At 41.3% G+C, this 115343-nt stretch carries 100 protein-coding genes, 1 tRNA gene and 1 pseudogene (2 of these 102 cut by a window edge); 70 read left to right on the top strand and 32 right to left on the bottom strand.

All coding sequences use genetic code 11. The features are described 5' to 3' along the window. Positions 1-827 carry the 3' portion of a methylated-DNA--[protein]-cysteine S-methyltransferase gene (locus tag ACX17N_RS13135; protein WP_458893018.1) on the top strand. 28 nt of this gene lie to the left of the window's left edge, so only the last 827 of its 855 coding nucleotides appear in the window; its start codon lies off the left edge, out of view; it ends in the stop codon at positions 825-827. Next, the gene (locus ACX17N_RS13130; protein WP_458893017.1) at positions 828-1442 is read left to right on the top strand and encodes an alpha-ketoglutarate-dependent dioxygenase AlkB family protein; all 615 of its coding nucleotides are present in this window, start codon (positions 828-830) and stop codon (positions 1440-1442) included. Between the two features lie 66 nt (positions 1443-1508). Here the strand turns inward: ACX17N_RS13130 and secB are convergent, their stop codons facing one another. The 4 genes from secB to rsgA form a co-directional block, all read right to left on the bottom strand. After that, positions 1509-1967: a protein-export chaperone SecB gene (gene secB, locus ACX17N_RS13125; RefSeq protein ID WP_458893016.1), complete on the bottom strand. Its 459-nt coding sequence runs from the start codon at positions 1965-1967 to the stop codon at positions 1509-1511. A gap of 39 nt (positions 1968-2006) precedes the next feature. Then, a complete protein-coding gene (gene grxC / locus ACX17N_RS13120) occupies positions 2007-2261 on the bottom strand; it encodes a glutaredoxin 3 (RefSeq protein ID WP_458893015.1) in 255 nt (84 codons plus the stop codon). 18 nt (positions 2262-2279) lie between these two features. Further along, a complete protein-coding gene (locus ACX17N_RS13115) occupies positions 2280-2687 on the bottom strand; it encodes a rhodanese-like domain-containing protein (RefSeq protein ID WP_458893014.1) in 408 nt (135 codons plus the stop codon). 95 nt (positions 2688-2782) lie between these two features. Further along, positions 2783-3847 carry a small ribosomal subunit biogenesis GTPase RsgA gene (gene rsgA, locus ACX17N_RS13110; protein ID WP_458893013.1) on the bottom strand — a complete coding sequence of 355 codons (1065 nt, stop codon included), beginning with the start codon at positions 3845-3847 and terminating at the stop codon, positions 2783-2785. Between the two features lie 124 nt (positions 3848-3971). Between rsgA and orn the strand changes: the two genes are divergently transcribed. From orn to ACX17N_RS13095, 3 genes are all read left to right on the top strand, one after another. Continuing rightward, positions 3972-4529: an oligoribonuclease gene (gene orn / locus ACX17N_RS13105; RefSeq protein ID WP_142767768.1), complete on the top strand. Its 558-nt coding sequence runs from the start codon at positions 3972-3974 to the stop codon at positions 4527-4529. Positions 4530-4699: 170 nt separating this feature from the next. Continuing rightward, complete coding sequence (locus tag ACX17N_RS13100; RefSeq protein WP_458893012.1) at positions 4700-5434, top strand: Bax inhibitor-1/YccA family protein; 735 nt, start codon at positions 4700-4702, stop codon at positions 5432-5434. A 163-nt stretch (positions 5435-5597) separates the two neighbouring features. Beyond that, the gene (locus ACX17N_RS13095; RefSeq protein ID WP_458893011.1) at positions 5598-6401 is read left to right on the top strand and encodes an enoyl-ACP reductase FabI; all 804 of its coding nucleotides are present in this window, start codon (positions 5598-5600) and stop codon (positions 6399-6401) included. A 64-nt stretch (positions 6402-6465) separates the two neighbouring features. On the opposite strand, the gene ACX17N_RS13090 is transcribed toward ACX17N_RS13095, so the two are convergent. The 3 genes from ACX17N_RS13090 to ACX17N_RS13080 are packed head-to-tail and all read right to left on the bottom strand — an operon-like array spanning position 6466 to position 11210. Next, on the bottom strand, positions 6466-7872 hold the full coding sequence (locus ACX17N_RS13090) for an efflux transporter outer membrane subunit (RefSeq protein WP_458893010.1): 1407 nt from the start codon (positions 7870-7872) through the stop codon (positions 6466-6468). 9 nt (positions 7873-7881) lie between these two features. Next, positions 7882-9873, bottom strand: a complete 1992-nt coding sequence (locus ACX17N_RS13085; RefSeq protein ID WP_458893009.1) for a MacB family efflux pump subunit — start codon at positions 9871-9873, stop codon at positions 7882-7884. A 2-nt stretch (positions 9874-9875) separates the two neighbouring features. Next, positions 9876-11210 (bottom strand): MacA family efflux pump subunit, encoded by a 1335-nt coding sequence (locus ACX17N_RS13080; RefSeq protein ID WP_458893008.1) that lies wholly within the window; start codon positions 11208-11210, stop codon positions 9876-9878. Between the two features lie 382 nt (positions 11211-11592). On the opposite strand from ACX17N_RS13080, the gene ACX17N_RS13075 reads away from it, so the two are divergent. Further along, positions 11593-12042: a bacteriohemerythrin gene (locus ACX17N_RS13075; RefSeq protein ID WP_458893007.1), complete on the top strand. Its 450-nt coding sequence runs from the start codon at positions 11593-11595 to the stop codon at positions 12040-12042. A 29-nt stretch (positions 12043-12071) separates the two neighbouring features. Here the strand turns inward: ACX17N_RS13075 and holA are convergent, their stop codons facing one another. From holA to ACX17N_RS13055, 4 genes are all read right to left on the bottom strand, one after another. Continuing rightward, positions 12072-13061, bottom strand: a complete 990-nt coding sequence (gene holA, locus ACX17N_RS13070) for a DNA polymerase III subunit delta (protein WP_458893006.1) — start codon at positions 13059-13061, stop codon at positions 12072-12074. Positions 13062-13074: 13 nt separating this feature from the next. Next, the gene (locus tag ACX17N_RS13065) at positions 13075-13599 is read right to left on the bottom strand and encodes an LPS-assembly lipoprotein LptE (protein WP_458893005.1); all 525 of its coding nucleotides are present in this window, start codon (positions 13597-13599) and stop codon (positions 13075-13077) included. Between the two features lie 190 nt (positions 13600-13789). Then, the gene (gene leuS / locus ACX17N_RS13060; protein ID WP_458893004.1) at positions 13790-16411 is read right to left on the bottom strand and encodes a leucine--tRNA ligase; all 2622 of its coding nucleotides are present in this window, start codon (positions 16409-16411) and stop codon (positions 13790-13792) included. Positions 16412-16532: 121 nt separating this feature from the next. Beyond that, positions 16533-16934, bottom strand: a complete 402-nt coding sequence (locus ACX17N_RS13055; RefSeq protein ID WP_458893003.1) for a DUF4124 domain-containing protein — start codon at positions 16932-16934, stop codon at positions 16533-16535. 626 nt (positions 16935-17560) lie between these two features. Here ACX17N_RS13055 and ACX17N_RS13050 point away from each other — a divergent pair. The 17 genes from ACX17N_RS13050 to ACX17N_RS12970 all read left to right on the top strand — a co-directional run bounded on the left by ACX17N_RS13050 (position 17561) and on the right by ACX17N_RS12970 (position 34399). Continuing rightward, on the top strand, positions 17561-19288 hold the full coding sequence (locus ACX17N_RS13050) for an acetolactate synthase 3 large subunit (RefSeq protein WP_458893002.1): 1728 nt from the start codon (positions 17561-17563) through the stop codon (positions 19286-19288). Next, positions 19285-19776: an acetolactate synthase small subunit gene (gene ilvN / locus ACX17N_RS13045; protein ID WP_004697653.1), complete on the top strand. Its 492-nt coding sequence runs from the start codon at positions 19285-19287 to the stop codon at positions 19774-19776. The genes ACX17N_RS13050 and ilvN overlap by 4 nt, the downstream gene beginning before the upstream one ends. A gap of 116 nt (positions 19777-19892) precedes the next feature. Further along, positions 19893-20909: a ketol-acid reductoisomerase gene (gene ilvC, locus ACX17N_RS13040; RefSeq protein ID WP_458893001.1), complete on the top strand. Its 1017-nt coding sequence runs from the start codon at positions 19893-19895 to the stop codon at positions 20907-20909. Positions 20910-21195: 286 nt separating this feature from the next. Further along, entirely contained in the window at positions 21196-21975 is a 780-nt protein-coding gene (locus tag ACX17N_RS13035) for a DUF2971 domain-containing protein (protein WP_458893000.1), read from the top strand. A gap of 104 nt (positions 21976-22079) precedes the next feature. Continuing rightward, positions 22080-23363, top strand: coding sequence for a glycosyltransferase family 4 protein (locus tag ACX17N_RS13030; protein ID WP_458892999.1), 1284 nt, complete (start codon positions 22080-22082; stop codon positions 23361-23363). A gap of 30 nt (positions 23364-23393) precedes the next feature. Beyond that, positions 23394-23945 (top strand): phosphatase PAP2 family protein, encoded by a 552-nt coding sequence (locus tag ACX17N_RS13025; RefSeq protein WP_458892998.1) that lies wholly within the window; start codon positions 23394-23396, stop codon positions 23943-23945. A 78-nt stretch (positions 23946-24023) separates the two neighbouring features. Continuing rightward, positions 24024-24224 carry a Fe-S cluster assembly protein IscX gene (gene iscX / locus ACX17N_RS13020; RefSeq protein WP_116760462.1) on the top strand — a complete coding sequence of 67 codons (201 nt, stop codon included), beginning with the start codon at positions 24024-24026 and terminating at the stop codon, positions 24222-24224. 126 nt (positions 24225-24350) lie between these two features. After that, positions 24351-24782 carry a nucleoside-diphosphate kinase gene (gene ndk, locus ACX17N_RS13015; RefSeq protein WP_016166212.1) on the top strand — a complete coding sequence of 144 codons (432 nt, stop codon included), beginning with the start codon at positions 24351-24353 and terminating at the stop codon, positions 24780-24782. Between the two features lie 122 nt (positions 24783-24904). Continuing rightward, complete coding sequence (rlmN, locus tag ACX17N_RS13010) at positions 24905-26140, top strand: 23S rRNA (adenine(2503)-C(2))-methyltransferase RlmN (protein WP_458892997.1); 1236 nt, start codon at positions 24905-24907, stop codon at positions 26138-26140. A 66-nt stretch (positions 26141-26206) separates the two neighbouring features. Next, positions 26207-26971 carry a type IV pilus biogenesis/stability protein PilW gene (gene pilW, locus ACX17N_RS13005; RefSeq protein WP_458893038.1) on the top strand — a complete coding sequence of 255 codons (765 nt, stop codon included), beginning with the start codon at positions 26207-26209 and terminating at the stop codon, positions 26969-26971. Beyond that, positions 26962-27753 (top strand): helix-turn-helix domain-containing protein, encoded by a 792-nt coding sequence (locus tag ACX17N_RS13000; RefSeq protein WP_458892996.1) that lies wholly within the window; start codon positions 26962-26964, stop codon positions 27751-27753. Before pilW ends, ACX17N_RS13000 begins: the two co-directional genes overlap by 10 nt. A 20-nt stretch (positions 27754-27773) precedes the next feature. Next, a complete protein-coding gene (gene ispG, locus ACX17N_RS12995) occupies positions 27774-28889 on the top strand; it encodes a flavodoxin-dependent (E)-4-hydroxy-3-methylbut-2-enyl-diphosphate synthase (protein ID WP_161934347.1) in 1116 nt (371 codons plus the stop codon). Next, on the top strand, positions 28886-30181 hold the full coding sequence (hisS, locus tag ACX17N_RS12990) for a histidine--tRNA ligase (RefSeq protein WP_458892995.1): 1296 nt from the start codon (positions 28886-28888) through the stop codon (positions 30179-30181). Before ispG ends, hisS begins: the two co-directional genes overlap by 4 nt. A 33-nt stretch (positions 30182-30214) precedes the next feature. After that, on the top strand, positions 30215-30919 hold the full coding sequence (locus tag ACX17N_RS12985) for a YfgM family protein (RefSeq protein WP_458892994.1): 705 nt from the start codon (positions 30215-30217) through the stop codon (positions 30917-30919). Beyond that, the gene (gene bamB, locus ACX17N_RS12980; protein WP_458892993.1) at positions 30919-32067 is read left to right on the top strand and encodes an outer membrane protein assembly factor BamB; all 1149 of its coding nucleotides are present in this window, start codon (positions 30919-30921) and stop codon (positions 32065-32067) included. The genes ACX17N_RS12985 and bamB overlap by 1 nt, the downstream gene beginning before the upstream one ends. Before the next feature lie 163 nt (positions 32068-32230). After that, the gene (gene der, locus ACX17N_RS12975; protein ID WP_458892992.1) at positions 32231-33640 is read left to right on the top strand and encodes a ribosome biogenesis GTPase Der; all 1410 of its coding nucleotides are present in this window, start codon (positions 32231-32233) and stop codon (positions 33638-33640) included. Positions 33641-33754: 114 nt separating this feature from the next. Beyond that, positions 33755-34399, top strand: a complete 645-nt coding sequence (locus ACX17N_RS12970; protein ID WP_458892991.1) for a 4'-phosphopantetheinyl transferase family protein — start codon at positions 33755-33757, stop codon at positions 34397-34399. A 48-nt stretch (positions 34400-34447) separates the two neighbouring features. On the opposite strand, the gene secF is transcribed toward ACX17N_RS12970, so the two are convergent. The 4 genes from secF to tgt all read right to left on the bottom strand — a co-directional run bounded on the left by secF (position 34448) and on the right by tgt (position 38940). Beyond that, the gene (gene secF, locus ACX17N_RS12965; protein WP_458892990.1) at positions 34448-35416 is read right to left on the bottom strand and encodes a protein translocase subunit SecF; all 969 of its coding nucleotides are present in this window, start codon (positions 35414-35416) and stop codon (positions 34448-34450) included. An 8-nt stretch (positions 35417-35424) separates the two neighbouring features. Further along, positions 35425-37326, bottom strand: a complete 1902-nt coding sequence (secD, locus tag ACX17N_RS12960) for a protein translocase subunit SecD (protein WP_458892989.1) — start codon at positions 37324-37326, stop codon at positions 35425-35427. Between the two features lie 53 nt (positions 37327-37379). Next, the gene (gene yajC / locus ACX17N_RS12955; RefSeq protein ID WP_100242021.1) at positions 37380-37709 is read right to left on the bottom strand and encodes a preprotein translocase subunit YajC; all 330 of its coding nucleotides are present in this window, start codon (positions 37707-37709) and stop codon (positions 37380-37382) included. 100 nt (positions 37710-37809) lie between these two features. Beyond that, positions 37810-38940, bottom strand: a complete 1131-nt coding sequence (gene tgt, locus ACX17N_RS12950; RefSeq protein ID WP_458892988.1) for a tRNA guanosine(34) transglycosylase Tgt — start codon at positions 38938-38940, stop codon at positions 37810-37812. Positions 38941-39226: 286 nt separating this feature from the next. Here tgt and ACX17N_RS12945 point away from each other — a divergent pair, with 286 nt between their 5' ends. Beyond that, complete coding sequence (locus ACX17N_RS12945) at positions 39227-40153, top strand: sensor domain-containing diguanylate cyclase (RefSeq protein WP_458892987.1); 927 nt, start codon at positions 39227-39229, stop codon at positions 40151-40153. A gap of 61 nt (positions 40154-40214) precedes the next feature. Here ACX17N_RS12945 and ACX17N_RS12940 read toward each other — a convergent pair whose 3' ends face one another. From ACX17N_RS12940 to queA, 3 genes are read right to left on the bottom strand one after another with little or no spacing between them, the layout of a single operon-like run. Next, entirely contained in the window at positions 40215-40781 is a 567-nt protein-coding gene (locus tag ACX17N_RS12940; protein ID WP_458892986.1) for a LemA family protein, read from the bottom strand. A gap of 36 nt (positions 40782-40817) precedes the next feature. Next, the gene (locus tag ACX17N_RS12935) at positions 40818-41846 is read right to left on the bottom strand and encodes a hypothetical protein (protein ID WP_458892985.1); all 1029 of its coding nucleotides are present in this window, start codon (positions 41844-41846) and stop codon (positions 40818-40820) included. A 24-nt stretch (positions 41847-41870) separates the two neighbouring features. Then, positions 41871-42908, bottom strand: coding sequence for a tRNA preQ1(34) S-adenosylmethionine ribosyltransferase-isomerase QueA (queA, locus tag ACX17N_RS12930; RefSeq protein ID WP_458892984.1), 1038 nt, complete (start codon positions 42906-42908; stop codon positions 41871-41873). Positions 42909-43078: 170 nt separating this feature from the next. Here queA and ACX17N_RS12925 point away from each other — a divergent pair. The 4 genes from ACX17N_RS12925 to ACX17N_RS12910 all read left to right on the top strand — a co-directional run bounded on the left by ACX17N_RS12925 (position 43079) and on the right by ACX17N_RS12910 (position 45259). Continuing rightward, a tRNA-Leu gene (locus ACX17N_RS12925) sits at positions 43079-43165 on the top strand. Positions 43166-43330: 165 nt separating this feature from the next. Next, a complete protein-coding gene (locus ACX17N_RS12920) occupies positions 43331-43861 on the top strand; it encodes a DUF2939 domain-containing protein (protein WP_458892983.1) in 531 nt (176 codons plus the stop codon). 25 nt (positions 43862-43886) lie between these two features. Then, positions 43887-44414, top strand: a complete 528-nt coding sequence (locus ACX17N_RS12915) for a hypothetical protein (protein WP_458892982.1) — start codon at positions 43887-43889, stop codon at positions 44412-44414. A gap of 434 nt (positions 44415-44848) precedes the next feature. Beyond that, positions 44849-45259: a WYL domain-containing protein gene (locus ACX17N_RS12910; RefSeq protein WP_458892981.1), complete on the top strand. Its 411-nt coding sequence runs from the start codon at positions 44849-44851 to the stop codon at positions 45257-45259. A gap of 235 nt (positions 45260-45494) precedes the next feature. Here ACX17N_RS12910 and ACX17N_RS12905 read toward each other — a convergent pair whose 3' ends face one another. Continuing rightward, a complete protein-coding gene (locus ACX17N_RS12905; RefSeq protein ID WP_458892980.1) occupies positions 45495-46709 on the bottom strand; it encodes an amino acid aminotransferase in 1215 nt (404 codons plus the stop codon). Between the two features lie 165 nt (positions 46710-46874). Next, on the bottom strand, positions 46875-48272 hold the full coding sequence (locus ACX17N_RS12900; protein WP_458892979.1) for an amino acid permease: 1398 nt from the start codon (positions 48270-48272) through the stop codon (positions 46875-46877). Positions 48273-48766: 494 nt separating this feature from the next. On the opposite strand from ACX17N_RS12900, the gene fahA reads away from it, so the two are divergent. The 4 genes from fahA (at position 48767) to ACX17N_RS12880 (ending at position 52290) form a co-directional block, all read left to right on the top strand. Further along, positions 48767-50074, top strand: coding sequence for a fumarylacetoacetase (gene fahA / locus ACX17N_RS12895; RefSeq protein ID WP_458892978.1), 1308 nt, complete (start codon positions 48767-48769; stop codon positions 50072-50074). Next, complete coding sequence (maiA, locus tag ACX17N_RS12890; protein WP_458892977.1) at positions 50061-50699, top strand: maleylacetoacetate isomerase; 639 nt, start codon at positions 50061-50063, stop codon at positions 50697-50699. The genes fahA and maiA overlap by 14 nt, the downstream gene beginning before the upstream one ends. A 20-nt stretch (positions 50700-50719) precedes the next feature. Then, complete coding sequence (locus ACX17N_RS12885) at positions 50720-51268, top strand: VOC family protein (protein WP_458892976.1); 549 nt, start codon at positions 50720-50722, stop codon at positions 51266-51268. Positions 51269-51510: 242 nt separating this feature from the next. Then, positions 51511-52290, top strand: a complete 780-nt coding sequence (locus ACX17N_RS12880; RefSeq protein WP_458892975.1) for an IclR family transcriptional regulator — start codon at positions 51511-51513, stop codon at positions 52288-52290. A 313-nt stretch (positions 52291-52603) separates the two neighbouring features. Here the strand turns inward: ACX17N_RS12880 and ACX17N_RS12875 are convergent, their stop codons facing one another. Together ACX17N_RS12875 and hppD are read right to left on the bottom strand one after the other, a co-directional pair. After that, complete coding sequence (locus ACX17N_RS12875) at positions 52604-53065, bottom strand: SMI1/KNR4 family protein (protein ID WP_458892974.1); 462 nt, start codon at positions 53063-53065, stop codon at positions 52604-52606. A 244-nt stretch (positions 53066-53309) separates the two neighbouring features. After that, complete coding sequence (hppD, locus tag ACX17N_RS12870; protein WP_458892973.1) at positions 53310-54362, bottom strand: 4-hydroxyphenylpyruvate dioxygenase; 1053 nt, start codon at positions 54360-54362, stop codon at positions 53310-53312. Positions 54363-55253: 891 nt separating this feature from the next. Here hppD and ACX17N_RS12865 point away from each other — a divergent pair. From ACX17N_RS12865 to ACX17N_RS12820, 10 genes are all read left to right on the top strand, one after another. After that, positions 55254-55898, top strand: coding sequence for a YitT family protein (locus ACX17N_RS12865; protein ID WP_458892972.1), 645 nt, complete (start codon positions 55254-55256; stop codon positions 55896-55898). A 127-nt stretch (positions 55899-56025) separates the two neighbouring features. Beyond that, the gene (locus ACX17N_RS12860) at positions 56026-56517 is read left to right on the top strand and encodes an Lrp/AsnC family transcriptional regulator (RefSeq protein ID WP_458892971.1); all 492 of its coding nucleotides are present in this window, start codon (positions 56026-56028) and stop codon (positions 56515-56517) included. A gap of 167 nt (positions 56518-56684) precedes the next feature. Beyond that, entirely contained in the window at positions 56685-58274 is a 1590-nt protein-coding gene (locus ACX17N_RS12855; RefSeq protein ID WP_458892970.1) for a peptide chain release factor 3, read from the top strand. A 99-nt stretch (positions 58275-58373) separates the two neighbouring features. After that, entirely contained in the window at positions 58374-59198 is an 825-nt protein-coding gene (locus ACX17N_RS12850) for a hypothetical protein (RefSeq protein WP_458892969.1), read from the top strand. 62 nt (positions 59199-59260) lie between these two features. Beyond that, complete coding sequence (locus tag ACX17N_RS12845) at positions 59261-60214, top strand: RsiV family protein (protein ID WP_458892968.1); 954 nt, start codon at positions 59261-59263, stop codon at positions 60212-60214. A gap of 11 nt (positions 60215-60225) precedes the next feature. Further along, positions 60226-61047, top strand: coding sequence for a TatD family hydrolase (locus ACX17N_RS12840; protein ID WP_458892967.1), 822 nt, complete (start codon positions 60226-60228; stop codon positions 61045-61047). A gap of 112 nt (positions 61048-61159) precedes the next feature. Continuing rightward, positions 61160-63916, top strand: a complete 2757-nt coding sequence (acnA, locus tag ACX17N_RS12835; RefSeq protein ID WP_458892966.1) for an aconitate hydratase AcnA — start codon at positions 61160-61162, stop codon at positions 63914-63916. Between the two features lie 93 nt (positions 63917-64009). After that, positions 64010-64816 (top strand): hypothetical protein, encoded by an 807-nt coding sequence (locus ACX17N_RS12830; RefSeq protein ID WP_458892965.1) that lies wholly within the window; start codon positions 64010-64012, stop codon positions 64814-64816. Between the two features lie 63 nt (positions 64817-64879). Beyond that, positions 64880-65656 carry a tRNA threonylcarbamoyladenosine dehydratase gene (locus ACX17N_RS12825; protein ID WP_458892964.1) on the top strand — a complete coding sequence of 259 codons (777 nt, stop codon included), beginning with the start codon at positions 64880-64882 and terminating at the stop codon, positions 65654-65656. Positions 65657-65815: 159 nt separating this feature from the next. Then, positions 65816-66673 carry an acid phosphatase gene (locus ACX17N_RS12820; RefSeq protein WP_458892963.1) on the top strand — a complete coding sequence of 286 codons (858 nt, stop codon included), beginning with the start codon at positions 65816-65818 and terminating at the stop codon, positions 66671-66673. A gap of 70 nt (positions 66674-66743) precedes the next feature. Here the strand turns inward: ACX17N_RS12820 and dusA are convergent, their stop codons facing one another. Continuing rightward, positions 66744-67766, bottom strand: a complete 1023-nt coding sequence (gene dusA / locus ACX17N_RS12815) for a tRNA dihydrouridine(20/20a) synthase DusA (RefSeq protein ID WP_458892962.1) — start codon at positions 67764-67766, stop codon at positions 66744-66746. A gap of 135 nt (positions 67767-67901) precedes the next feature. Here dusA and ACX17N_RS12810 point away from each other — a divergent pair, with 135 nt between their 5' ends. Further along, positions 67902-69044, top strand: a complete 1143-nt coding sequence (locus tag ACX17N_RS12810) for a site-specific integrase (protein WP_458892961.1) — start codon at positions 67902-67904, stop codon at positions 69042-69044. Here the strand turns inward: ACX17N_RS12810 and ACX17N_RS12805 are convergent. Then, positions 69028-69303: a pyocin activator PrtN family protein gene (locus ACX17N_RS12805; protein ID WP_458892960.1), complete on the bottom strand. Its 276-nt coding sequence runs from the start codon at positions 69301-69303 to the stop codon at positions 69028-69030. The two genes, ACX17N_RS12810 and ACX17N_RS12805, sit on opposite strands and share 17 nt — an antisense overlap. Before the next feature lie 132 nt (positions 69304-69435). On the opposite strand from ACX17N_RS12805, the gene ACX17N_RS12800 reads away from it, so the two are divergent. The 12 genes and pseudogenes from ACX17N_RS12800 to ACX17N_RS12745 all read left to right on the top strand — a co-directional run bounded on the left by ACX17N_RS12800 (position 69436) and on the right by ACX17N_RS12745 (position 82817). Beyond that, the gene (locus ACX17N_RS12800; protein ID WP_458892959.1) at positions 69436-70302 is read left to right on the top strand and encodes a hypothetical protein; all 867 of its coding nucleotides are present in this window, start codon (positions 69436-69438) and stop codon (positions 70300-70302) included. Between the two features lie 407 nt (positions 70303-70709). Beyond that, on the top strand, positions 70710-73055 hold the full coding sequence (locus tag ACX17N_RS12795; RefSeq protein ID WP_458892958.1) for a hypothetical protein: 2346 nt from the start codon (positions 70710-70712) through the stop codon (positions 73053-73055). Positions 73056-73457: 402 nt separating this feature from the next. Beyond that, a complete protein-coding gene (locus tag ACX17N_RS12790) occupies positions 73458-74432 on the top strand; it encodes a YagK/YfjJ domain-containing protein (RefSeq protein ID WP_458892957.1) in 975 nt (324 codons plus the stop codon). A gap of 505 nt (positions 74433-74937) precedes the next feature. Next, complete coding sequence (gene drt2 / locus ACX17N_RS12785; RefSeq protein ID WP_458892956.1) at positions 74938-76347, top strand: antiviral reverse transcriptase Drt2; 1410 nt, start codon at positions 74938-74940, stop codon at positions 76345-76347. 835 nt (positions 76348-77182) lie between these two features. Then, positions 77183-77464: pseudogene (locus ACX17N_RS12780) on the top strand (hypothetical protein); the annotation flags it as partial. Between the two features lie 12 nt (positions 77465-77476). Next, entirely contained in the window at positions 77477-77779 is a 303-nt protein-coding gene (locus ACX17N_RS12775; RefSeq protein WP_458893037.1) for a hypothetical protein, read from the top strand. Positions 77780-77860: 81 nt separating this feature from the next. Next, on the top strand, positions 77861-78196 hold the full coding sequence (locus ACX17N_RS12770) for a hypothetical protein (RefSeq protein ID WP_458892955.1): 336 nt from the start codon (positions 77861-77863) through the stop codon (positions 78194-78196). Between the two features lie 155 nt (positions 78197-78351). Continuing rightward, complete coding sequence (locus ACX17N_RS12765) at positions 78352-78975, top strand: hypothetical protein (protein WP_458892954.1); 624 nt, start codon at positions 78352-78354, stop codon at positions 78973-78975. Positions 78976-79190: 215 nt separating this feature from the next. Then, complete coding sequence (locus ACX17N_RS12760) at positions 79191-80237, top strand: DUF932 domain-containing protein (protein WP_458892953.1); 1047 nt, start codon at positions 79191-79193, stop codon at positions 80235-80237. 155 nt (positions 80238-80392) lie between these two features. Then, positions 80393-81418: a YqaJ viral recombinase family nuclease gene (locus ACX17N_RS12755; RefSeq protein ID WP_458893036.1), complete on the top strand. Its 1026-nt coding sequence runs from the start codon at positions 80393-80395 to the stop codon at positions 81416-81418. 142 nt (positions 81419-81560) lie between these two features. Further along, on the top strand, positions 81561-82493 hold the full coding sequence (locus tag ACX17N_RS12750) for a recombination directionality factor (RefSeq protein WP_458892952.1): 933 nt from the start codon (positions 81561-81563) through the stop codon (positions 82491-82493). 96 nt (positions 82494-82589) lie between these two features. Then, positions 82590-82817, top strand: a complete 228-nt coding sequence (locus ACX17N_RS12745) for a helix-turn-helix transcriptional regulator (RefSeq protein ID WP_458892951.1) — start codon at positions 82590-82592, stop codon at positions 82815-82817. Positions 82818-82855: 38 nt separating this feature from the next. Here the strand turns inward: ACX17N_RS12745 and ACX17N_RS12740 are convergent, their stop codons facing one another. Both ACX17N_RS12740 and ACX17N_RS12735 read right to left on the bottom strand, forming a co-directional pair. Beyond that, entirely contained in the window at positions 82856-83467 is a 612-nt protein-coding gene (locus ACX17N_RS12740; RefSeq protein ID WP_458892950.1) for a hypothetical protein, read from the bottom strand. Further along, positions 83467-84471 carry a hypothetical protein gene (locus tag ACX17N_RS12735; RefSeq protein WP_458892949.1) on the bottom strand — a complete coding sequence of 335 codons (1005 nt, stop codon included), beginning with the start codon at positions 84469-84471 and terminating at the stop codon, positions 83467-83469. Before ACX17N_RS12735 ends, ACX17N_RS12740 begins: the two co-directional genes overlap by 1 nt. A 243-nt stretch (positions 84472-84714) precedes the next feature. On the opposite strand from ACX17N_RS12735, the gene ACX17N_RS12730 reads away from it, so the two are divergent. The 5 genes from ACX17N_RS12730 (at position 84715) to ACX17N_RS12710 (ending at position 94494) form a co-directional block, all read left to right on the top strand. Continuing rightward, the gene (locus tag ACX17N_RS12730) at positions 84715-87471 is read left to right on the top strand and encodes a type I restriction-modification system subunit M (protein WP_458892948.1); all 2757 of its coding nucleotides are present in this window, start codon (positions 84715-84717) and stop codon (positions 87469-87471) included. A 1-nt stretch (position 87472) separates the two neighbouring features. After that, entirely contained in the window at positions 87473-88723 is a 1251-nt protein-coding gene (locus tag ACX17N_RS12725) for a restriction endonuclease subunit S (protein WP_458892947.1), read from the top strand. A gap of 81 nt (positions 88724-88804) precedes the next feature. After that, entirely contained in the window at positions 88805-91939 is a 3135-nt protein-coding gene (locus ACX17N_RS12720; protein ID WP_458892946.1) for a type I restriction endonuclease subunit R, read from the top strand. Positions 91940-91962: 23 nt separating this feature from the next. After that, positions 91963-92964, top strand: a complete 1002-nt coding sequence (locus tag ACX17N_RS12715; protein ID WP_458892945.1) for a Fic family protein — start codon at positions 91963-91965, stop codon at positions 92962-92964. Between the two features lie 660 nt (positions 92965-93624). Beyond that, positions 93625-94494 (top strand): IS982 family transposase, encoded by an 870-nt coding sequence (locus ACX17N_RS12710; protein WP_458892944.1) that lies wholly within the window; start codon positions 93625-93627, stop codon positions 94492-94494. Between the two features lie 16 nt (positions 94495-94510). Here ACX17N_RS12710 and hglS read toward each other — a convergent pair whose 3' ends face one another. Together hglS and ACX17N_RS12700 are read right to left on the bottom strand one after the other, a co-directional pair. Then, the gene (hglS, locus tag ACX17N_RS12705; protein WP_458892943.1) at positions 94511-95854 is read right to left on the bottom strand and encodes a 2-oxoadipate dioxygenase/decarboxylase HglS; all 1344 of its coding nucleotides are present in this window, start codon (positions 95852-95854) and stop codon (positions 94511-94513) included. An 820-nt stretch (positions 95855-96674) separates the two neighbouring features. Continuing rightward, a complete protein-coding gene (locus ACX17N_RS12700; RefSeq protein WP_458892942.1) occupies positions 96675-99608 on the bottom strand; it encodes an FAD-binding and (Fe-S)-binding domain-containing protein in 2934 nt (977 codons plus the stop codon). Between the two features lie 306 nt (positions 99609-99914). On the opposite strand from ACX17N_RS12700, the gene ACX17N_RS12695 reads away from it, so the two are divergent. Further along, the gene (locus ACX17N_RS12695; RefSeq protein ID WP_458892941.1) at positions 99915-100829 is read left to right on the top strand and encodes a LysR substrate-binding domain-containing protein; all 915 of its coding nucleotides are present in this window, start codon (positions 99915-99917) and stop codon (positions 100827-100829) included. Between the two features lie 186 nt (positions 100830-101015). Here the strand turns inward: ACX17N_RS12695 and ACX17N_RS12690 are convergent, their stop codons facing one another. Then, positions 101016-101873 (bottom strand): hypothetical protein, encoded by an 858-nt coding sequence (locus tag ACX17N_RS12690; protein WP_458892940.1) that lies wholly within the window; start codon positions 101871-101873, stop codon positions 101016-101018. 13 nt (positions 101874-101886) lie between these two features. Between ACX17N_RS12690 and ACX17N_RS12685 the strand changes: the two genes are divergently transcribed. The 5 genes from ACX17N_RS12685 to ACX17N_RS12665 all read left to right on the top strand — a co-directional run bounded on the left by ACX17N_RS12685 (position 101887) and on the right by ACX17N_RS12665 (position 108445). Next, positions 101887-102345, top strand: coding sequence for an SPASM domain-containing protein (locus ACX17N_RS12685; RefSeq protein WP_458892939.1), 459 nt, complete (start codon positions 101887-101889; stop codon positions 102343-102345). A 143-nt stretch (positions 102346-102488) separates the two neighbouring features. After that, positions 102489-104039 carry an arylsulfatase gene (locus ACX17N_RS12680; RefSeq protein ID WP_458892938.1) on the top strand — a complete coding sequence of 517 codons (1551 nt, stop codon included), beginning with the start codon at positions 102489-102491 and terminating at the stop codon, positions 104037-104039. A 646-nt stretch (positions 104040-104685) separates the two neighbouring features. Further along, positions 104686-105951 carry an anaerobic sulfatase maturase gene (locus ACX17N_RS12675; RefSeq protein ID WP_458892937.1) on the top strand — a complete coding sequence of 422 codons (1266 nt, stop codon included), beginning with the start codon at positions 104686-104688 and terminating at the stop codon, positions 105949-105951. Positions 105952-106076: 125 nt separating this feature from the next. Then, a complete protein-coding gene (locus tag ACX17N_RS12670; protein ID WP_458892936.1) occupies positions 106077-107627 on the top strand; it encodes an arylsulfatase in 1551 nt (516 codons plus the stop codon). Between the two features lie 173 nt (positions 107628-107800). Then, positions 107801-108445: a hypothetical protein gene (locus tag ACX17N_RS12665; protein WP_458892935.1), complete on the top strand. Its 645-nt coding sequence runs from the start codon at positions 107801-107803 to the stop codon at positions 108443-108445. Positions 108446-108516: 71 nt separating this feature from the next. Here the strand turns inward: ACX17N_RS12665 and ACX17N_RS12660 are convergent, their stop codons facing one another. Continuing rightward, positions 108517-109716: an MFS transporter gene (locus ACX17N_RS12660; protein WP_458892934.1), complete on the bottom strand. Its 1200-nt coding sequence runs from the start codon at positions 109714-109716 to the stop codon at positions 108517-108519. 21 nt (positions 109717-109737) lie between these two features. Continuing rightward, entirely contained in the window at positions 109738-110160 is a 423-nt protein-coding gene (locus ACX17N_RS12655; RefSeq protein WP_458892933.1) for a RidA family protein, read from the bottom strand. A 68-nt stretch (positions 110161-110228) separates the two neighbouring features. Between ACX17N_RS12655 and soxR the strand changes: the two genes are divergently transcribed. Beyond that, the gene (gene soxR / locus ACX17N_RS12650) at positions 110229-110744 is read left to right on the top strand and encodes a redox-sensitive transcriptional activator SoxR (RefSeq protein ID WP_458892932.1); all 516 of its coding nucleotides are present in this window, start codon (positions 110229-110231) and stop codon (positions 110742-110744) included. Positions 110745-110792: 48 nt separating this feature from the next. Here the strand turns inward: soxR and ACX17N_RS12645 are convergent, their stop codons facing one another. After that, positions 110793-111719: a DMT family transporter gene (locus ACX17N_RS12645; protein WP_458892931.1), complete on the bottom strand. Its 927-nt coding sequence runs from the start codon at positions 111717-111719 to the stop codon at positions 110793-110795. Positions 111720-112654: 935 nt separating this feature from the next. On the opposite strand from ACX17N_RS12645, the gene ACX17N_RS12640 reads away from it, so the two are divergent. The 3 genes in view from ACX17N_RS12640 to ACX17N_RS12630 are tightly spaced (at most 11 nt apart) and all read left to right on the top strand, a layout consistent with a single transcriptional unit that may run on beyond the window. Beyond that, positions 112655-113782 (top strand): Re/Si-specific NAD(P)(+) transhydrogenase subunit alpha, encoded by a 1128-nt coding sequence (locus ACX17N_RS12640; protein WP_458892930.1) that lies wholly within the window; start codon positions 112655-112657, stop codon positions 113780-113782. Positions 113783-113793: 11 nt separating this feature from the next. After that, on the top strand, positions 113794-114117 hold the full coding sequence (locus ACX17N_RS12635; protein ID WP_458892929.1) for a proton-translocating transhydrogenase family protein: 324 nt from the start codon (positions 113794-113796) through the stop codon (positions 114115-114117). 3 nt (positions 114118-114120) lie between these two features. Continuing rightward, positions 114121-115343, top strand: partial view of an NAD(P)(+) transhydrogenase (Re/Si-specific) subunit beta gene (locus ACX17N_RS12630; RefSeq protein ID WP_458892928.1) — the 5' portion only. Its footprint extends 235 nt past the window's final position; only the first 1223 of its 1458 coding nucleotides appear in the window; it begins with the start codon at positions 114121-114123; its stop codon lies off the right edge, out of view.

The raw sequence follows: 115343 nt of genomic DNA, 5'->3' as shown, positions 1-115343 counted from the left end.
TTGCGCAGGCGATAGCTTATATACAACAGCATTTTAAGCAGCAGCCGAGTTTAGAGCAGATTGCCGCACATGTGCATTTGAGTCCCGCACACTTTCAACGGCTATTTACAGAATGGGCGGGCACCAGTCCGAAAAAGTTTCTGCAATATTTGAGTCTGGAACATGCCAAATTTTTGTTGCGCTCATCACAGTCAGTTTCGATCTTACACACCAGTGTAGAGACGGGCTTGTCTAGTACTAGCCGACTGCATGATCTTTTTATTCAGATTGAAGGCATGAGCCCTGCAGAATATAAACATGGTGGAGCTGGGCTGACCATTTCTTATAGTTTTGCTGAAACACTGTTTGGTCGGGTTTTGGTGGCCTCCACAAGCAAAGGCGTGTGTGCGTTGTCTTTTGTACAACAAGATGAACACGCCTTACATGAACTGCATGCACAATTCCCGCAGGCGCACTATCAACAGCAGCTGGATGAGCTGCAACAAAAAGCCTTAGCCCTGTTTCAAAGGCAATCTGAATCGCTACAGCAGATTAAGTTGCATTTAAAGGGATCTGAATTTCAGTTAAAAGTCTGGGAAAGTTTATTAACTATTCCACAGGGACAATTGGTCAGTTATGGCAATGTGGCCTGCCATGTGGGTCAGCCTAAAGCCGCGCGTGCCGTAGGGAGTGCGGTGGCGCATAATCCCGTGGCTTTTTTAATTCCGTGTCATCGGGTGATTCAGGCTTCAGGGGTTTTGGGGAATTATCATTGGGGCAGCACCCGTAAAATGGCGATGATGGCTTGGGAAAGTGCGCAAAGCCCTGCCCATCCGGAAGAGGTTTAAATGTCCTTATTTCCTGTTGATTTTGATTCCAGTCTGAACTTGTTGCCTTATGACGGCTGTGTGCAGTATTACGGTCAAATTATGGATCGTGTTTTGGCAGATCATTATTTTCAGCGACTATTAGAAAGCATTGCTTGGCAAAATGATCTGGCAGTGATTTTTGGCAAGACCATTGTCACCAAACGCAAAGTAGCATGGTATGCCGATCAGGCTTTTGATTATACTTATTCTAAAACCACCAAACAGGCGTTGCCATGGACGCCTGAACTATTGGCCTTAAAAGTCTTGGTTGAAGCGAAAACGGGTGAGAAATTTAATGCTTGTTTACTGAATTTGTATCATTCAGGGGAAGAGGGCATGGCATGGCACAGCGATGCCGAACGGGAACTGAAACAGTATGCTGCAATTGCTTCTTTGAGTTTGGGGGCTGAGCGTAAATTTGCTTTTAAGCATAAACGGACGCAAGAAAAAGTTGAGCTGATGTTGGCGCATGGCAGTTTATTGGTGATGAAAGGGCAAACCCAAAGCTATTGGTTGCACCGTTTACCACCGAGCAAAAAAGTGGCTGCTGCACGTATTAATTTGACGTTTAGAATGATGAACGTCGCGCAATAAAAAAGGCTGAATTTAAAATTCAGCCTTTTAATTACTCTGCCATTATCTAGCAGAAAATACCAGCTCTTATGCTTGACCTTCAGCCATAGCTGCTTGAGCGCGTTGCATATTTGCTTCGAACTCAGCATCAAAGTTGATTGGTGTTAACAATAATTGCGGGAAGCTGCCTTTAGTCACCATATCGTTCACCGCTTCACGTAGGAATGGGAACAAAATGTTGGGGCAGTATGCGCCTAAAATGTACGGAAGACGCTCTTCTTCAACGCTATCTACTAAGAAAATACCGGCTTGAGTCACATCAACGATAAATGCGGTATCGCCTGCGTTATTTGCTTGAACAACAACTTTTAAAGACACTTCAAAATGAGTTGGATCAATCTTTTCTGCAGAAGAAGAAAGGTTGATATTCAGTTCTGGCTGCCATTCTTTCGTGAATACTTGCGCACCTGGAACTTCAAAAGAAATGTCTTTAGTGTAAATACGTTCGAGTGCCAATTGTGGTTGAACTTGTTGTTCTTCGCTCATTCTTCAATCCTTAATATAAATTTGAAATATGCTTTATGGTTAAGCCAATAATCCGTCAAGTTTACCCTCACGCTCTAAAGCATAAAGTTGGTCAAACCCGCCAATAAATTGTTCACCAATAAAAATTTGTGGAACAGTACGGTGGTTGGTGCGTTGCATCAGCTCAACACGTACTTCAGGCGCTTCATTGGATAAATTAATTTCTTTATATGCAACGCCTTTACGCTCAAGAAGTTGTTTTGCGCGCACGCAGTAAGGGCATACAGTTGTAGAATAGATCGTTACTTCAGCCATTAGAGTCTCCTTAAGCGATTATTTACTTTTTACCAAAGGTAAGCCTTGCGCTTTCCAGTTACTAATGCCGCCATCTAAACGGTAGCTATCAGCATGACTGACTTGTTGCAAAGCTGAACCTGCGACTTGACCAAGGTTGCAAATAAACACCAGTGGACGTTCTGCCGCTTTTAACTCTTCGACATGACTTGCAATTTGGCTATAAGGAATGTTGCGGCTGCCACTAATATGACCTTCACGAAAGTCTTTGGCATCACGTAAATCAATCAACATGGCATTTTTAGCTTTTACTAAAATACCCAAAGATTGTGGAGAGATTTTGCGACCATTGCGCTGACCTTCTAGAACGAAGAACAACACCACTAATGCCCCCAGCGTGCCAAATAAAAAGGGGTGATTCCCCATAAATTCTAACCAACGTTCCACAAGTCACCTAAATTACAATTCAAAAATTGCCTAGAGTATAGCTGATAAATATGGTGATCAAAATCACCGCTTCAAGGGTAGAGCAGACAGAAAGCCTAATTTTTTTGCTGCGCTTCTGCAATTTCATCCATTAAACGTAAAAAACTGTCTAAACGACGCGGTAAAATTTCACCCTCCTGAGCCGCCAAGCGCAGTGCACATTGTTTCTCATGCTTATGGGTACAGTTACGGAATTGGCAATAGCCCAAACGATTTTGAATTTCGGGGAAGCCTTGCTGCACTTTTTCAGTAGTCAAATGCCATAAACCAAATTCACGAATGCCCGGTGAGTCAATCAGGGAAGCACCCTGACCAAACGGAATTAAGCGGGTTGAGGTGGTGGTATGCTGACCTAATGCCGAGTTTTCAGAAATGATGTTGGTCTTCTGTGCCGCATCGGGAACAATCGCATTAATCAGTGAGCTTTTTCCTACCCCTGACTGTCCAACAAAAGCAACGGTTTCACCTTCTAGACGTTGCGCTAAGGCACTCACATCGGCATCGCCTAAAGACTGGCACTGCATCACTTCATAACCCAAATCTTGATATTCTTTCAGCATGTCCAGAATCGGATCATTTTCTTTGAGTAAATCCGTTTTATTCAATACCAATAAGGCCTGAATATCGGCATCGGCACAGGCCACCAAATAGCGATCAATCAAAGTCGGTGCAGGCTCAGGTAACGGGGAAAACACAATCACAATTAAGCTGATATTGGCCGCCACGGGTTTAACTTTGTGATAGCGGTCAGGACGGGTCAATAAGGAACGACGTGGATGAATGGCGGTAATAATGCCGAGTCCAGTGTTCGGATCGGCTTGCCATTTGACCCGATCTCCCGTGACCAGAAGATCAAGGTTGGTGCGGGTATGGCAGCGCCAGATACTGCCCAATTCAATTGGTTTCCAAAATGGTTCAGGCTCACCCTCGGCTACCGTCGGCTTTTCAGGATGCGTGTCAGGCACTGACAAGGCTTGCACCTCAAGTTGACGACCGTAGTGTTGAACCACCAAGCCTTCTAGATCATTTGAGGTGTCAATTTCTTCTTGACGTGTTTTTTGCTGTTTCTGAATACGACGCTGCTGTTGTTCAGTTAAGCGACGTTTACGAATTAAAGCCATTCATATCCTAAAAAACCATGAATTGAAGATGGCAAAAATAGCATGAAGCGGGGGATGAGTTACAGCATTCAAGGCATTAATTTGCTACTATAAATGTTTTTATAGCCAATAAGATTGCACATTTATGAGCAGCACGCCTGACACTCGCTTGATCTGGATTGACCTTGAAATGACAGGTCTGGATACTGACAACGATCAAATTATTGAAGTTGCAACGATTGTGACGGATGACCATTTAAATATTTTGGCGGAAGGTCCGGTATTGGCTGTGCATCAATCTGACTTAATCCTGAATGCGATGGATGAATGGAATACGCGCCAACATGGTCAGTCAGGTCTGATTGAACGTGTGCGCCGTAGTAAATTGACAGCAAAAGATGCTGAACAGCAAACCATCGAGTTCCTGAAAAAATGGGTGAATCCAAAGAGTTCACCAATGTGCGGGAACTCGATTTGTCAGGATCGTCGTTTCTTGCATCGTTTAATGCCTGAATTGGAACAATACTTCCATTATCGCAATCTGGATGTCTCTTCCGTGAAAGAGTTGGCGAAACGTTGGCGTCCAGAAATTATGAGTGGCTTAAAGAAAAATGCTTCGCATTTGGCCATGGATGATATTCGTGACTCAATTGCGGAACTAAAATATTACCGTGAATATTTTTTCATTATGAATAAAGACTAAAATGAGCTGATAAAAAATGGGGTAAAACACCCCATTTTTTATTTTAGCCTGTAATATTTTTAGGTTATATTTTCTACATCAAATTAGAGGGTGTACCGCTTTAACTAGGTATAAAGCGCAGTACAAATTTATGTTTTTATTCATTTTAAATTATAACAAAGGGTTAAATCATGCAAAGTAATAATCCCATACTCAATCGTGTAGAGGTGTATGCCGACTATAGCCAACCAATGACAGTTCAAGGCGCGATTCAAAAGTCCGTCTTACTGACGGTGATTGCTGCGGTTGTCGGTTTAGGTATTTTCTTCTACAGTTTTATGAGCTTGAATATTTCAATTGCCTATAGCGCTGCCATCGTGGGCGCAATTGGTGGCTTCATTCTCGCACTCATTACCACCTTTAAACCGAATACCGCCAAAACCCTTGCCATTCCTTATGCATTATTTGAAGGTGCTTTTTTAGGTGGGGTTTCGGTCATCTTTCAATTGAAATTCCCAGGTGTGCCTTTACAGGCATTATTGGCCACTTTTGTGACGACCTTGGTGATGTTTAGCTTGTATCGTTTACAGATTGTGCGTGCGACAGAAAAGTTTAAATCGGTGGTGTTGTCTGCCACCATCGCGATTGCGATTGTCTTTGTGGTGCAACTGGTGATGCGTTTGGCCTTTGGTTCGAGTGTGCCTTATATCTTTGAAAGCAACTGGCTTGGTATCGGTTTTGCAGCTTTTGTAGCGGTGATTGCCTCATTGAATCTGATTTTAGATTTCGACTTGATTGAAAGCAGTGCTGCACAGCATGCACCAAAGTCGATGGAATGGTTATCTGCAATTGCTTTATTGGCCACTTTGGTCTGGATGTACTATTCGTTTTTGCGTTTATTGAGCCTGATTCAAGGTGATGATTGATTGCAGTTTGAATCCTTTAATCTTGCTGAGTTTGCTTTCACCCTGCTTTTGCAGGGTGAATTGTTATGAATCTGTGATTTGCTGAAAAAAAGGCGCATTTTGCAATTTTGTTCTGCGGCCAGAGTTGGCATTATTCATCTAAATTATTTTAAGTGAGAGTCACATGTCACAAGGACTACTAGCGGGAAAACGCTTTCTGATTGCGGGTATTGCAAGTAAGTTGTCGATTGCATTTGGTATTGCTCAAGCATTGCATCGTGAAGGTGCGGAATTGGCATTCACCTACCCAAATGAGAAACTCAAAAAACGTGTAGACGAATTTGCTGCGCAATTTGGCTCAACATTGGTGTTTCCTTGTGATGTTGCTGTGGATGCAGAAATTGACCAAGCTTTCGTAGAATTAGCAAAACACTGGGATGGTTTGGATGGTGTGGTGCACTCGATTGGTTTTGCACCAGCGCATACTTTAGATGGCGACTTTACCGATGTTACTGATCGTGAAGGTTTCCGCATTGCACATGACATCAGTGCCTACAGCTTTATTGCTATGGCACGTGCTGCAAAACCATTGCTATTGGCTCGCCAAGGTTGTTTATTGACCTTGACTTACCAAGGTTCTGAGCGTGTGATGCCGAACTACAACGTGATGGGTATGGCGAAGGCTTCTTTAGAAGCTGGCGTACGTTACTTGGCTTCGAGCTTGGGTGCAGAAGGGATTCGTGTCAATGCGATTTCAGCAGGTCCAATCCGTACTTTAGCGGCTTCAGGCATTAAATCATTCCGTAAAATGTTAGATGCGAATGAAAAAATTTCGCCATTAAAACGTAATGTGACCATTGAAGATGTGGGTAATGCGGCATTATTCCTTTGCTCACCATGGGCAAACGGGATTACAGGCGAAATCATGTACGTCGATGCAGGCTTCAATACCGTAGGTATGAGCCCTGACTTGATGGGTGATGACTAATCCTATATAGGGTTGAAAAAAACGGCACTTGAAGTGCCGTTTTTTTATGAGTTTAATTGGATTTTTATTCAGACAGTTGCGGAATCGGGCTACCACCCAAAGCTTGCAGCAGCGTGACATAAGCATTGTATTGATTCTGTTTGGTATTCACCAAAGTTAGACGTGCACTACGTGTAGTTTCCTGTTGATCCAGTAAATTTTTTAAGGCGACGGCACCATAACGATAACGCACATCAGTCAGGCGTTCCGCTTTTTCAGCCAATTCAAGATTTCGCTGTTGTAACTTCACTTGCTGATCCAGCTCACTCCGTGCAGATAAGGCATTTTCCACATCGGCAAAGGCCTGATAGAGGCTTTGCCGATATTGCACAATGGCTTTTTCATAATCTAGCTGGCTTATTGCAATATCCTTTTTCATATCGTTATATTGCAAAAATGGCAGGCTGACACTGGCACCCAAAGTCAGGGCTGGATTACGCAGCAACTGGGTTAAAGAGGTGCTGCTACTGCCTAAATTCCCCGTCAAGCTAATCGAAGGGTAGTAGCTCGCCGTGGTTGCATCTTTAGTGGCTAAACTTTCACGCAGGCGTAATTCCGAGGCTTTCAAATCTGGACGACGCGACAGAATCTCGGCAGGTAAACCTGCTGCGATGCTCGGTAAAGTCAGCTGTGGTAAACGTTGCGGCTCTTGAATATTCAGTTGTTGCACTGGCATATGCAGTAGTACCGCGATCGCAGTACGGGTTTCTACCAGACTTTGCTGAATTTGACTTAGACTGGCTTTTTGGCTTTGTACCGACTGCTCTGCTTGAGTCAGCTCCAAACCAGATACTGAGCCTGCCTGATATTGAGCCTTGACCAAATCATACAGCTTTTGTGAGGTGGCTAGACTTTGCTGTGCGGTACTGCGGCTTTCATTGTAATACGCCAATTGCCAGTACAGTTTTGCAGTTGTGCCAATCAAACTTTGAGCGGTGGCTTGCAAATCCTGCTCAGTGGCCAAGGCTTCCCATTTTTTGGCTTCCGTCTGACGTGCTAACTTGCCAAATAAATCCAATTCATAACTGAGTCCAGCACCCAAAGATAAGCCGCTAGATTGATCATCTCCCGAATTCAGCTCGAATTGATGTCCTGTGGAAACCGTGGAATTCACCCGAGGTTTTTGCTGATTTTCGCTCAAATCAGCCTGTAATCGAGCTTGTTTCAGGGTCATACCAGCAACAGCCAAATCGCTGTTTTTTGCCAGTACGGCATCAATCAGTTGATTCAGTTGGGCATCACCAAACAAAGTCCACCATTGGTCGGCATAAATGGCTTGCTGGCGTTGCTGAGCGGTGGCCCGATCATATTGAAACTGGGCAGGCGTTTGTACGGTAGGCGCTTGATAGGGGGTTTTCACCACTGCGGCACACCCCAGCAAAGAACTGCTCAACAGCATTGCCGTACACAAACGAGTAAATGAAAAATGCATAATGTGTCCTTATTCTCGGGCAAGGGCGGCAACAGGGTCGAGCTTGGCGGCATTTTTGGCGGGTAAGAAGCCAAAAACAACCCCAATCAAGGTCGAGCAGACAAAGGCGGCAATAATTGAAGTCGTAGAGTAGGCAATGCCAAAATTTCCACCTGCAAATTTCTGGATAATTTGACCTAAGCCGAGCGAGAGCAGGACACCCAATACCCCGCCAATCAAGCAGACGAGAATCGCTTCAATCAAGAATTGTTGCAGAATATCGCTTTGACGTGCACCCACGGCCATACGCACGCCAATTTCCTGCGTCCGTTCGGTCACGGAAACTAGCATAATGTTCATCACCCCAATACCACCAACCACCAAGGAAATGACGGCAATTGCTGAGACGAGCAGGGTCATGGTGCTGGTGGTTTTTTCAATGGTTTGACGGATGCTGTCACTGTTCATGGTAAATACATCTTGCTGACCATGACGTTGGGTCAGCAGATTCACAATCGCATTTTCAGCCGCACTGGTGGAGTATTGGTCATTGATTTGCACAATGATATTGCGGACATTACTTTGCCCCAGCATACGGCTCATGACGGTGGTGTAAGGCATATAGACATTCAGGGTGTCATCCGATCCCATGGCACTGTTTTGCGGCTCTACCACGCCAATAATCCGTGCGGGTACGCTACCGAGCAGGATGACTTGTCCAATTGGATTCGCGCCATCACTAAAAAACTGCTTTTGCGTATTGGTGTCAATCACCACATCTTGGGTGCGGTCACGAACACTACGTTGATCAAAGGTTTGCCCATCTTTAAAGCTGAGGCCTTTGACCGTGAAATAATCGCCACCGACGCCATTGATGGTGCCGCTGGCTTCATTTTGTTGATAGCGCAGCGTTTGAGAAGAACTCACCATCGGGCTGACGGCACTGACATAGGGCTGAGTAGCGAGGGCTTCGGCATCGCTTGGCACCAGTGTTTTAAAGCTGGCAGTTTTGGAGTTATCACCAAAACCACGCCCCTGAAACACGGTAATGGTATTGGTGCCCAAGCTGCTAATATTACTAAGAATCTGCTTTTGCGAACCATTTCCTAAGGCCACCACAGTCACCACTGAGGCAATCCCGATAATAATCCCCAGCATGGTCAAAAAGGTTCGCATGCGGTGGGCATTCATCGAGAGTAAAGCCATGCGAAAGGCCTCACCTAAACGGTCGAGCAGGGAGCGCCATGCGGAAACACTTTTATTTTTTTCTTGTTGCGCTGAAATGGCCGTTTCAGCATCAGGATCTTGATGCAGTTCGGTGTCATATTCGGGCTGGTTGACACGGTCGGCGATAATCTCGCCATCACTGATTTCAATGATACGGCTGGCATTCTTGGCCACCTGCATATCATGCGTGACCAAAATAATGGTATGACCTGCGGCATTCAGTTCGCGTAAAATCCGCATCACTTCGATACCACTATGTGAGTCCAATGCACCCGTCGGTTCATCGGCAAGAATCACATCACCACCATTCATCAGGGCGCGGGCAATCGAAACCCGCTGTTGCTGACCACCCGAGAGTTGGTTCGGGCGGTTCTGGGTTTTATTGCCCAATCCTAATTCGGTGAGGAGGGCGGTGGCCCGTTGTTTACGTGCATAGGGCGTTGTGCCTGCATAAATTGCAGGGACTTCAACATTGCCTTCCGCGGTTAAATCACCGAGTAAATGATAACGCTGGAAAATAAAGCCGAAATATTCGCGGCGTAACTCTGCCAACTGATCTGGTTCTAGCTGTCCTGTTTCTTGGCCTTTGACCCGATAACTGCCTGAAGTTGGGCGGTCTAGGCAGCCCAGAATATTCATGAGGGTGGATTTACCTGAACCAGATTGACCCACAATGGCCACCAGTTCACCTTCATAAATGGTCAGGTCAATGCCTTTGAGAATTTGAACAGTGCTTTCGCCAGCAGGGAACTCTCGTACCAAGTTGCTGACTTCAAGCAAGGCTTTTTTTGTCATGCTTACATTCCCATTGGTGGGCCGTTACGACGACGATTACCGCTATTGGCGCTGGCTGCTGAGGTTTCGGAGCTGTCAGCAATCACCACTTGATCACCTTCTTTTAAACCCGCCAAGACTTGTGCATTTACACGGTTATTAATACCAATCAAAACTTGTTTGGGCTGGGCAGAACCATCGGCCTGTAATACACGCACCACACTTAAGCTGGCTTTACCGTCTTTCAGCAATTGTTGTTGCGCTGCATTCAGCTTTAAACGTTCAAGTTTGGGAGCTTGTGTCGGTGCTGCATCGGATTTGTTGTCTGCAGACGAAGCCACGGCTTGAGCTGTGGTGTTTTGCTTCATTTTCGCAGAACGATTAGAAATTGCCGTAGAAGGCACCAACAAGGCATTTTCTGCAGCATCGAGCACGATATACACCTGTGCGGTCATATCGATACGCAGTTTGCCATCCTGGTTAGGCACATCAAATAAAGCATTGTAGTAAACAGCAGTATTCGACGAGCTTGAAGTGGTACTGCTTTCATTGCTGATCGAGTCGGGTGCAGGTTCAATCTGGCGCAGGCTGGCATAACGTTTGCTGTCATCGCCTAAGGTGGTGAAATAGACTTGTTGGCCTTTTTCGACTTTCATAATGTCAGCTTCACTGACCTGCGCTTTAATAGTCATATTTTGCAGTTTGGCAATTTTGACAATGGTGGGCGTACTTTGGTTAGCGTTCACCGTTTGTCCTTCTTCGGTCACAATGGCCACCACAGTGCCATCAGTCGGTGCCACAATACGGGTATAGCCAATGTTGGTTTGTGCAGTCGACTTGGTGACTTTGGCAGACTCAATTTGTGCATCAATCGCTTTCACCTGCGCAATGGCAGTTTTAAAAGTGGCTTCAGCAGATTCAAGTTCAGCTTTCGAGGTGGCATCTTGGGCAAACATTTGTTGCTGACGCTTATAGGCCAATTGTGCTTCATTTAGGTTGGCTTCTTGCTGCAAACGTTGCGCCGCTAAATTCTTAATATTGGCTTCAGCAGTTTTCAGGCTATTTCCCTGAGTGGTAGAGTCAATTTGCGCAATCAGCTGACCTTGTTTTACTTCATCGCCCAATTGCACATACATTTTTTGTACCTGACCGGATACCTGTGCCCCTACGCTGATCAGCTTGGTGGCATCTAGTGTACCTGTTGCCAAAACCGTATTTTCTAAATCGCCACGGCTGACCGCCTCGGTAATGTATTGCGGTTGTTCTTGTTTGGGTTTGAAGTAATTCCAAGCCAAAAAGGCAAGCAGGGCAATACACAGCAGTGCGATCATCATTTTAAAGAATTTTATTTTTGGCATAGCAGGTCAGGGAGTAAAAAATAATCACGGCTAGTATAAAAGTGAAATACGGATAAATCGTGGATTTTTTACAGAATTTGCAAATGATAACTATTCTTTACTAGATTTTGCGGAATCTGTCCGCTTTTTTCGTCCCGATTCTTAAATGATGCATGATCAATGCTTATAGGCTGCTTTAAACGATAAGATTTTTATGTTGTATCGCCAGCTTATATGAATGCTCCTCACCGAAAATTTACACTTTATTTTCCTATAGATTTAGAACTAAAAAGCAGATAATATTTAATTCCATAAAAAAAGTATGGGTTTTTTGGTTAAAGATAAAACCTAAATGGGTTGCTGTAATAAAAAATAACTTAATGAAAATAATGTGAGGGAAATCATGGAGTGGAGTGAAAAATTTAATATTGGAATTGAGGTGATTGACAATCAGCATCGACAAATTCTGGAATATATTAATACGCTGGATCAGATCCGCATAAGTGGGCAGCGCAACCAAATTAGCGATGTGTTAGATGATTTGATTGACTATACCCAATCGCATTTTAGTTTTGAAGAAAATTTGCTCAAGCAAGTCAATTATCAATATTTACCCTCGCATCGAGGCATTCATGAGTTATTTGTCAAACGTTTGAATGATTGTCGCCAGCGCTTTGCTCAAGGGGAATCGGTTGAACACGATTTACATCGTTTATTGTCTAAATGGTTAATTAACCATATTCAGCATGATGATCAGGATTATGTGGATGCAGTGCGTGACAATATGTTGCACTATTTACGTGCTCAGGAGCAGAAAAAAGGTAAAAGCTGGTTTGCACGCTTCTTTAGCTAGATGCATCAGTTTGACAGAGCTTTAGGTTTTTAATTTAAAAATAAATTTTTACCACAAAGCATGCTGATGGCTTGTAAGATCAGATGTTCAGGGTTTTCTTTACTTAAGCCTTTGATCGATGCATCGATTCGCAACAAAAGCGCAGGCCAGCTTAAGAATTGTTTAGGATGTAGTCGGCGTAAAGCCTGTTGATACAGACTGACTTTGGTTTTCCAAATTCCCAACTGCAATGCATTTTGCGGTTGTTCAAACAGCTGCATCAACAGGCGCATTTCTTTGCTGATGCTCCAGAGCAACAGACTCATCGGTTCACCCGAAGCCAGTAAATATTGGTAAATCTTGACCGCTTGCGCAAAGTTGCCTTCCAGTAAGGCATCGCTTAAATCAAAGGTGCTATAACGGGACTGGTCTTGTAAACAGCTGAGCAGTTGCTCGATGCCAATTTGGGCCAAATCGGGAAAGGTATCCCGCACGCGCATCAAACTATTTTTAGCCGCCAACAAGTTATGTTCATGATGCTGTTCTAGCCACTGCCATGCATTATTCGCCAGTTGAATGCCCAGCTTTTCTGCTTCAACCGCTAAAATCCGTTGTCGATCTTGCGGATAATGTGCCGTCAGCGACACATTGACGCCATTGGCATCAATGACTTTAAAGAAACCGGACTTTAAACTACTGCTGTCTTGTTTCGGCATTACAATTAACAATAAATTCTGTTCATTGTGTTGCAGATATTGGGTCAACAGTTTGATGCCATTGGCATCTGGCTTGATATTGCCATGCACTTCAATTGCGAGCTGGGTAGAAAATAACGACAAGCTGTTGAGGGCATTAAACACAGTTTTCCAGTCACTGACATTGGACAGGTCATAGCGCTGACGTTCAATATTCTGTTCTTGCCAGCTCTTGCGAAAGGCATCGAGCAGGTTTTGTTCCAGTAAGGGTTCTTGACCATGCAGAACCCATGCACCACGTGCTTCTGGAATGCGTTTCAGGGCCTGCAAATAGTCGAGTTTCATATAGCAATTACAATTAAGGCTGAGTTGTGGTATTCGTCACTTTCGGTAAACGATTGGATGAAATCTGACGCACAATCTGTTGTGCCACATCATCAACCAGCACTTGTTTTAAGAATTTCTCTTCTTGGTCATCGGTGTTGACCGTCGCCAAGTTATATTGATAGCTACGTGAAGCGGTAACGGTACGCATTTCAGTTACAGGATTACCTTGCGCATCTTCAATGCGGAAAGTCACGTTTAAACGCAATAAGGTTTCAATTAATTTACCACGTAATTCTTGGCGTACAGGAGTGTAGCTATATACATGTAAGCGGTAGGCATTCGGGTTATTGCTGAGTTGCACACCAGCTGTACCTAAATAAATGGATAATTTTTCTTCTAATTCTTCAGTATCTTTGGGTAAAGACAAGCTCATTTGGGCATAGGCCACAGGGGTTGCCGAAGGTTGTGTGCCTTTTAAGTGAAAACCACAGCCCACTAAACCTGCACCTAGACCGCAAGTTAGAATAATAGTTGCGAAACGCTTGCCTAAATGCATGTGTTTTCCTCTGTCAATGCCGCGACTTTGCAGTGTAATACCAATTGATTTCAAACATCTATGATTTTAGTAGCAAAGCCCGTTAAATGAAAACGGGCTTTGTTTAGGTTTAGTTAGACATCCCTCCCAACCTCCCTTTGCAAAGGAAGGCGTTCCCCTCGTTACGAAAGAGGGGTTAGGGGAGATTGAGTTAAACCACCAAGTTCACTAATTTATTAGGTACGACAATTTCTTTCTTGGTTGGACCTGTTAAGAATTGTTGTACTTCTGGTAACGCCTTAGCCAGGGCCAAAAGTTCATCTTTCGATGCATCAACCGACACTTCTAATTTGCCACGTAATTTACCATTCACTTGAACGACAATCGTTTGCGTATTACGCGTTAATGCCGACTCATCCACCACTGGGAACAAGCTTTGGGTTAACTCAATACCAAACTGAGTCAATAACGTCTGACTCAAATGCGGTGCAAATGGCGCAAGTAACGTCAACAACGTCGTAATCGCTTCACGTGCAACGGCAACATCATTGTCATCTTTGGCTTCAAACTTGTTGCTGGCATTGAGCAATTCCATCAATGCGGCAATGGCTGTGTTGAATGCATGACGACGTTCAATGTCATCACCGACTTTTTGAATCGTTTCATGGGTTTTACGACGTAAATCTTGCGCATCTTTGGATAAATTGGCTTTATCGATGGCAGTGGCTTGATTGCCCTTTTCAAGGAAACCTGTCGCTAAACGCCAGACACGTTTCAAGAAACGGTTGGCACCTTCAACACCCGCATCTGACCATTCTAAAGATTGATCTGGCGGTGCAGCAAACATCATAAAGACACGTGCTGTATCTGCGCCGTATTGATCAATAATGGCTTGTGGGTCGATACCGTTGTTTTTCGACTTGGACATTTTTTCTTGTCCGCCGATCACCACTTCTTGACCATCGCCTGAATATTTCGCAGAAAGAATACGACCTTTCTCGTCACGTTCTAATTCAATATCCGCTGGGTTAAACCAAGTTTTCTTGCCATTTTCAGCTTCACGGTAGAAGGTATCTGCCAAAACCATGCCTTGAGTGAGCAAGTTGGTAAATGGTTCGTTGCCTTGTACCACACCTTCGTCACGCATCAATTTATGGAAGAAACGCGCATAAAGTAAATGCAGAATCGCATGTTCTACACCACCAATGTATTGGTTCACTGGCAACCAAGATTGTGCTGCTTCAGGCTTCACCATACCGCCAGTAAAGTCTGGAGAGGCGTAACGAGCGTAGTACCAAGAAGACTCGACAAAGGTATCTAAGGTGTCAGTTTCACGACGTGCATCGCCACCACAGCAAGGACACTTAGTTTCATAGAACTCAGGCATCTTGTTGAGTGGGTTACCTGAACCGTCTGGAACCACATCCGTTGGTAAGACCACAGGCAATTGATCTTCTGGAACAGTAACCTGACCACAAGTATCACAGTTGATCATTGGAATTGGACAACCCCAATAACGTTGACGAGAAACACCCCAGTCACGTAAACGGAATTGAACTTTAGAATTTGCTAGACCTTGTGGTTCTAATTTTGCAAGGAAGGCATCAAATGCCGCTTGGAATTCCAAACCGTCAAACTCGCCAGAATTAACCAGTTTACCTTCTTTAGAACCATACCATTCTTGCCATTCAGTTGCAGAGTACTCTGCATCGTCAGCACCTCTGGCATCAATGACTTGCTTAATTGGTAGGTTGAACTTGTTGGCAAACTCAAAATCACGTTCGTCATGCGCAGGCACGGCCATCACAGCGCCAGAGCCGTAAGACATGAGTACGTAGTTAGCAATCCAAACTGGTACTTGTTCGCCAGTCACTGGATGTTTTACAAATAGACCCGTTGCCATACCTTTCTTTTCAGCTGTAGCCAAGTCAGCTTCAGCAACCGAACCCATACGGCATTCTTCAATAAATGCAGCAAGCTCAGGATTATTTTCTGCGGCTTTTAGTGCCATTGGGTGTTCTGCTGCCACGGCAACATAGGTCACACCCATTAAGGTATCGGCACGTGTGGTATAAACCGTTAAGCCATCTGCATAAATCTCAGGATTTGCTGAAGGGAAGGTAATTTCCATTCCAGTCGAGCGGCCAATCCAGTTGCGTTGCATGGTCAAAACTTGTTGAGGCCAGCCGTCTTTGAGTGAGTCTAGGTCATCAAGCAGTTCTTGCGCATAATCGGTGATGCGGAAGTAGTACATTGGAATATCGCGTTTTTCCACCAATGCACCTGAACGCCAGCCACGACCATTTTCAACCTGTTCGTTGGCTAAAACGGTTTGATCGACAGGATCCCAGTTTACGGTTGAAAGCTTACGATAGATCAAGCCTTTCTTATAAAGCTGTACAAATAACCATTGTTCCCAGTGGTAATACTCAGGGGTACAGGTTGCAAATTCACGATCCCAGTCAATCGAAAGCCCCAGCTTTTTCAATTGATCACGCATGTAGGCGATATTTTCAAAGGTCCATTTCGCTGGTGCAACTTGATGTGCAATCGCGGCATTTTCAGCAGGGAGACCAAAAGCATCCCAACCCATCGGTTGTAATACAGTTTCACCTTTTAAACGGTGAAAACGGCTGATCACGTCGCCAATGGTGTAGTTACGCACATGACCCATATGCAGCTTGCCACTTGGGTAAGGGAACATCGACAGAATGTAACGACGAGGACCTTCTACAGTGTCGGCAACTTTAAAGACTTTACGATTTTCCCAGTCTTGTTGGACAGTGGGTTCAATCGCACTAGCTTGATATTCAGGGTCAATATGAGTAGTCATAAACGTATTAAGGAACAACGGTTAAAAGTTTGCTGCACAGCATAGCGCAAAATGCACCTAAATGTGAATTTTGCAGCGGCTGAACAGTAAGAAAAATTAAACTATTTCGTAAAAGCTGATTTTATTCAGTGCTGTAATTTTTTCCATCCGGTTTAGGGGCAGGAATTGCTTTGCTCTCAGCGGGAGGAGGAGTCATGTTAGTCGTTGTCTTTGTAGTGTCGTTAGCCATGTTCGCTGCTGGTTTAGCTGTCGCGGCAGCATTCACGGGCATGGTTGAATTATTGGTTTGGGTTTCTACAGCTGGGTTACTGCCACGACTCGTACTAGGGGCTGAATTGTTCCACCCATAAGTTTGTACTTTGCCTTTTTTTTGTGCGCTTTTGGGTGGTGGGGTCGTGGTGTAATGCGTTGAGCCCTTGGCATCGACCCACTTGTAATAATCTTTGGCCCAGAGCGTTGTGCTGGAAAATAATAATGCGCAGGCAAGGATTGCACCGCTCAGCGAATGGAATGAAAGAGACATACGCATCATCCTATTTTATTTCTATGCAGGGAAAGTGGTGTTGAAAAAAACAGCATCATCCTGTGTTTTACGAGGGAAGTGCTGAATATTGATTGTGCTAAATAGTATAGGTCGATTTTTATTGAGAACAAGCAATTCTTGAGAAAAACGACCAAGTTTTAAATGGATTTATTTTCGTAAAATTAGAGGGATAGTGGATTTTTTATCACCGGTGCTCAAATTTTTCTGAATGCTTGAACTGGTCTGCAAAAGTATAATTTTAGAATAAAAAATATACGGTCTGTGCGTAATCAAAAAAAAGCTGATTTTTCAACTTGACAATAGGAGTTTAAACAAGAAAAATGCTGTCTTTAGTTTTATATGCCTTCTTTCGATCACCCTTCGAAGAAGTGTCATGTCATGCAATGGGCGTCATCTCTAGCCGAGATGGTGAACAAAGCAAATAAAAATATGTTTATCCCAACATGTTTTAGATCCCATATTGCTCAAACAGCAAACGGATCGGATTTTTTTCCTATTGCCATGAAAACTATGAAATATGTGTGCTATAACAGTGCAGACAATTAATGAATGAACACTGCTGATGTCTCCCATCAAGCGGTGATAAAAGATTAGGGTGAATCACGTTGGAACTTTTATCTGGTGGTGAAATGCTTGTTCGCGCATTAGCGGACGAAGGCGTTGAACATGTTTTTGGATACCCAGGCGGCGCAGTTTTACACATTTACGATGCGCTTTTTCAACAAGACAAAATCAATCATTATCTCGTACGTCATGAACAAGCTGCTGGTCATATGGCAGATGCTTATTCACGCGTTACAGGTAAAACAGGTGTAGTACTGGTCACTTCAGGTCCAGGCGCAACCAATACTGTTACTCCAATTGCAACTGCTTATATGGACTCAATCCCAATGGTGATTTTGTCTGGTCAGGTTGCGTCACATTTAATTGGGGAAGATGCATTCCAAGAAACAGACATGGTGGGTATTTCTCGTCCTATCGTGAAACATAGTTTCCAAGTGCGTCATGCCAGTGAAATTCCTGCAATTATCAAAAAAGCCTTCTATATCGCGGCTTCTGGTCGACCAGGTCCAGTGGTTGTTGATATTCCAAAGGATGCGACGAATCCTGCAGAGAAGTTTGCTTACGAATATCCTGAAAAAGTGAAGATGCGTTCTTATCAACCACCACACCGTGGTCACTCAGGTCAAATTCGTAAAGCGATTGATGAATTGATCAATGCCAAACGCCCTGTTATTTATACGGGTGGCGGGGTTGTGCAGGGTAATGCATCAGCACTTTTAACTGAATTGGCACATTTGTTGGGCTATCCAGTAACCAATACCTTGATGGGCTTAGGTGCTTTCCCTGGAAACGATGAACAGTTCATCGGTATGTTGGGCATGCATGGTACCTATGAAGCCAATATGACTATGCACAATGCGGATGTGATCTTGTGTGTTGGCGCGCGTTTTGATGACCGTGTCACCAATAATCCTGCAAAGTTCTGTCCAAATGCGAAAGTAATTCATATTGATATCGACCCTGCGACGATTTCAAAAACCATTATTGCACATATTCCAATTGTGGGTGCTGTAGAACCAGTTTTACAAGAAATGCTGGTGCAGTTGAAGCAAATGAATGTGTCAAAGCCAAATCCTGAAGCGATTGCGGCTTGGTGGTCACAAATCAATGAATGGCGCAAAGTGCATGGTTTGAACTATGATAAACCAACTGATGGTTCAATGAAGCCGCAACAAGTGGTTGAAGCTTTAGACAAGATCACCAATAGCCAAGCCATCATTACTTCGGATGTCGGTCAGCATCAAATGTTTGGTGCGCTTTACTATAAATACACACGTCCACGTCAATGGATCAACTCGGGTGGCTTAGGCACCATGGGTGTAGGCTTGCCATATGCAATGGCAGCGAAGCTTGCATTCCCAGACCAACAAGTGGTGTGTATTACTGGTGAAGCCTCCATTCAGATGTGTATTCAAGAACTTTCTACCTGTAAGCAATATGGCTTAAATGTAAAAATCTTGTGCTTGAATAACCGTGCCCTCGGTATGGTAAAACAATGGCAAGACATGAACTATGAAGGACGTCATTCAAGTTCTTATGTAGAGTCATTGCCTGATTTTGCCAAGCTAATGGAAGCTTATGGTCACGTGGGTATTCAAATTGATCATGCAGATGAACTTGAATCAAAGCTTGCCGAGGCGATGGCGATTAATGATAAATGTGTATTCATTAATGTCATGGTGGATCGTACTGAACACGTTTACCCAATGTTGATTGCGGGTCAGTCGATGAAAGATATGTGGTTAGGTAAAGGGGAGCGTACTTCATGAGACACATTATTTCTGTACTCGTTGAAAACGAAGCTGGTGCGCTTTCTCGCTTAGTCGGATTATTCTCGCAACGTGGCTACAACATTGAAACCTTAAATGTTGCCCCTACAGAAGATCCAACTTTGTCGCGTTTGACGCTGACCACCTATGGTGATGATCATAAAATTGAGCAAATTACCAAGCAATTAAATAAATTGGTTGAAGTGGTAAAAGTGGTGGACTTGTCTGAAGGTGCTCACATTGAACGTGAGTTGATGCTGATTAAAGTCAAATCTCTTGGTTCAGCACGCGCTGAAATTAAGCGTACAGCGGATATTTTCCGTGCGCAGATTGTTGATGTGACACCAACCACGTACACCATTCAAATTGCGGGTACGACGGAAAAGATCGACGGCTTTATTGATGCCTTGGCGGAAAACACAATTTTAGAAGTTGTGCGTTCAGGTGTATCGGGTATTGCCCGTGGTGAAAAAGTTTTAACGATTTAATTCAAAATTGAAAGACTCACTTATTCACAAATAACTTTGAGTAACGCCCATAGAGAGGATGCTCGGCAACAGGTGAATAAGTGATCCATAAAGATAGCATTCTAGCGGAGACAACAATGCAAATTTTTTACGATAAAGACTGTGACTTATCTATCATCCAATCTAAGAAAGTAGCGATCATTGGCTACGGTTCACAAGGCCATGCTCATGCACTTAACTTGAAAGATTCTGGTGTAGATGTCACTGTAGGTTTACGTGCTGGTTCAGCATCTTGGAAAAAAGCTGAAAATTCAGGTCTTAAAGTTTCTGAAGTTCCAGCTGCTGTTGCTCAAGCTGATGTCGTGATGATCTTGACTCCAGATGAGTTCCAAGCTCAACTTTATCGTGATGTGATTGAACCAAACATCAAAGAAGGTGCAACTTTAGCATTTGCACATGGTTTCTCTGTTCTTTATAACCAAGTTGTTCCACGTAAAGACTTAGATGTCATCATGGTTGCGCCAAAAGCACCAGGTCACACAGTACGTTCAGAATACCAACGTGGTTCAGGTGTACCTGACTTAATCGCGATCCATCAAGATGCTTCTGGTAATGCCCGTAATCTTGCACTTTCTTATGCTTCTGGCGTAGGTGGTGGTCGTACCGGTATCATCGAGACTTCTTTCCGTGAAGAAACTGAAACTGATTTATTTGGTGAGCAAGCAGTTCTTTGTGGTGGTGCAGTAGAATTAGTGAAAATGGGCTTCGAAACTTTGGTTGAAGCTGGTTATGCACCTGAAATGGCTTACTTCGAATGCTTACACGAACTTAAGTTAATTGTTGACTTGATGTTTGAAGGTGGTATTGCGGACATGAACTACTCAGTGTCTAACAACGCTGAATATGGTGAGTATGTAACTGGTGTTGAAGTCATCAACGAACAGTCACGTGAAGCAATGCGTAATGCACTGAAACGTATTCAATCTGGTGAATACGCGAAGATGTTCATCAACGAAGGTGCATTGAACTACCCATCAATGACTGCGCGTCGTCGTCAAAATGCTGCACACGGTATTGAAGTAACGGGTGCTAAATTACGTGCGATGATGCCTTGGATTCAAGCAAACAAAATCGTAGATAAAGAGAAGAACTAATTCTTGAATCAATTGATTTGAATGCGAAGACCCACTCTATTTGAGTGGGTTTTTTATGTTTATGGTTCCGTGCCTCAAAAAGATGAAAGCAGTGCTTTCATTTTTCTCGTGCCTTGGATTCAAGCAAACAAAATCGTAGACAAAGAAAAGAACTAATTTTCTGATCTAGCTGATTGATATGCGATAAAACCCTGAGAAAGCAGGGTTTTTTTATTGGATAACAAAAAAGATTTTATATAAATATGTCGGTTTTGAAGCGGGATTAAAAATTTTAGAAACAAATACTTTGGGGTTTTCTCATTTAGAAGACTTTAATGATCCATTTGAAGGGACTGGTTTGGGGCTTTATGATTTAGATGTTTCTTTACCCGTTGCAATCAATGCATTCCGTAATCGTTTTTCGAGAAAATATTGTATTTTGAGTCTAACCAGAACGGCTTTGAATCCACTGATGTGGTCGCATTATGCCGATCGCTACAAAGGAATGGTCATCGGGATTGATACTGAAAAAGCAGGCTTTGAAAATATTGATCAATATGTAATTCCAGCCCGGAAAGGCGAAGTTAGATATTTAAAAACAGTGCCCAAAGGTGTTAATGTCGCCAATATTGATCATTTACTCTCCATAGGTAATTCGAGCCTCTTAAATTGGCAGGTGAATGAAAATCTTCTGAAGCATGGTTTTCTCTATAAAATGCAAGAATGGGCATATGAGGAAGAAGTGCGAATTGTTAAAAATATATCCTCGGCGAATATTGGGTATCATTATTCAGCTCAAAGGGAGTTTGAGCTAGATGGTCAGCTTTGGCATCGGGTGGAGCTTCCCACCAGACCAATATATACCACTAAAATTCCGAAAGACGCATTTGTAGATGTGACTTTAGGTTTATCTACCTATCAGGAATTAAAGCGCTTACAAGAACGAGAGACACAGCAGTTTAACCCTGAAAAAGTGGAACGGTTGGAAAAATTATTTGCATGGATTGGTTTGATGAACTTACCAACTTATCAGGTTGAGCGAGATAACCAAGATTGGGTGCTGAAAAGAGAAGAGATGACTAGATAATCTTTACAATATGCTGGTGGTCTATATTGAATCTGTCATGAATTTATCATCAAACTGTCAAACTCGACATCTATGCTAATACAAAATTAAGCAATAGGTGTCATATGTCTAACATATCCACTGTGGGCCTGCTAAAACAACAAGATTTTCCAGACAGTTTTAAGTTTTATTTTAAATTACACAAAAACAAAAACAGCGTAGAAGAAATAAGTGTTTTAAGAGATCTGGTTCGCCCACGGTTAAAAATTGCAATTGTCACTGAAACATGGCCACCAGAAGTGAATGGGGTGGCTTTATCGTTAATGCAATTGTGTAAGGGCTTGCAGCGGCAAGGGCATAAAATTTTACTGATTCGCCCGAGCCAGACACAAACCTGTTATGAGTTTGTTCCAAATAAAGAATGTCTCGTTGCTGCCCAAAATATTCCTAAATATCCGGATTTGCAGTTTGGTCGACCGCAATTTATTAAAGTGGCCAATGCGCTAGAAGAATTCATGCCCAATGTGGTGCATATCGTCACAGAAGGTCCTCTGGGTTTAACGGCACTGCATGCCGCCAAGAGTAAGGCAATTCCGATTTCCAGTGGCTTTCACTCCCCATTTCAGGATTTCAGCCGGTTCTTTGATTTGGCTTTTCTGGTGAAGCCCATCCAGCACTATCTACGCTGGTTTCATAACAATACGCAACTGACCTGTGTGCCCAGCAAAGATACTGAGCGTGCCCTAAAACAGTTCGGCGTGAAGTGCCCTTTAGTCGTCGTAGGGCGAGGGGTGGACACTCAGCAGTTTTCTTCAGTCTTTCGCTCCGATGCATATCGGTGCAATTGGGGTGCGGATAGTCAAACGGTGGTGATGCTGTATGTCGGTAGACTATCTCCGGAAAAAGAAATTGATGTGCTGATTCGTAACTATATATGTATGCGGCAACACGGCAAGAAGTACTACAAACTGGTGATTACAGGCGATGGACCAGATCGTCAACGTCTAGAAAGTCTGGGGCAGCCACATGGAGTCATCTTTACGGGCAGTTTGACTGGTAAGAATCTTGCTAGTGTATATGCCAGTGCGGATGTTTTTGTTTTTGCCAGTCAGGTTGAAACCTTTGGTAACGTTGTTTTAGAAGCAATGGCCAGTGGTCTACCAGTTGTGGCGTATAATTACGCCTGTGCACATGCACATGTTGAACATGAACTTACAGGATGGCTCAGTCCCTTAAATGATGTCGATGCTTTTGCACGCCATATGCAGAATTTACCGAGCACTCAAACATTAAATGCAATGGGACAACATGCTCGAAATACAGTATTAGAAATGGGGTGGCAATTGCCTGTTTCTCAACTCGAGCAAGCTCTTTATCACGTGGCAAAGGAAACACAAATGATCGCCTAAAGCACTTAAGCAAAGCTGAGGAGAGAAAATATGAATTTTAAGAATGCAAAAATAAAAATACTCGATCTCGACTTGAAAGGTTGTTTATATCTGAATCATTTTTCCCATTCAGAACGAGTGGCGTATTTTTTTAAACAGGTAAGCCGGTTAGGTGATGGTATTTTTTGGTACCTGATGTTGATGAGCCTGTGGTTATTACAAGGTTTATCTTATAGTCTACAAATGCTCTATCTCATATTGGGTTCGCTATTGGGTACAGCTATCTATAAGATTTTAAAGACAAAAACAGTGCGTCCGCGACCTTATCAGGTACATCAGGTCATTCGCTTGTGTGAGCGTCCTTTAGATCATTTTAGTTTTCCTTCAGGGCACACATTACATGCAGTTATGGCCACCGTCGTGATCGGTTCTATTCAGCCTGCATTATTGGTTTTGATGTTGCCTTTTACGGTGTTGGTGGCTTTATCTCGGATGGTTTTGGGTCTGCACTATCCGAGTGATGTTGCTGTCGGTGCAGTGATTGGGGCTAGTGTGGCGGCCGTGATTATTGCCTGTGCCCCCATGTTTCAGATTGTTTTATAACTAAATGGGCTGCTGATTTTTCAGTAGGGCTAAAATTTGTTAAAGTAGCACGAACATTGTCGAGATTTAGGAACAGTCATGGGTTTACGTTGGACCGATACCATGGATATTGCCATTGAATTGTATGAAGCACATCCAGATGTGGACCCGCAGTGGATTCGCTTTACCGATTTACATGCATGGGTCTGTGCATTACCTGATTTTTCTGATGATCCTACGAAGTCAACTGAAGGTCTACTTGAAGCCATTCAAATGGCTTGGATCGACGAAGCCAGCTAATCTAGCGCTTTTCGAACGGCACATCGAAAAAATCCAGTTTTTTTACATTTCAAAAGCTGATAATTGCTCATTATTCGGTATAATGCGGCAAAATTTTCACGTCTAATTTGACTTAAGGAGCCGATCATGGCTATTGAACGTACTTTATCTATCGTTAAACCAGATGCAGTAGCTAAAAACCACATTGGTGACATCTTTGCTCGTTTCGAAAAAGCTGGTCTTAAAATCGTTGCGACTAAAATGAAACACCTTTCTCAAGCTGAAGCAGAAGGTTTCTACGCAGAACACAAAGAACGTGGTTTCTTTGCTGACTTAGTTGCGTTCATGACTTCTGGTCCAGTTGTTGTATCTGTTCTTGAAGGTGAAAATGCAGTTCTTGCTCACCGTGAAATCTTAGGCGCGACTAACCCTAAAGAAGCTGCTCCTGGTACAATCCGTGCTGATTTCGCTGTAAGCATCGACGAAAATGCTGCTCACGGTTCTGACTCAGTTGCATCTGCTGATCGCGAAGTGAACTACTTCTTCGCTCAAACTGAAGTTTGCCCACGCACTCGTTAATCGAGACACTTCAAACCAGATAAGTGTTATACTGCTTATCTGGTTTTTTTATTCTCTTCAAAATTATTTGCTTGAATATTGAGCAATCTCTTCTATCTTCGACATGGTTTAGGTAATTACACATGAGTACTGAAGTGGTCGTTTCATCTGCAACTTCTGATGAATCGCAACAATCTTTGTCCACTCCAACACAACAATCTTCTGTGGAAAAAGTAAATTTACTGGGCATGTCACGTGCTGAGCTGGAACAATTCTTTGAAGCCATGGGTGAAAAGAAGTTCCGCGCAGGACAGGTGATGAAGTGGATTCATCAATATTTCGTGACTGATTTTGCTGAAATGACCAACATTTCAGGTAAGTTGCGTGAAAAATTAGAGCGCGTTTGTGAAATTAAAGCGCCAGAAGTTGTGCATCGTAATTATTCTAAAGATGGGACCCGTAAGTGGGTGTTCCGTGTAGGGGATGGTGCAGGTTCATTGGTTGAAACCGTGCTAATTCCTGCTGAAGATAAAACTGGGGCGCGTAAAACCTTGTGTATTTCTTCACAAGTGGGTTGTGCCTTGGATTGCTCTTTCTGTTCAACAGGCAAGCAAGGTTTCCAGCGTGACTTAAGCCCTGCGGAAATTATTGGTCAGTTGTGGATGGCGAACTACTCTTATATGGAAGATGTTCCCGTCGCAGAACGCGAGCGTACCGTCACCAATGTAGTGATGATGGGTATGGGCGAGCCCTTGCTCAACTATGATGCCGTGTTAAGTTCAATGCAGTTAATGCTCGACGACTTTGCATATGGTATGTCTAAGCGCCGTGTGACCTTGTCCACATCAGGTGTCGTGCCGAAAATTGATCAATTGGCACAAGATATTGATGTGGCATTGGCGATTTCTTTACATGCGCCGAATGATGAATTACGTAATGAATTGGTGCCTATTAATAAAAAATATCCATTAGAACAACTGATAGCTGCATGTCAGCGATATTTGGCCAAAGATGGAAATGAAAGTGCTCGACGTCATGTCACGATTGAATATGTGATGTTGGATGGTGTGAATGACCAGCCAGAGCATGCACAGCAGTTATTGAAATTGTTAAAGAATTTACCGAGTAAAATTAATTTAATTCCATTTAATCCGTTCCCGCATGCGCCATACGGACGTTCTAGCCGTAACCGCATTATTTCTTTCCAAAAAACTTTGTCTGATGCAGGATTTGTGTGTACGATTCGTCAGACACGTGGTGATGACATTGATGCTGCATGCGGTCAGTTGGTCGGTCAAGTGGCTGACCGAACACGTCGTGCAGAACAGTGGAAGAAGAAAGTAGCTGAGCGGAATGAGATTTTGCGCTCAAAAGGATAACAAAGGGGCGGTCAATTGAGTAAACCCACGAATAAACTTGCATGTATTACAATGTTTTGTCTTTCAATGTCGCTGGTCGGGTGTATTACAACAACCACTTCGTCAGCACCAGGGTTTAAAAAAGACCCAGAGAAAGCAGTAGAAGTGCGTACTCAATTGGCAGCCGAATATATTCGTAAGGGCGATCTGGATGCCGCAAAACGGGCACTGGATCAAGCATTGGAAATGGAGCCACGAGACTCCACCGCCAATATGATGATGGGTGTGCTGTTGCAGCAAGAAGGTAGCCCTGCGAATATGGAAAAAGCAGAATTGCATTTTAAGCGTGCGATTTCTGCAGATCCGAAAAATGCACAAGCTCGTAACAACTATGGTACGTATTTATATGTCGTAGAACGTTATAATGAAGCGATTGAGCAGTTGAGCATTGCTGGGTCGACACTTGGTTATGATCAGCGCTTTAAGGCATTGGAAAATTTGGGTCGTATTTACTTAAAGCTGGGCGATACCGCAAATGCGGAGAAAGCCTTTAAACAGGCTTTACAGGTGAATCCGAATTCTTATGTTTCAATGCTAGAGTTGTCGGAAATTTTTTATTCCAGACAACAAATTCCTGCAGCAACCCAGTTGTATGAACAGTTTGTTCGTCTGGTTGGGCAGAAAAATCAAAGTGCGCGAGCCTTATGGATTGGTATCCGTATTGCGCGTGCCAATGGCGACAAGATGGGAATGCAAGTGTTGATCAATCAACTGCGTGCGTTGTTCCCAGATAGCCAAGAATACAAACGTTATTTGCAATTACAGTACAGTACTGAGGCCGTATGGAAGTAAATCCTAATTCACCGCAATCGAATGGTTCAAGCGTAGTACCTAATGCATTAGGAAATGTCCAGCGTCCTGGAGAATACTTGCGCCAAAAACGTATTGCTCAAAAGCGTGAATTAAGTCAAGTTGCTGCAGATTTAAAAATTCCTGTAAAAACTTTAACTGCATTAGAGCACGATGAGTATAAGTCATTACCTGAAGCGACTTTTATTAAAGGTTACTATCGGACTTATGCCAAATATCTGAATGTTGATGCTACATCGCTCATTCAACGCTTTGATGAAATCTATGCCAACGATACTGGTATGGTACCAAATCATGCGCTGGATAATTCTCCTATTAAAATTATGGGGAAATTGCCAGGTTCGAAAAGTGAGCGTAATCGTAAGTGGTTAAAGCGTTCAATTATTGCGATCATTATCTTATTGATTTTGGCTGCAATTGTAGGCAGCATTCAGAGTTGGAATTCATCTAGTAGCTCTAGCAATAATGCTGCAGACAGTGGCAAGTCTGACGTTGAAGTATTGTCAGTCGATGGCGCTAATGCGGTATCCGGTGATCAATTGGTGTTGAATTTCAGTCGACCGACTTCCGTGCATATTGTTGACTCTACTGGGAAAGTTTTGGCTACAGGTCGTCAAGCCAACACTTTAACTTTAAATGGTGAATCTCCATTCCAAATCCGTTTGGATGATGCATCAGCCGTGTCATTAAGCTTGAACAATGAACAGATTTCATTGTCACCATATACCGCCAACGGAAAAGCTGAATTCCGTTTATCGCGTTAATGGTGCCAGAGTAAATAATCATGATTGTAAACCCGATTAAACGCCGTCCTACCCGCAAAATTCGTGTGGGTTCTGTTTACGTCGGAGGCGACGCCCCGATCAGTATTCAAAGTATGACCAACACTGAAACCTGTGATGTTGATGCTACAGTCGCGCAGATTCAACGCTGTGCGGATGCTGGTGCTGACATTATGCGGGTTTCTGTGCCATCGATGGAAGCTGCGGAAGCCTTCGGTGAAATCCGCAAGCGCGTTCAAGTGCCATTGGTTGCGGATATTCACTTCGATTATAAAATCGCATTGAAAGTGGCAGATATGGGGGCGGATTGTTTACGCATTAATCCGGGCAATATCGGTTCTGAAGCCAAAATACGTGAAGTGGTTGCAGCGGCACGTCATCATGATATTTCTATGCGGATTGGGGTAAATGCAGGTTCTTTAGAAAAAGATATTCAAAAAAAATATGGTGAGCCGACAGGTCAAGCACTACTTGAATCTGCAATGCGCCATATTGATATTTTAGACCGTTTAAACTTCCATGAGTTTAAGGTATCGGTAAAAGCTTCAAATGTGTTTTTAACCATGGATGCTTACCGTTTACTGTCTCAACAAATTGATAACCCCTTACATTTAGGGGTGACCGAAGCAGGGATTTACCGTACCGGTTCCGTAAAATCGGCGATTGCTTTGGGTGGTCTGTTGATGGAAGGTATTGGCGATACCATGCGTATTTCCTTGGCCGCAGAACCAGAAGAAGAAGTCAAAATCGGTTTTGATATTTTAAAATCATTGGGTTTGCGCTCAAATGGCATTAATTTTATTGCCTGCCCGAGTTGTTCACGTCAAGAATTTAACGTGATTAAAGTCATGCAAGACCTCGAAGAACGTTTGGAAGACATTCGTACCCCAATGGACGTATCCGTCATTGGCTGTAAAGTCAATGGTCCAGGCGAAGCCAAAGAGGCCGATATTGGCGTGGTAGGGGCTAGTCCACGTTCACTTGTGTATCGTAATGGCGAGAAAAGCCATTTAATTGATACCAAACAGTTGGTTGATGAAATCGAAACAATGGTTCGTCAACGTGTTCAAGAGCTTGAAGAAGCTAAATCTAAAGAGATCATTCGTAGTTCATCATGAGTTCAATTGTCGCAATTAAAGGTTTTAATGACATTCTTCCAACGCAAACACCAGCGTGGAGACGTCTAGAGCAACATTTAGCATCGTTAATGGATGCCTATGGCTATCAACAAATCCGTTTGCCGATGGTTGAACAGACGGGTCTTTTTAAACGCGCTATTGGTGATGCGACCGATATTGTCGAAAAAGAAATGTACACTTTCTTCGACAAAGGCAATCCACCCGAGTCGTTAACGTTGCGCCCTGAAGGTACTGCGGGCTGTGTACGTGCCATGCTTGAGCATAATTTGCTGCGCGGTGCGACCCCACGTGTCTGGTATATTGGGCCAATGTTCCGCTATGAAAAGCCGCAAAAAGGCCGTTATCGCCAATTCCACCAATTTGGTGTGGAAACCTTTGGTGTGGCAACGCCTGATATTGATGCTGAATTGATTCTGATGACGGCACGTCTGTGGCAACGCATGGGGGTTGCAGACAAAGTACGTTTGGAACTCAATACTTTGGGTGAAACAGATGAACGTGCTGAATATCGCGCTGCTTTGGTTGAGTTTTTAACGGCACATAAGGATGAGCTGGATGAAGATTCTCAACGTCGTTTAACCACTAATCCGTTGCGTATCCTCGATTCAAAAGATGCTCGTACCCAACAGATTCTGGAAAATGCGCCAAAACTGCATGACTTCATGAAAGAAGACACTATGCAGCATTTTGCCCAATTGCAACAGTATCTTAATGATGCAGGTGTGGAGTTTGTGATTAACCAGAAATTGGTGCGTGGTCTAGATTACTACAATAAAACCGTCTTTGAGTGGACCACGACCCATTTAGGTTCGCAAGGGACAGTCTGTGCAGGCGGTCGTTATGATGGTCTGGTTGGACAATTGAAAGGCAAGGCCGATCAGTCTGTGCCAGCGGTTGGTTTTGCTATGGGCATGGAACGTTTATTACTTCTACTTGAACAAGTGGAAGAGGCGGCTCCCGTGCGCGATTGCGAAATTTTCTTGGTGGCAGATCCAGCCTCTCAAGGTAAAGCTTTGGTTTTGGCAGAACAAATCCGTAACCAATTAGAAGCAGCGCAAAGTCCATTACGTTTAAAAGTGGGCTCTCAAGGTTCAATGAAAAGCCAAATGAAAAAGGCGGATCAATCGGGTGCAGTGTATGCCTTGATCTTGGGTGAGCGTGAGTGGGATGCACAGCAGTTTGCGGTTAAAACACTGGCTACTGCAGAGCAGTCAGAAGTTGCGATTGCCGATGTGGTACCATTCTTCATCGAAAAATTTTCTTCAAAATAAGAGTCAAATAACATTCAGGAAAAGGGTAGTCTGATGAGCGCATCATTAAGTGAAGAAGAACAACTTGAGAGTTTAAAATCATTCACGAAAAAATATGGTTCTGCCATGATTAGTGGGATTTTAATTGCGTTGATTGCCTTTTTCGGTTGGGAATATTGGCAAAAGAAAAACTTGGCAGAGTCGCAAATGCAAACGGCAAAAGTCCAGCAATTAATGGATGATGCGCGTAGTGTGCAAGGCAATCCGAATGCGATGACTGAGTTGACCGAAGCTGCAGATAAAATTGTCAAAGACGATCCTGATTCTGCGCAGGCAATTCAGACCCAATTTGTGATGGCGAAATTGGCTTATGACAATCGCGACTATGCGGGTGCTGAGAAAGCCTTGAAAAAGGTGGAAAACTCTAAAGTTAAAGACGAAGGTTTAACGCAACTTGTCAAGCTACGTTTGGGATATGCTCAGTTAGCCCAGAATAAATTTGATGATGCCCTGAAGTCTTTAGCCCTAGTGACCGATCCAGCTTTTAAAGCAACAGCAGATGAAGCGCGTGGCGATGTTTACGTGGCGAAGAATGATGTAGAAAATGCGAAAAAAGCGTATCAAAGTGCATGGGATGCATTGGTTGAGCGTAAACAAGAGCGTCAAATTTTACAAATTAAACTCGAAAGTGTTGGCGTTTTAGTGGATGATCCTGAAATCGAACGCCCAATTCTAGAAACACAAGTGGATGAGTCTTAATGGATAGAAAATATAAAATACCGTTTGCACTAACAATTTTGACGCTTGCTTTAGTGGGTTGCTCAAGTAACAAGATTAAAGTTGAAGATGCAAAACCAAGTCCATTACCTAAACTTGAACAATCGAAAAGTCTGGCAGCCGTCTTTTCACAAAGTGTTTCATCGACGTCAGATGCCGATCCACTGCGTTTACAACTCGATATTGATAATGGTGTGATTTTTATTGCGGATCCGAAAGGTGAAGTGACTGCTTATCGCGGTAAGGACAAAGTTTGGAGCAAAAAAGTCTCCAAACAGGGGCTAAGCTCTGGTGTTGAAGCCAAAGATGGCATGGTGATTGTTGGTAATCATAAAGGTCAATTGTTTGCGCTGGACGAAGCAACAGGCGAGCAAAAGTGGGCTGCACAGTTAACCGGAGCGATTCTGGCACCTTCATTGGTGCAGTCAGGGCGTGTCGTGACGGTCAGTAATGATGGTACGGTCTACGCGCATGACCTAGAGACGGGTCAGCAAGTCTGGAGCTACGATTTACCAAATGTCCAGTTTAGTCTGCGTGGCACATCGACTCCTGTTGCGATTGATGGTCGTACCGTATTGGTGTCTTCTGCCAACGCCTATGTATATGCTTTAGATATTCTAAGCGGTGTACCGCGCATGCAACGCCGTGTAGCGGTCAGCGATGGACGTTCGGATATTCAACGTTTAAATGATGTGGATGGTGATCCTGTGGTTGCTGGTCAGCTTTTAGTGACCACCAGCTTCCAAGGGCAAGTGACTGCGACAGATTTAGCTTCACAACAAGTGATTTGGAGTGAAGATGCTAGCAGTACTAAACGTCCTGAAGTGGCAGACAATAAAGTGTTTGTTGCTCAAGTCGATGGTAAACTCGCTGCTTATGATCTGAGCACAGGTCAACAACTCTGGCAAAATGAACAGCTTTTAAATCGGGAGCTGAGCAATCCAGTCATGTTTGGTCAAGACCTAGTGGTTGGTGATTTGGATGGTGTACTCCATCTGATAGATCCAAATTCTGGACAATTGATTGGTCGTGCCAAAACCAGTGGTGCAGTGCGTACATTACGTGTTATCGAAGGTCAACTTACTGTAGCGACACGTAAGGGTACATTTAGCGTTTGGCAGAACCGTTAATTTTTGTCTGCCTTATGTTAAACTAAGCCAAATCCGTATTTTTTAAACACGGGGTATTTGAGAAAGTTCAATGCCCCGTGTTTTATTTAGCATTTTTTAAATTCTTCCATTTTTCTGATGTTCAGACCAGTCCTACTGGCTGATCTTGAATAAAGGTTAAACTATGAAACCCGTAATTGCGCTCATTGGTCGTCCGAACGTCGGAAAATCAACCCTATTTAACCAGATTACCAAAAGCCGTGATGCTTTGGTGGCTGACTTCGCTGGTCTGACGCGCGACCGTAAATATGGCGATGCTGTTTATCAAAATAAATCATTTATCGTGGTCGATACTGGTGGTATTGGCGAAAATGAAGGTGGTATTGACTCCTACATGGCAGAGCAGTCTAAAACTGCGATTCATGAGGCGGATATCATTGTGTTTGTGGTGGATGCACGTGCAGGCTTATTGGCTTCTGACGAACAAATTGCACGTGAACTGCGTACTTTAGGTAAAAAAGTCTTCCTTGTTGCCAACAAAGTGGATGGTGTACATGCTGAAGCTGCCTTGGTTGAGTTTTATAAACTCGGTATGGGCGAACCATTGCAAGTGGCTGCGAGTCATGGTCGTGGCGTACAGCAAATGCTGGAAGACGTGTTGGCAGATGTGCCTGAAGATGAAAATCCAGAAGAGCATGATAAAAACACAGGCTTACGTCTCGCCATTATTGGTCGTCCGAACGTAGGTAAATCAACGCTAGTAAACCGTTTATTGGGTGAAGAGCGTGTGGTGGCGTTTGACCAGCCAGGTACGACGCGTGACTCAATTTATATTCCTTTCGAGCGTGATGGTCGTCAATATACGCTGATTGATACTGCGGGTGTACGTCGTAAAGGTAAGGTAGATGAAATGATCGAGAAATTCTCGATTGTCAAAACCTTGCAAGCCATGAAAGATGCACATGTGGTTGTGGTGGTGGTGGATGCTCGTGAAGGTATTGTAGAGCAAGACTTACACTTGATTGGTTATGCACTGGAAGCAGGGCGTGCCATGGTGATTGCGATCAACAAATGGGACAACATGTCTGAGTATGATCGTAAGCAATGTAAGCTAGATGTTGAACGTCGTTTTGATTTTATTCCTTGGGCAAAAATCCACTTAATTTCTGCACTGCATGGTACGGGTGTAGGGGAAATGTACCCATCAATCCACCGTGCTTATGAATCTTCACATTTGAAAGTTTCACCTGCCAAAATCACGCAAATTTTGAGCGATGCTGTAGAAGCACATCAACCACCAATGGTGGGCGGTCGTCGTATTAAAATGCGTTATGCGCATATGGGTGGACAAAATCCACCAACGATCGTAATTCACGGAAACAAAGTGGATAAAACCCCTGCGGATTACCGTCGTTATCTTGAGAATGTCTTCCGTCGTGTCTACAAACTGGAAGGTACGCCTGTACGTATTGAGTTTAAAACCTCTGAAAACCCATTTGAAGGGCGTAAGTCACAAGTGGATGAACGTACTGCTGCACGTAAACGTCGTTATGTTCAGAAGTTCAAAAAAGCAGAGAAGAAATTTAAGCGTTAAGCTGAAACTGACTGCAAGAATAGATCAGCCCAAAGTTAGCTTTGGGCTTTTTCTTTTGGGTTTATCACTTGAACTCTTTTAGAATGGGCAACAAAGCAAGGGGAGAGGTCTACTGTGGCGAAATGGATTCGGATCGAGGTGAGCCGTTTGGAACAACTGGTTCAGTTGCCTGAACATTTAGATCGAAAAGAGATAATTCAACAACAGAAACAGGCCATCTACCAGTTTCGCAATCAGTTGTTGGCGCAGCATGTACAAGGCGAGATTGAAAATGCTGATTTTGCCAAGACTGAATTTGGGAAGCCTTATCTGAGTGCTCACCCTGAGCTTGCCTTTAATCACAGCCATAGCCGAAAGCATTATGCCTTGGCGTATAGTAGCAATGTCGAGCATATTGGGGTGGATGTTGAAGATTTAGATCGAGCGGTACGTTTTGAGGCACTGGCACAGCATGCCTTTCATGCCGATGAGCTCAAGGCTTGGGCTGCTTCTGATTATTCCGCAGAATATTGGTTCAAAGTCTGGACCACCAAAGAAGCGGTATTAAAAGCATCAGGACTCGGGATTCGTTTAAGTTTAAATGAGTTGAATACACAGCTACATCCAAACCAGTTGGGGGGAATGTGCCAGCATCCAGCGATTGGTCATTTTGCTTATCAGAATTATGATTTGGGACACCTGATGTTAACTGTGGCTTGGCAGGCAGAACCGAGTTGTAGTGGTTTTCAGTGGCCACAGATTCAAATCAGGCAGCATTAAAAAAGCCCATCCGAGGATGAGCTTTGGCTTGAGTCTGTTGTTTAGGGATTAAGGAATTTCTTCCTCATCAAACTCAGGTTTGACTTGCACAATAAAGTCTTGACGGTTGAGACCACGCCATAGTGCAAATGCAGTACCAATATAAATTGAAGAATATGTCCCGACAAATACACCAATAAACATGGCAATTGAGAACCACTTCAGCCCATCACCACCTAAAATCATCATTGCGACGACGACCAGTAATAGGGTCATAGAGGTATGAATGGTACGACGCAAGGTTTCAGTCAAGGCAATATTGACGATTTCCAGTGGCTCTGCACCGCGAATTTTACGGAAGTTTTCACGAATACGGTCGGATACTACGATGTTATCGTTGAGTGAGAAACCGATAAGTGCCAATACAGCTGCCAACACGGTTAAGTCAAATGGCCACTGCATCATGGCGAAAATACCAATGGTTACCACCACGTCGTGGAATAACGATAGTACTGCACCCATCGCCAGCTTGAACTCAAAGCGAATGGTGACGTAAATCAGCATCAGGATGAGGGCAAGCGCCACAGCACCCGCAGAACGCACATATAGCTCGTTCCCGACCTGTCCACCTACCACATCGACCTTGTGTACCGTTACAGTATTATTCGGCAACTGAGCCGCTTTGGTGATGGCATTATTCAGGTCGTCTACCGCCAGTTCTTGCGGAGGCATACGCACCAGAAGGTCTTTGTTACTGCCTAGCGTCTGCACAACAGCATCTTGGAAACCTGCTTGTTCCAAAGCTTGTACCACAGCGGCCTGATTGGCTGGCTGCGCATAGTTCAACTCGGCAGAAATACCACCTGTAAAGTCCAAACCTAAGTTCAGACCACGGGTCACAATAAAGAAAATACTGGCAATGGTCAGAATGATGGAGAAAATTGCCGCTGGTTTGGCAATTTTCATAAAGTGAATTACTTTTTCATCATCTGGGCGACCATATTGTTTTGAATTAGGTTGAGTCATGTCAGTCATCATTGATCTCCTTAAATGCTCAACTTTTTCAAGTCGCGTTTTTTGCCATAAATGAGTTGGACAATTGCACGTGTAACTGTAATGGCAGTAAACATCGAGCAGATAATACCGATCATCAAGGTTACAGCGAAGCCTTTAATTGGACCTGTACCGATAGCAAAGAGAATGAAAGCAACCAAGAAGGTGGTCAAGTTCGAGTCTAAAATGGTGTTATAGGCTCGGTCATAACCTGCAATAATGGCTTGCTTCGGAGAAGCCCCCCATTTGATTTCCTCCCGTATTCGCTCACAGATCAGAACGTTGGCATCGACCGCCATACCAATGGTGATGACGATACCCGCAATACCTGGCAAGGTCAGAGAAGCTCCAATCCAAGACATGACGGTTAAAATCATGGCCAAGTTGAATACTAGGGCGAAATTCGCGATTAAACCGAACAGACGGAAGAACACCACCATCCAGATTGCCACGAGTAAGAAGCCGATTTGTGTTGATAACACGCCTTTATCAATGTTTTCTTGACCCAGACTCGGACCAACGACACGCTCTTCCACAAAGTACATTGGTGCAGCCAAGGCACCTGCACGTAACATCAAGGCCAATTCAGCCGCTTCTTGTGGCGAATCTAGACCCGTGATACGGAATTGAGAGCCCAGTACCGCCTGAATGGTCGCAGCATTAATGACCACAGACTCTGCATATGGTGTACGAACTTCAGTTTGTGCGCCAGTTTTCGGGTCAGTGACGTAGTTGATCTTCTGTTTATTTTCAATAAACAACACGGCCATACGTTTGCCAACAGCATTACGCGTTGCATCCGCCATTAACTTACCACCGGCACTGTCGAGGGTAATATTAACTTCAGCACCCCCAGTGTCTTGGCTAAAGCCAGAAGAGGCATTTTGAACACGTTCACCAGTCAGAATACGGTTACGGTTCAAGAGTAATTCACGACCACTGTCTAATGACTGGTAAGCAAATACTTCTGTACCAGGAGGGAGTGGTTGACCATTGGATTTACCCGTATACGGATCGATATATTGGTCATTTTGGTCAGATACAAGACGGAATTCGAGGTTTGCAGTACGTCCTAGAACACGTTTTGCTTCAGCTGTATCCTGTACACCCGGGAGTTCAACCACAATACGGTTATTCCCTTGGGTTTGTACCAAGGCTTCTGCAACACCTAACTCATTAATACGGTTACGTAGCGTGGTTAAGTTCTGATTGACCGCATAGGATTGAATTTCCTGTTTGCGCGCATCGGTATAGGTCAGGCGCAAGCTGGCGCCAGTATCCGTTGCAACGGCTTGCTGAGCAAATTCAGTATTATTGCTACGCAAGAAATCCATCACTGCATCACGGTCTGTGTTGTTGGCAAATTGCAGGGTGATGGTATTGTTATTCAATGAAAGACTATTGAATTTCAATTTATTATCACGCAATTGGCGACGTAGATCGGTTGCAGAGGTTTCCATACGCTGACTAATGGCTTTGTCCATATCCACTTCAAGTAGGAAGTGAACACCGCCACGTAAGTCCAAACCAAGCTTCATTGGTTTTGCACCAATTTTTTGCAACCACTCCGGTGTGGTTGGCGCAAGGTTTAATGCGACAACGTAATTGTCGCCCAGACCACGGCGTAATGCATCTTTGGCTTTTAACTGAGCTTCAGATGAATCAAGACGAAGTAATGCGGCATTATTGGTAAAGCTGTTGTCATGCGTTGCAATATTTTCGCTTTTTAAAATTTGCTCTGCTTTTTGTATGATGCTTTGGTCAATTTGAGTACCAGCTTTGGCACCTGAAATTTGAACAGCAGGTTCATCAGGATACAAACTTGGCAGGGCATATAATGTACTGATAACAAGAACAACAAGAATCAGTAGATATTTCCATGCTGGGTAACGCATTTGTTTTCTTCTTAAAATGAAAAAGTCGTGCGAGGTGCACGACTATTTTTTGATTAAAGGTTATTTAATGTGCCTTCAGGAAGAACTGAAATCACACTTGCGCGTTGAATTTTTACTTCTACACCGCGGTTTAACTCAACCACTGCAAAATCACCTTCAATTTTAGTAATTTTACCCATTAAGCCGCCAGCAAAAACAACTTCACTGCCTACACCTAAGCTTTCGACTAAAGAGCGATGCTCTTTAGCACGCTTCGATTGTGGACGCCAAATGAGGAAGTAAAAAATTGCGACGAATACCGCAATCATGAGTAAGTTAGCCATCAGGCTAGGTTGTTGTGCAGCTTCACCTGCCGCGTGAGCAGTAGAAATAAAAAGGCTCATTTCAATTTCCTAAACAATAAAATTGGTATCAATTTGATAATAAAAAAGACTTGATCAGCAATTTACCTTGTCTTTTTCTTCAGCGCAAATGCTGAAAGAATTAATCTTGCGGACAAGGTGGTACTTCTAGACCACGACGTTGGTAAAAGTCTTCCACAAAGGCATCAAAAGTCCCGTTATCAAGGGCATTTCGAATATCTTGAGTGAAGCGTTGGTAGTAACGCAGGTTATGAATGGTACCGAGCATTGAGCCCAACATCTCGCCACATTTTTCTAAATGGAATAAGTAGGCACGCGTGAAGTTTTTGCACGTGTAGCAATCACAATGCGGATCAAGCGGTTGCTGGTCATGACGGTACTTACTGTTACGGATACGGACTAGACCATCAGTGACAAAATAATGTCCATTACGTGCATTACGGGTTGGCATCACGCAGTCAAACATATCTACGCCACGACGGATCCCTTCAACGATGTCTTCCGGTTTACCGACGCCCATAAGGTAGCGCGGTTTATCCGCAGGCATTTTCACAGGCAGATAATCTAGGACTTTGATCATCTCTTCTTTCGGCTCACCCACGGATAAACCGCCAATGGCATAACCGTCAAAGCCAATGTCGAGCAAACCAGTTAAAGATTCTTCGCGGAGGTCTTCATACATACCGCCCTGAATAATACCAAACAAGGCATTGTTATTTTTTAACTCATCATGGTGATGGGTTTTACAACGCTTTGCCCAACGTAAAGAAAGCTGTAATGATTTTTGCGCTTCTTCATGGGTTGCAGGATAAGGGGTACACTCATCAAAAATCATGACGATGTCTGAATTTAGGGTCTTTTGAATCTCCATTGAAATTTCAGGAGACAAGAACACTTTAGAGCCATCAATCGGTGAGCGGAAGGTCACGCCTTCTTCTTTAATCTTGCGCATCGCACCTAGACTAAAAACTTGGAAGCCGCCTGAGTCGGTTAAAATAGGTTTATCCCATTTCATGAACTCATGTAAGCCACCATGCGCTTCAATTACGTCTAAACCCGGACGCAAATAAAGATGAAAGGTATTGCCTAAAATAATTTGTGCTTGGATGTCTTCGACATCTCGCGGCAACATGCCTTTTACAGTGCCATAGGTCCCGACAGGCATAAACACCGGTGTCTCTACCACGCCATGTTCCAGCGTTAAGCGGCCACGGCGAGCACGCCCTGACTGCGCTAGTTTTTCAAACTTCATACAAATTCCAAATCAAGGCGAAAAAACAGTTCGCTGATTGTTCGAGCTAAAAAGAGGGCTATTTTCCTTGATTCTGCGACTAAACGCCAGTTTTGTGATGTATTGATCTGTTAAATCAGATGCACAACAAAAAATAAAAAACTTAGAGTTGTTGTGATTTGTGTCACATAAAATCTTGTTTGGTAATGTTTTGTTTCTTTTTTACCCACAAATGGTGATTAAATTAAGCATAACTTTAGTATTTACTGCTTTTTTATACTGAAAATGTGTTCCTAGGGGTGGGGGTATGAGTGAGCTTAAAGAGTGGGAGTTTTATAAAACACTGCTTGAAACGACCAATGCAATACCATGGCAAATAAATTGGGAGACCAAAGAATTTAGTTATATTGGACCGCAAATTGAAACATTGCTGGGATGGCCGCAAGACAGCTGGAAATCGGCACAGGATTGGATAGATCGAATGCATCCCGATGACCGGGAAAAAACGGTGGGGATGTGTATTCATTTGTCTGATGAAGGCACAGATCATGAAGCGGATTATCGTGCCTTAACTCAAGATGGGGGATATGTCTGGATCCGCGATGTGGTGCATGTTATCCGCGAGCAAGGCCGAACCATTGCCATTATTGGCTTCATGTTTGATATTTCTGAACGCAAGCACATGGAACTCGAGCTTGAGGAGCTGAATAAAAAGAATCAGGAATTATTATTGCAAGATGCCTTGACTCAAGTAGCCAATCGTAAAGCACTGAATGAACGTATCGAGCATGAGTTTAAGCGTGCCCAGCGTAACCAGCGGCCTTTGTCGGTGCTATTTATTGATATTGACCACTTTAAGCAATATAACGATGTGCATGGGCATTTGCAGGGCGATCAGTGCTTAATTGCCGTGGCTCAACTCTTGAAGACCATGTTCAGTCGTGCCTATGATTTTGTGGCACGGTTTGGTGGGGAAGAGTTTGTGGTGATTTTGCCGGAAACCACTTTGGATGATGCGGTCATGTTGGCTGAACGTTTCCGTAAAGCGGTTCCGCATTTGACGATTCCAAGTGTAGCCTCAGATCAGTTGGCAGATGTGACGGTGAGTATCGGGGTCAATACCCACGGTGCGACTCAGCAGTATTTAAATGTTTCAAGCTTTTTACAGTCAGCAGATCAATTGTTGTATCAAGCCAAAACCGAAGGGCGTAATCAGGTTCGTTATTTGTCTTAATGGTACGCTATTTTAGCCCGATCACAGATAGATGCTGTGATCGGGCTTTTTCGTTTCAGTCTTAAAAATTTGGACGATAATCAAAATTTTGCATCGCGATATGGTCGCGGAATGGACGAATAGCTTTTTTACCTATGGTCATGGTATTGACGATATTGTTGGGAAAAACTTGAATATGGTTGTTAAATAATTCGACATTGCGATTAAAAATGGTAATCGCGGCACCGACATTTTCATTCTGTTCTTCAATTTCATTCATCATTTTGAGATAAATTTCATTGGCTTTTAGTTCAGGATAGTTTTCGACCACCACATTGAGACTGCGCATCAGCTCTTTATTCAGGTTTTCAATGTGTTGTAACTGAGAGACATCGGCATTATTCAGATTTAGATTTAGAATGTTCTGGCGCAGTTCAGTCACTTTTTCCAGTGTGCCTTTTTCAAAACTGGAATATTGTTCAACCAATGGGGTGAGGGCATCTAAAATTTTGATTTTTTGGCGCTCATAACTGGCCACATCGGACCACGCACGAATGGTGGCATTGTAATGACGGACAATATTGTTACGAATCCAAATGGTCGCTACTATCGCCAAGATAATCAGCAACAGAAAAATAAATAGCCCCATGTTGCGCCCCCAAGTGTCTATGTAGTGTTATGAATGTTATTTTAAAAACTGTAATAGATCAGATTTTAACTGTTCTAGATGAGGTAGTTTAAACGTGCGTAAGTGACCACGTAAACTGGAAATATCTTGAATATTTTCCGCTTTGCTGGAAATTTTAAACAAATCATGCGGTCCAAGATAGCACAGGACATTACTTTCAGGATGGAACAGGAGGTCGCCAGAACGATACTGAAAAAAATCCGCGATGCGTAGAACGGTTGCAGGGGTCAACATTTTCGCCAGTTGCATCTGATCGCACCCATATATTTTCAATCGTTGGTTGGTCTGAATATCACTGGTCTGCCAAGCAAATGAATAGGGGTAGCCAAAGGATTTGCTCGCAGTGGTAATCGCTAATCCAGGCATTTCAATGTCAAAGACAAAAACGCCCCATAAATCACGATGAACTTCTTGAACTTTAACTTGATTGCCATCTTTGTCTTTCATTCGGATTTCATTGACAAAATGATATTGAAAAACTAAAACCTGATGCGCTTTATGCTGCTCATCCATCCACACCGTACTGGCATAGATAGGAAAATCATTGGCCACTGAACCTTGATCAAACAAGGGAAATAAACGTTTTAAGTGTGCAATAAATAAGACTGGGTTTAAGGGAATCGATATATGTTGCGGTTGGCGGTGGTAAGCCAACTGATATTTTTGTGCAATGGTTTGCTGTTCTAGATAGTCGATGACTTCTTCAATTGGGTCATCATTTTCATAACAGATAAAGGCCCAAAACAGCATCAGTATGCCGAAAAATAAACAACTTTGAGCCCACAGACTACTGGGTTCTATCAGAATAGCGAAGCTTAATACGGCACTTGTCATCCCAAGTAAAATGGGTAGTGCATTATCAAATTTTAAGGTGATCGGTGCATTCCAAGGATGTAAGCCATCAAGAATTTGTTGATGGCTCTGGGCTTGCCGTCCCACATCCCAAAGCCGTGCGATATTGTGAAACACCACCTTGTTTTTTTTTCGGCGGATATGAATGGAATGTTGCACAGTCTCGAGCGGCATAAGGGAAAGCGATCCTTGGCGTGATTATCCTGTAAAGCGGTCAATCAACATTGCATCGCCGTAGCTGAAAAAGCGATATTGTGCAGCAACTGCATGTTGATAGGCATTTAGAATATTGTCGCGATTAGACAGTGCAGAAACCAACATTAACAAGGTTGATTCTGGCAAGTGGAAGTTGGTAATTAAACGGTCGACCACTTTAAAGTCATAACCCGGATAAATAAAAATTTGTGTGTCGCCCACCCAAGCCGCCAGTTCTCCACCATGGGCTTGTGCTGCACTTTCCACGGCACGGGTTGCGGTGGTGCCGACAGCAATCACTTTATTGCCACGTGCTTTGGTTTGACGAATCAGTTCAACCGTTGCAGCAGGAACATCGCACCATTCGCTATGCATGATATGGTTGGCAATATCATCGGTACGCACAGGCAGGAATGTTCCCGCACCCACGTGAAGGGTCACAAAAGCTTTGCTGATGCCTTTGGCTTCAAGTTTTTCCAGTAAAGCTTGATCAAAGTGTAAGCTGGCCGTTGGTGCTGCAACGCTCGCAAGCTTGGTTGGATCATTAAAGACCGTTTGATAGCGCTCAGTATCAATTGCTTCCGCTTCGCGGTTAAAATATGGGGGAATTGGTAACTGACCACAGCGATCCAAGACATCTAGAATCGGCTGAGAAAATTCAACAATAAACAGATTCTCATGGCGACCTTGAACCGTGACTTTAATTTCTTCTGCACCAATAAATAGCTCTGCACCCGCTTTCGGTGAATTGCTGGCTTTAATATGGCAATGCGCGATATGGGCATCTTGCAGACGCTCAACCAGAACTTCAACGGCTCCGCCTGTGGCACGTTTCCCTTTGAGTCGCGCTTTCATGACTTTGGTGTCATTCAAAATCAGCAAATCACCAGCATCGAGTAAATCTAGAATATCGGTAAATTGATGATCGTGATACTGACCTTGTGCATCTAAATGCAGTAAGCGGGATGCACTGCGGGTATCTAAAGGGTATCGAGCAATCAGCTCATCAGGGAGATCAAAATTGAAGTCAGAAAGTTGCATGACACATTTCGCTAAAAAAACTGCCTGTAGTATATGCTTTTTTTCATTTTTTAGTCGAAATTGGTTAAATAACAATCTAAAAAAAGCATTCTGTTTTAAAAGTAACCAAATGCAATGATTGGGCGTTGACAAGTTTTTGAAACAGGTTAATATACGCATCAACAACCTCTCCCGAGGTGGTGAAATTGGTAGACGCGGCGGACTCAAAATCCGCTGTCAGAGATGACGTGTCGGTTCGAGTCCGACCCTCGGGACCATATATTAAAAAGCCCTCAAGCATATTAAGACTTGGGGGTTTTTTTATTGCCTAAGATTTATTGTATTCAATTGCCATTTTCTTTTTTAGTAAACTTCTTTTGCTTTAGATTGCGCTGTTAAGGGGGTATTTTATAGCTGAAGATAAAATAAATTGGTAAAGAAAAATGAATAAGAAAATTATTTGGTTGGTTGTTGGGTTGATGTTGGTATTTATCGGCTATTTATATGCTTCGCCTTATCTGGTGTTGAATAGCATAAAAAATGCGGCCCAAGCAGGGGATAGTGCCAAAGTTTCTCAATATATTGATTATCCAAGTGTACGGCAAAGCTTAAAAGAGCAGATAAATACCCACATGCTTCAAGAAATCGGCGTGAATGAACGAGGTAACTTGGCGGGGTTGGGGCAAATGCTAGCGTCATCACTCATGGATAAAATGATCGATATAGTGGTAACACCAGAGGGGATGACAATGCTCTTGCAAGGGCGGGATCTGAAAGAGGTGTATCGAAGTAACGTCGATCATGAAACTGCTGACATCAAACAACAACATAAGCCGCAATATAAAGCAGGATATACTTCTTGGCAGAATTTTGAAGTTAAGATTCAAGCTTTAGATACTTCCAAAGCAGTCAAAATCATGATGATTCGTGAGGGATTAAGTTGGAAAGTGCAGAAAGTTGTTGTTCCCTTGTAGTTGTTCAGATTGAGTTAGTAAGTAGATGTTTGGCAAGCAAAAAATACAGCATGAGCGTAAAAGTCCCTTAAAAATGCTAATAGTCGTCGGATTGGTTGCTGCGGCTTTATTGGCGAGTGCGGGTATATTTTATTATTACGTTATTTTTGCGCCTAGGCTTGAACAGCAAAAGTTTGATTTACAACAGCAACAAATTAAGCAAAAGCAAGAAGAGCAAAATGCACTCAAGAAAAAACAATGGCAGATGGAACAACGCAAGCAGCATTATCAAAATTGTATCAATGATGCTGATCAGGTGTATTCCAATGATTGGGCAAATACATGCCAACGACTTGTGGAACAAAGTCAGAATGATTTGGAAAATTGCCTGAAAGATCCTAGTGTGATGCTTAATCCTTTTAAGGGGGAGTCTTACTGTCTCAAAATAGTTGGAAATACTGAATTTAATCCAGATTGTGAATTGCCGGTAGAGCTTGCAGAACAATTGGAAAGAAATCGAGCGCAACGTAAAGAAGCCTGTGCAAGCGATGCTCAAAATATAGTATTCGAGTAAACCCTATTCAATCCGAAATATTTGAATAGATGAGATGCTCGATTCGGGTATGTGGTGTATTGAAGAGCGTGGCATTGATTGATGCTCACTATAGGGTTAACAGACCTAAAGTTTTATAATTGTCATGGGTTGGCAAAATATTAAATATAAATGGACGAGAGCAGAAGAAACATATTTGACGCTTTGAAGCTTCAATCTCTTGATCTACACTCCGTTTAAATAAAGAATTTAGATAATTGACTGAACATCATGTTAAGAAATAATCATTGAAGTAAATTGCATAATTAGGTCATATGTATAAATCTATTTTTTATATTGAGTTAAAATTGATGCTAAATTTGAATCAATTATAGAAAAGCAGTTTGCTACAATCGCGCATTCTTTCAAACTATTCAAAATAGATAAAGAATTTAAAATACATAAAGGGGTGCGGTTTGAAGGTTGAAGTTGCGGGTACTGTTTTGACGTTGATCTTGTTTGCGGGATTGGTCTGGATTGGGCGTAAAAAGCTCAAGCATGAGATGCATGTTGCATGCCCAACAGGTCTAACGGAACAAGCGACAAGTGCTGTGGAACAGGAGTCTGAATGTCTTTGTGAGCCGTGTAAAACCCTTGAGATTTTATATCAAAATTCTAAGGGGCAAATGACCATTCGAGATATTGATGTCATTCGAGTCTATCAAGAAAACCAGCAATGGTATGTCGAGGCATTCTGTCATTTACTTACAGAACAACGTATTTTTAAGGTTGATCAAATTAAATGTCTGAAATGTCCTAAGCATTGTTCACGTTTAATTAATTCCACTGAAATTTTGGAATATTTAACCAAGCATATTTCTTTTTAAGCTCAGTTTTATTCGACTGAGGTGGAAGTTTGTTTGTTATTTGAAAAGACTGCATTTCTTTATATATACGATGTAAAAAATCTTATTAAGTTTGATTCTCTTTGTGTGATCGGAAATTCATTCTTGTGAATACAGAAGCAAGTTTTTGAATTGAAAATTGAGATTAGATACATCTGAAAAATATAAAAAAACCAAGACTGTTTATCTAAACAATCTTGGTTTTTTGTACTCAAGATTAAGCTTGAGCAGGTGCTTTCGCTAAAACTTCAGCCATAGCTTTGGCAACCACATAAACATTGTTCATGTTTAAGCCTGCAACACAGATACGACCGCTACGCACTAAGTAAATTGCATAGTCTTCACGTAAAGTATCCACTTGTTCGCCAGTTAAGCCGGTGTAGCTAAACATGCCTTTTTGTTCAACCAAGTAGTTGAAGTCATAGTCTGGAAGTGCTTTGCTGAGTTCATCTTTCAAAATACGACGCATTTTAATAATACGTTCACGCATTTCTTTGACTTCGTTTTGCCATTGTTGATTTAACGCAGCGTCATTTAAAACTTGGTCAACCAACCATGCACCTGTTGTTGGTGGGCTTGAGTAGATACGACGTACAGTCGCTTTAAGCTGACCGAAAGTGCATTGTGCAGAAGCTGCATCGTCACATACAAAAGTCAAACCGCCAACGCGCTCACCATAAAGTGAGAAAATCTTAGAGAATGAATTGCTGACAATGAAGTTCAGACCCGCTTGATCTAAAGCACGAATCGCATAAGCATCTTGTTCCATGCCTTCGCCAAAACCTTGGTAAGCGATATCCAAGAATGGAATAAGATTACGTGCTTTTAATACTTCAATCACTTGATCCCATTGTGCAGGTGTTAAATCGGCACCTGTTGGGTTGTGGCAGCAAGGGTGTAACAATACAATGCTTTGCTCAGGCAATTGTTGTAAGCAAGACAACATGCCATCAAAGTCTACACCGCGTGTTTCCGCGTCGAAGTAAGGGTAGAAATGCGTTTTTAAGCCCGCGCCATTAAAGATAGCAACGTGGTTGTCCCAAGTTGGTTGGCTCACCCAAACTTCAGAATTCGGGAAGTAATTTTTTAAGAAGTCTGCACCGACTTTCAGTGCACCAGAACCGCCTAAAGTTTGGATGGTCACAGCACGACCGCTTTGTACTGCTGGGCTATTTTCACCGAACAACAAGGCTTGAATCGCATCGCGGTAAGGTTTGAAACCTTCCATTGGCAAATACAATTTGGTTTTGCTTTGTTGTGGCTCAAGACGCTTTTGCGCTTCCATGATTGTTTCAAGCTGAGGCACAATACTGTCTTCGTTGTAGTAAAGACCAATACTTAAATTTACTTTACCTTCACGTGGATCGGTATTGAACTGTTCCATAAGCGACAAAATTGGGTCGCCTGCATAAGGAGGGATATGTTGAAACATTAAAAAATCCTTGTTTGTTGCAGCTAGGGTCAAACTGTTCGCGCTTCACTTCGACCAGTCATCAATGGTGATAACTTAAGCCGATTCGCATGAGATTTGCAAGACCAGATTCATGCTAGGCGAGTCTGGTCTTAGATGGGGGAATTTACGGATTATTCAATAGTCTTATTTAAAAGAACTATCGGGGTTGAGGATGAACGCGGCATCTTCAGTTTTATGTTTACGTTGCTTGATGAAATACGCCAAACTCAGGCAGCCAATCCAAGCAGGAATCATATACACGGCAACACGCATATCCGGGGTCAGGCTCATAATTACCAAAATACCCAACATGAATGCAATGCACAGATAGTTGGTAAATGGATAAGCCAAACTTGGGAATAAGCTGGTTTTTTGTTGCTGTTGCATGCTTTGACGGTACTTTAAATGCGTAATGGAAATAACCACCCAGTTAATCACAATCGCAGCCACCACCAACATCATCAGTAAACCAAAGGCTTTTTCAGGGAACATGTAGTTCAATAGCACACACAGTGCCGTCACCAAAGCTGAAATTAGAACAGCATTAACGGGAATACCGCGTTTATTAATTTTCTTTAAGAATTGTGGGGCATTGCCTTGTTCAGCCAAGCCTAGCAACATACGGCTACTGCAATAGCTGGTTCCATTATAGACCGATACTGCGGCAGTCAAAATCACAAAGTTTAAAGCAGTGGCAACACCATGGCTGTCTAGCGATGCAAAGACCATCACAAACGGGCTACCGCCTTGTGCCATTTGATTCCATGGGAACAGGGCTAACAACACCGCCAAGGTTAAGATATAGAAAATCAGAATACGGTAGATAATCTGGTTAACCGCTTTCGGTAAAGTTTGTTGCGGATCACGTGCTTCTGCCGCGGTAATGCCGAACAGTTCAATCCCACCAAAGGCAAATACAATTGCGGCCATTGCCATGACTAAGCCACTGACACCATTTGGAAAAAATCCACCCAAGGCCCACAGGTTGCTAATTGCTGCTTGTGAACCGGCACTGCCTGTTGCCAATAAATACGAACCAAAGCCAATCATGGCAACAATGGCGGCAATTTTGATAATTGAAAACCAAAACTCCATTTCACCAAAGAGTTTCACGTGGAGTAAGTTAATGACATTAATCAGAATAAAGAAGCCGAGTGCCGACATCCACGTCGGAATTTCAGGCCACCAGTATTGGACGTATAAACCGACTGCACTGAGTTCGGCCATACAGACCAAAACATTCAGTACCCAATAATTCCAACCCGACATGAAGCCAGCAAAGCGGCCCCAATATTTATTGGCAAAATAACTAAAAGAACCGCTCACAGGCTCTTGTACCACCATTTCACCGAGTTGACGCATCATAAAAAAGGCAATTAAACCTGCAATCGCATAACCCAGAATCACTGAAGGTCCTGCAAGTTTAATGGATTGAGCAATACCGAGGAATAACCCAGTACCGATTGCACCGCCTAGGGCAATCAGCTGGATGTGACGGTTGGATAAACCGTGCTTAAGCTGGCCGTGTTCATTGTGTGACATATGATTGTTCTCATCCTTGTCGCGTAATTATTTCCTAATAAATTACGAATATCATAAATTGATTAAAAAATAATATACAAGTGAAACGTCTAATTATTTTTAATTCTCTTTAAAAATTAAAAATTTAGCCGTGGTGTTGCATGCGGTGTTTTCTACGTTTTCATCCTTTTTTCGCAGAAATGCACCAAAGGTGGGCAAATATTGTAGCGTGTTGAACAGGCTTTTCTAGTTCAAACTGCTGCTTAAAACAGCAGTTAGATTAGCGGGATCAGAATATTCTTTGTACGAATAAGTTCATAAATTATGAATAAAGTAATTAAATTATATATTGCGTAATTTTTTAAATTCAGTATGATGAAATCTAGTGAGACAAACTGTTGTTGGTTTATTTGGCGATATATTTTTAATAAGTTTATGATTTTAAATATATATGTTTAAATTTTTGGCGACAGTTCTGTTGATTAAGTCGAGAAAATAACAAGGATGGCATCACGATGAACGCACAATTGAGCTGTTTTATTCCCGTTCCCGCAGATTCAGATTTCACAATTCATAATTTACCCTACGGCATTTTTAGTCGTACACCAGAGGGTGAACGTCGCGTTGGTGTGGCGATTGGAGAGTGGATTTTAGACCTCGCGGCATTAGAACAAGCGGGTCTGTTGCGTTTAAGTGAGCATGAACACTATTTCAATCAACCGAGTTTGAATAAGTTCATTGAGTCCGGTCAGTCAAACTGGCATAAAGTGCGTCAGCAATTGCAACATCTGTTGGCGATTGAAAACCCTGTATTACAGCACGATCATGCCCTTCAGCAGCAGGTGCTGTATAAACAGCAAGATGCCATCATGCATTTACCAGTTCAGATATCGGGCTATACCGATTTCTATTCTTCTAAAGAGCACGCCACCAATGTCGGTTGCATGTTCCGTGATCCTAAAAATGCTTTATTGCCGAACTGGAGTGAATTACCTGTTGGCTATAACGGGCGTGCCAGCTCTGTCGTCGTAAGTGGCACAGATGTGGTTCGACCATCTGGGCAAATTAAACTGCCTGAGCAAAGCCGTCCGATTTTTTCTGCGACACGTAAACTGGATTTTGAGCTGGAAACCGCTTTTATTGTAGGTAAGCCGAGCCGTTTAGGTCAGCCTATTCATATTGATGATGCGGAAGCCCATATTTTTGGCATGGTGCTCCTCAATGACTGGTCGGCGCGTGATATTCAGCAATGGGAATACGTGCCTTTGGGTCCGTTTAATGCGAAAACCTTTGCCAGCGCTATTTCGCCGTGGGTTGTGACCATGCAAGCTTTGCAGCCATTTAAAGTGCAAGGTCCAGTACAAGAGCCACGTCCATTGGCTTATTTACAAGAAAATTCAGAAAGCAGCTATGACATTCAGCTTTCGGTGGAAATTCAAGCCGTACAAAGTGCGACAGCCGATGTGGTTTGTCAGACCAACTTTAAATATATGTACTGGTCAATGGCCCAGCAGCTGACGCATCACACCATTGCGGGCTGTAATATCAATGTCGGTGATTTAATGGGCTCGGGCACCATTTCAGGTTCGAGCAAAGATTCTTTCGGCAGTTTGTTAGAACTGACGTGGAACACCACTGCACCCTTAACTTTAGCCAATGGTGAGCAGCGTGGCTTCTTAGAGGATGGTGATACCGTCATTATGAAAGGACATGCCGAGAAAAACGGTATTCGGGTTGGCTTTGGTGAAGTACGCAATACCATTTTACCTGCCTTGAGTTTTGACTTTGCCGAAACAGCGCAGGCACAGCATGAAACTGTATAGCTATTTCCGTAGTTCGGCAGCCTTTCGGGTGCGCATTGCACTGCATTTAAAAGGCTTACCGTTCGAGACTCAGGCGGTGCATTTGCTCAAGCAGGGCGGTGAACAACATTCCGCAGACTATGCTGCGTTAAATCCGAGTGAGTTGGTGCCGACGCTGCTTGATCAAGAGCATGTGCTGACCCAGTCACTCAGTATTTTGGAATATCTCGAAGAAGCCTATCCTGAAACGGCCTTATTACCGAAAGATGTGCTGCAACGCGCACAGGTGCGTGCTTTTGCCTTGCAAATTGCTTGCGAGATTCATCCTTTGAATAATTTAAGAGTGTTGCAGTATTTGGAACACACGCTGGCAGTGGGAAATACGGAACGAACTGCATGGTATCAGCACTGGATTAAGCTTGGTTTTCACAGTCTGGAGCAGCAATTACAGCATTCCAATGGGCAGTATTGTTTCGGTACTTCACCGAGTTTTGCCGATTGCTGCCTGATTCCTCAAGTATATAACGCCAAGCGTTTCCAGATTGATTTAACGGAATATCCAAAAATCCAATCGATTTATATGCATTGTATGCAGCTCGATGCCTTCCAGCAGGCTGCACCAGAACAACAAGCTGATTGGGAATAAAACAGAAAAGGAGTTTGATTATGTGTTTTGCAATTAAAAAAATTCATCACGTGGCGTACCGTTGTAAAGATGCCAAAGAAACGGTGCAATGGTACAAAACCATGTTGAACATGGATTTTATTTTGGCATTTGCGGAAGATCATGTGCCATCGACCAAAGCCTTTGATCCTTATATGCACTTATTTTTAGATGCGGGTCAGGGCAATGTGTTGGCATTTTTTGAATTACCGACGCAGCCCGAGATGGGACGTGATGAAAACACCCCAGCATGGGTGCAGCATATTGCCTTTGAAGTAGAAGATTTAAACGCATTAATGGCCGCGAAAGCCCATTTAGAAGCGCATGGCGTGAAAGTTTTGGGCGTGACCAATCACGGTATTTTCCATTCGATTTATTTCTTTGATCCCAATGGTCACCGTTTGGAACTGACCTATAACGATGCCCATGCCGATGAAAAAATCGCACGTATTACCGAAGAAATGAAACTGGAAATGCTGGATGAGTGGAGCAAAACCAAACGTGCACCGCATCATACCCACTTTTTACATGAGGAAGAATTAGGCGCGTGATTGATGCATGTCATTTAAGCATGTCATTTTAGGTTTTACCCTTAACTGCATTTTGACCGAGTGCAGTTTTTTTTTCGTTTCGAATGCGGTAAAACCCAAGAATGAAACTTTGCTGGATTAAATTAAAAGATGATTTCAGTTTTTCCTAAATCTCAGGCATGATGTCACCGACCAATTTGTCCCTGTGTGGTTCGACAAAATTAAACAAATGATTGAAAAAATGACCTTTAAAGAGCACATCAATGGTTGAAGAAAAGTTATCGGGTGGCGTGCAATCGCTTGAAGTCGGTTTGGCGGTGTTAAATGCACTGGTCGAACATAATCAACCGATTATTCTAAAGGATCTCTCGCATAAACTGGCGATGCATCCTGCTAAAGTGCATCGCTATCTGGTGAGTCTGATTCGGATGAATTACGCCAAGCAGTTAGATGACGGACAATATGCACTGGGCGATCAGGCCTGGCGTTTGGGTTTAAACTGCATTCAGCATACCGATGCTCTGCAATTGGTGCAGTCGATGATTTATGCCTTGCAGGCCAAGATTGGTTGCAGCATTCAAATCAGTAAATGGTCACCCCGTGGACCTTTGGTGGTGCAGTCGATTGAATCTAATCATCCTATTGCGATTGTGACCAAAGTCGGCTCGATTATGCCTTTGGTGAATTCGGCTTCTGGACGTGTATTTGCCTCGTATTTACCCGAAACGATTATTCGCCCGCTAATGCAGCAGGAATGGGATAAAGCCGCGACACTGGGCTTGGCGTTAAAACCTGCGCATTGGGAGGAGTTTGTACAGTTAAAACAGCAGATTCGTCATACCGGCATCGCATTAGCGAAAGGGGATTTACTGGTGGGCATTAATGCTGTGGGATTGCCTGTGTTTAATACGCAAGGGCAGATTGAATTTTCAGTGGTGGCGATTGATAGCGAAACCTTCTTGCCGTTGAATGAAGGCAGCGAGAAAGTCAAACAGTTGCAGCAAGAAGTGGCATTAATCAATCAATATATTCAAGCTCGCTAAATAACACGCGGACTTTTATCTATTTTACCGCGTGTATTTGAGGCTGAAGTGCAAAATCAATAACTCCTTGGACGTCTATTCTTATTTCATCTGGACATTTTTTTTCTGTTTTAGGGTTAAATGAGACTACATAAAACCGTGGAACTTTGATCGAAGAATAGGCGTGGAACGTGAAGAATCATGAGAAAGCCGTTCCAGTGCGCTGAATGCAGGAACGGCTTTTACTAAGATATTGATGCTTAAAGAAAAACTTAAAGCATTTCGTATAACGTGCATTATGTTGATTTTAGGAAATCTTAACTTAATAGAAAAATTACTCATGCAACATATTCATAAAGTCATCAAAATTTTCTGCAACTTTTATAATACGCATCTTCAAATTTCTATTTTCATCTTCAACATAATCATCATGATAAACTATTACTATCGGTGGATTATCAGTTTCAGGATTCTGACTATAATCAAATCCAATATAATCACCATTACCAACTGCACCAAAATTTACAATCCCTTTCGAGGCATCATATAAGTCTTGTAACTTTGAAATTATACTTGCCCCTATGAAATCTCCAAAAGTCAAAAAAGAAAATGAGGCCTCATCTATTTTAGTTCCATCAAAATAATCAAACCAACTTTCAATAAAATTTAACCCATTATGTTTACCTACTAATTCTTTATATTTTGTAGGAAAGGTAATACTCCTTGAATTCTCAAATTCCTCAATAACACTCTTATCTATACTTCCATAGTCAGAAATCACTGTAATATTATCCATATTATTGAATCCTAGTATTTTTTATAATTTAACATAATGGCGATTATACGAAATTGAGTTGTTATAACCCATTTGAAGTATCCAAATTAGATAGGACTCGCTGTTCATTTAATTGTGAAAGTTGGTGTCCATAAGAATATGCAGCTGAGATAATAAAAGGCGACTATTTCTAGTCGCCTTTTTTCTTGCCGCGCTGAAGGCTTAAATGGGTTCACCTTCAGGCGTTAGACGTGCGGTCTGGCAATTAAACTTGTAACACACCACGACGGATTTGATCGCGCTCAATCGATTCAAATAGGGCTTTAAAGTTACCTTCGCCAAAACCATCATCCGCTTTACGTTGAATAAACTCGAAGAAGACTGGCCCTAGCATATTTTCCGAGAAAATTTGCAACAGCAGTTTCTTCTCACCATTTTGGGTTGAGCCATCCAGTAAAATACCACGGCGCTGTAATTCTTCAGTCGGTTCACCGTGATTTGGTAAACGTTCTGGCAGCATTTCGTAGTAGGTATTTGGTGGTGGGGTCATAAATTTCATGCCAAGGGCTTTGAGTTTGTCCCACGTGCCAATTAAATCATCGGTAATAAAGGCAATATGCTGAATGCCTTCACCATTAAAGTCGGCAAGGAATTCGGCAATTTGACCGTTGCCTTTGTCCGAGTCTTCATTTAATGGAATACGGATTTTGCCATCTGGTGCAGTGAGGGCCTTCGAGGTTAAACCCGTGTATTCACCCTTAATATCGAAGTAGCGAATTTCTTGGAAGTTGAAGATTTTCTCATAGAAATTTGCCCAGTACTCCATACGCCCTTTATAAACATTATGGGTCAGGTGATCAATTTCATTTAAACCTGTGCCTTTTGGGTGAGTTTCAACCCCTTCAATAAACTCAAAATCATTTTCATAAATGTCACGATCCACAAGGAAAATTGGCATACCACCAATGCCTTTAATCGCAGGAATGTTCAATTCCATTGGCCCGACTTGGCTATAAATCGGTTCTGCACCCAATTCAAGGGCTTTTTTAAATGCTTTGGCAGCATCACGGGTTTTAAAGCCCATCGCACAAGCCGAAGGACCATGCTCTTTGTAAAAGTAAGAGGCGTAGGATTCAGGTTGATAATTCAAAATAATATTGATATTTCCTTGACGCCATAAGTATGCATTTTTGGATTTATGTTTTGCGACTTTGCTGAATCCAATGGTTTCAAAAATTGGATCAAGATCATTTTCCTTTGATACAAACTCAATAAATGCAAATCCGCATAATTCTAATGGGTTTTCTAAAATATCCATCTTATTTCCCTCTTGTCGTGAAATGACGAGTCCAATGTTCAGGGTGTTTTTGATGTCAAGGACGGCATGAACGCATTTCAAAACATGCTTCATGCGGATTCAATTCACGCCGTGCAATCCAATGCTCGGCAAATTCAAAAAACGTCCTGTTCCACATCCGTGATTACTGCGTAGACATGAGGGAGTCGTCATGAATCAATGTATGGTCTGTAATGTATGTGATTACAGTGATGTCCGTTGATTATTGTTGGCTTCCCTGATGCCTTCATCTGTTTATGTATGCTGATTTTGCTCCATAATGGTGCATTTCAGCATACTTTGGCTTGAGAACAGCTTACTAAATTCAATTTCATTATGCAATACATAATTTAATTATGAATTATGTAATTTTAAACCATCTCTGAGCCCGTTTGTGCTGTGAATTTCTGCCCATATGGTGGGAACCGCAGATGGCGATATTCAGAAATTCTCAGTACTCAGCAATAAAATCTTCAATAATTTCAAATACTCATATTTAGTTATCAGCTAAACATCATGAAATGACTCGAATTTATGCCGCATGATCCATGTCGGTCTAGCAATTAAATTAACAAGCTTTATTCGCATTGTATAATCCATAATTATTAAAATTTGCAACAAAATTGTGCATAAAAATAATTAATGCACCATTATGTGCAATAAAATTAATTTAATGCATGTTTTGTGCTTGATTGCGGTATGGGAAGATCGTGGCTAGCAACGGTTGCTTCTAGGTTTTAAGACCGCTGAAAGGTGCGTAAATTACGGGATTGAATGAAATATTAGTGCTGAAATAACTGATAAATGCTTAAATATTTCATTATGGTATAAAATTTGCATTATATTTGCGTATTGTATGTCTTGGATTTATTTATGGACAACCAACCTTTATCAAATTCTGCCGTTTTGGCATCTCTCCCAGCGCCTATGTCCCATTCTAAAGTCGAAGATATCGTGGCTTTATTTATTGGCACCTTCTTGCTGTCTTTTGCGATTAATATCATCCAACAGGGCGGTATTATGACTGGTGGTACCGCAGGTTTAGCGTTGTTACTGCATTACGTGTTTCATCTGTCCTTCGGCACGCTGTTCTTTGGTATCAATATTCCATTCTTTTATTTGGCGTATAAGAAAATGGGGTTGCAAGTGGTGTTGAAAACCATGGCTGCGATTGGCTTGGTCTCGGTTTTTGCCGAATTCAACCCGGAATTTTTTAGCCTGAAAAATATCCATCCCGTGTATGCCTCGTTGATTGCTAATATTATTCTGGGTGTGAGCTTCCTGATTTTATTTCGGCATAAATCGAGTATGGGCGGGATTAATTTATTGGCGATTTTCTTGAACGAGAAATACGGTATTTCTGTGGGGAAATTCCAGATGTTTGTCGATATTAGTATTCTGATTGCCTCAGCATTCTTCGTCGATCTTCATCTGTTACTAATTTCGATTATGGGTGCTGTGGTCTTGAATATGATTATTGCCATGAATCATCGTAAAGATCGTTACGTGGCTTCTTAAGCACTGTTTTTAGGGAGAGTAGAGTTAAACAGATTGGATTTGTTTTTCTCTCCCTGTTTCTATAAAGTAGTTTGCAGCGAAAAACGCGTTTTTTCAGCAGTTTGATAACAACATTCTGGGATAGATGATGAGCGAAGAACTGGACGATTACGATCGTAAAATTATTCAGCAATTACAGCAAAATGGTCGTTTAACCAATCAGGAGCTGGCAGAGCTGATCGGTCTTTCAGCATCGCAATGTTCACGTCGTCGTGCCACACTGGAACAGAAAAAACTTATCACTGGTTATTATGCGCAAATTGCCTTAAAAGCCGATCCATCTCCGATTACAGGCATGATCGAAGTCAGTATTCGCAATCATTACGATGCGGGTTTTGATAAGTTCCTCGAGTTTATTTTGGATGAACCGCGCATTCGCGATGCCTATAAGCTCACAGGCACCTCAGATTTTTTACTCAAAGTGGCGGTCAAAAACTTAGATGAGATGTCGCAATTGATCAGTAAAATTTCCTCACATCAATTTCAGATTAATGACATCACCACTTCTATTGTGCTGGAAAAACTGAAAGAAAACTCGATTGTGTTATGCAATCCTGTAGTCAATACAGAAACACCTTAAATACGGGTTTGGGTTTGGTCTAATTGCAGGCCAAACCTTCAGCATGAAAGCAATAGAAGAAAAACGATTCTTACGCTACAATTGAGCCTATTTTTGTCTCACCTGACAGTGACCTGCCACGCGCAAATTGCGTGAAAGCCGCTGTGTACAAATTGCAGATTTCCCCAATGTTCAAAGATCAATTATTGAAAGAAGTCGCGGCTCGCCGAACTTTTGCGATTATTTCCCACCCCGATGCGGGTAAAACCACCATGACAGAAAAACTGCTGTTATGGGGTAAAGCCATTCAGGTTGCGGGGATGGTAAAAAGCCGTAAATCAGACCGTGCGGCGACCTCGGACTGGATGGAAATGGAAAAAGAACGTGGTATTTCCATTACCACCTCTGTGATGCAGTTTCCATACAAAGACAAGATGATCAACCTTCTGGATACCCCAGGACACGAAGATTTCTCGGAAGATACCTATCGGACCTTAACCGCGGTTGACTCTGCACTCATGGTGATTGACGGTGCAAAAGGGGTCGAGGACCGAACCATCAAATTGATGGAAGTCTGTCGTATGCGTGACACACCGATTATTTCTTTCGTGAACAAAATGGACCGTGAAATCCGTGAGCCGCTTGAGCTTTTGGATGAAATTGAAAACGTCCTAAAAATTAAATGTGTACCCATTACCTGGCCGCTGGGTTCAGGTCGTGACTTCGCTGGGGTGTTTAACCTGATCGAAGAAAAATTCTATGTGTATAAAGCTGGTTTTGGCTCAACCATTACCGAGATTGAAATCCGAGAGGGTTATGATCATGCCGATCTGCGCGAAAAAGTCGGTGAGTTGGCTTGGGCGGCATTTGAAGAGTCTTTAGAATTGGTACAAATGGCCAATGAGCCTTTAGACCGTGAAGAGTTTTTGGCGGGTCGCCAAACGCCAGTGCTGTTTGGTACGGCTCTCGGTAACTTTGGTGTCGATCATGTGCTAGATGCCTTTAGCAACTACGCGCCTGAACCGAAGGCACATCCGACTCAAGACCGTAAAGTTGAAGCGACAGAAGAAGGCTTCACAGGCTTTGTGTTTAAGATTCAGGCCAATATGGATCCGAAACACCGTGACCGTATTGCCTTCATGCGTATCTGTTCTGGTAAGTATGAAAAAGGCTTGAAAATGAAACACGTCCGGATTGATAAAGATATCCGGATTAGTGATGCCTTAACCTTCCTTGCAGGGGATCGTCAGCATCTTGAAGAAGCATGGCCGGGCGATATTATTGGTTTACATAACCACGGCACCATTCAAATTGGCGATACCTTTACTTCAGGTGAAAAGCTGCAATTCACAGGAATTCCGCACTTCGCACCGGAAATGTTCCGCCGTGTACGTTTGAAAGATCCGCTTAAATCTAAGCAGCTACAAAAAGGTCTGAAAGAGTTGTCTGAAGAAGGCGCAACGCAGGTCTTCATGCCGCAAAACAGCAATGACCTGATTGTCGGTGCGGTCGGTGTGCTTCAGTTTGAAGTGGTGGCGTACCGTTTGAAAGAAGAGTACAAAGTCGACTGTATTTATGAGCCGGTGAGCATCCATACCGTACGTTGGGTCTCTTGTGATGATGACAAGAAATTCAATGAATTTAAGAAAAAGGCACATGACCAGTTGTCGGTCGATGGTGGTGGGCATTTAACCTATCTTGCACCGAGCCGTGTGAACTTACAGCTTATGCAAGAGCGCTATCCAGACATCGTGTTCCGTAATACGCGTGAACACTAAGTGAAGTGTAAAAACAGTCTCTTTCGGAGGCTGTTTTTACTTGGGAATGATCTATTTTCAGAGCAAGGTTGCATTGAGGCAACCCAATGTGTGGCGGCAATGAAAAACAACAACATTATTCATCTTTCAGTTTTACTCTGCATCGGTATGAGCTTGTCTGGCTGTGACACTTCTTCAAAGTCGCAAGATGAGGAGCAGAACTCGCCTGCCTCCATTTTTAACAGCGATCAAGCGGAAGTTTTGCCGTATTTACATATTCAGCAGCAACCGGCCAAAATCGCATTACCTTTCTGCGAAACCAAGAATTGTATTGATATCGACATTCAAACCCTGAAAACTCAGGATGAGTGGTTAAATGCGTGGATCGCCAAAAATCAAGCGATGGTGATTCAAGATCAGATTGGCTTAAAGCAAGACATGAGCCTGCAACAGGCAGTCAATGCTTATGTGAAACAGTCAGATGCATGGCAGGCCAAGTATTCGAAAAATCCCGCTTATCAATTGGCGCTTTATACCCGGATTGCCTATCAACGCAACCAATATGTGCTGTTACAACTGGGCGTGGACAGTAAGCAAGAAGAAGTTAAAGTAAATGAGCGTTACTACTTTGCTGTGGCTGACCGTAAAAAACAGCAAGGGCTTAGCCTACTTGACATTGTCGAGCCAAAGCAGCAACTTTATATGAATGATTTGGTTCAAAAAGCCTATCAGCAATGGTGGCAACAACAAACTGCCGAAGTGCGACAGCAAGCCCCGAAAAAACTGTATTGGGGGCAGGCAGATTGGTTTTTTGACAGTGAGGGCATTGGTTTGCATTACCGTAGTCAGCAAATTGCGCAAGATGCGAAACAATTGGATATTTACCTGAACAAAGCACAAACACAACAGGTGTTAAAAGCCGATATCTATCAAGCGATGTTTTAGGCAAAATGCTGCTGTGTAGGGCGCATGCAAGCTCAATTGAAAAGAGGATAGGTTTGAATCTGATGACAAAAAATAAAACACTCTGGACACTGAGTCTATTGGCAACAGCGGTGATGCTTACGGCGTGTCAACCCAAGAAAGCGGAGTCGGAAAATGTGGAAACGGCTGCATCTGCGGCAGTAGCACAAGAACAGGCGCTTCAGCTGATTGGGGATTCAGAAAAATTACAACTCAACTTGCCTGAGTGTGATGGTAAAAATTGCCCTGAACTGATCATTGAACGTTTAAGCAGTAATCAACCGTTTATTGATGCTTATATGGATGCTGAAATTTTAAAGCAGGTGGAGCAGATTCTTGCCGTTTCGCCAGAATTACCTGCCGAGCAGGCGGCTTCCATGGCAAACACCGCTGCGGCATCGCAAGCCAGTGTTCAAGCAGGCTTGACCGTGAAACAACAGCTCGAGCAACAATTACAACCCTATAGCTTGGCCTTGCTCAAGCTCGATCAGGAAATCAAGGCGCTAAGCTCAAACCATAAAATTAGTGTCATGGTTAAGCCCACCATTTTGAATGCCAAAGGACCATTGGTGACGGTGGTCTTAAATAGCAGTAGCTATTTAGGCGGTGCACATGGTGCCTCGGCACAGCAATATTACAATTTTGATTTAGAACAGAAAAAACTGGTCAAGCTGGATGAAATTCTGGTTGCAAATCAGCGGGCAGCTTTAGAAAAACAGGCCCATGAAGCCTTTAAGGCTTGGGTAATCGAATCTAAACTGGCCAATGATGTTGCAGAGTATGAGCAAGCTTGGAAGTTTAAATTGACCGATAATTATTATTTAAGTCCGCAAGGTTTGATTTTGCAGTATGGTGAATATGAGATCGGTCCTTATGTGGTGGGTTTGCCACGTCTCACCATTCCTTATGAGCAGCTTCAAGGCGTTCTGAAGCAAGAATATTTACCTGCGGCTGCGACTGAAGTTCATGCCAGTGCGGCAAGTGAAGCAAGCCGCTAACAGGACTTGATATGCTGCTCCCTTTGTTTGATACACATACCCATTTTGATGTGCCGGATTTCGATGCCGATCGGGAGCAGTTGGCGTATCAGGCAAAAGCGGCAGGGGTTGAGGCCTTGGTGCTGATTGGTTTTGTTGCATCCCGCTTTCCCGAGTTAGTACATACCCAGCAATGGCTGAATCAATTGTCTCAGGCACCACGGGCTTATTTGGCTCCTGGTTTGCATCCTTTTTATATTGAACAACATCAAGCTGAGCACTTAGAGCAACTTGAACAGTTGCTACAACAGCAGACGTGTGTGGCAGTGGGGGAAATTGGTTTAGATACCTTTTTAGCTGAGCATAAACAGCCTGAAATTTTTGCCAAACAGCAGGATTATTTTCAAGCACAACTGCAACTTGCCAGCCAGTATCAGAAACCGGTTTTGCTGCATATTCGTAAAGCCCATGCTGAAAGCCTGACGATTTTAAAAAAACAAAAATTCCAGTTGGGAGGCATTGCCCATGCCTTTAGTGGCGGGGTTGAAGAAGCCAAGGCCTTCATTAAACTCGGTTTTAAAATTGGAGTCACAGGGCAAATCACCAATCCCAATGCCAAAAAACTGCATCGGGTGGTTCAAGCCATTGGTGCCGAACATCTGGTGTTAGAAACCGACTGTCCCGATATGACACCGCTCTGTTGCCAAGTCTCTAGTCAAGCGCGCACGCGGAATACCCCAGCCAACTTGCCTTATGTGTTACAAGGTTTGGCACAAAGTTTACAGATAGAAGAACAGCGGTTGGCAGATCAGCTGTGGCTGAATACTCAGCAGTGTTTAAGGCTGTCACATTAAAAATCAGACTGGCTAAAATTACTAATCCACAACATTAAATGCTGCATTTTCACCTACATTATTAAAAGTAGAATGGAATAAAAAATAGCCATGCAAGCCGGAGGAAGCACCTATGGCAAAGTATAGTCAGATAAATAGTTTTAATGCATTGCAGCCTTTTTCAGTCGGTTCAAATACCTATCAAATTTTTAGTCTTGCACGCGCTCAGCAGCAATTGGGCGATCTATCCCGACTCCCCAAGTCATTAAAAGTCCTATTAGAAAATTTATTAAGATTTGAAGATGGCGTGACGGTCAAGTATGCCGATATTTTGGCGATTGTCGAATGGCAGCACACCCGAAGCTCGGAACAAGAAATTCAGTATCGGCCGGCGCGAGTGCTGATGCAGGATTTCACCGGGGTACCTGCTGTGGTTGACCTTGCCGCGATGCGTGCTGCAGTAGCGCAAGCTGGGCGGGATCCGAAGATGATCAATCCTTTATCGCCTGTAGATTTGATCATTGACCACTCGGTGATGGTTGATCACTTTGCCAATGCGCGGGCTTTTGCAGAAAACGTTGAAATTGAAATGCAGCGTAACGGAGAGCGTTACCAGTTTTTACGCTGGGGACAGTCCGCATTTGACAATTTTAGTGTGGTACCGCCAGGTACAGGGATTTGTCATCAGGTTAATTTGGAGTATTTGGCTCAAGCGGTCTGGTTAGGGGAGTCTGATGGCCAGACGTTTGCCTTTCCCGATACCTTGGTCGGTACAGATTCGCACACCACCATGATTAATGGTCTAGGGGTTTTAGGTTGGGGCGTCGGTGGGATTGAAGCCGAAGCTGCCATGTTGGGGCAGCCGATTTCCATGTTGATTCCGGAAGTGATTGGTTTTCAACTGACGGGAAAATTATGTGAAGGCATTACTGCAACCGATTTGGTGCTCACCATTACCCAAATGCTACGGCAAAAAGGGGTGGTCGGTAAATTTGTTGAATTTTATGGTGATGGCTTGGCGGATTTACCCTTGGCCGATCGCGCTACGATTGCCAATATGGCCCCTGAATATGGGGCAACATGCGGTTTCTTCCCGATTGATGACGTGACTTTGGCGTATATGCGTTTAACGGGGCGTAGTGATGAGCGTATTGCTTTGGTGGAAGCCTATTGTAAAGAACAAGGACTGTGGCGCAATCAAGGCGATGAACCTGTCTTTACCGATACCTTAAGTTTGGATATGTCGACAGTAGCTGCCAGTGTGGCTGGCCCAAAACGTCCGCAAGATCGGGTCTTGCTGGCTGATGTGCCTGAAACCTTCGATGCTTTAATGGCCTTAAGTTTAAAACCTGAAAAAGAAGATAAAGCCCGTTTGGAAAATGAAGGCGGCGGAGGCACAGCCATTGATGCGAAAAAATCCAATATCACTCATGAAAGTGCTTTTTGTGAAATAGATGGGAAACAATATCCATTGGTCCATGGGGATGTGGTGATTTCTGCGATTACCTCGTGTACCAATACGTCAAACCCTAGTGTCATGATGGCTGCGGGATTGTTGGCCAAAAAAGCCATTGAGAAAGGCCTACAGCGTAAACCTTGGGTGAAAAGTTCTTTAGCACCGGGCTCTAAAGTGGTCACCGATTATCTCAATGCGGCGGGTTTAACGCCTTATCTGAATCAACTGGGCTATAACCTCGTTGGCTATGGCTGTACCACCTGTATTGGTAATTCAGGGCCGTTGCCAGAACCCATAGAAGAAGCCATTAATTGTTATGATTTAAATGTGGCCTCAGTTCTATCGGGTAACCGTAATTTTGAAGGTCGGGTACATCCACTGGTCAAAACCAATTGGCTGGCTTCACCACCACTGGTGATTGCTTTTGGCTTGGCAGGGAATATTCGTTTGGATTTAACTACGCAACCGATTGGGCAAGGCATACATGGCGAAGCGGTATATTTAAAAGACATTTGGCCGAGCCAAGCCGAGATTGATGAAGTCTTGCAGAAAGTGAATACCGAGATGTTCCATAAAGAATATGCTGCGGTGTTTGAAGGGGATGCCAATTGGCAGGCGATCCAAATTCCACAAAGCCAAACCTATGCCTGGGATGAACAATCGACCTATATTCGGCATCCGCCATTTTTTGCCGAGATTGGTCAACCGTTAAAATCGCTACACAATATTGAACATGCCCGTATTTTGGCTGTTCTGGGCGATTCCGTGACCACCGACCATATTTCCCCAGCGGGGAACATTAAAAAGGACAGCCCTGCGGGACGTTATTTGCAAGAGCATGGGGTAGAGCCGAAAGACTTTAACTCCTATGGTTCACGTCGAGGTAATCATGAAGTGATGATGCGCGGGACTTTTGCCAATATTCGGATTAAAAATGAAATGTTGGGCGGGGAGGAAGGCGGCAATACGCTGTATATTCCAACCGGAGAAAAGCTAGCCATTTATGATGCCGCGATGCTGTATCAAGCAACCAATACCCCGTTGGTGATTATTGCTGGTCAGGAATATGGTACAGGCTCATCACGTGACTGGGCGGCAAAAGGCACCAATCTGCTTGGCGTTAAAGCGGTCATCGCAGAAAGTTTTGAGCGGATTCATCGTTCAAATTTGGTGGGAATGGGCGTGCTACCGTTGCAGTTTATGTCGGAGCAGAATCGTCACAGTTTAAATCTGACAGGACATGAATGTATTTCAATTTTAGGTTTGTCGGATGATTTGACGCCACATCAAACCTTCGAAGTGGAAGTGACTCGTACCGATGGTTCGCGGGATTCATTCCCTGTGCTGTGCCGTATTGATACTCTCAATGAAGTGGAATATTTCAAAGCGGGTGGGATTTTGCATTATGTACTGCGACATCTGATTGCGAGTTAGCCTAAGTCGCTATTCAATCATCAAGTACCAGAGTCTTTATTTTTAAGGCTCTGGTATGATTCATTTAGAAAACAAAATTTTAAGATCATTTTTATGTTGAAATTTTTATTGGCAGGTTGTGTATTTCTTTTTCCTGCTTGGGGTTATGCAAAACCTCAAACCCTAATATTACAAAAACAAAAAATCACAGCAGCACAGCGTGAAAGCCTGTGTGCTCAACTCAAGATTTCCTGTCAACCTGATGCGACATGGCAACTCTATCAAGTCCCCAATCAAAGCAAGCATCACTATGTGATCGCACAATTGCAAATGTTTGAACTGGAGCGCGGTACTCAGGGTTATCAATTACACAACCACTGGGACTTTTCAGGCTATCAACCACTCAGTCAAACCCCGCATTGGACGGTGGAGGGAGCGAGCACAACAGAAGATCGACTGGATGCCCAAGGCAAATTTATACAAGCTGAAGCATTACATATTTATCCAGCCTTATTTCCTGTGAATGAACAAACTTATAGCATTGCCCTGATTCAACGCTGGGAGGAAATGTACTCGGGTGGGGGCATGCGTGAAGAGGTGGCCGACTTTGTACAACTCAAGCCTCAGGGCAAATACCAACAGATTTTCCAGAATATCCCGTTTTATGTCTCTCGTATGATTCGTGCCTGTTTTTCGGAGCAAGACTATGCACAGTCCAATGGCAATTGTCATGATTTAGAAAAACTGGTGTTGAATATTGACTACCAGCAGCCTTACATCTGGCGACTGAATTATCATTATATCCGCACTTTATCACCGTCTTCCGATCAGCAACCCGCCATCAATCAGAGAAAATCGTTTCGCTTAACCCGCAACGATCCAGAGGCGATCAAGATTCCGCAGGCTTGGACAACATATTAAGATTCGATTCGGTGATTGAGTTTGCTAAAATAGGCGGGTTACTTTTTTCGATTTGATTGCTCCATGACTGATTTGCTCCTAGATGATGAATATGACCGCCGTTTTGCTGGCGTAGCCAAAATTTATGGAGACAGCACCTTTCAAGCCTATGAAAACAGTCATGTGATGGTGATCGGTATTGGTGGGGTTGGCTCATGGGCCGTTGAAGCTTTGGCGCGTACCGGTGTGGGCGAGTTAACCCTCGTGGATATGGATGTGGTGGCTGCATCCAATATTAACCGCCAATTGCCTGCGATGAGCTCCACCTTAGGTTGTGAAAAAATTGAAGTCATGGCGGAACGTTGTCGTTCGATTAATCCTAAAATTAAAGTTAATCTGATTGATGACTATTTAACGCCAGAAAATGTGCAGGACGTGCTGGCCAATACGCCGGATTTAATTCTGGATTGTATTGATGATGTCAAAGCCAAATTGGCGCTGATGCTGCATTGCCGATTTAATAAAATTCCGCTGATTGTTTCGGGTGGTGCGGGCGGTAAACTTGACCCATTGAAGATTCGCGTGGCAGACCTGTCGAAAACCGAACAAGACCCGATGTTGGCCAAATTACGTGCCCAACTGCGTGCTAAAGGTATTTGTAAAAAGCCGAAAGACAAATTTGGCATTACTTGCGTCTATTCAATTGATAATCCGTTTTCCAGTGCCGATGTCTGTCCAAGTGCGGGCTTACGCTGTGGTGGCTACGGTTCGGCAGTGGTGGTGACTTCTAGCTTTGCCATGATTGCTGTTGCGGAAGTCTTGAAAAAGTTAGCAGCCATTCAGGCGAAAAAAAATAGCTAATCGAATCATTGCAGCACTACGAGCATGAGACAAATCCAAACTGGGAAGCAAGCCACATTTGCTTCCTCGATTATGCTATGTTGATGATCTGGTAATTCACATCTACAGCTGAATAAACAACGAAAATAACATAAGAAAAAACAGAGAACAGAGGTGGCTATGACAATCATAAAACCGATCGGGATGCTGCTGCTGAGCTTCGCAACAGCGCTGACTTATGCAGAAAGCAGCAGCTATGAAAAAGAATTACGTGCAACCCATCAAGGCTATTTAAAGTCATCTAGGCTGGATAGTGCTTTAATCTTACCTAAACCACCTGTAGCAGGTTCAGTCACGCAAGCCAATGATGAATTTGTGAATAAAAATGCCTTGATGCTGTATGGTTCCGAGCGTTGGGTGCAGGCTGGCTATGACAGTAATTTATATTTTCCTAGTGCAGCCAAAGCCTTTTCGTGTGCTGCCAATGTGGACATTAGTAAAGAAAAGACCCCGACCATTTATAAAATGTTAGAACTGTCTTTAGTAGATTTGGGGCTGTCATCTTATGCCGCAAAAAATAAATATCAACGCGCACGCCCATTTATGCGCAATGGTCAGGGTATTTGTGAAATTTCTGCCGCAGACCGTGAAAAGTACGGCATCACTTATAGCGAAGATAAAGAGAAGTTATCTACCGATGGTTCTTATCCTTCGGGGCATTCAACCATTGGTTGGGGCTGGGCACTCATTATGAGTGAAATTGCACCGCAGCGTACCAATCATATTTTCTTACGCGGACGTGCTTTTGCCGAAAGTCGTTTGGTGTGTAATGTACACTGGCAAAGTGACATCATCGAAGGCAAAAATATGGCTGCGATGACCATAGCGCAGTTGCATACCGAAAAGCAGTTCTTAAAAGATCTAGAAAAAGCGCAAAAGGAATATCAGGCTGCGCAGCGTCAAGGTGATGTACCAGACCCAGCCTCTTGTGAATTTGAGAATAAAGCGTTGTCGACCACCATTGGTTCAGTCATGTAAATGAAAACACCAATCCTAGATAATCAAAAAGCTCAATCTTGGATTGAGCTTTTTTATTGAAGGAGAGCAATTAAGGTTGAACTTGATGTTCGATCAGATAATCTTCAGTGCGCTTCATGGCTTCTTTAATGTTTTGAATGGCATTTTCCACATCCGCAAAGGTTTTGGCATTGCCACCACTTAAAGCCTGACGCCATTTTCTGGCACCCGGCAAGTTTTGGAATAAACCTAATATATGACGGGTGAGAATAGAAAGTGGTGCGCCTTCCGCCATGCGTCTAGCAATATACGGCAGCATTTGCTCCATAATTTCAAAACGGTCAGGCGCATCTAACTGCCAAAGCTGTCCGAGTTCTGCCAGTAGGTAGGGATTGTGGTAGGCTTCGCGACCAATCATCACCCCATCGACATGCTGTAAATGCTGCTGGGTTTCTGCGAAGGTTTTAATCCCGCCGTTAATTTCAATCAGTAGTTCCTGACGTTCTTGTTTTAAGCGGTAGACATCTTCATAGCGCAGTGGCGGGACTTCACGGTTTTCTTTTGGTGATAAGCCCTGAAGTAAGGCAATGCGGGCATGTACAATAAAGTTATTACAGCCAGTTTTTGCTACGGTATCGACAAAATGCAGCATTTCTTCATAAGAATGCATGTCATCAATGCCAATACGATGTTTTACCGTTACGGGGATGTCCACCGCATTACGCATTGCAGCAATACATTCTGCCACCAAGTCAGGTTCCGCCATTAAGCAGGCGCCAATTTTATTGTTCTGTACGCGGTCACTTGGGCAGCCAACATTCAAGTTGATTTCATCATAACCCCAGTCTTGCGCCATTTGGCTACAGGTCGCAAGGTCTTTCGGGTTTGATCCGCCCAGTTGCAACACAATTGGATGTTCTTCGTGATTAAAGTCGAGATGACGTTTCGCATCGCCAAATAAAATGGCACCTGTCGTCACCATCTCGGTATATAAAATGACATTCGGGTTAAACAAGCGCGCAAAAAAACGATAGTCCTTGGTGGTCCAATCCATCATAGGTGCAACACTGATGCGAGGTTCTTTAGTGTTATCAATGGTTTTTTCAGTAATCATATTAAAAAACATACCTTTACAGTGTTGCTGATTTTATTCTATTTCGATTTTTTACGCCTTATTTCGCACTATTATTTTTGATATTTACGCCAAATTACGCCATTATAGCCTCAATAAAACAATAAGGCGTAAATCATGGGGACAATTTCACAGCGTAAATTAGCCGATGGAACCATACGCTTTCGAGCTGAAATTAGAATAAGCCGTAAAGGGCTTGCAAATTTCAAGGAAAGTAAGACGTTTAGTTCTATGCGGCTAGCTCAAAAATGGCTTGCAATGCGTGAAGAGGAAATCGAAGAAAATCCAGATATTTTGTTAGGCAGATCAGATGTGACGAATATCACTTTAGCCTACGCCATAGAGAAATATCTTGATGAAGTTGGCAATGAGTATGGTCGTACTAAAACCTATTGTCTTCGCCTCATCCAGAAATTTCCAATAGCGCAATATATTATCACAAAAATTAAGCCAGCCGATATTTCAGAACATGTCGCTTTGCGTAAGGCTGGTTATGCCAAATTGGATTTAAAGCCAATAGCGACAAGTACGTTGCAACATGAGTTATTGCACATTCGTGGCGTGTTGTCTCATGCCTCAGTCATGTGGGATGTAAATGTTGATTTGGCAGGATTTGATAAAGCAACGGCACAATTACGCAAGACTCGACAAATATCTTCAAGCGGCAAGCGTGATCGCTTGCCTACAACGGCAGAGTTAAAAAAACTGACAGAATACTTTTATCGAAAATGGCAAAAGCCTGTTTACAGCTATCCCATGCATTTGATTATGTGGTTTGCAATATTTTCATGTCGTCGTGAGTCAGAAATTACTGAAATGTTATTGGCTGATTACGACGAGGATAATGAAGTGTGGAAAGTACGGGATTTAAAAAATCCGAATGGCTCAAAGGGTAATCATAAAGAATTTAATGTTTTAGAACCTTGCCGAAAAATGATTGAACTTTTACAAGTGAAGAGTACGCGAAAACGTATGTTGAATCGAGGATATGATAAGGATTTGCTCATTCCTCTAAGTCCTAAAACGATTGGTGGTGAATTTAGAAATGCTTGTAAAATCTTGGGAATTGATGATTTACGTTTTCATGATTTAAGGCATGAGGGCTGTACCCGTCTTGCTGAGCAAGGTTTTACAATTCCTCAAATTCAGCAAGTGAGTCTACATGATTCTTGGGGGAGTTTGGAAAGATATGTATCTGTGAAAAAAAGGAAAAAGACAATAGAGTTAGACGAAGTGTTACCCCTCATTGGTGAAGAGTAACATGATCTTGAGCAGCATATTTATACTGTTGATCTAGGACATTAGCTAAATCTTTTATATGAACAAAGTATGGAGCTTTTTGGCTTTTATCTAGTCGGAAGCAAGAAAATGGGAAATCCTGATTTCTTGCTTTTTCTAACATTTTTATTTTACTGAGATGAGGGTAGTAATCCTTGACTACGTCATCTAGTTTTACTGTCGTGCTGCGATAGCGCATAAATAAGTAGTCGGATGTGGAAAGTTGTAGAGCACTATTCATGAATTGATTCCTATTGTTTAGGTTGATGTGCTTACAGTAAATTTAATGGAATTTAAAAAGTAGAGCAGTGCGTGAATAGTAAATAACTAGCGTATCATGCTATTTAATATATTGTTATTTAAAGGATTAAAAATGATGAATTTGGACATTATTTCAGATTTAAATGATTTAGAACAAGAAATGCTTATTACATTTAAGTATTGGTATGATTGTGATTTTGAGGCGGATATTACGCATCCTTCATATGCAGCAGCTAGAGATAAAATCATATTGAGAATGCAACAAAATGATTTCTTAAGGAATCCACTTAGAGTGACAGTAATCCCGCAGTTTTCAAATAACCCTAGATTTAAACCGAATCAAATATTTGATTTTTTTATAAAAATAGATTTGCTGAAAAGTGAAAGAAGTAGTTTATCTTCAAGAACTTGTAAGCAACGATTTTCCGAAATTTTAATGGCATATGTAGATACAATGGGGGCTTACTATTATTGTCATAACATTAGATTAGCAAGAAAAGTGAGTGCGATTCGTGCAGTTAGGGCGCGTTATGATAAAAAACTATTGCCTAGGCGTGAAATTTTATACAGTGTTTTACGTGAGCAATGTGCTTTAAATGGGCGTAAATGGAAGAGCTTGAATCAGGCTGTAACTTCAATAATTCCTACATTGATAAAAGAATTTGAAAAATTTGATGTTGACTGGGTGAAAGCATTAATTAAGGAAAAAGAAGAACAATTAAGGGAGGTAATAAGCGATGGACATAAGCATCGTAAGGTATTATCCGACAAAAAGGTAAAGCAAGTAAAAGAATTGCAAGAAGAAATTAAAAATTTAACAAGCATTCTAAATTCGGAAAAGCCATCTGCTGCATTAAAGAATTTTGGCTACAATATGCCATATAACAATACTGACTACATGGAGGAAACAATTATCCACGAGTTGAGGAAAAATCACGATTTATTGAAAGAAATTTTAATTAAAAAAAATGAAAGTTAAATGAGCGAGAATCATATTTTTACTTTTACACCCAATTATTCCCTCATATAGATCAGGGTAGAGCGACACTTATTGCAGTACTGTCTTTATTAGATAGCTATCAGATTCTGCAACCCTAACTTCCCCGCATAAAGCTCACTGAACTCATCTTGTATTTTTTAAGTATCACTAGCAGTAGCCTGTTTAACTTTGCAGGGCTAAGAGGATTTTGCCCTAAAAAAAACTTCAAGCGACATTTAAAAATTAAACAGTTGTACTCAAATTTTTGGGTTAATGATCTCTTTGATTCTCTGAATAACAACTGTAAATATCATGATTTTTAATGTATAGATTGTGATTATTATGATAAAAAGTACTGAATAACATTTTTATCAAAATTATGTAAGTACCGTACATAGAAGGTTTCAATGAGAATAAGTCCTAATTTACCTAAAATTTTAAAAGAAGAAATGTATAATTTGCTTAGGATGAGGTATAGAGCGACTTATGATGAGATTAAGCAAGAAGGTCGAGGTCAAAATTTTCTAATTTTCAGAGAGTCAATAGAGGTCATTCAGCTCTATGATAGATGGCTAGAAAATATTAAGAATGATAATGAATGGGGAAAAAAAGCATTTGAAAAAATGGACTTCAATAGCAGAGAAAATTTCTTAAAAGATGTTGGTTCTTTGCAGTATACATCTGGAATATTGCCTGAATGGCATGGATTGGAGATACCCGCATTTAGAAAATTTGTACAATATTTGGGGGAATCTGAAGTTCAAGGTAAATTGGATCAAAAGACAAATGTTGTCATGAGGTTTAACGAAATTTTTCAACTAAATAAATTTTGTCTTAACAACTCTTTGGATTTTAGTTCTATTCCTCGGGAACATTTGGCACAGGCTTATTTTTCGATATCTAAGGATTTAAAACCCAAAATAAAAATTGATGAAACGGTTAAAGAAACCTTTACTTTATCAGATGAAGAAGAGAATTATTTTCAGTATTTTAATGATACGTTAGATCGATATGGGCAAGTATTCATCATGTGCTTGGACATTAAGCTATATGCACCTTCCAATGATTGTTCAGACAGTTATGCGAGCTTATTCAAAGCACTTAACGATAAAATCAATGCTGTATACCAATTGATTGATCAAATTGAGAATTTACAAAGTTACTTATTAAAGCTGGAACCGATGCAAGAAGCTGGTTTAAATTTGCACTGCATATTGATGTTTAATTGTAGACATGCAAATTTCTCAGAAGACGGGATCATGTCTCAGTTAGATAAGAAAATGAAAAGCCAAGTTGGCCTGTCTGCTGGGAGTTACTCCCTGACAAATTGGAATAATTACCTTAGTAAATATCGTGATCCCAATGCCGTAGGTTTAATAAAAAAGAACAATATCCCATCACGCTTTAATTGTTGGTATTGGGTTTACAGTTATTTTTTTTCAGTAAACCAAGTAATAGGATTGAACATAGAAGGCCTTGACAATAATGATTATGTATTTAAGAAATGTTCTATTAGCGACTTAATTCCTGATGGTAAATCGCAGCAAAAGGATGCAACAAAACAGATCACATTTGATGAACTTTTAATGCTTTCTAAAAGTAAAAAAAGCTTTGATTGCAAGCATCTTTCTCCAATCGCCTACAATTATCTCCATAAAGTTGATTTGATGGATTTACCTCATGCTTTACTTCCTATAAGGCATAAGGATAAAACCCCATGCGGCAGTCTAATTTATTTGGTAGAGCTTTTTTGCGAAACTTTGAAAACGGTTCCACCAAAATTATTCAATATAGTGACAATGCTAGCAATTTCGAATAAAAGCCGCTCACCTAAATTTTATGGTGATAGTCTGACTCGATTAGGGCGTATTTGGTTTAGTCTTTTTAATCAATTAAAAAATGAAGATTTTCCTTTTTTTGAAAGAACAACATCTGGCTTTGATTCACAAAATTTAACTGATTTTAGTAATTTCTTTTTTTTCTATAAGAAGGAATTATTGAATTTGAATTCTCAACTAATAAGTCCTGAAATAATTCAAGAGTATGAAGAGAGATTAAACAGTTTTAAGGCAAGTCTGAATGTGAATACTTATAACAAGCAGCTTAAAGGGTTAGATAAGTCATTTGAAAAGTTGTCAGAATATGCTGATTACCTTTTAGAAAAGGACGTGGTTGTTCATCGATTGCATCTTAAATTTGATTGTCTGCATGGTGGTAAGTTTAGCAAAAAAGAGCAATCGGCAATTTTGACAGAGTTCCTTCGTGTAGGGCGCTCAACTCAACCTTTACGTTGGTTAAGGGGGTATATACTGCGTTTGGATGAAAAGGTATTCGAAGTTGAGCAAGATAAAATGTTGTATGCAGATCTAACCTTGATTTTTAATTATGGCTCAGAATTACAGTCTTTTGATATATGTGAAAGCTTAGATTTATTTTTGAAAAAATTTATCGAAAAACGTAATGATAAATATCGAAGTTCAGAGGATTCATCCCATAGCGGTTCTCTTGCATTTATAAAAGCAGAAATTGATTACCTTATAGAGCACAAAGCTATTTTAGATGGAATTATTGAGCTTTCATCTAAGTCGTTAAAAATTGAGACTACAGATAATTTAACTAGATTAGCTTTTACTGAAAGATATTTGCCATACATTTGTTACAAGAGTTTATTTTACCCAATTCAAGGTTGGGTGCTTAACGAGAAAAGGCTGACATCAGGGCATAAACCTAAAGCAGAACAAAAAATATCCTAGGTTGAGGGGATTGAATCATCATTACATTTTTCTTAAAGAAAAAATGGTTTAGTAAGGGGTTACTTTAGCTTGATTGATTTATGACATATTTATCGTATCTACAGGCTATTCTTATAGCACTAAGCAGGATTTTATAGGCAAACCTTGCTTTGCTATACGGCTTGCTTAGTTGGTATCTTATATTATTAAGATATCCTAACTCTTCGATTCATAAGATACTGACTACAAAAAGAATTTAATTAATCGCTACAACCTTTCTTTCATGATGCTACTTCTCACAGATCATTTACAGAGAATACTGTGCTGGAGACTGTGAGAGTACTCAGGAAAGAGTACATATGTACTTGTAAATAAATACTCAACTGACTGATGACATGGTGAAAAATACTTTTTGGAGACACCATGACATCAATACCTTCATTCAATCGTCTTTCTGAACCAGCTATCTTAATCGCAGTAGAGAGTTTTATTAGTAATATTATGGTCGTAGGTTTTGAAGAATCATTTAAACCCCTATTAAAGGCGCTATTAGAGCAGTTTGAACATATCTATGATGTGGATCATCACTATAGTGATTACAACGCTGTTTTTGTGGCATTAAAGCTAGAAATTGATTCAATGCGTTACGACTCTTTTTGTAACCCTGATGCAGATAATTATGATTTTGTGCTTCAGCTTAAACTAGAACAGTTGAAGGAATTTGAAAAACAAATTAAAGATTCTAAGCGTCGAATCCATGATGAGTTGTATCAATTTGCTCAACAAGAAAAAAACAACACAGAGAGCTTAGAAGATTATATTGGTAAGCTTTTCCATCATTACTCTAAGTTATTGATAGTCAGAGTAGATCTTGCGTATAAAAATGATTCAAAGGGTCAGATTAATATAGAGCAATTCTACAAGCACTTTGAAAAGATGCGGAATCGTTTATCGAATAAAGATACCTATTTTCAAGATCTGCATGGGTATGCTTGGGCGTTGGAACAATCAACGGAAAACAATGGTGGGTATCATGCCCATCTGTTACTCATTTATGATGGTACGAAAGTACAGAAAGGCTCTTATTATGCGCAGCGTATAGGGGAGAAATGGCAAGAGATTACTCAAGGGCATGGTTGCTATTTTAACCCTCATAGTAAGGAGTACATTCATAAGTTGCGTATGGCAGGCTGTGAAATTGGTCTAGGGATGGTCACAAGGAATAAAGAGGGTGATTGGGAGCGTTTACTCTCGGTGATCAATTACTTAACCTTGCCTGAAAAGGACATACAACGTCTTCGAGTGAAAGCCATAAAAGATATGCAAACTTTTGGGCATGGAGAGTTTGAGAATACCAAGCGTAGAGGGATTAAAAATAGCTTAAGTCAAAATTCTTGACTTATACATTACTAGCTAAAAAAGCTATTTTAGTATTTTAAGGAGCTGAGTTGGCAAACTAGCTCAGCTCCTTCCGTAAAATTTAGATGTGCTAATTGAGTCTACATTTAATTTTTGAATGATAAATTTTTATGTTGCATAAAGTCAGGGTCGACTTTTAAATTAGGGAGCCACTCTTTTTAATTTAAAGTTTTTTTAGCGTTGAAATTTTTACTAAATATTGTCTTTTAAAGGAAATATACATAAAATTGCATTGCCTTCGAACTGACGTTGCGGAGAGTTGGATGTTTAAGATGTCAAGTACTTTATCAAGTACTTTCAGCACAATGTAAATCTTCGAGAGAAGTTGTTGGTTTAGCTGTTTAGCTTTATTGTTAAGTCTCATTAGATACTCCTTGAGTTTATACTAAGTTGTTATATGCGTTTTGGTTTTTAACTTAGATTAAGTCGTTCCCCCAGATGGATTTTTATCGGCGCGAGATATTTGCTATCTGGGGTTTACTATATGAAATATGAAGATTATTACAGCGAAATATATTCAAAGAAACATGAAAAATTAGTTAAGAATGTTAAAAAGCCAAAGAGTTTATTGCATTTTGATTATGCTCTTGGGCCTAAAGAAGCATTTAAATTAGTTTCTAATCCCGATAAAGTTGAAAAACATTGGTTTCTACCAATGCTTGGGTTTAATTTATCAACTAGAAGAACCTATCTAGAAGAGAGTAAACTAGGAAAAGTTGTTAAAAAAAGAAAAAATAAGGATCGGCCTATTAGATATGCTTCTAATAGAGATGCATATATTTATACCTATTACTCTTACATGTTTAATAAAAAATATGAGGAGTATCTTAGTAATAAAAGTTTTTGCGACTCTCCAATCGCATATCGATCACTAGAAAAAAATAATATCGATTTTGCTTACTCAGTTTTCAGTAAAATTAAAGAAATAGGGGAGTGTACGGTTGTATGTATGGATTTAACAAGTTTCTTTGATACTTTGGATCACAAAATCTTATATCAGAATACGTTAAAAGTATTAGGACAATCTAAATTTAGGCTAGATCAAGAAAAAGTCCTTAACTCTTTAACTAAGTACTCATTTTTTGATAAAGACACAGTAATTCGCGAATTAGGCTGGACCCTTCAGGAATTCCGTGAATTAAAAAGTTCTATTCTTTATAAAAAAGGTCTTTCTTCTAATGATTCTTTCTTTAGTTTTAAGCAGATCCGAAGTAATAAGGATAGCACTGGTGAGTGGATTATTAAAAAAAATCCGAATACCGATTCAAATGGAAAAATGATAGGAATCCCGCAAGGAACTCCTATTTCTGCTCTATTATCTAATATATATATGATAGATTTTGATCAGCAAATATTTGAATACACGGCTTCTAACAATGGCTACTACGTAAGATATTGTGATGATGTTTTAGTTATACTACCAGGTCGAATTTGTTATCGAGACATTGTTAAAACTATTCAAGACACTTTAGTTGTAACTGCTGGAAATAGTTTAAAAATCAATGAAAGTAAGACAGAGGCCATTCAATTTTATGAAACGAAAGAAGGATTAGATTATACAAATCTACTTCATCCTGAAAAGAACCATGAGTTGCAATATTTAGGCTTTAATTTTAATGGAAAAAGAACAGTCATTCGGCATAGCAGTATTGCTAGATACTATAGAAAACTTAAGTCAAAGCTTAATACTGTGAAACATCGTGCATCTAAGAACGAAAAAAAATCAGTGCCTTACTTAAGAGATATCTACCAAAAATATAGCCATGTCTCTAACAAAAAAACATTTATTAGTTATGTGAAATTAGCTTCTGATGTTATGGATGAAAAGAAAATTATGCGACAGGTGAAAAATCATATGAAGTTTATTAAAAAGGTCGCATCTGAGAAAAATTAATAATATTAAAAAACCTTTTCAATTTAATCTTATAGGTTCATCTTTGGTTGGCTCAAGTGTATCTAAGAAGTTACTAATTAACTTTATATGAGCTTAGGATGTTGGCTGCTGCTACATTTAAACACTTGCTTATATTGAGCAATTGATAACAAAAGAAAAGATTTTTTACTGTTGGAACAGCGTATTTTTTATCTTTTTTGAGTCGAAATAAATAAAAATGCAGTAAACAAAAAATCGTATATTTAAAATTTTGGATCTACTTAATTTTGAATAATTATTCATATTTAACCATTGGTTATAAATAGAGCTTAAATTTAAAAACAGGTGTACTTGTAGCTCAATAAATATAGAAATACAAAATAAGCCGTATCCATAACCATCAGAATTGACTTCAATCTCCCTCACTATTATTCTTAGCATGCTGGCCTACATTGCCAGTCGGTTTTGACAGACCGTTTACACACAAGCACATCAAAAAAGTCATTTTTTGGTGGCGAACTCGTTCGTCCCCCTTCGTTGCGGTAGGGCGAGGGAGGGACGCCTTGTGCGTGCTGATTCTTGTGTGTCAGTCTGTCAACCCGCCTTCGTTCTGCCACCAAAATCAATTGACAGTGATTCGGTAGAACTTCTTTTACACAAGGAGTCCATCATGGTCATTCAATTTTTCCCCTTACTGTACTGAATTCTATTTCAAACAACTGACTTTTCACTAAGCAGTTGATGGGATTTATTCGTCTCATTTTATTCATATCTGCACATCTTCCTCGCTAGGGAGCATGCGTCGTCGTGTCTTAAATTTTGATTTCAATACAGAACAATATTAGAGGGGAACTTCATGAATATTCAAACATTCAGCATGCTTGCTGTATGTCTTTTACCTGTTTTATCTGCCTGTTCATCTACGGATGCCAAAGACCGTAAAGCTTATATTGAACAGTGTATGTATCCAAACTCAGCCATTAAAACCGCTGTAAGCAGTGAAGAATCTTGTGGCTGTCGTTATGACACCATCCGTGAACAATACGGTAAGCCATTCTTTACTGTGCCTGTGACCAGTGAAGACGATGTGCGACGTCTGGATTTTGCCAGAGGCTATTCCGTTGGTAAATGCAGAGGGTGGGAACAGAACATGCTCAATAATAAATTATTACTGATCGTCGCAATTGCTTTACTGACAGGCTGTACATCAGAACAGGAGAAAGCCTGTCAAGAAGAAGCTGATGTTGCTGAAACCGTCATGGATGTACGTTTGAAGCAAGGACAAATCGCCAATGCGACATTCTTTCTGGCTGGAAATAATGAAGTGCTACGTGAACAGCTTAGACCCATCATTCATGATGCCTTTGAATATGAACGAGGTGGGTTGGCAACCTTTGATGCAACCAAGCAAATGTTTAGAGAAAAATATTACCAACAATGTATGAATCGTTAAGACAACTCAATGCCATTCAAAAATTAAAGAATGGAAAAAATCTATCAAATAGTACGCTTTAGAAGAAATAAGTGAATCCATATGAAAATCAATAAATTGCTCTATGTCTGTCTGACTGTCCCAGCATTCTTAATGGGATGCGGTGAAGGTTCATTCAAAGAAGAGGACATAAAGAGCTTGTACAACCAATACGCAAGCTTAAACCCTAAAGTTAAATCGGTATCCAATATCGAGTGTAGTCAGGAAGGCTACGTTTTCCCTGAAGAAAAAAAGCGCCCCATCTTTGCCTGTAGCTACGATCTTGAGTCCGAAACGGGTCAAGAGGTGAAAGAGAAAGCGGTACTAATCCAAGATGAGGCAGGCCGATTGTCCATTCAAGGTTCAGCGCTATTTGATGGTTCCAATATTCAGTATTGATTCAATACAACAGCTTGAGAGATAGATGATGTTCTTAATTTTGTGGTGTATCGGTATCGTCATTTTGTTGATTTGGTTAGGGCCAAGTTTTTTTCTCATGCTCATCTGTTTTGCCATCTTGTCAGCGTTATTGGGAATTGGGGGAAAGAAATAAAATGAAAAAGATCATGATGTGGGCAACCATTGCTGTGCTCACAGTGGGTTGTGAAAAGCAACCAGAAGCAGCACATGCACAGAATGCGGTTGCTCAAACTGAAGAAACGAAAGCTGCGGTCAAAGCTGAAAAACTGACCGAGAAAGAAATACAGGATTTAGAGGCTTTAGAAAACTCACCAAGTGAAGAAACAGCAGCTACAGCAGGCTTTTACTTAAGTAATTTGGAAGTGACGCCTGTCGAGGAAATACGAGAGTTCATTGCCAAAGGCTGGGATGAGTGGGAAACACTGAACAGACAGGAAGCGGAGAAGGAAGCACAACAAGCACCCGCTGACCAAGGCGATGCAACCATGCAATACCGCATTGAAATCAAGAATCAGGTCTTTGGACCGAATAACGTGGTGGAAACAGCCTATCTACATTTAATCTCGCTCTCTGACAGCATTACTCTGGATCGAGTGGTGGTGAACCGAGGCAACTGTAAAGCAGATTATCGTGATGGTGCCAACCCAATTCTGTATGGTAAAACCATGCGCTTCTTTTTGAATTGTGATCCACGGAATGTCCGAGAGGTGGTTGCGGTACTGAAGGATGGTCGAGAAATTGTGATGACCGCACAATAAGCTCAAGACTGTATCTTTGAGGCTTTTGTGTGGATTGAAAGAAATTTCACTTATATAACATAAAGATGAATCAATACACTGAATGCGTTTGTTGAGCCTAACTTTACAGGACTCAATAAGCATATTCACAAGATAAATCTGAATCAGGCTGCTGGACTTCATTCCAATTCAGGGATGGGGTTCAGCAGCCTTTTTTGTTGATAAGGACAAAACGTATGGCACATCAAATTGAACAAATGGCTTATGTAGGCGAAACCCCTTGGCATGGCTTAGGCAACCAACTCACGCAAAATCAACCGATTGAAGTCTGGGCACAGCAGGCAGGTATGGACTGGTGCATTGAATCCTCCAATGTCAGCTATATGGCGCAGAATGAACGAGGGCAAAGCATCATCATGCCCTATGAGGAACAACGGGTGTTATACCGTTCTGATACCCATGCACCGTTGTCTGTGGTCAGTCAGCGCTATCAGGAAGTGCAACCCAAAGAGATTCTACATTTCTACAAAGACCTGACCGAACAATCTGGCTTTGAATTGGAAACCGCAGGGGTACTCAAAGGTGGGAAGAAGTTCTGGGCATTGGCACGAACAGGACAGACTTCAGCCTTAAAGGGTAAAGATGTCAGTAATGGCTATATTCTCTTAGCCACTGCTTGTGATGGAACCCTAGCGACTACAGCACAATTCACTTCGATTCGCGTGGTGTGTAATAACACTTTAGCGATTGCCCTGAAAGGACAAAGCTCAAGTGCAGGTGTGGTCAAAGTACCCCATAGCACCAAGTTCGATGCTGAGAAGATTAAACAGCAACTCGGTATTTCAGTGCGTGTATGGGAGGATCACATGTATGAAATGAAACAACTCAGTCAACGTAAAGTGACGCAGACCGAAGCGGCAGCTTATTTTGATGCGGTGTTTAACAACACCAGTCTGAGTATTGCTGAACAGGATGAAGGCATTATTCAGTTTTATCGTAATGTGGCAACGCAAGGGAACCAATCCAATAAAGCAGATAACAAGACTGAACCCAATGGCCGTGCTATGTCCAAAGTCATGAGCATGTTTAATGGGCATGGCCGCGGGGCAGAACTCAGTTCAGCCAAAGACACCGCTTATGGCTTACTTTGCAGTATCACCGAGTTCGCCGATCACGAACGTCGTGCCATGAGTCAAGATCACCGTCTGGACTCTGCATGGTTTGGTGCAGGTGCAGGCTTAAAGCAACGTGGACTCGAACAGGCCTTGCGTATGATTGCCTGAGCCTCATCAACGACCAGACTTACTTACCAACCTAACGCTCAAATACACCTATAGCCACGTCTTCGGATGCGGCTTTTTTATGCCCGAAATTTAATGAATATAGGAATTAAACAATGAATAGTCACTTAAATATTTCCAACTCATCCAATGCTGTAATGACCAACACAGCAATCAAAAGCCAACCTTTTATTGCACCTCGATTCTTTAGTGCCAAACGTCTTGTGAACACCAAAAGTATGAGTCAAGCCGAATGGCTAGAAATCCGCAGACAAGGCATCGGTAGCAGTGATTGTGCCGCAGCCTGTGGTCTGAATCCCTATATGTCGATGCTGGAATTATGGATGATTAAAACAGGACGAATTCAACAAAGCATCGAAGATGAAAGCGAAGGCCATGCACCTTTATATTGGGGTAAACAGCTTGAACCCTTAGTGGCTGAATACTACAGCATGCATACCAACAGCAAAGTCCGTCGTGTCAATGCCGTGTTACAACATCCTGATCCAGACAAACATTTTATGTTGGCTAACTTGGATTACTCGGTTGTGGGGAGTGCAGAAGTACAAATTCTGGAGTGTAAAACCGCAGGTGAATATGGGACCAAGCTGTGGCGAGATGGCGTGCCTTTATACGTCCTCTGTCAGGTACAACACCAATTGGCCGTGACAGGTAAGAAAGCAGCCCATATCTGTGTCTTACTCTGTGGACATGAAACCCGAATCTTTAAAGTGACACGTTCAGAGTCAGTGATCCAACACATCATCAATGCAGAGCGTTACTTCTGGGACCGTGTGGAAAAGGATACCCCACCTGAAGCGGATGCCAGTGAATCGGCAGCTAAAGCCTTACAGCTCCTCTATCCTGAACATGTGCCTCTCAGTATCACGGATCTATCAGAGGATGAACAAGCCAATCAACAGTTTGAGCAATTGCTTCAAGCTCGAAGCCAAATTGATAAGCATCAGGAGCAGTTTGATCTGCTGAAGCATCAACTTCAGGCCAAGATGCAAGATGTCGAACGTGCAACATTCACTAATGGTTCAGTGACATGGAAAAAGGCTAAAGACTCGATCAGTTTAGACAGTAAAGCCTTACTCAAATCACACCCTGAATACCTCAACCAGTTCCCACAAACTAAACAAGGTTCACGACGTTTCAATATCTACAGCAAGGATGATTGAAACCGCTTTAGCCTAAGTGTAATTCACAAGCAGCACCTCAAGCTCCACTCAACAATCCCATGCCTCAGCGCATGGGATTTTTTTATACCAATTTCATTTTAAGTAAATACAGAAACTCATTTAAATAGAAGAGGAAAACACTATGATCAAAGGTCTAGCCATCACCCCGCCTATTTTAGGGCGAATCAGTATTGGTAAGATGGTCGAAAAGAATGGCAAACGCCTGCCTGAAAAAGATGACCAATTCACCATTACCAGTCAAATTCAAAATAAAGACAGTGGTTGGGTGAAACATCCATTGGATGAGCAGCTTCGAGCCAAAGCACCCAATCAAAAACTCCGTTCAATCCCAGTTCGTATGATCTTTAACGATCCAGAGCTTAACTTGAGGGCTGAGTACAGTTTATTTGATCGTCAGACGGGGCGACCAGTGTGTGTGGGCAATGGTGAGACCTGTCAACGACTGACCCATCAAGGGGTTGAGCAACATCCCTGTCCATCCCCTGATCTATGCCCAATGGCACAAGGAGGAAACTGTAAACCTTATGGGCGTCTGCATGTCAATTTAGATGAATCGGATGAACTTGGTACATTCATCTTTAGAACCACGGGTTTTAATAGCATACGTACCTTGGCAGCGCGACTGAGTTATTACCATGCAGCATCGAATGGTTTGCTCTCATGCCTACCGCTACAACTGACTCTGAGAGGCAAGTCCACCACTCAAAGCTACCGAACACCTGTGTATTACGTGGATTTAACGCTCAGGGATGGCGTCAACCTTCAACAAGCCATTCAAACAGCTCAGGACATTGATCAACAAAGTAAAGCTTCGGGATTTAATCAACATGCTTTGGATCAAATGGCACGGCAGGGTTATGGCAATGCACGATTTGAGGTGGATTCAGAGGAGGGGCTGGATTTGGTTGAAGAGTTTTATACAGATGAACTTGTTGAGTCTGAACAAGTACAGCCTAACTCAAAAGCTAAAGCAAAGCATAAGTTCCATCAGGGGGAGGGTTTTGTACAGGATATTCAGAAGGGGTTGCAGCAGAATGTACGGGCTGTGAATTAGATGGAGTTGGACGAGATTGGACTCAGTAAAATTTTATTGGACTGACCTATTATCTGATCGAATCACCGCTCGCATCAATGATTAGGAGTCAACATCATGAATGCGTTCACAGGTCAAACTTTTCAGATGAATCAAATTATCAATATTAATGATGTAATTGAATTTACAAGTATTAGTCGAGCAAAAATTTATGAAAAGATAAAAGTAGATTCAAAATACTATGATCCAAGTTTTCCAAAGCCAGTTCGCTTAAGTGAGTCGCGCATTGGTTGGGTGGCTTTGGAGGTTCACCAATGGATCGAAGCTAAGATACGAAGTCGATAAGCATGGGAGCGAAAGCTCCCTTTTTATGGATATATCGATTAATCATTCTTTGAATTGGATTGATTGTTGATCAACCAATGTAAAGTTGTAGCAACAGAATTATAAATATTGAAAATAAATGAACTAAGTTCACAAAATAAAAAAGTAGTTCCTGTTACTAAGAATGTAAGAATTATATAGTTGGTATATTTATAAATATTTATTAGAGTATCAATTTTCAGAGTATCTTTACCCAAATGTAAATTTAGATCTTTAAAAAAATATATAATAAACAATGCAAAGCTGAAGGTTATGTAATAAATAAATACTCTAATAAATGTAAAATGGACTTTTTTAAAAAAAATCAGCCCAGTATTTTTATCTGTGTATTCAATCATTTTTTTTTGTAAATTTAGAGGGGTTATTGTGCAAAAAATTGTATACCCAGCTACTAAAAAACCTAAGGTTGCAAATAATGATGAAAATAAGAAAGACACTAATTCATTAATTTTAGTGTAACTGGTTTCAATATCTACATCATTATTTGCGAGAATGAAGAAAAAGAATAGGCCGAGAATAATTGGAAAAAATTTATTAAAATCTGATAATTTGATTTTCTTAGATTTTTTATAGATCTCACGGATATTTTTTTCTTCTAATAGTCCATTCATTATTCAATCTCATTTTCTTGGATTGTTACAACCTTATTGGTATCAATAGTATTAAGAATTTTTTGAGTTTCTGCATCAGTTTTTTTAACTCTGATTTCTCTAGATTGAATAAGTTTTTTGAATTCTGAAAACATATGTAAAACAGTAGTAAAAATATTATTCTGAACAACATTAATCGTTGTTTGAATTTTAACATCATCATTGTCAATTTTTAATCTATTGCCAGATTTGTCTGTGCCTAACAAGACAATTTTTTGATTGCCTTGTATTGTTGCTTTATTGGCCTCTTTGGCAATGACCTTTTGGTTTAAACCTTCATTATTTGTAATTTCAAATTTCCCTTGACCACCAGCTTCATCTGAAGTTTCTTGCATTTGACGGAACATATCTTCTCCATCAATTTCAGAATTACGATCATTTAGAATGAAAGTTACTTTTTTTAACTTATTGAATAAATAAATGTTTTCGCTTAAAGTTTGTTGGTTGGTAAGAGGTGTTAATGTTAGTTCAACGATTGGAAACTCTTTTAGAAAGGGATTTCTTTCTTCTTTAGGTAAACTATCTTTATAGTTAATTTGTTCATTTCTTAAAAAATAAGATAATGTACTTCTAAAGTTTTCTGGAGTCGGAGCGTATTTCGTCTCAGCGGCGTAAAGTAATCTATGATTGTTTAAAATTAAAGCAAAAATTGCAGAAGGTGCTGAAGCTAATTTTTTCTTGTCCTTAACCAATTTTCCTGTTGAATCACGATATTGCTCTCGTTCAAGTTGAGTCTGTTTTACGAATCTTCCAACAATGGCAATAATCTCATTTTGCCCTAAAAAATCGGTACCTAAATTCACTAAAGAAACTTCATCAAAATAGAAATTACTTTTTCCTGCTTTTCTATTCTTTTGTTTAAAAAAAGCAGGTTCAACCACTTCTGTGAATAGATCAAGTAAGTTGTGATTGCCAAATTTACAAACTAAATTTGCTATTTCTAAATTTTTTTCTAAAGTTGCCATTTTGATTCGGTATTAATCGATTATAAAGTGATAAAAATAATATATTAAATATTTCGATAATTAAAGAGTTCGAGTAGTAGTTATTCTTATAAGGTGGATATGCAACGTTAAAATTCACTTTCAGGTTTTTTAAAAAAGTATGTTTTGAGTTGAGAACCGTCCTCAAATTAGTGAGAATACAAGCAACATAAGCCTTTGTGGTCATAAGAGGCTTTAACTTTTTTTTAGAACTGTAGACAACCTATGAACAAGCAACAACTCGCTTCCAAAATTTGGGATTCCGCAAACAAAATGCGCTCAAAAATTGAGGCAAATGAATATAAAGACTACATCTTAGGGTTCATGTTCTATAAGTTTTTATCAGACAAAGAGCAAGCCTTCTTAGAAGCTAATGATTTTGGTCAGGCAGACATTGAAGCACTCACAGAAGAAGACCCTGAAACAGTTGAATTTATTAAAAACGGCATTGGTTACTTCATTGCCTATGACAATTTATTTTCGACATGGCTGAAAAAAGGCAATGATTTTAACGTTGCAAATGTTCGTGATGCCCTTTCTGCCTTTTCACGTTTAATTAGCCCATCTCACAAAAAAGTATTTGATGGTATTTTTAAAACACTGGAAACAGGTTTAAGTAAGTTGGGTGACAGTTCAAACAGTCAAACCAAAGCCATCAGTGATTTATTGCAATTGATCAAAGTTATTCCAATGAATAATAAGCAAGACTATGATGTTCTTGGCTTTATTTATGAATATTTGATCGGCTCATTTGCTGCAAATGCAGGTAAGAAAGCAGGTGAGTTTTATACACCGCATGAAGTGTCGGTGTTGATGTCTGAAATCATTGCACATCATTTAAAAGACCAAGAAGAAATCAAAATTTACGATCCAACAAGTGGGTCAGGATCATTGCTGATTAACATTGGTAGTTCTGTTGCAAAACATGTCAACGATGAAAATAAAATCAAATATTACGCACAAGAGTTAAAGGAAAATACCTATAACTTAACCCGTATGAACTTGGTGATGCGTGGCATTCTGCCAGCCAACATTGTGGCTCGTAATGCCGATACCTTAGAGGATGATTGGCCATATTTTGATGACAATGATCCGATCAATACCTACGAGCCTTTATATGTCGATGCAGTGGTATCTAATCCACCGTACTCGCAAGCATGGGATTCATCAAATAAAGAGTCTGACCCTCGTTATGCTCGTTTTGGTTTAGCACCAAAAACTAAAGCTGACTATGCTTTCTTATTGCATGATCTATATCACTTAAAACCTGATGGCATCATGGCGATTGTTCTGCCACACGGCGTGTTGTTCCGTGGTGGTGAAGAAGAGCGTATTCGTAAAAACCTGCTTGAAAATAAGCATATTGATGCAATCATTGGATTACCTGCCAATATTTTCTTTGGTACGGGTATTCCGACAGTCATTATTATTTTAAAACAGCGTCGCCAAAGCAGTGATGTGCTTATTGTTGATGCTTCCAAAGGTTTTATTAAAGTTGGTAAAAATAATCATTTACAAGCGTCGAATATTAAGAAAATTGTTGATGCTGTTGTACAGCGTAAAGATATTGAGCAATTTTCTAAATTGGTCAGTTTGGAAGAAATTCGTGCGCAAGGCTATAACTTAAATATTCCGCGTTATGTAGATTCGTCTGCAACAGCGGAAACTTGGGATATTTATGCCACCATGTTTGGTGGTATTCCAAAGAAAGAAATTGATGCTTATGCCGAGTATTGGAAGGCATTTCCGCAGTTACGCCAAGATTTATTTACGGACAGTGATACACCTTATGTCGATTTAGCCACGACAGAAATCAGTCACGCTATTCATCAGCATGCCAATGTTCAAACATTTAAAACGCAATTTAATACGGCTTTTGCTAATTTCCATGATTATTTAAAAGCTGAGTTGATTGGCAAGATGCAGTCTTTGCATATTGCACAGCAGGAAAATGTTTTAAGTCAGGATATTTTCAAGCGTTTGGAAAATATTCCATTAGTGGATAAGTATCAGGCATATCAAGCTTTGGATGATCAATGGCAAAGCATCGCAGGGGACTTGGAGATTATTCAATCTGAAGGTTTGATTGCTGCAAAGATTGTAAATCCTAATATCGTCATTAAAAAGAAAGATGGTAAAGAGCAGGAAGTTCAAGACGGTTGGGTGGGTTATGTGTTGCCGTTTGATTTGGTGCAACAACATTTACTCATTGATGAACTCACTGCTTTGCAAGGCAAAGAGCGTGCTTTAACTGAAGCAAGTGCTGAAATTGAAGCGATCATGGACTCGTTGTCTGAAGAAGATAAAGACACTTTATTGAACGATGCCAATGATGCGTTTGTCACAGCAGAAATTACCAAAGCATTGAAACAGGCATTGGAAGATATTGAAACGCCTGAAATCCGTGCGATCAATGAATTGTTAGAATTACTTGCGAATAAAGCGAAAAAGCCTGAGCAGGAACAGTTTGTACAGGCACATCCTGAAGTGCAATGGGCGAAGATTGAAGCCAATAAAAACGGCACATTTGCAGTAGCTAAAGTCAAAGCCTATTTAAAAACGTTACAGGCGAATTTTACTTTCGCGGAAGATTCTTTAGAGGCGAAGTTGTTCCAAGTGGAAGATTTGCTTGCACAGGAAAAAGAGTTGAAAGCTGAGATTAAAGCCGATGCCAATGCTTTACACCTTTTGACCAAAACTACGATTGAAGCCTTGGAAGATTCGCAAGTATTAGAGCTGTTGGAAGCGAAGTGGGTTGAGCCAATTGTCAACGCAATTTTGGCATTGCCGAATGAGGTGATTGAGCATTTGACTGGTATGGTTCAAGCATTGGCAGATAAGTATGCGGTGACTTATACCGAAACCACGCAAAAACTGACTGAAGCGGAAAATAGCCTTGCCAACTTGATTGATGATCTCACTGGTGATGACTTTGATTTGCAAGGTTTGGCGCAGTTTCAAAGTTTATTAAAAGGGGTGTGATGTGGAAAAGCAAAAAAGCCCTGAAATTAGATTTAATCAATTTAATGAAAATTGGAGCATCACCTCATTAGGTGATTTGATGAATGTAGGTTCAGTTAAACGTGTTCATCAAGCTGATTGGTGTGATACTGGAGTTAGGTTCTTAAGAGCTAGGGACATTGTTGCATTTGCAAAAAATGAGGATATTGCAGATCCAGTTTATATTAGCCCAGATAGATATGAAGAATATTCTAAGTTATCTGGTAAGGTGAAGGTTGGAGATTTACTGGTAACTGGAGTTGGTACGATTGGTGTTCCAATGCTTGTTAAAAATGATGATCCTCTTTATTTTAAAGATGGTAATGTCATTTGGTTTAAAAATGAAAACGCGATTAATGGATTATTTTTATATTATTCATTCATTAATAAAACAACTCAAAATTTCATTAAGGATTCTGCAGGCATTGGTACAGTAGGTACTTATACGATTACTAGTGGAAAACGAACGCCTATTTATCTTCCTAAAGAAAATGAACAAAGCCAAATCGGTAACTTTTTCCAAAACCTAGACCAATCTATTGCTTCACATGAAAAGAAACTGGCTCAAACGCAAAACTTAAAGAAAGCGATGTTGGAAAAGATGTTTCCAAAAGTAGGATGTAAGCAACCTGAAATTAGATTAAAAGGGTTTAGTGGGGAGTGGGAGCAGCGTGAGCTTGGAGAATATTGTGATATGTTCAATGGTGACAGAGGAATCAATTATCCAAATACTGATGATATGGTAGCTGTCGGAGTACCATTTATCAACGCTGGCGATTTGCAAAATGGTAAGGTGAATCTTCAATATGCAAACAAAATTACAAGGGATAAATATAATCAGCTTAACGGCGCAAAAATCCAGCTTGGTGATATAGTTTACTGCTTACGAGGAACTCTTGGAAAGAATGCCTATATCGATAATTTCACCGAAGGAACAGTGGCATCTTCACTTGTAGTTATTCGACCAAAAAATATTATTGGGAACTATCTATTTCAGATTTTAAATTCTGATATTGAGTATCGTCAAAGAACACTTTGTGATGAAGGGGCTGCACAGCCAAATTTATCAGCAAGAAACCTTGCTGGATTTCTTATTCCTATATCTTCTATTGAAGAGCAGAAAGAAATTGGTAATTTCTTTGGACAACTCGATGAAACCCTTTTGTTGCAACAGCAACAGCTTCAAACCCTAAAAAATCTAAAACAAGCATTTTTAGAGAAAATGTTTGTTTAATTAATCCCCCCTTGCGGAACAGAGTTCCTTACCTTTAATAAAGGGGGGCTTAAAAACAGACTTGATAAAAGCAAATAGACCATGACATTTAAAAGCGAAGCAGAATTTGAACAGGCATTTATCGAAACTCTTTTTAACAAGGGGTGGGAAAGTACTGTTCTAAAAAATCCTACGGAACAGGATTTAATTAACAACTGGGCAAAAATTTTATTTGAAAATAACAGCGGTATAGATCGGCTCAATGGTCATCCACTGACCGACTCTGAAATGGCGCAAATACTCGAACAAATTAAAACCTTGCGTACACCCTTGGCACTCAATGGTTTTATTAATGGTAAAACAGTTTCCATTAAACGGGACAACCCAAATGATGTAGCACATTTGGGTAATGAAATCAGCCTCAGTATTTATGACCGTCAGCAAATTGCGGCTGGCGAAAGCCGTTACCAAATTGTACAACAACCCAAATTCCCAACATCTTCACCGATTTTAAACGACCGACGTGGCGACATCATGTTGTTGATCAATGGTATGCCGCTGTTTCATATCGAATTGAAACGCTCAGGCGTCCCTGTCAGTCAGGCAGCACATCAAATCGAAAACTACGCCCGTTCAGGCATTTTTTCAGGACTATTTTCATTGGTACAAATCTTTGTTGCCATGAATCCTGAAGAAACCAAATACTTTGCCAATCCTGGTCCAGATGGATCATTTAACTCAGACTATTATTTTAATTGGGCAGATTTTAACAACGAACCAATCAACTATTGGAAAGACATTGTTGCGCATTTGCTATCTATTCCGATGGCACATCAGCTCATTGGATTTTACACCGTAGCTGATAAAACCGATGGCGTGTTAAAGGTCATGCGCAGTTATCAGTACTTTGCAGTCCGTGCAATTTCTGACCGTGTCGCACGTATTGAGTGGGATGGGCGTGATCGTTTAGGAGGTTATATCTGGCATACCACTGGTTCTGGTAAAACCATGACCAGTTTTAAATCAGCTTACCTCATCGCAACGTCTAAAGATGCTGATAAAGTCATTTTCCTCATGGATCGGATTGAACTCGGTACACAGTCCCTAGAACAATACAATAACTTTGCGGATACAGAGGACTTTGTACAATCCACTGAAAATACCTATTCCCTGATTAGCAAACTCAAAAGTACCAATCCGAACGAAGTCCTGATTGTTAGTTCAATTCAAAAAATGAGTAATATTAAGCAAGAAGAAGGGGGGCTCAAAGCCTATGATATTGAGCAGATGCGGAAAAAGCGCATCGTCATTATTGTAGATGAAGCACACCGTTCAACCTTTGGCGATATGCTCATTACCATTAAAGAAACCTTTCCTCAGGCAGTTTTCTTTGGTTTTACAGGGACACCGATTCAAGACGAAAATGAAAAGAATATGAATACCACCGCAACAGTATTCGGTCATGAGTTGCACCGTTACAGTATCGCAGATGGTATTCGAGATAAAAACGTTCTCGGTTTTGATCCTTACTTGATTTCAACTTATAAAGATTCAAAATTACGTGAAGCCGTGGCTTTGGATGAAGCAAAAGCCCATACTGTTCAAGAAGCTATGGCTGATCCTAAAAAGAAAGAAATTTATTCACGTTTTATGGATAAAAGTCAGGTTGCTATGGCAGGTCATTGGGACAAAGTAAATAATTATGTGAAAGGGATAGAGGATTATCTACCTACAGAACAATATCGACGTGCCGAACATCAAGATAAAGTGGTTGAAGATATTTTAGAAAATTGGATTCAATATAGCCAAAACAATAAGTTTCATGGCATGTTTGCAACAAGTAGTATCGCAGAAGCCATTGAATACTATCGTTTATTTAAGAAATTTAAGCCTGAGCTAAAAATTACGGCACTGTTTGATCCAAATATTGATAATAATGAAAATGCTAAATTCAAAGAAGATGGTTTAGTTGAGATCATTAGTGACTATAACAATCGTTATGGCATGGAGTTCAGTTTAGCAACTCATGCCAAAATGAAGCGTGATATTGCTGACCGTTTAGCCCATAAAGAATTGTATAAGCGTGTAGAACATACCCCAGAAAAACAGCTTGATCTTCTAATTGTCGTGGATCAAATGCTGACAGGTTTCGATTCAAAATGGGTCAATACCTTGTATCTAGATAAAATGCTGGAATATGCAAACCTGATTCAAGCATTCTCACGTACTAACCGCTTATTTGGTAAAGATAAACCGTTCGGTATCATTCGATATTACCGACGTCCGCATACGATGAAACGTAATATTGATGTAGCAGTCAAGTTGTATTCAGGCGATAAACCTTTGGCTTTATTTGTAGATAAACTGCAAGACAACCTAAATAAATTAAACGCTATTTTTATTGATATAGAGCAACTATTTAAAAGTGCGGGTATCGAAAACTTTGAAAAGTTACCTGAAGATAAAGAGGTTTGTGGTCAGTTTGCAAAGTTATTCAAACAATTCAATGAGCATCTAGAAGCTGCAAAAATCCAAGGCTTTAATTGGAACAAACTGACTTATCACTTTGATAACAATGATGCGAGTAAACTACCATTTCAAGTTGCAATAGATGAGCAAACATATCTCATTCTTGCTTTACGTTATAAGGAATTATTTTCTGAAGGTGGAAGTGGTGGCGGTGGTGGCAGTGTTCCATTTGAGATAGATGGTTATTTGACTGAAATTGATACTGATAAAATTGATTCGGACTACATGAACAGTCGCTTTACCAAATACTTAAAGGCATTGCATGATGGTGAGAAGGCAATCTCGGTTGAAGAAGCATTAAATGAACTGCATAAGAGTTTTGCAGCTTTAACGCATGATGAGCAAAGAATTGCGAATATCTTTTTGCATGATGTTCAACGTGGTGACGTGAAATTGCAAGAAGCTAAGTCATTTAGAGACTATATTACAGAGTATCAATTTAAAGCCAAAGAAGATGAAATACATGCTATTGCGAATTCTTTTGGTTTAGATGAGTCCAAACTAAGACAGTTGATCAGCGCGCATGTCAATGAAAGTAATATCAATGAATTTGCACGCTTTGATGCATTATTAAATACCGTAGATAAGACAACGGCAAAGCAATATTTTGAGCAAGAGGAAGGGAAGGCAATACCACCTTTCAAAGTCAATGTGAAAGTTGCAGCATTTTTAAAAGAGTTTGTTTTGAAGAATTCTCAGTCTAATTAAATAAGTTAAATCATAGAGGGAATATGAAATACCAACCGCCTTATACCATCACATCAAAGATCATTCATCTGATTGCACAGATTAGTGAGAATATAGGGCGTTTGACTGTTTTAGAAGAAATCCAGGAGAGCCTGAAACTAAGGAAAGCTAATCGTATTCGCACGATTCAAGGTTCATTAGCCATTGAGGGTAATACCCTAACCACCGAGCAAATTACGGCGATTTTGAATGGTAAGCCTGTTATAGCACCACCGAAAGAAGTACAAGAAGTTCGTAATGCCATTAAAGCCTATGAAGCCTTCCATCAATGGAAACCCTGTCAAGAAGAGGATTTGTTACAAGCTCATCAAATTTTAATGGCAGGTTTGATTGATGAGGTTGGTCAATATCGTCATGGTGGTGTTGGTGTGATGTCAGGTGACCGAGTGGTACATATGGCTCCACCTGCGAATCAGATTAATCGTTTGATGACTGATTTGCTTGATTGGTTGAATGACAGCGATATACATCCACTGATTCAAAGCTCAGTCTTCCACTATGAGTTTGAGTTTATCCATCCATTTGCAGATGGTAATGGGCGAATGGGTAGACTGTGGCAAACGTTAATTTTGAGTCGATGGAATCCAATCTTTGCCAATATCCCAGTTGAGAGCCTGATCTATCAAAATCAAAAAGCTTATTACGAAGCATTGCAAGCAAGTACTGATTGTGTTGATTCAGCACCTTTTATAGAATTTATTTTGCAGATGATTTTAGATGCAATCCTCAGCTCAAATGACACCGCTCAAGATAGCGATCATGTTACCGCTCATGCTGACGTACAAGTAAGCGATCAAGTTCAGCGTTTGATTTCAGCAATGAAACAAGAAGACTATACGTTAGCGGAATTGATGCAATTGGTAGGTTTAACCCATCGAGCAACATTCCAAAAAAATTATCTAAATCTAGCAATCACAGCTGGCTTGATAGAACGTACTATTCCTGATAAGCCGAAAAGTCCGAAGCAAAAGTATCGATTGAAATGATAAAGTCTTGGTGCAGAGTAGAGAGAAAATGAGCTAAATGATACTGTATTGATCAATAATTGTCCGATTGAAATTAAAATAATAGCATAGTGAAATTGGACAAAATGTGGACGTTATTTGCGCTTATTTTACGCCAAAAATTTTTAAAAAATAAATAAGTTGTTGAATTTAATAAATAATAAAATTTAGCTCGTCCAATCCATCATCGGGGCAACAGAAATACGCGGAAGCTGGGAGAGATCAGCGTTCGGTTTTAACTCAGACATGCAAGAACCTATCAGAATGGGCTGCTCACCGAGCGAAGACAAGTGTGAGACCAGCGCAACAGAATTTAACAAGATGAAGGGTCGCTATAGTGCAAAAAATACAATAAAAAGGCAAGAAATAGCAGAGAGGGTTTTGTTAATTGTGATGGCTGCATATAGAGCTAAAGGTAAAGAAGATGGTTGCTGAAACGAAAGTTTTCGAACCTTTAAACTAGTAATAGTTGAATTAAGCATTTGGCTTTATTTGAGGGAATACCGTCAGGCCTAAACCTGACGGTATGTATTGTCTTAAAATATTATTTAACCCGAATCGCGGATAAGGAATGGACTTGAAAAAGAGAAGGACTAGAGCCATCAGTTGAGTTACCACACCAAACTTACAGCTCTAGTCCTTATGTTTGATAGTACTCAATTATTCTGTGTCATTGATGATTTCTTTCTAAAATTTGAATCAATTTATTGGAAATTCTTAAAGCAAAACTTTAAACGCATAAGATTTCGCCCTGCTCAGCTCAGTATTTCTGAAATTATATTTATTGCTGTGTGGTACAAGTGCTCTCATTTCACTAACTTCAAAGCATTCTTTACATCCTTAAAACTGAACAAAAGCCACTTTTTCAAACAGCTGCCTTGTTATCAGCGCATGATTCATCTGATCAATGTCCATCAACTGGCTTTACACGCTTTGCATTTCGCTTTGATGAGAGATCATCAAAGTTTTTATTTATGGATTGATTCAACCACATTAGCTGTCTGTAAAAATCAGCGAATACAGCGGCATAAATCATTAGCAGCAATTGCAACGCGAGGCAAAAGCTCCATGGGGTGGTTCTTTGGCTGTAAGCTGCATGTGCTCATGAATCAGTCAGGAGATATTGTTCGTACGGTTTTATCGAATGGGCATACAGCAGATATTAAAATGGTTGAACAATTAGTCAAAGGAATGACTGCCAAACTCTATGCTGATCGTGGGTATATTAGTCTGGAGTTAAAGAGTAGATTGAAATTACAAGGTACTGATTTAGTTACTTATCACTGTAAGAACATGCAATCTATACAGTTATCAAAAGCAGATGAATATCATCTTAAACAGCGCAATAAAATAGAAACGTTATTCAGCTTACTGAAAGGGACTTACAATTTAGTAACGACTAGAGCCAGAAGTATTGCAGGTTATTTAGCTGGTATTTATGCATCTTTATGTGCTTACCAATTATGCCATCAGAATAAGCCAACTATCCGTGTAATGGAATTATTGGCTTAAGCAAGATTCGGGTTATTTATTTAAAACATGAAGCGAGGGAATCACGTTGAGTTTTTTCATACAGTGCCATTTCATCTAAAACAGGCGTACCGAGGGATTGCTCAAATAATTTTTGATTAGAGTTTTGGTGATATTGGTTCTGTGCAGCATCGCCTAGATTGGATTGGAAAATACCTGCAGCGGACACTGGAAGAAAGTCTTCATATACGATTGGCTCAATTAAAATTGATCCATTCTCTATCAGCGTTTCTAAATCGTTGATGTTGGCTGTGCTATGTAAGGGTTTAGCCGGTATAAAGTTAAAATATGCAAGTTTCTCTTTATAAAGATCAACATAGTTATCAGGGAATTTTACAAATTCCTCTTCTAAGATGCGCGTGTATTCCGCAGCATTTGCATCATCGGGTGCTTTCCCTAAGCGCTCACGTGCTTTGCTCAGTAAAGTGTCATAAAGCGCTCTTCCCTTAGGCGTTAGCGCAACGCCCCGTTGTTCGATTTCACCAAATCGAGCGGTATGTGAACCTGCTTCAGCAATAAAGGCCACTTTTTCATTTAGTGCTTTAAAACTGGTTTGGCGCAAAAGAATTGGACATTTTCTACGAGGAGGGCCTTCAATAATCGCTTTTGCTGAGATGCCTTTTCGCAACATTTCACTTTGCACAGTATCAATATCTAATGTGCGAGGTGTTAAATGGTTAATATGCGGACCTTTAAAAGCGACCACATCTGCAATTAAACGATGTTGATCATGGAGGGCTTGATAGAGTTCTTTTGAGACTGGCGCTTCAGTATGCCAACGGAAAGTTTCTAATACTTCCAGAATAAATTCATCGGCATCTTTTGCATCGAGGCCATTTTGCTGTTCGAATTTTTCCAAGAGCTGTATCGCACGCGGAGTAAAGATTTGGCGCTTTTCTAAGATTTTTGCGGCTGTTTCTCTTAATGTACTATCTTGAATCAGTTCTAGGCGTAAGAGTGAAGTGAATACACGGAAAGGACTTTGGTTCAGTTCATCGATTTCTGTTGCACGGAATGCTGTTGCATGTACGGGTACACCTGCAGGGACTAAATCATAATAGCCTACGGGGGACATGCCCATAACACGGAAAACACGACGAATGATATTTAACTCTTCTGCTTTACCTAGACGTATAGCACCATGTCGTTCTTCATGTAATCTTTGCAGTTGGTTGGTTTGTTCTAATTGTTTTTTTAATTCTGAAGATTGATCCAATGTGACATTATTGACATCCGTTACCAATTCGATGAGATCTCCATAAAGAGGCACTTCGTTTTGATACATTTTTGACATTAAATTGGCGAATTTTGATCGAATTTCACTTGAACTAACCCAAGACATAATTAAATTTCCTTATATAAATCCTATGCAGTTGTTTGGAGGATATCTATCACTTTTACCTACGGGAAGATACGACATATCCAATAATTTGATATGTATAATTTTTTTCCACTTTAGTGTGACGCTCTCTTTTCTGTTGTGAATTTCATCGGCTTGCATGCAGTATGACTGTGGCATAGCCAAAAATTCACACGCTGTGAAATGTTGGAGAATGTTTATAAATTTAAAGCCTGTTTATGCCTGCATCAAACGAATTAAACTACTTTAGCTCTTCATTTTTTTCATATATCCCCTTCTGAAATCAGTTTAGGGCTTATTTCTATAAAAAAAATAATGCATATCAATAGATGAAAATAATGCGGGTACGTTGAGTCATGATTTTTGTGGCGTGCATATTGAGATGAAAAAGACCAATTTGATCCATTAGTATTGTCTTCTAAGATGCTGCATCGACACCAAGATGCTTGGTATGAAATGATTCGGCGCTAAACGGTTTGCACAGCATCTTTCAACTCAATCAAATACATGCCGGTATAGCAAGACTTAACAAATTTACAGAATTCGGCACACCTTACAGCCGAGTTATAGCTTAAATTTAATGAGCTGAGTTGAGCTTTGTTTTTTAGATGTTTGTGCGACGAAGCCAGAACAGGCGATCAATTCTGGAACGGTATCGTGTTTGAAATTAACTTCCTCGCAAGCAAGTTAATTTCTTATATTCTCAGGATGCTTCAACTCGTTTTAAGCAAGTTATTTGGATCAACACATAGAACATTTAAGCGTGATTTATTCATTTACCACGCTCTTCTAAGGTATAAATTTAAATGACATTCATCAGGATTTGAATAGGATGCTTGGTGGTTTTGAGTTCTAATCTTTTGATCTGGCTACGGCATGAATATCCTGTCACAAGAAATTGATCGCCCAGATTCTCATATTTTTCTTTCCATGATTGTTCATAAATCCCTTCTGAAAGATGCAAGTGTTCTGCCTCATGTCCATATGTCCCCGCCATACCACAGCAGCCCAATGCTAAAGGTTCGAGTTGAAGCCCAAAGTGTTGAAAAATTTGTTGCCATTGTGACGTAGAAGCGGGAAGCTGCGTTCTTTCTGTACAATGTCCTGCAAGGTAATAAGTGGGTTGAGTTGACCTTTGAATACCTGAACGCGGACTTTTATCAAGCTGCTTTACTAACCATTCTTGCAGCATCAGCACCTCAAAATTACTGGTTGGTATTTCGCTAGAATATTTCATCTTATATTCTTGACGAAATACCAGCGTCATAGCTGGATCAATACTGATTAATGAGAGACCCGACAACGCTGCTTTATTTAATAAACGAATACTGTGCCGACGCTTTTCTTCAAACTCGTCTAGAAAACCATGTACATGTAAGGGTTTGCCATTAGGGAAATATGGAAGAATATAAGGTGTAATTCCCAGTGCTTTGATAAATTGAATCGTTTCAATCAGAACGGGGGTGTCAAAATAGCGCGTAAAAGCATCTTGAATAAGAATAACAGCATTGTCTTGAGCTGCATTTTCTAAGTTGCTTAAATCTTTTTCTATCAGTACCGCACCATATTTTGCTAAGTTTTCTTTCGCTTGAGGGTGAAATAAAGGAATATCTACAACTTTGAATAAATCACGTTGTAAATTTTTTATGAATTTTAAATTTTGAATAAAATTATAAGTTTTTGGAAAACTCGCCAGCATGGGCAAAAAGTTTTCAAGGTTACTGATTAAATAATCACGTAAGCCTCGACGGTATTTCGTATGGAATTTTTGTAGAAACCGGGCTTTACTATCAGGAATATCTACTTTCACAGGACACTGTCCTGCACATGATTTACAGGATAGACAGCCATGTAAAGACGCATAAACTTCTTTATCAAATGAGCTGGTATTTTCCCCCGTGTTTTCTCGTCTGAGCCACTCTTTAATCAGTGTGGCGCGTCCCTTTGGAGAATGGATACGATCTCGGGTAATTTTATAGGACGGGCACATCGGGTCATTTTGATCGAAGTTAAAACATGCTCCATTTCCATTGCAGTGCATTGTGGTGCTAAAGGCTTTCCAATTGAATAAATCAATTTGCCGATCATGAGCGCCACGTAGAGGACTCTCAAGTAATCGAATAAGTTTAGATTCTGGCTGAGTATCTGGTGTGGCAATTTTTCCAGGATTTAATTGATTGAGGGGATCAAAGAGCCCTTTGACTTTTTGTATTAATGGGTAAGATTCCCCAAAGAATACAGGGGCATACTCTGATCTTAGGCCTTTGCCATGTTCGCCCCAAATTACGCCGCCATACTTATGTGTGAGTTCAACGATACGATCGCTAATGAATTGAACGATTTGAGCTGAAGCTGGTTCTTTCATATCAAGCAATGGTCGAACATGTAAAACACCGGCATCTACGTGACCGAACATGCCATAATCTAAACCTTGAGCATCCAGTAAGTTACGAAACTCTGCAATGTAGTCGGCTAAATTTTCGGGGGGAACCGCGGTATCTTCAACAAAAGGTTGAGGCCGTTTTTCTCCAGTGACATTACCAAGCAGTCCGACTGAACGCTTGCGCATCGCATAGACATCGGTTATTTCTGTTTCGCCCTGAGCAATGGTTACACTCAAGCGTTTTACACTTTGATCATGATTTAAATGTTCTAAAAACTCTTGTTTTAAAGTATTTAATTCTGATTCTGTTTCAGCATTAATTTCGACCAGATTAATCCCTTGAGTGGCTACAGTCTGTTCAGGAAAATAACGCGCTACTTTTTGCCAGACAATATCATTCTTAGCGAGGTTTAAAACTTTAGAGTCTACCGTTTCAATGGATAGGGGGGTTAAGGTCATTAATGCTTTTGCATCTTTTAAAGCATTTTGAAAGTTATCATACCCAATGTTAATCAATAATCTAAACTTGGGTATAGGGAGCACATTGAGGGTCGCTTCGGCGATTAAACCCAACGTTCCTTCGCTTCCACAGAGAATATTATTAATATTAAATTGATTGTTTTTATATAAGGCGGGTAGATCGTAACCCGTTAATGAACGATTTAATTTAGGAAAACATTGTTCAATTAATGCTTGATGATTAGAAACAATATTAAAAAGATCCTGAAATAATTTCTGTTGAAATGGCGATTTTCTTTCAAGTTCACTTTGCCAATCACTCATATCAATCGCTTTTGAATCCAGAATTTCCCCAGAAACTAAGACCGTTTTTAACTCAATCACATGATGATGGGTTTTTCCATAAAGGCAACTTCCTTGACCGCTCGCATCGGTATTAATCATTCCACCAATGGTGGCTCGATTAGAGGTCGACAATTCTGGGGCAAAGAATAATCCATATTTTTTTAATTCAAGATTTAATTGATCTTTGACCACACCGGCTTGCACTGTTGCGGTTCGATTGATGGGGTCAATATGTAAGATCTTATTCATATGTTTAGATAGATCTACAACAATCCCATCCGTTAAGGATTGTCCATTCGTTCCTGTACCGCCTCCTCTAGGCGTAATTTTTAGCGCTTTAAATTGATCTTGTTTAGAAATATGCATAATTAGCTGTAAATCATCAATATTCTTAGGAAAAATAATGATTTGAGGTGTGAGCTGATAAATTGAATTGTCTGTAGAAAACACCTGTCTGGCAGCTTCAGAAGTATCAATATCTCCTTGGAAAGAAGGTTTTAATTGATCTATAAAAGCATTTACGGCTAAATTTAGTGCTAGTTTTGTCATATCTCAAACAGTTAATTAGAGGCGGAGGTTAAATTCAAAAAACGAATTTATTTAATAGTTTCATCTTGTTCTTAACAAGCGAAGAAATTTGGTATGGTTATTCCTTTTTTTCATAGATTTTTGGATCAGTCATCTGGGTGATTTCCACTTAGGTCTTTGTTTTTATTTTTATATGGTTTTTTGAGTCAGTGCTTTGAATCAGCTTCTCTTATAAAAATAAGAAATTATTCATTGTGAATCAGGCAAAATCTCTCCATGAGTACGGTAAGATTGGAGGAATAGTAATGGAAGTCTATAAAGCAATATATGGAAAACTTTAAGTCTAGTAATTACCCTTCAACTACGGCCTTAAGATGTTTTGATGCTTCGGCAAAGTTCATGAGCTTTACTAAAGCAGCTCAAGCTTTGAATATGACCCAAAGTGCGGTAAGCAAACAAATTTCAAATTTAGAAGAGACTTTAAATACAATCCTATTTGAACGCTCTCGTTCCGTACAAGCCTTAAAATTGACCCCAGCGGGTGAGCTTTTTCTCATTGAAACCCAAAAGATTTTAAACCAAATTGAAATTTCTGTTCTCAATCTTTTAACCAGCAACAGTGAGAATCAGACGTTACATATAGCGACACACCCATCTTTTTGTGCCAGAATTTTGGTGCCTGCATTAAAAGACTTTAATAAAATTTATCCACATATTCACTTAGATATTCAGGAACAAATCTCTTCTTCTGAAATTGATAGAAGCCAGATAGAAGTTGCTTTTCTCTATGGGGATGGGGTTTGGCGAGATATGACGAGTATCAAACTTTTTGATGAAGAATGTATCGTCGTTGCGTCACCAGAGCTTATTGCAAAACCTTTCGATTCATTACAGCAATTTAGCCAATATTCTCTATTACAATTGCGCTCTCGGCCTAGAGATTGGACGAATTACTTTCAGCTGCAAGAAAGTGAGTTGGATAAAGCATTATTGGGCCCTAGAATTGATACCATTCATTCTTGTATTCAAGCCGCTTTATTGGGAAGTGGACTTGCGCTCGTACCAAAGTTTTATGTCAAAATGGCATTGATGAAAGGTGAACTTATCCAAGTCTGGCCATATAGTTTAAAAAGCACTCAAGCCTATTACATGGTTTATCCCACTTCGATGTCGCAAACGCAGAAAATATCGATCATCGTGAGTTGGATCGATCGATATTTTAAAATGTATAAAGATTTATAATTTTTCCTGTACTGAGATTTGAATTCAATCAAACCACTCTAACTGTACTTTTTTTCTCAACGCCAGTAATACGACCAATAAGCAGGTGGAGTTCATCTGGTCTTTAAAGTTGCATAAGTTGGGTAAAGCATTGAGCTTTACTGAAGGGAATACCGTCAGGTCTAAACCTGACGGTATTTATTGCAATTAGTTTTTCAGGTCAACCACAACTTTGTGGATTTCTCCAGTGAATTTAAACGGTACTTTGTAATCTCGAACAATCGGAGTACCTGTATCTTCACCAATATCAAAGGTTTCGTCTGAACTCACACGTACGGGTACAGTGCCTTCAATACGCCCTTTGGCCACTTCTTTACCATCGACAAACAGCGTTGCCATACCGCCTTTACCTGTGCCACCACCATCATAAGCAAAGTCGACTTTTACGATGTGCTTACCAGCAGAGAGCTTGTTCGGTGCTTGTACTTTGTATTTATCTTTTGGATACAGTGAACGCGCATACAAGAAAGTAGGTTTACCATCCATCAGTAATAAGGCATTACCACCAAAGAATCCACCTTGGGTCATCACAATACCATTTGCACCCCCTTCAGGAATGTTCACATCGGCGGTAATGCTATAAGAGCGATTTTTCATGTCAGGCGCAATGCCTTCAGTGATACGTGTGGTCCCTTCATAGTAGGTATAAGCGTTACGACCCACGTTATGTTGCGGACGGTTTTCTGGTTGAGCACGTTCAAGATAACGGTCATCAAGTGGGAAGACTTTATTTTTCTCAGCTTCTTGCGTAAACAGTTTTTGAAGTTCTGCGAGCTTTTCAGGATATTGTTCTGCAAGGTTTTTCGATTGTGTAAAGTCTTTTTTCAGGTTGTAGAGTTCCCACTTGTAATCATTAACTGTAGCCGGTTTTTCCGAAAGTTTGTTACTCCATGGACCAATGACGGGTGTCGTATTCGCCATCCAGCCATCATGATAAATGGCACGGTTGGCAATGATTTCAAAGTATTGTGTTTTGTGACGTTCAGGGGCAGATGACTGGGGCATCTTCCTCTCAACCGTGTGGAAAGAATGGTTAACGCATGACTTTGGGCAAGTCTTTATCGACCAGTTTGAAAATGTTATTTCCATGATGTTTGGCTATGGTCCACAGAAATGCGTCTCGGGACAAATCTGCGGTAAGTCACTGGCTGTCGAACACAATGGGGATCTGTTCTCTTGTGACCACTTTGTTTATCCCGAATACAAGCTGGGCAACATTCAAGAGATTCATCAGGGCGATCTGGTCTTTTCAGAACGACAAAAGAAATTTGCTTATGCCAAGTCGAATAGCCTGCCTGAATACTGCCGCAAATGTCCTTATCTACAACTGTGTTGGGGGGATTGTCCGAAAGACCGCTTCTTAAATACGCCAGATGGAGAGCGTGGATTGCATTACCTGTGTTCAGGCTTAAAGAAATTTTTTCATACCGCAACCACATCGAAGCATGAGATTGCGAAACGTTTACAGCCACAATAAAAGAACCGTTGTAACAGAAGTCGAACAAGTTATTTTTAGTTTCAAATAAAACGTAGCACCAAAACAAGGCTGAGAAAAACTCAGCCCAGTGACATAACAAAACTAGATGAGCTTTATAAAAATCCGAATCAGGAGAATATAGAATGAAGAAAAGTATACTCGCACGTTCCGTCGCCTTAATGGGGGGAGCCTTGTTATCAGCGGCTGCACTTGCCAAACCACCAAATATTTTAATTATTTTCCCTGATGATGTCGGCTGGTCAAATGTGAGTGCTTATGGGCAAGGCGTCATGGGGTATAAGACCCCAAACATTGACCGTATTGCCAAAGAAGGCATCATGTTTACCGAGCATTATGCACAGCCAAGCTCGACCGCAGGACGTGCGGCACTCATTACTGGTCAGTATCCGATTCGTTCAGGTATGACCACGGTAGGGCGTCCTGGTTCTCCTTTAGGGTTGAAAGCAGCGACACCAACTTTGGCCGAGGTATTAAAGCCTTTAGGTTATATGAATGGTCAATTTGGTAAAAACCACTTGGGTGACCGTAATGAAAACTTGCCAACCGTGCATGGTTTTGATGAGTTCTTTGGAAATCTCTACCACCTAAATACTGAAGAAGAGCCAGAACAATACGACTATCCGAAAGATCCAGAATTCAAGAAAAAGTTTGGTACCCGTGGTGTATTACACTGTTTTTCCTCAAGCAAAAACGACAATACGGAAGATCCTCGTTTTGGCAAGATGGGTAAGCAGACCTGTGAAGATACCGGTGCACTAACACGTAAGCGCATGGAAACTGTGGATGATGAGTTTATTGCAGCCAGCTTAAACTTCATGAAAAAAAGTAAGTACGCCGATAAGCCATTCTTTGTCTGGTTGAACCCAAGCCGTATGCATATGTACACCCACTTACGTCCTGAGCATCGTTATTTGGCTGCAAACGTAACGAGTGAAGCCGATATGTATGGCAGTGGCGTCATCGAACATGATATGCAAATCGGTAAACTCCTGGATAACATGAAAGCCATGGGCGTGCTGGATGACACCATCGTCATCTATTCAACCGATAATGGACCAGAACATAGTGCGAAAACGCATGGTGGAACCACGCCATTCCGTGGTGAAAAAATGACGACCTATGAAGGTGGGGTGCGCGTGCCTATGATGGTGCGTTGGCCAGGACATATTCCTGCGGGGCAAGTGAAAACTGGTATTCAGGCGCACATGGATATTTTCACCACTTTGGCAGCAGCAGCGGGTAACTCTAATGTCGTCGAAGAGATGAAAAGTAAGCGTAAACAATATATTGATGGTATCAATAACTTAGATTACTGGACTGGAAAATCATCAGAAAGTAAACGTAATAATTACTTGTATTACCATGAGTCGACTTTACGTGCGATTCGCGTCAATCAGTGGAAGCTGCACTTTGAAACCAGTGCAAACTACTATGACCAATATCAAAAACAAAAATTCCCTGTGATGTTTAACATTCATATGGATCCGTACGAATCATTTGACACTATTTTAGACCGTTCACAAGTACTGCAAAGTAAACAATGGCTGAATGAGCCTGTTCAAGAAATCTTGAATGAGCATATTAAGTCATTGCAGGATTACCCACCGGTACAAAAAGCTGCAACACTGGATTTCAGTGAAGTGATTAAGCAAATGCAAGCTGGACAAGAATAGTGATCACTAAATGAAGTAGTGGGGCTAAATTGGAGTCATTCTGGTTTAGTCCCATATTTTCCTTGTCGTTCTATCAAATACGTCTTATCAGAATCTGCTTTATCTCCTGCGCATGATCATGATGCATCCAATATACATCGTATTTTTTATGGCAGATTATCTATCTGATCATCATTAATTTTAGTTTAAAAATTCAAATCCTATTTTCTCTGTAGTTGTTTGCGGGTCTCTGACTTTAGCCAATTAGAAATAATGAAATACCATTCTTTCGCATGGTTTTTACATAATTAAAATTTGATAAATTTCCGCATCATACAGTCAATTAATACCAGTGCTGTTGCTTCTTTTAATGTATCTCAAATGGAATGAGTGCATTCATTTGTCTCGTGCATCAAGATTTGCTGGACTCAATTTGACTAATAAACAAGGAAAAATAATGCAAGATCATACTTTGATGTTATCGGAATCTCATCCACTTTATATTGAGATGAGAGACTTTAATATATTGATCTGGCTGAATTTTACCTTAACCGTGGCGTGTTCTAAATCGAATTAAATCTCTCAACAGCAAGCAGAAGTTATACCTATGAAGATGTTTTGCTGTTGAGTTGCTGAACACTGGTCACTTTTAAGGAATAGCGAAAAGATGCGCATAATACCGACACAAGCCGAAAGCCCACCGTTAAGAACCATGCAAATCAAGGGACAGACCTATCGTTATCACGTGATGATCAAACCTTCAGGTGCACAGTGTAATTTGGACTGTAGCTACTGCTTCTATTCGCATAAACAAGACATGTTGCATCAACCCAAAACGCCACGCATGGCAGAATCGATGCTGGAACTGCACATCAAACAATATATTGAAGCCCAGACAGGCGATGAAATTGTTTTTAGTTGGCAGGGTGGCGAGCCAACGTTAATGGGCTTGGCTTTTTTTGAACGCGTCGTTGAGCTACAGCAAAAATATAAAAAGCCAAAGCAACGCATCGAAAATGACTTACAAACCAATGGCACCTTGCTAGATGAAGGCTGGTGTGCCTTTTTAAAGAAACACAACTTCCTGGTCGGTTTATCGATTGATGGTCCTGCAGATTTACACGACATTCACCGCTACAACAAAGGTGGCAAACCAACGCATGCCAAAGTCATGCATGCCGCAGCACTCTTACATCAATATCAAGTACCGTTTAACGCACTCTGTGTAGTCAACCGCGACAACAGCAAAAGAGCACTTGAGGTCTACCGCTTTCTGCGTGATCAAGTTAAACCCTACATGATTCAGTTTATTCCGGGCATGGAAAGTGCCCAGTTCCAACAAACTGCACCCGGACACTGGAAACCGCAAGACTTACCACAACTTGGCAGCTCAGCAGCGCAACCTGGTACAGCAGATTCGGTGGTGACCGATTGGTCGATTGCCGCAGATGACTGGGGCATCTTCCTCACAACCGTGTGGAAAGAATGGTTAACGCATGACTTTGGACAAGTCTTTATCGACCAGTTTGAAAATGTCATTTCCATGATGTTTGGCTATGGTCCACAGAAATGCGTCTCGGGACAAATCTGTGGCAAGTCGCTGGCTGTCGAACACAATGGTGATCTGTTCTCTTGTGACCACTTTGTTTATCCCGAATACAAGCTGGGCAACATTCAAGAGATTCATCAGGGCGATCTGGTCTTTTCAGAACGACAAAAGAAATTTGCCTATGCCAAGTCGAATAGCTTGCCTGAATACTGCCGTAAATGTCCTTATCTACAACTGTGTTGGGGGGATTGTCCGAAAGACCGCTTCTTAAAGACGCCAGATGGAGAGCGTGGATTGCATTACCTGTGTTCAGGCTTAAAGAAATTTTTTCATACCGCAACTACATCGAAGCATGAGATTGCGAAACGTTTACAGCCACAATAAAAGAACCCGAATAACAAGGGGTTGGACTGAGCCCACAAACAATTACGAATCAGATAGTTGTGTGGTTGCAGCTATTTAGAAATACGCTTTTTTTATCTGTTCCAATAATCTGTTAAGGAAAACACATGCGTAAAAAGATCATTTCACGCTCGATTGCTTTGGCTGGCGGTACATTACTTTCAACAGTTTTGATGGCAAAACCGCCCAATATTTTGGTGATTATGTCAGATGATGTCGGTTGGCAGAATGTCAGTGCCTATAGCCATGGTGTTATGGGTTATAACACCCCGAATATTGACCGTATTGCTAAAGAAGGCATTTTGTTCACTGACCATTATGCCCAGCCAAGCTCAACTGCAGGTCGAGCAGCATTCATTACGGGGCAATATCCAATTCGTTCAGGCATGACTACAGTAGGACGTCCAGGTGCTTCATTAGGAATCCAAGCAGCGACACCAACCTTGGCAGAAGTGCTTAAACCATTGGGTTATATGAGCGGTCAATTTGGTAAAAACCACTTAGGCGATCGTAACGAACATTTACCGACGGTACATGGTTTTGATGAGTTCTTTGGTAATCTCTACCACCTAAATACTGAAGAAGAACCAGAACAATTTGACTATCCAAAAGACCCTGAATTCCATAAAAAATATGGTACCCGTGGTGTTTTACACTGTTATGCATCAACATCAGAAGATGATGCGGATGATCCTCGTTTTGGTAAGATGGGTAAGCAAAAATGTGAAGATACCGGGGCATTGACACGTAAGCGTATGGAAACTGTGGATGATGAATTTATCGCAGCTAGCTTGGATTTCATGAAGCGCAGTAAAAAGTCGGACAAACCATTTTTTGTCTGGCTCAATCCAAGTCGTATGCATATGTACACCCATTTACGTGAGTCTCGTCGATATCTTGCGGCAAAAGCGACTTCTGAAGAAGACTTATATGGTAGCGGCATGATTGAACACGACATGCAAGTCGGGCAAGTGCTAGATGAGATGAAAAAGATGGGTGTGTTGGATAACACAATCATTGTTTATACCACTGACAACGGTCCTGAGCATAGTGCTAAAAACCATGGTGGAACTACACCGTTCCGTGGTGAAAAAATGACGACCTATGAAGGTGGGGTGCGCGTGCCTACGATGGTGCGTTGGCCAGGACATATTCCAGCTGGACAAGTGAAAACTGGTATTCAAGCCAATATGGATCTGTTCACTACTTTGGCAGCAGCAGCGGGTAATCCGAATGTGGTGGAGGATATGAAATCCAATCGTAAACAATATATTGATGGTGTGAATAACCTAGAGTATTGGACAGGAAAGTCGGCTGAAAGTAAACGTGATAATTTCCTGTATTACCATGAATCGACGCTTCGTGCTGTTCGTATTAATCAGTGGAAGCTACATTTTGAAACTACCGAAAATTATTACGATACCTATCAAAAGCAAAAGTTTCCAATTATGTACAATTTGCGTCAAGACCCATTTGAGTCATTTGATAGCATACGAGACCGTTCAGAAATTATTCAAAAGAAACAATGGATTTCTGAACCTTTACAAGCCTTGCTAGGGTCACATATTAAATCTTTGATGGATTATCCTCCGGTACAAAAAGCTGCCACGCTTGATTTCAGCGAGTTGATTAAAAATATGCAGGCCGCTAAAAAATAAAATACTTCTGACATGATCAAAGCAGTCCAGTTCGTTGGGCTGCTTTTTTGTTTTGATATGGCATAAATTTTTAAAGCCATTTTTGAACGCATCAATACTCGTTTTCTGATTGAGCAGGGTCTTCAAATTGGTTATGGTAAACAGAAGATAACAATAAAGAAAAGGAGACCAAAATGTTGGTACTCGAAGACGTATTTAAGAATAAAAAAGCAGAGCATTCTGAAGCTTTTAATTTACGGCTGCATCGTGGCATCAGCTGGTTTAAAAAATCCATGTTGTTAGATGCTGATTTAGATTTGAAATTTCTCACTTTATGGATTTCGTTTAATGCCATTTATGCCCGTGAGGGTGCTGTACTCCAACCTCAGCAGGGAGTAAAACAATTTTTGGCCACACTTTATCAGCTTGATGATGAGCACAAAATAGAATTTGTACTTGGGCATAAGTGTAAGCAAACCATTCATGCAATTTTAGAAAATCCATATATTTATCAGGGTTTTTGGGATTATCATAATCATAAAGTTAGCCAGCTTTCATGGAAAACAGATTTTGAGGCAGAGCAGCGGGTGGTTCATCAAGCTGTGCAAGGACGCAAGTCCGTCGATGTTTTATGTTTTGTCTTTAGCCGTTTAAACACTTTACGTAATCAGATTTTACAAGGCGGTGTCACTTACAACAGTGTGGTCAATCGTCGTTATGTCGCGGAAGGATGTACAATTTTATCGGCATTAATGCCTATTTTTATGTTTATCTTGCTAGAACATCCAACGCAATTAGACAGTGATAAGCCATTTTATCCTGTCATGCAGGTGTCTTAGGCCTGATGTGGCTATTTTCCTGTCTTTGCCAATATTATCGCCTAGACAGGAAAGAGGACTGGAATCGATCATCAGCGGTTGTGTGGCGTGAGCGGTTTGTTGAAACTCAAGAGATCAATCAATGCAAAGACAGTCGCCGCAATCACTAAGCCGATCCCGACCAAGCAGCTCATTCCCCATCCTCCATGATGCCAAGCATAAACCCCCAGTGCAGAACCGCAGGCACCGCCAATAAAATACAGGGTCATATAAATGGAGTTAATCCGCGATTTGGCATCGGGGCGAATACGGAAAATGATGTTCTGATTACTGCTATGTACCACGGCTAAGCCTAAATTGATTAAGCCGTAGCCCAAAATATAGCTGATAAGATGATGCCCTCCTAAATACAGGAAGTACCAGCTGGTCGCCATAATGCTGCAGCCAACCCAAGTCAGTAGCGTGGTATAGCCTTGGTCGGCTAACTTTCCTACATACTGCGTTGATAAGGCACCGAACACCCCAATCAGTGGAATAATGCCAACCAAGACATCGGGTAATTGATAGGTGTTAGAAGTCAACAAGAGCGCTATGGTCGAAAATAGAATGCTCATGGCCGCAAATACACAACCACCAATCAAGGCACGTAAAATCAGGCGTCGTTCTTGCTGAAGCAGTTGAGCCATCGACTTAAAGACCTCTAGGTAGCTCATGCGATAGGACATGACATAAGGCAGGCGCGATTTCAGCAAAAAGGCTAAGATTAAAATGCTAAAACCGCTGAGTACATAAATCAGTTTCCAATGAAAGAGGTTCGAGAGTAAGCCGGCCAGACTGGTGGAGAGCAACAGACCAACCAATAAGCCACTCATCAAAAAGCCGATGACTTCCCCAGTTTTTTCAGGTTTGACCGCCATGGTAGCTAAAGGAATCAAGACTTGTGCTGCAACCGAAAATAAACCTGCAATTGAGGTTCCTAACCAAAGCATGGGTAAATTGACTGCAAAAGCACAAATAAATAATCCGATTGCTGCCAGAAACATTAAAAGCGGAATGAATTTGGTTTTATTGACCATATCGCCAATCGGAACAATCAGCAATAAGCCCAGTGCATATGACACTTGGGCAAAAGTGACAGTTAACGCCACCTGTGATTCAGGCACATTATAATATTGCTGAATTGAATGAATAAGCGGTTGGCAATAATAGTTCGCACCGGCACACAAACCGCAAGCCACAGCCATCAACCAGAGTAAGGGTTTGTCTTGGCTAATATCAGGAGAAGAATTCATAAAGTTCCTTTGCTGGTGCGGTTAATGACAGTAAGCGGTGGCTTCAATTTCAATCAGCATCTCTGCTAAGGCAAGACACGGAACAGGAATCAGCGTACAGACTGGGAAAGCATGATCTTTCCAGCGCGTTTGTATTTCCTGAATTAAAAGCGAATGTTTTTGGGAGCTGTGATCAACCACCAAAATTCTTAAAACCGCAATATCTAACAGAGATGCATGGGCATGCTGCAGTGCAGATTCTAAATTGACAAAGGCTTGTCGTATCTGTTCTGCAAAATCTTTAGATAAATGCCCTTGTTGGTTTTCACCACCTTGCCCTGAAATATGCAGTATACGAGAAAAATGCCTGACTTCTGCCATGTGACTATAGGCAAAAGAGTGTGGATTATAAAGTGTTTTTGGGTTAATCAGGCGAAAAGGCGAAGTTGAGCTGGATGCGGACATAAGCGGTTCTGCTTTGATGTAAATTTTTGCTAGTATCAAAGCTCAAGTTAACTTGAGGTCAAGTATTCATGTCAGATCCGCAAAATAAGGATAGCTCTTCATCTTCATGGCTCACGATTGGGGAATTGGCAAAACGGAGTGATGTCACGGTTGCTACATTGCGCTTTTATGAAGAAAAGCAGCTGATTTGGAGTATTCGTACCACGGGTAATCAACGACGTTATCAACGTGCAATGCTACGACGTGTTGCCATTATTAAAGCCGCACAACAGGTGGGAATTTCGCTGCAACAGCTCAAGACAGCATTTCAGGTGTTGCCGAAACAGGGTAATCCCACTAAGCACGATTGGCAGCGCATGTCACAACAATGGCAACAGACCTTAGATCAGCACATCATACGTTTACTGCAACTGCGGCAACAACTGGATGGGTGTATTGGCTGTGGTTGTCTGTCCCTCGAGCAATGTCCGCTGCGTAACCCTGAGGATACTTTGGCGGCAGAATCGGCTGGTGCACATTTTCAGCAACTGTTATTGCATATCCATGCAGATGCTGCACAGTTCCAGTTTACCGAGGAGGAGTAATGTGGTCTGTGCCTGGTATTCTGCATGCTTTATTGGGATTGCATCCCCTTAGTTGGCCAGTTTCTTTTTGGATAAAGTAATCAGCATGACCCCAACAATGTTGAGCAAGCAGCCCACCCATTGCCAAAAATTTAGATGTTCATTTAAAAAAGCCACGGCCAATAATATCGTCAAGATGGGGCCAATTGAGGCAATCATGGCCGATTGTGCAGCCCCAAGACGTTCAATACTCTGCATTAATAAAACGGTTGGAACCACGGTGACAAAAAAGCCGAGGGCTAAGCCATACCATAATACCCCTGTCGGTAATTGCTGGATCAGCTCAAAAGGTGTAGGAGTCACCCAAAAAAATTGTACTAAGGTTCCAATACAGGCAGTGCTGAGTGCCAGCCCAGTAAAGTTCCATGAACCAAATTTTTTAATTAAGGGTGGGGTTAATAATAAATAGGCCGCAAAGGCAATTGCACTGGCAAAGACAAAACTGGCACCCAGCCAGAAATGTTCTTGTACAGGAGCATTCTGCTGTTCTTGCAGCATCACTAATACTGTTCCGCCATAACTGAGTAAGATTGCAAATATGCTTTTAAGAGACAACTTCTGACGGTACAACGCACAAGATGCCAACACGGTTAAAGTGGGATAGAGGAAAAGAATAATCCGTTCGAGCGAGGCACTAATATACATCAGACCCTGAAAGTCCAACCAGCTGGCAAAGTAGTAGCCCATTAAGCCCGCCACCATCAACAGGGACCAATCTTTTACGGATAAATTTCGATTGTGATGACGATTCAGCCAACTCATCAGTAAAAAAAACGGGAGTGCGCAGGCCATACGAATTGCCATCAGGAGGGTGGCATCGACCAGTGGAGACAGGGCATAGGCTTGTTTAATGAAGATGGCCTTGCTGCTAAATAAGAATGCTGCACCAATTGCAAATAAGCTACCAAGTTGGGTACGGGATAAAGAAAAGGTCATGGTGGATGCGCTTTAAACAATTGGGCGATTGATCGAGCTTTGCAGTATAGAGTGTGGCAGGCACAGTTAAAAATGCAAAAAACTGATAGATCTACATACTATTTGGAATAATAAATTTAAAGATATATAGCTTAAATTTATTAAATTGGCTGATTTAAAATATTAAATATTTTGATAATCAATTGGTTATTTGAATTCTTATGCTGTGTAAAAATTCTATCAGGCCAAAAGACTTGTTCATACTGTCCGTTAGGCTTCAGCTTGGGTGAATATTTAGTGACCTAAAATAGTGCAAAATATGACAAGTGAAACATATTGCATCATCAGGCTAAATGATTAGAAAATTTTTTTTAATTAAATTTTCTGCTTGATAAGACTTTCGCCCTATTTCACTTTTATGACTTATTGTGGCGTTAAGCTTGAAGATGCTGATTCAGCACAGGCAAGTCATGAATTGATCCAAAAATTCAAATTTCAGCCTGATTAAGTCCATTCGTTGCTGTCGTCATGGTTTTATAAAATGTCATTCAGGTCAACTTTGTGCAGAAAAATCAAGAAAAGGGCTGAATCAAGCGCACCTTGATCAGGCTCAGCATAGAAGCTGCATCCTAGGGCAGTTGTCAAAATCACCAGTGCAACTACAGCATTGTGGGGAGTAAAGCTGAGATTTTTTGGTGATGGGGGAGATAAAAATAAAAATCACCCGATATTCGTATGAATTATATTCATCTGTGTGTTAGGCAAAACTGATGGATGATATATCGAATGATTATATTTATGAATCATCAGTTCAAAATATGGGTATTTATTAAATAAATATTGGGTGGTAATTTAAAAAAGTTCAATTAGAATCCAAAAATTCAACAAGAACACATCCTGGGGGAACATCGTTTTTAACGGTGTTTGCTAGACAAAAATTAGCTTGAGGAATGCTCATGCAAATCGGAATCCCAACCGAAACTGTCGTCGGTGAAAATCGCGTAGCCGCTACGCCAGAGACAGTCAAGAAGTTGATCAATGCTGGTCATACTGTGGTAATTCAACGTGGAGCAGGTGTTAAGGCTGCTTACATTGACAGTGCTTATGAACAAGCCGGTGCCAAAATTACAGATGATGCCTATACGGGAAGTCAACTGATTTTGAAAGTCCGCGCCCCGAAGGGTGAAGAAATTCAAAAATTGGCAGCAAATACCACAGTCGTGGCAATGTTTGACCCGCACCGTAACACCGAGCTAGATCAATTTGCATCACAACATGTGTCTGCATTTGCATTAGAGCTGTTGCCACGTACCTTGTCTCGTGCTCAAAACATGGACGTGTTGTCTTCTCAAGCCAACCTTGCAGGCTATAAATCTGTACTTTTGGCTGCAGCAGAATATCAACGCATGTTCCCAATGTTAATGACCGCTGCAGGTACAGTAAAACCTGCGCGTATTGTGGTTATGGGTGTGGGTGTTGCTGGGTTACAAGCGATTGCAACAGCGAAGCGTTTAGGTGCAGTGGTTGAAGCTACAGATTTACGTCCAACTGCAAAAGACCAAGTGGAGTCTTTGGGTGGTAAGTGGTTAGACGTACCAATGTCTGAAGAAGAACAGCAACGTGCAGCTGATGCCGCGAAAAACGGTTATGGATGGATGCCAGGTGAGCAATACATCAAAGACCAAGCGGCAATCGTCGATAAAGCGGTATCCAATGCAGATATCGTGATTACCACGGCATTGTTACCAGGTCGTGATGCACCACGTTTAATCAAGGCAGAAACAGTTGCCAAGATGAAACCAGGTTCAGTCATTCTGGATATGGCGGTGGAAACAGGCGGTAACGTTGAAGGTTCACAATGTGGTACCACTGTGGTTACGGAAAATGGTGTGAAAATTTTGGGTGTTCCAAATATTCCATCAACCGTGTCTACTGAAGCATCTGCACTGTATGCACGTAACGTTTTTAATTTTGTCGAAACCTTATTTGATAAAGACCAAATCCTTGTCTTGAATCAAGAAGATGAAATTCAAAAAGCGCTAATGGTTACTCATGGCGGTCAAGTACTGCTGAAGCGTGGTTAAGGAGATTACTCATGGTTGAAACGATTACAATTTTCGTCCTTGCCATCTTCGTAGGTTATTACGTGGTATGGGGCGTAACACCAGCATTACATACGCCATTGATGGCGGTAACCAATGCTTTATCTTCGATCATCATTGTTGGTGCGATGATTCAGACAGTGGGTATGCCAGTAATTGGGGTTGATGCCAATGTTGCTTTCCAAAGCGTGAATGTAGTGAGCATCTTGGGTGCAGTGGCTGTGTTCTTGGCAAGTATCAATATTTTTGGTGGCTTTGCGGTAACCGCTCGTATGCTTGAAATGTTCAAGCCGAAGCAAAAGAAGAAAGAGGGCTAATACATGGAATTTATTCGAGACTATGCGGATTGGTTCTACCTGATTGGGGCAGTCCTCTTTATCTTAACGTTACGTGGTTTGTCAGGTCCTAAGACGGCAATTCAAGGTAACCGTTACGGCATGATCGCTATGGCGATTGCTGTTGTGACCACCTTCTTTGTTGCCGACCATCCGGTGATTTGGATGATTGGTGGTGCCATGGTACTGGGTGCAGTGGTCGGTATCGCGCGTGCGAAAACGGTTCCAATGACGCAAATGCCAGAAACTGTTGCCTTAATGCACTCATTGGTGGGTTTGGCTGCGGTACTGATTGCGATTGCTGCCATTCTACACAACAACCAGCTCACAGCATTGTTTGAACAAAATGAAGCTGCTTTAACTGCTGCGGGTGTGCAACATGCGCATATGAGTAGTGTGCATTTATTCGAATTGTTTGTTGGTTGTTTCGTTGGTGCGATTACCTTTACAGCTTCTGTATTTGCTTACGGTAAATTGGCTGCGAAAAAATGGGCAAAAACCATTTCGGGTGCGTGGGTTAAACCGGTTCAAGCCACGATTTTTATTGCAATGCTGGCGTGTGGTTTCTACTTCTTCACCACAGGTAATATGAATGCATTCTGGGCTATGACAGCGCTTGCACTGGCATTCGGTTGGGTATGGATTGCACCAGTCGGTGGCGGTGATATGCCAGTCGTGGTATCACTGTTGAACTCATTCTCGGGTTGGGCAGCAGCAGGTATTGGTTTCACGCTTGAAAACAACATGTTGATCGTTGCGGGTTCATTGGTAGGTTCTTCGGGTGCAATTCTTTCTTACATCATGTGTAAGGCGATGAACCGTTCCATCATCAACGTTTTGTTTGGTGGTGCAATGGGCGGAACAGCGGTAGCTTCTGCGGACAAAGGCGAACAAGCACAGCAGCGTAACCATCGTTCGGGTTCAGCAGATGATGCAGGCTTCTTGATGTCAAATGCAGACAGTGTTGTGATTGTACCAGGTTATGGTATGGCGCAAGGTCGTGCACAAAATGCGGTTAAAGAGTTATGTGAAATCTTGAAGGAACAAGGTGTTAAAGTTCGCTTCGCGATCCACCCGGTTGCGGGTCGTATGCCAGGTCACATGAACGTATTACTTGCAGAAGCAGATGTAGCGTATGAAGACATCTTAGAGATGGATGAGATTAACTCAGACTTCCCTGCAACAGATGTAGTACTGGTGATTGGTGC

This window comes from Acinetobacter sp. GXMZU3951 (assembly GCF_054457875.1).
Note: the sequence above shows the minus strand (reverse complement) of the source record. Positions and strands in the feature narration are given on the sequence as shown.

Coding starts and splice junctions, on each gene's coding strand:
- ACX17N_RS13130 (WP_458893017.1), top strand. CDS start 828: ATGTCCTTATTTCCTGTTGATTTTGATTCCAGTCTGAACTTGTTGCCT.
- secB (WP_458893016.1), bottom strand. CDS start 1,967: ATGAGCGAAGAACAACAAGTTCAACCACAATTGGCACTCGAACGTATT.
- grxC (WP_458893015.1), bottom strand. CDS start 2,261: ATGGCTGAAGTAACGATCTATTCTACAACTGTATGCCCTTACTGCGTG.
- rsgA (WP_458893013.1), bottom strand. CDS start 3,847: ATGGCTTTAATTCGTAAACGTCGCTTAACTGAACAACAGCAGCGTCGT.
- orn (WP_142767768.1), top strand. CDS start 3,972: ATGAGCAGCACGCCTGACACTCGCTTGATCTGGATTGACCTTGAAATG.
- ACX17N_RS13100 (WP_458893012.1), top strand. CDS start 4,700: ATGCAAAGTAATAATCCCATACTCAATCGTGTAGAGGTGTATGCCGAC.
- ACX17N_RS13095 (WP_458893011.1), top strand. CDS start 5,598: ATGTCACAAGGACTACTAGCGGGAAAACGCTTTCTGATTGCGGGTATT.
- ACX17N_RS13090 (WP_458893010.1), bottom strand. CDS start 7,872: ATGCATTTTTCATTTACTCGTTTGTGTACGGCAATGCTGTTGAGCAGT.
- ACX17N_RS13085 (WP_458893009.1), bottom strand. CDS start 9,873: ATGACAAAAAAAGCCTTGCTTGAAGTCAGCAACTTGGTACGAGAGTTC.
- ACX17N_RS13080 (WP_458893008.1), bottom strand. CDS start 11,210: ATGCCAAAAATAAAATTCTTTAAAATGATGATCGCACTGCTGTGTATT.
- ACX17N_RS13075 (WP_458893007.1), top strand. CDS start 11,593: ATGGAGTGGAGTGAAAAATTTAATATTGGAATTGAGGTGATTGACAAT.
- holA (WP_458893006.1), bottom strand. CDS start 13,061: ATGAAACTCGACTATTTGCAGGCCCTGAAACGCATTCCAGAAGCACGT.
- ACX17N_RS13065 (WP_458893005.1), bottom strand. CDS start 13,599: ATGCATTTAGGCAAGCGTTTCGCAACTATTATTCTAACTTGCGGTCTA.
- leuS (WP_458893004.1), bottom strand. CDS start 16,411: ATGACTACTCATATTGACCCTGAATATCAAGCTAGTGCGATTGAACCC.
- ACX17N_RS13055 (WP_458893003.1), bottom strand. CDS start 16,934: ATGTCTCTTTCATTCCATTCGCTGAGCGGTGCAATCCTTGCCTGCGCA.
- ilvN (WP_004697653.1), top strand. CDS start 19,285: ATGAGACACATTATTTCTGTACTCGTTGAAAACGAAGCTGGTGCGCTT.
- ilvC (WP_458893001.1), top strand. CDS start 19,893: ATGCAAATTTTTTACGATAAAGACTGTGACTTATCTATCATCCAATCT.
- ACX17N_RS13030 (WP_458892999.1), top strand. CDS start 22,080: ATGTCTAACATATCCACTGTGGGCCTGCTAAAACAACAAGATTTTCCA.
- ACX17N_RS13025 (WP_458892998.1), top strand. CDS start 23,394: ATGAATTTTAAGAATGCAAAAATAAAAATACTCGATCTCGACTTGAAA.
- iscX (WP_116760462.1), top strand. CDS start 24,024: ATGGGTTTACGTTGGACCGATACCATGGATATTGCCATTGAATTGTAT.
- ndk (WP_016166212.1), top strand. CDS start 24,351: ATGGCTATTGAACGTACTTTATCTATCGTTAAACCAGATGCAGTAGCT.
- rlmN (WP_458892997.1), top strand. CDS start 24,905: ATGAGTACTGAAGTGGTCGTTTCATCTGCAACTTCTGATGAATCGCAA.
- pilW (WP_458893038.1), top strand. CDS start 26,207: ATGTCGCTGGTCGGGTGTATTACAACAACCACTTCGTCAGCACCAGGG.
- ACX17N_RS13000 (WP_458892996.1), top strand. CDS start 26,962: ATGGAAGTAAATCCTAATTCACCGCAATCGAATGGTTCAAGCGTAGTA.
- ispG (WP_161934347.1), top strand. CDS start 27,774: ATGATTGTAAACCCGATTAAACGCCGTCCTACCCGCAAAATTCGTGTG.
- hisS (WP_458892995.1), top strand. CDS start 28,886: ATGAGTTCAATTGTCGCAATTAAAGGTTTTAATGACATTCTTCCAACG.
- ACX17N_RS12985 (WP_458892994.1), top strand. CDS start 30,215: ATGAGCGCATCATTAAGTGAAGAAGAACAACTTGAGAGTTTAAAATCA.
- bamB (WP_458892993.1), top strand. CDS start 30,919: ATGGATAGAAAATATAAAATACCGTTTGCACTAACAATTTTGACGCTT.
- der (WP_458892992.1), top strand. CDS start 32,231: ATGAAACCCGTAATTGCGCTCATTGGTCGTCCGAACGTCGGAAAATCA.
- secF (WP_458892990.1), bottom strand. CDS start 35,416: ATGATGACTGACATGACTCAACCTAATTCAAAACAATATGGTCGCCCA.
- secD (WP_458892989.1), bottom strand. CDS start 37,326: ATGCGTTACCCAGCATGGAAATATCTACTGATTCTTGTTGTTCTTGTT.
- yajC (WP_100242021.1), bottom strand. CDS start 37,709: ATGAGCCTTTTTATTTCTACTGCTCACGCGGCAGGTGAAGCTGCACAA.
- tgt (WP_458892988.1), bottom strand. CDS start 38,940: ATGAAGTTTGAAAAACTAGCGCAGTCAGGGCGTGCTCGCCGTGGCCGC.
- ACX17N_RS12945 (WP_458892987.1), top strand. CDS start 39,227: ATGAGTGAGCTTAAAGAGTGGGAGTTTTATAAAACACTGCTTGAAACG.
- ACX17N_RS12940 (WP_458892986.1), bottom strand. CDS start 40,781: ATGGGGCTATTTATTTTTCTGTTGCTGATTATCTTGGCGATAGTAGCG.
- ACX17N_RS12935 (WP_458892985.1), bottom strand. CDS start 41,846: ATGCCGCTCGAGACTGTGCAACATTCCATTCATATCCGCCGAAAAAAA.
- queA (WP_458892984.1), bottom strand. CDS start 42,908: ATGCAACTTTCTGACTTCAATTTTGATCTCCCTGATGAGCTGATTGCT.
- ACX17N_RS12920 (WP_458892983.1), top strand. CDS start 43,331: ATGAATAAGAAAATTATTTGGTTGGTTGTTGGGTTGATGTTGGTATTT.
- ACX17N_RS12915 (WP_458892982.1), top strand. CDS start 43,887: ATGTTTGGCAAGCAAAAAATACAGCATGAGCGTAAAAGTCCCTTAAAA.
- ACX17N_RS12905 (WP_458892980.1), bottom strand. CDS start 46,709: ATGTTTCAACATATCCCTCCTTATGCAGGCGACCCAATTTTGTCGCTT.
- ACX17N_RS12900 (WP_458892979.1), bottom strand. CDS start 48,272: ATGTCACACAATGAACACGGCCAGCTTAAGCACGGTTTATCCAACCGT.
- fahA (WP_458892978.1), top strand. CDS start 48,767: ATGAACGCACAATTGAGCTGTTTTATTCCCGTTCCCGCAGATTCAGAT.
- maiA (WP_458892977.1), top strand. CDS start 50,061: ATGAAACTGTATAGCTATTTCCGTAGTTCGGCAGCCTTTCGGGTGCGC.
- ACX17N_RS12885 (WP_458892976.1), top strand. CDS start 50,720: ATGTGTTTTGCAATTAAAAAAATTCATCACGTGGCGTACCGTTGTAAA.
- ACX17N_RS12880 (WP_458892975.1), top strand. CDS start 51,511: ATGGTTGAAGAAAAGTTATCGGGTGGCGTGCAATCGCTTGAAGTCGGT.
- ACX17N_RS12875 (WP_458892974.1), bottom strand. CDS start 53,065: ATGGATAATATTACAGTGATTTCTGACTATGGAAGTATAGATAAGAGT.
- hppD (WP_458892973.1), bottom strand. CDS start 54,362: ATGGATATTTTAGAAAACCCATTAGAATTATGCGGATTTGCATTTATT.
- ACX17N_RS12865 (WP_458892972.1), top strand. CDS start 55,254: ATGGACAACCAACCTTTATCAAATTCTGCCGTTTTGGCATCTCTCCCA.
- ACX17N_RS12860 (WP_458892971.1), top strand. CDS start 56,026: ATGAGCGAAGAACTGGACGATTACGATCGTAAAATTATTCAGCAATTA.
- ACX17N_RS12855 (WP_458892970.1), top strand. CDS start 56,685: ATGTTCAAAGATCAATTATTGAAAGAAGTCGCGGCTCGCCGAACTTTT.
- ACX17N_RS12850 (WP_458892969.1), top strand. CDS start 58,374: ATGAAAAACAACAACATTATTCATCTTTCAGTTTTACTCTGCATCGGT.
- ACX17N_RS12845 (WP_458892968.1), top strand. CDS start 59,261: ATGACAAAAAATAAAACACTCTGGACACTGAGTCTATTGGCAACAGCG.
- ACX17N_RS12840 (WP_458892967.1), top strand. CDS start 60,226: ATGCTGCTCCCTTTGTTTGATACACATACCCATTTTGATGTGCCGGAT.
- acnA (WP_458892966.1), top strand. CDS start 61,160: ATGGCAAAGTATAGTCAGATAAATAGTTTTAATGCATTGCAGCCTTTT.
- ACX17N_RS12830 (WP_458892965.1), top strand. CDS start 64,010: ATGTTGAAATTTTTATTGGCAGGTTGTGTATTTCTTTTTCCTGCTTGG.
- ACX17N_RS12825 (WP_458892964.1), top strand. CDS start 64,880: ATGACTGATTTGCTCCTAGATGATGAATATGACCGCCGTTTTGCTGGC.
- ACX17N_RS12820 (WP_458892963.1), top strand. CDS start 65,816: ATGACAATCATAAAACCGATCGGGATGCTGCTGCTGAGCTTCGCAACA.
- dusA (WP_458892962.1), bottom strand. CDS start 67,766: ATGATTACTGAAAAAACCATTGATAACACTAAAGAACCTCGCATCAGT.
- ACX17N_RS12810 (WP_458892961.1), top strand. CDS start 67,902: ATGGGGACAATTTCACAGCGTAAATTAGCCGATGGAACCATACGCTTT.
- ACX17N_RS12805 (WP_458892960.1), bottom strand. CDS start 69,303: ATGAATAGTGCTCTACAACTTTCCACATCCGACTACTTATTTATGCGC.
- ACX17N_RS12800 (WP_458892959.1), top strand. CDS start 69,436: ATGATGAATTTGGACATTATTTCAGATTTAAATGATTTAGAACAAGAA.
- ACX17N_RS12795 (WP_458892958.1), top strand. CDS start 70,710: ATGAGAATAAGTCCTAATTTACCTAAAATTTTAAAAGAAGAAATGTAT.
- ACX17N_RS12790 (WP_458892957.1), top strand. CDS start 73,458: ATGACATCAATACCTTCATTCAATCGTCTTTCTGAACCAGCTATCTTA.
- drt2 (WP_458892956.1), top strand. CDS start 74,938: ATGAAATATGAAGATTATTACAGCGAAATATATTCAAAGAAACATGAA.
- ACX17N_RS12775 (WP_458893037.1), top strand. CDS start 77,477: ATGCTCAATAATAAATTATTACTGATCGTCGCAATTGCTTTACTGACA.
- ACX17N_RS12770 (WP_458892955.1), top strand. CDS start 77,861: ATGAAAATCAATAAATTGCTCTATGTCTGTCTGACTGTCCCAGCATTC.
- ACX17N_RS12765 (WP_458892954.1), top strand. CDS start 78,352: ATGAAAAAGATCATGATGTGGGCAACCATTGCTGTGCTCACAGTGGGT.
- ACX17N_RS12760 (WP_458892953.1), top strand. CDS start 79,191: ATGGCACATCAAATTGAACAAATGGCTTATGTAGGCGAAACCCCTTGG.
- ACX17N_RS12755 (WP_458893036.1), top strand. CDS start 80,393: ATGACCAACACAGCAATCAAAAGCCAACCTTTTATTGCACCTCGATTC.
- ACX17N_RS12750 (WP_458892952.1), top strand. CDS start 81,561: ATGATCAAAGGTCTAGCCATCACCCCGCCTATTTTAGGGCGAATCAGT.
- ACX17N_RS12745 (WP_458892951.1), top strand. CDS start 82,590: ATGAATGCGTTCACAGGTCAAACTTTTCAGATGAATCAAATTATCAAT.
- ACX17N_RS12740 (WP_458892950.1), bottom strand. CDS start 83,467: ATGAATGGACTATTAGAAGAAAAAAATATCCGTGAGATCTATAAAAAA.
- ACX17N_RS12735 (WP_458892949.1), bottom strand. CDS start 84,471: ATGGCAACTTTAGAAAAAAATTTAGAAATAGCAAATTTAGTTTGTAAA.
- ACX17N_RS12730 (WP_458892948.1), top strand. CDS start 84,715: ATGAACAAGCAACAACTCGCTTCCAAAATTTGGGATTCCGCAAACAAA.
- ACX17N_RS12720 (WP_458892946.1), top strand. CDS start 88,805: ATGACATTTAAAAGCGAAGCAGAATTTGAACAGGCATTTATCGAAACT.
- ACX17N_RS12715 (WP_458892945.1), top strand. CDS start 91,963: ATGAAATACCAACCGCCTTATACCATCACATCAAAGATCATTCATCTG.
- ACX17N_RS12710 (WP_458892944.1), top strand. CDS start 93,625: ATGTTTGATAGTACTCAATTATTCTGTGTCATTGATGATTTCTTTCTA.
- hglS (WP_458892943.1), bottom strand. CDS start 95,854: ATGTCTTGGGTTAGTTCAAGTGAAATTCGATCAAAATTCGCCAATTTA.
- ACX17N_RS12700 (WP_458892942.1), bottom strand. CDS start 99,608: ATGACAAAACTAGCACTAAATTTAGCCGTAAATGCTTTTATAGATCAA.
- ACX17N_RS12695 (WP_458892941.1), top strand. CDS start 99,915: ATGGAAAACTTTAAGTCTAGTAATTACCCTTCAACTACGGCCTTAAGA.
- ACX17N_RS12690 (WP_458892940.1), bottom strand. CDS start 101,873: ATGCCCCAGTCATCTGCCCCTGAACGTCACAAAACACAATACTTTGAA.
- ACX17N_RS12680 (WP_458892938.1), top strand. CDS start 102,489: ATGAAGAAAAGTATACTCGCACGTTCCGTCGCCTTAATGGGGGGAGCC.
- ACX17N_RS12675 (WP_458892937.1), top strand. CDS start 104,686: ATGCGCATAATACCGACACAAGCCGAAAGCCCACCGTTAAGAACCATG.
- ACX17N_RS12670 (WP_458892936.1), top strand. CDS start 106,077: ATGCGTAAAAAGATCATTTCACGCTCGATTGCTTTGGCTGGCGGTACA.
- ACX17N_RS12665 (WP_458892935.1), top strand. CDS start 107,801: ATGTTGGTACTCGAAGACGTATTTAAGAATAAAAAAGCAGAGCATTCT.
- ACX17N_RS12660 (WP_458892934.1), bottom strand. CDS start 109,716: ATGAATTCTTCTCCTGATATTAGCCAAGACAAACCCTTACTCTGGTTG.
- ACX17N_RS12655 (WP_458892933.1), bottom strand. CDS start 110,160: ATGTCCGCATCCAGCTCAACTTCGCCTTTTCGCCTGATTAACCCAAAA.
- soxR (WP_458892932.1), top strand. CDS start 110,229: ATGTCAGATCCGCAAAATAAGGATAGCTCTTCATCTTCATGGCTCACG.
- ACX17N_RS12645 (WP_458892931.1), bottom strand. CDS start 111,719: ATGACCTTTTCTTTATCCCGTACCCAACTTGGTAGCTTATTTGCAATT.
- ACX17N_RS12640 (WP_458892930.1), top strand. CDS start 112,655: ATGCAAATCGGAATCCCAACCGAAACTGTCGTCGGTGAAAATCGCGTA.
- ACX17N_RS12635 (WP_458892929.1), top strand. CDS start 113,794: ATGGTTGAAACGATTACAATTTTCGTCCTTGCCATCTTCGTAGGTTAT.